The following is a 111,727-nucleotide window of genomic DNA, read 5'->3' as shown; positions in this document are numbered from 1 at the left end:
CCGTCGGGCAGCTCGGCGAGGACGGGCTGCCCGTGGCGGCCAGCCACACCGGCACCATGCAGAACGCCGATGGCGGGGACGACCCGGCGGCGCTGGCCCAGTCGTCGATCGGGCAGCGGGACGTGCGGATGACCCCGTTGCAGGGTGCGCTGATCGCCGCCTCGGTCGCCAACGGCGGCAGCCAGATGCGGCCGTACCTGGTGCGGCAGCTGCTCGCTCCGGACCGCACGACGAGCTACTACACGGCGAAGGCGCGCGAGCTGCGCCAGCCGATCAGCGGCCAGGTCGCGAGCGACCTCCGGGACATGATGGTCAGCGTCGTGGAGAACGGCACCGGCCGGAATGCGCAGATCAACGGGTACACGGTCGGCGGCAAGACGGGCACCGCCCAGTCCGCGCCGGACCGGCCCGACCACGGCTGGTTCATCGGCTTCGCCCTCGACAAGAACGGCACGCCGATCTCCGCCGTCTGCGTCGAGCTGGAGCAGGCGGGCTCCGGGGGCAGCGCCGAGGCCGCCAAGATCGCCGGCCGCATCATGCGGGCCGTCATCGCCGACCCCGGGAGCCGCTGACATGCTCAGTCCCGGGGTCCAGCTCGGCAACCGCTACCGCCTGGACGAGCGGATCGCCAGCGGTGGGATGGGTGACGTCTGGCGCGGCACCGACCAGGTGCTCGGCCGGACGGTCGCCGTGAAGAGCCTGCTCCCCGCGCTGCTGGACGAGCCGGGCTTCGCCGAGCGGTTCCGCGGCGAGGCGCGGACGATGGCCACCATCAACCACCCCGGTGTGGTGGACGTCTACGACTTCGGCAACGACCAGCAGATCGCCTTCCTCGTCATGGAGTACGTCGAGGGCGACCCCCTCTCGGCGACGTTGAACCGGGTCGGGCGGCTCACCCCGGCCCGTACGATGGCGCTCGTCGCGCAGGCCGCCGACGCCCTGCACGCCGCGCACGAGAAGGGCATCGTGCACCGCGACGTGAAGCCGGGCAACCTGCTCGTCCGGCCGAACGGCACGCTCGTGCTGACCGACTTCGGGATCGCCCGATCCGACCTGGTGGGGCAGCTCACGGCGGCCGGCTCGGTGCTCGGCACGGCGTCGTACATCTCTCCCGAACAGGCCATGGGGCAGGTCGCGACGCCCGCGTCCGACGTCTACGCGCTCGGGGTCGTCGCGTACCAGTGCCTCGCCGGCCGCCGCCCGTTCGAGGGGGACAACCCCCTCGAAATCGCCATGAAGCACGTCCAGGAAACCCCCCGGCCGCTGCCGGCGGACATCCCGCCGCAGGTCCGGGCGGTGGTGGAGCGGGCGATGGCGAAGGATCCGGCGGCCCGCTGGCCGAGCGCCGCCGCGCTGGCCAGCGTGGCGCGCCAGCTGAAGGTGGCGCTGTCCCAGCAGGCCCGGGCCGCCGGCCAGACCCGACCGATCTCCGGCGCGCCCGCGTCACCGGCCGCCGCGCCCGGACGGGCCCAGGTGCCGGCTCCACAGCAGTCGCGCCCGGTCCCGGCACCGCAGCGACCCCCGACCGTCGCCTCGCCGGCGCGCCCGCCCGCCGCGGCGGCCCGCCCCGGCGTCGCGGCGTCCGCCCCGCCGCCGCGACCGACCGTGGTCGCCCCGGCGGCCGGGCAGCCCCGGCCACCCATGGCCGCGGCCAGCTACCCGCGTGGCGCCGCCCCGGTGCCACCGGCACCGATCCGTCAGGACCAGCCGCCGGCGTACGTGGGGCAGCCCGGCGCCGCGGTGTCGCCCGCACCGGGGCGGACCCGCCCCGGCATGGTGCTCGTGGCCGTTCTCCTTGCCGTACTGGTCCTGCTCTGCTCCGGCGTGATTTCCTACAAGCTGCGAAAGAGCGGGCAGGCCGAGTCCGCGGGGCTCGGCCCGCGGGCCGTGGTGTCCGGCGCGCTACGGTTCGACGGACGCGACGATCTGACCGGTACGTCGTACCGTCACAGTGAGGGGCTCCGGCCGGCGAGCGGCGAGACGACGACGAGCGAAGGACGACAGACGCGATGACAGCCCAGGCCCGCCTGCTCGGAGGCAGGTACCAGGTCGGCGAGCTGCTCGGCTACGGCGGTATGGCCGAGGTGCACCGCGGTCGCGACCTGCGGCTCGGTCGGGACGTCGCGATCAAGATGCTCCGCACGGACCTCGCCCGGGACGCCACCTTCCAGATGCGGTTCCGCCGGGAGGCGCAGAACGCCGCCTCGCTCAACCACCCGGCGATCGTGGCCGTGTACGACACCGGCGAGGAGACCGCGCCGACCGGCGAGACCCTGCCGTTCATCGTCATGGAGTTCGTGAACGGGCGGACCCTCAAGGAGGTGCTGGCCGCCGAGGGGCGGATCCAGCCGCGACGGGCGCTGGAGATCTGCGCCGACGTGTGCGCGGCCCTGGAGTTCAGCCACCGGCACGGCATCATCCACCGGGACATCAAGCCCGGAAACGTCATGCTCACCCAGACCGGCCAGGTCAAGGTGATGGACTTCGGCATCGCGCGGGCCCTGGCCAGCGGCGCCACCACCATGACGCAGACCAGCGCCGTGATCGGCACGGCACAGTACCTGTCGCCCGAGCAAGCCCGGGGCGAGGCGGTGGACGCCCGTTCCGACGTCTACGCGGCCGGCTGCGTGCTCTTCGAACTGCTCTGCGGCCACCCGCCGTTCGTCGGGGACAGCCCGGTGAGCGTCGCCTACCAGCACGTACGGGAGGCGCCGCCCACGCCGAGCGACATCAACCCGGACGTGAACCCGGCGGTCGACGCGATCGTCCTGAAGGCGCTGTCGAAGAACCCGCTCAACCGCTACCAGAGCGCCGCCGAGATGCGTGCCGACCTGCTGCGGGCCGCCGCCGGCCGGCCCGTGCTGGCGACCCCGGTGATGCGCGAGCAGGAGACCATGCCGATGGCTCCGGCGGCGGCCGCTCCCGGCTACCGGGCGGGCGGCGCGGCCGCCCCGCCGACCGGGCAGATCCCGGCCCGGGTCGGTGACCCGCGCCGCCGTCGCGCCTCGTCCTGGCTGATCGCCACGTTCGCCGCCGTCGGTGTGCTCGCGGTGATCGCCCTGGTCGCCGCGCTGCTCTGGAAAGAGCAGGACAAGCCCCAGCGGGTCGCCGTGCCCACCGTCACCGGTCTGACCCAGCAGGAGGCGTTCACGAAGATCCAGCAGGCGGGTCTGGCACCCCAGTCGGGTGATCCGGTCCTCAGTTCCGACTGCACGCCGAACACGGTGGCCAGCCAGGACCCGACGGCCGGCACCCAGTTGGAGCGGGAGCGCACCGTAATCGTCCGCGTCTGCGGCGGCAAGCCGGAGGTCGCCATCCCGACCGGGCTCGAGGGCAGCAAGGTCGACAGCGCGACCGCACGGCTCCGCGAGGCGAACCTCACCGTCGACGTCAAGGAGGTCGACAGCGAGGAGCGCGAGGGCATCGTCGTCAAGGTGTCACCGGCCGAGGGCCAGAAGGTGCCCGAAGGGACGAAGGTGACCCTCGAGGTGTCGCGCGGCAACATCCGCGAGGTCCCCAACGTGGAGGGCCTCGGCCGGGAGGAAGCCGTCAGGACGCTGGAGAACGCGGGCTTCCGGGTCGACGTCGACCTCGGCGACGAGGTGCCGGCCGAGGAGGCCGGCAAGGTCCTCAAGCAGAGCCCGAAGGGCAAGCAGCCTCGCGGAACCAAAATCACGATCGTCGTGTCCGTGCCCGAACCGGAGACGCCGCCGACGAGCAGCTCTCCCACGCCGACGCCGACGGAGACGCCGACCGGACCCCCCACGGGTGGTGGCGGTGGCCTCCCGGTGATCCCTCCACCGGCGGACCTCTCCGGCAGGGACTGAGCATCGCCGGCACCGGTACGCAGAGAAGCGACGCGGTCCGGGGAAGCGTGCGGTGCGAGCGCTGACGGGCCTGTGCGGCGGACCGGACCGCCGGCGACGGCGTCTGCTCCGCACGGCCGCCCTGCTGCTGGTCGCGCTGCTTCTCGTCAGCGTTCCGTGGCTGTGGACGACGATCAGCGCGCGCGGGCACGCGTACGACGTGGACGGGGCCCCGGTCGCCGATGTCGTGATGGTCCTCGGCACGGCGGTGGACGGGCAGCAGCCGGGAGAGCGACTGGCCGGGCGCCTGGAGACGGCCGCCGAGCTGTGGCACCGCGGGCGGGCCCGGGTGGTGCTGGTCTCCGGGGACGGGCGTGGCGCGTCCGGCGACGAGCCGGCGGTGATGACGTCGTACCTCACCGAGCAGTTGGGCGTCGACCCGCTCCGGGTCGTGGCCGACCCCTACGGTCTCGACACCTACGACAGCTGCATCCGCGCGCGGGAGGTGTACGGAGTCGAGCGTGCGCTCGTCGTCACACAGTCGTACCACCTGTCCCGGGCGGTGACGTTGTGCCGGCATCTGGGCCTCGACGCCGACGGGGTGGACGCCCGCTGCTCCGGCTGCGGTGCGACCCTGCTGGCCCGCAAGGCGGTACGGGACTACTTCGCCAGCGGCAAGGCGGCCTGGGACGCCGTCCGGCGCAGGCCGCCCGCGGTCAGCTCACCCCCCAGCCGCGAGGTGGACGACGCGTTGACGAGGTGACGTCGGGGTGCCGACGTTCCCGGAGCCGTGCCCCGCCGGCCCTGCCGATCCTCCGGGCGCGGCGTCAGGCGGCCGCGAAGGCGGCGCGGCGGCGGGCATCGACCTCGGCGGCCAGCGCCGGGGCACGCTCCAGCGCCTCGGGGTGACCGCAGCCGGCCAGCCAGTTGGCGAGCATGAGGTGCCCGCCCTCGGTGAGCACCGACTCCGGGTGGAACTGCACGCCCTCGATCGGCAGGGTGCGGTGGCGCATCGCCATGACCACCCCGGACCCGGTCCAGCCGGTGACCTCCAGCTCGTCGGGCAGCGTCTCGGGCAGCACGGCGAGGGAGTGGTAGCGGGTCGCGGTGAACGGGTCCGGCAGGCCCGCCAGGACCCCGACCGAGTGGTGCCGCACCTCGGACGTCTTGCCGTGCAGCAGCTCGGGCGCGCGGGCCACGGTCGCGCCGAAGGCCTCGCCGATCGCCTGGTGGCCGAGGCAGACGCCGAAGATCGGCACCTCGCCGGCGTAGCGGCGGACGACGTCCAGGCAGATGCCGGCCCGGTCGGGGCTGCCCGGCCCGGGCGACAGCAGGATGCCGGCCGCGCGGACGCGTCCGACCTCGGCGACGTCGATCTCGTCGTTGCGTCGTACCTCGCACCCCACACCGAGCTGGCCCAGGTACTGCACGAGGTTGAACACGAACGAGTCGTAGTTGTCGATCACGAGTACACGCATGAGGTCACCGGTTCGGGGAGGCGGGCGGGGTGTTGTTCCGCTCGGTGTCGTACGGCAGGTCGTGCTCGTCACCCGGCGGCGCGTCGCCCGGGATGACGTTGCCCGCCGGGCCGCCGGGCTCGCCGGAGTCCTGGGTGACCTGCACGTCGTCGAAGGGCAGCAGGGGCTCCGCCCACGGGAAGACCACGTACCAGAGCAGCGCCACCGTGGCGGCGACGAGCAGCACCGAGCCGGTCAGCTTGCCGGCCAGGCCGAACGGCAGCTTGCGCCAGATCCACGCGTACATGACGGCTCAGCCTCCGAGCTCCGCCGGGCGGCCCGCCGACTTCGGCTGGGTCCGTTCCAGCTCGGCATGGATGATCAACCGCTGGTAGTTGTCGAACTTCGGGTTGCAGGTGGTGAGCGTGAGCATCGCCTTGGTGGGCTTCTCGTCGGGCTTCCCGGGGACCGGCGCCACCACCTCGACCTGGGTGGGCTTGACGATCCGGGACTGCGAGACCTTGTAGACGTACCAGTCGGTCTTGCTCTCGACCACGATCGCGTCACCCTTGTCGAGCTCGTCGAGCCGCCAGAACGTGGCCCGGTTCCGGTGCCCGGCGACGGCGAAGTTGCCGACCTCGCCGGGCATGGCGCTGTCCGGGTAGTGGCCCGGCGCGTACCGGATGTCCGCCTGGGTCACGCCCTCGACGACGACCCAGTTCTTGTCGAGCTTCGGGATGTAGAGCCCCGCGAGGGGCTTGCCGTGCGCCGGCGGCTTCTGCTTGACCGACGGCGTCGGCGAGGCGGCGACGGTCGGGTCGCCCGTCGGCCCCCACGCCTGCGCGAGCTGCTGGCTGAGGTCGTTCTGGTGTGCGTCCACGATCGCGGACTTCCCCCAGACCTCGTAGCCGGCGAAGAGCAGCACCACCAGGCCGAAGGTCATCAACAGCTCGCCGGTGACCCGCAGGCCCGTACGCAGCCGGGACCCGAACGACGGTCGGGTCAGCTCCGAGTAGACGCTCTTGTAGCCCTCACCGGTCTGCTCCGGGCGCAGGCGGACCACCCGCTCGCCGCGGCGGGGGCGCGGTGGTTCGGCGGGGGCGGTGTCGACCGGGTCGTCGGTCTCCGGCGGCTTGGGCACCGCGCCCATGAGCGCCGTGGAGTCCAGCGTCGGGTGGCGGGCCGGGGTCGTGACGGCCGGGATGAGCGCGGTGGCCGCCGGATCGGCGGCCGGCGACACCGGCGCGTTCGGCCCACCGGACGGCGGGACGGGTCCGCTCGACCCGCGGCGGGAGGCGACCGGCGGAAGGAACGCCGTCGGGCCGTCCGGGCCGGCGGCCGGCGGGCCACCGCGGCCGGGTGCCGACGGACCGGGCGTCGGCGCGCCGGGCGCGGCGGCGTACGGGGCGCGGTCGTCGGCGCCCCGGGCGGACGTGGCCGGGTGGGACGGGCGGCCCTCGGGCGTGGTCGGGTGGGAGGGGCGACCCTCGGGCGTGGCCGGCCGGACCGGCGACGCCGGCCGGTACGACCCGTCGGCGGTGCCGTCGCCCCAGCCCGGAGCCCCGGCCGGGAAGGAGTGCCCAGGATCGCCGGGAGCATGGGTCGATGCGGCGCCGGGCCAGGGCGGCGGGGGCGAGGCGGGGCCGGCCGGCGGTCGGAGCGGTTGGGTGAAGCGCCCGCCGTTCCCGGGTCGGGGCGCGAACGCCGAGGCGTCGTCGGCCACTGCGCCGTCCCCGGGCACTCCACCCGCTGCCGACGGGGCGGCGTGCGACCGGCGCGGCAGGGGGTCGGACGCGGTGGAGGGCGGTGGGGTGGTGGGCGACCGGCGGGGCAGCGGGTCGGAGGCGGACGGCTGCGGGGCGGGATGCCGTGGAGGCTGCGGGGTGGCCGGCGCGCGGGGCGGTAGCACCGGGTCGGGCCAGGCGCTCCGCGGGCGGCCGTCCGACGGCTCGTCCCGGTCGACCGCCGGGTCGACCGCCGGCAGGAAGGCGGTCGCGTCGTCGCGGACGTCCCGGTGTCGCCCGTCGGGCCGGTCGCCGGTGCTCACCCGAGCACCTTGGCCGAGCGCAGCGCGGTCGAGTCCTCGAAGGCCGGCACGGTCACCGTGGAGACGGACTCCCGGTAACCGAGCTGGTAGTCGTCGACCGCGGCCTTGAACCACCGGACTCCCTCGGACTCGGCGAGAGCCCGTTGCATGGCGGCCGGATCGCCGATTGCTACGATCTTGAACGGTGGGGAGTACACCCGGCCGTGCAGCAGCAGGGTGTTACCGACGCAGCGTACGGCGCTGGTGGCCAGTACGCGGACATCCATGATCGACATGGCCTCGGCGCCGCCGGCCCAGAGCGCGTTCACGACCGCCTGCACGTCGCCCTGGTGGACCACCAGGTCGTCGTTGGTGACCCCCTCCGGCAGGCGCTCGTCCTTGCGCGGGGGCGCGTCGTTGAGTTCGACGGTGATCCCCGGCCCGGTGAGCGCGGTGAACCCGGCCGCCTCCCGGCTGGCGACGGCCCGCTCCTGCTGTGCCTTGATCGGGCCGTCCTGCTCGGCGAGCGCGGCGGTGTGCTCCTCGACGTCCTGGCGCAGCTCCGCGGCGCGCTGCTCGCTGGCGGTCACCTGCTGGCGGCGCTCCTCGATCAACTGCGTGAGCTGGGGGCGCCGGTCCTCTCGCAGGGCGGTGCCGCCCGCCGTGGTGGCGGTGGTCGTGAAAAGGAGTCCGGCCGCGGCGGCGATCACGGGCACCCCGATAGACCAGCCCGGCCGTCGTTGCCGCCGTCGCCGTGGCAGCAGCCCGGCGACGGCGCGCCGGAGCACCTTCTGCCAGGAGGCCGCGCCGGATGTGTACTCCACCGAGCGTTCCTTCCCGTCGTACCCCGCCGGCTTCCCGGCCGGAGGTGGACCCGTGACAACCCACCTATTCTGGTCACTCCGCGCATCCGCCTGACCCCATTCGTGGCCTGGGCGCGTCTTCCGGACTACGCTAGCTGTCGAACATTATTGGCCATGGACCGTCGCCCCCGCGCCCGGTTGACAGGCCGGACGAGGTCGTAATATCCCCCTCTGGAGAGCGTCGTGCCCAAGTCTCAGGTCCGCAAGAAGAAGGTGTACACCCCGCCGACGGACGTGCGCCCGACGGCGACGGCGGCGACGCGTAAGCCTAGCCCGGTCTGGCTGCCCATCACGGCGGTCGCGCTCATCGTCGCCGGCATCGGCTGGTTGGTGGTCTACTACCTCTCCGAGCAGGCGTACCCGGTCATGTCGTGGGGTTACTGGAACCTCGCGGTGGGCTTCGGCGCGATGGTCGCCTCCCTGATCCTGCTCTCCCGCTGGCGCTGACCCCGCGGCGTCCCCGTCGCACCGGGGGCGGACCCGGCCCGGGACGCCCCGCGGAGCGGATCCACCTCACTCGACGTCGCCCCCGTCCGGCGAATCCGGGCGGGGGCCCCTATGGTGTGCGCAGGGCGGCGCGGCCCGGGTGCGAGAAGACTCACGTTACTGCTGGGTAACCTTGCGCGTAGGCTGCACTGCATGACCGAGCGGAGCGCGGTCATCGACCGGTCGGGTCGAGGGTGTGGCAGCGGCGGCTCGCCGATCGCGTCCCGTCCCGGGCACCGGTCGCCGCGCCGCTCGACAGGCAGCAGACCGGGAGGCCAACTCGATGGGCAGCGTCCAGATCGTCACCACGATCCTCGCGGCCGCCATCACCGCCGTGGCGGTGGGGCTTGCGGTACGCGCGGTCCTGAAGATGGTGGCAGTCATCCGGCTCGGTCAACCCGCTCCTGAGCGGTTCACCGACAAGGCCACCCGCACCCGGACCATGCTGGTGGAGACCGCCGGCCACACCCGCATGCTCAAGTGGAGCGTGGTGGGCGCCGCGCACTGGTTCGTGATGGTCGCGTTCATCGTGCTGTCGCTGCTGGTGCTGGAGGCGTACTTCGAGGTGGTCGCCGTCGACGGCGAACTGCCGATCATCGGGCACTGGACGATCTTCGGCCTGGCCACCGAGATCATCGGCGTGCTGGGCCTTGCCGGGATCCTCGTCCTGATGGCGATCCGGCTGCGTAACCGGCCCAACCGGCCGGGCGGCCGCTCCCGGTTCACCGGCTCGACGATGTGGCAGGGCTACTTCGTCGAGTGGGTCGTGCTGCTCGTGCTGATCTTCGGCTTCCTGATCCGCGGGTTCAAGGTCGCCACGGACCACTTCGCGTACCCCGTGTGGGCCACCCCGGTCAGCCACGCGATCGGCAACGCCCTCCCGGCCTGGGAGGCCGGCGTCAACGTCTCCGCCCTCGTCAAGATCGTGATCTCGATGACCTGGCTCATCGTGATCTCGCTGAACGTCACGATGGGCGTGGCCTGGCACCGTTTCCTCGCGTTCCCCAACATCTTCTTCAAGCGCGAGCCGGCCAAGGCCGCCGGCTCCGGCCTCGGCGCCCTGCGCCCGATGACGAGCAACGGCAAGCCGCTCGACTTCGAGGAGGCCGACCCCGAGAAGGACCAGTTCGGGGTGGCCCAGGTGGAGCAGTTCACCTGGAAGGGCCTGCTCGACTTCAGCACCTGCACGGAGTGCGGCCGCTGCCAGTCGCAGTGCCCGGCCTGGAACACCGGCAAGCCGCTGTCCCCGAAGCTGCTCGTGCTGAGCCTGCGCGACCACGCGTACGCCAAGGCGCCCTACCTGCTGGCCGGCGGCGGCAAGGACCTCACCGGCGAGGAGAAGGCCACCGAGGCGCAGCTCGCCCACGTCGACGTGCTGGCCCTCGCCGAGGGCGACCGTCCGCTGGTCGGCACCGCCGAGGAGGGCGGGGTCATCGACCCCGACGTGCTCTGGTCCTGCACCACCTGCGGCGCCTGCGTCGAGCAGTGCCCGGTCGACATCGAGCACGTCGACCACATCGTCGACATGCGCCGGTACCAGGTGCTCATCGAGTCGAGCTTCCCGTCCGAGGCCGGCGTCATGCTGCGCAACCTGGAGAACAAGGGCAACCCGTGGGGCGCACCGCAGAACACCCGCGAGGACTGGACCAAGGGCCTGGACTTCGAGGTGCCGCGGGTCGGCGAGGTGGACGACTTCGAGTACCTCTTCTGGGTCGGTTGCGCCGGCGCGTTCGAGGACCGGGCGAAGAAGACCACCCGCGCCGTCGCCACGCTGCTGCACGAGGCCGGCGTGAAGTTCGCCATCCTGGGCGAGGGCGAGACCTGCTCGGGCGACCCGGCCCGCCGGATCGGCAACGAGTTCGTCTTCCAGATGCTCGCCCAGCAGAACGTGGAGACTCTGAACGAGGCGTTCGAGGGGCGGGAGAAGAGCAAGCGCAAGATCGTCGCCACCTGCCCGCACTGCTTCAACACCCTCGGCAACGAGTACGGCCAGCTCGGCGGCGAGTTCGAGGTCGTACACCACACCCAGCTGCTCGCCCACCTCGTGGCCACCGGCAAGCTCACCCCCGTGCAGCCCGTCGACGGCGGCGTCACCTACCACGACCCCTGCTACCTGGGCCGGCACAACCGGGTCTTCGCCCCTCCGCGTGAGGTGCTGGGCACCGCCATCGAGGGCGAACTCACGGAGATGCCGCGCAACAGCGAGCGCTCCTTCTGCTGCGGCGCCGGCGGTGCCCGCATGTGGATGGAGGAGAAGATCGGCAAGCGCATCAACGTCGAGCGCGTCGAGGAGGCCATGGCCACCGGCGCGAAGACGGTGGCGGTCGGCTGCCCGTTCTGCTCGACGATGCTCAACGACGGCGTCAACGGCAAGGGCGCCGGCGAGCAGGTCGAGGTGGTCGACGTGGCGAGCGTCCTGCTGCGGTCGGTGAAGCCCGAGCAGGCGCAGGGCGACAAGGAGGCCGAGCCGGTCGCCGGCTGACCGCGTACGCCCGCGGGAGCGCGCGGCGCGGCGGCGGTGGCACGGCCCACCGCCGTCGCGCGTCGTGCGCTCAGGAGGTCGTGGTGGTCATGATGGCCGCCGTGCTGGCGGCCGTCGTGGCCGCGATCACCGCGGCCTGCGTGTCCGCGATCGCCCGCTTCGTGGCCTCGGACGCCCAACTCCCCTCGGAGATCTCCGCGAGCCGCCGCTTGACCTGCGACCGCGGCAGGTCGCGGAAGAGCTTGCGGTCCAGATCCACGGCCCGGGTGAGGCTGACCAACGCGGCGGTACGGGGCTCCACCGGCCCGTCCGAAGACACGGCGGCGAGCATCCGCTGCCGGGCCTGGGTCTCCACGACCGGCTCCGCGCCCGTCGGCGAGGGATAGCGGGTACGCGGGAAGACCCACAGCACGCGGTCGGACTCGCGGCGCAGCACGCCCGCCTCGACCAGCCCGTCCAGCACCCGGTCCGGCAGATCCTTGGCGAGCAGCCGGACCCAGTCCCGGGGCCGGCGACGCTTGGGGTCGGCGGCGATCCGGGCGAGCGCGTCGTCCAGCAGCGGCGTGCCGAGCGGGTCCGTGCCGGTCACCACGAGCCGGCCGTCGGCGACGGTGACCCGTCCGGCGAGCGCGAGTTCGAGGAGCAGGGCACCGGCGAGACCGAAGCCGAGATGGGGGGCGCCGAGCCGGTTGACGCCGGCGTCGTCGTAGCCGAGGAGAGCGAGTTCGTGCGCGAGCGTGAGATCCGCCATGAGCCGACGGTAGCGGCACGCGGCCATCGGACACCGTTCGTAGGCGTGCCGTCGCACGGGGGTCACGACGCGCTGGGCCGCCTTGATTCCGCTCCGGCGCTTCCCTATCGTGGGGCACCGACCGCTGAGGGTCGTCTGCCCTCGCCCCTCTTCCCCTCTGCGAGGCGCCCGGCGGTCGGTTGCAAAGGAGTCGGTGCCGGTGGCAACCATGCCCCCTCATCGTCACGCACCGGGACGTTCCGCTCGTCCGGGTGGCCTGCGCCGGGCCGCCCGTCGCCTGCTCACCCTGGCCGCCGTCGCGGCCGTCGGCGCCGGTCTGCTCGCCGCGCCGGCACACGCCGCCCCGTCGGTCGAGGAGATCGAGAAGCAGATCGACAAGCAGTGGGAGCAGCTCGAACCCACGATCGAGCAGTACAACAAGGTGCGGGCGCAACTGAAGGTCAACCAGAAGAAGTCGGACAACCTCCAGAAGAAGATCGAGCCGTTGGCTCTGCAGAGCGAGCTGGCGATGACCCGGGTGGGCGACCTCGCCTCCCGCTACTACATCACCGGCCCCTCGCAGGAGATCGGTGCGCTGCTGGTCAGCGCCAAGCCCGACACCCTCACCGAGCAGCTCACCATCCTGGACCGGCTGGCCAAGCAGGAGCGCCGGCAGGTCGAGAGCATTCTGAAGGTCCGCGCCAAGTACGACGCGGAGAAGCAGAAGCTGGACGCCCTGATCGCCACGCAGACCAAGCAGAAGAACGACCTGGCCGCGAAGAAGAAGCACATCGACGCCGAGATCAAGCGGCTCCAGGCGTCGCTGCCGAAGACCGTGGTCAAGGTGTCCGGGTGCCCGACGGTCCGGGGTGTGGTCAGCAGTGCCGCGAACATCGCCATCAAGACGGCCTGCAAGCAGGTCGGCGACCCGTACGTCTGGGGTGCCACCGGCCCGGACGCGTTCGACTGCTCCGGCCTGACCCAGTACGCGTACAAGGCCGCCGGGATCAGCCTGACCCACTTCACCGGTGCACAGTGGAACGAGGGCAGGGCCATCCCGCGCTCCGAGGCGCGCCCCGGTGACCTCGTCTTCTTCTTCAGCGACCTGCACCATGTGGGTCTATACCTCGGCAACGACCAGATGGTGCACGCGCCACGGGCCGGCAAACCGGTCCAGGTGGCGAGCATCAACAACATGCCGGTCGCCGGTTTCCGCCGACCCGGCTGACCCGCCGCCCACGACGAGGGCCCCCGGCCGACCGGCCGGGGGCCCTCGCGTTTCGCGCTACCGGGGGGCGCCCACCGGTGACGGGAGCACCAGCACGTCGTCGAGGTTGACGTACATGATGCGGTGGCCGAACTGGACCTGGACGTACCGCAGGTCACCCCGCACGACCGTCCAGTCGCCGGGGGACGAGCCGTCGAACGTGACGGCACGGTAGTACTCGCTCGGCAGGATGCCGCCGACGGCGTACCGCTGGCCGGCGGGGAACGTGTACTGCAACGGAGAGATCGTCTGGTACGGCACGCCGGACGGGTACGCGTCCTGCTCGGGGTACGCCCGGCCGTAGACGGGGATCGTCGCCTTACCCGGCTTCGGCGTCACCACGAACCCGGTGGCCCACTTCGCCGTCGGCGCCGAGGGCGGGTTGTGGAACCACGCCTTCTGCCCGAGGTACCAGATGGCCGTCCAGTCGCCGCGTACCTCGGCCACCGCGTACGTCTGCCCGGCGGAGGCGCGGGCGCCGTGGTCGGAGATGTACATCGTGTCCGGCGACCCGTCCGGGCGCTCGCCGAGGTCGTTCACCAGCGGCGCGTCGTGGCTCGGCGCGCTGTGCAGGATCACGGCGGAGGATCCGCGCAGCGGGCAGGGCTCGGCCGGCGGCGGCGGGTCCGGCACGCCCGGCGGCTGCTGGTTGCAGCCGTAGAAGGCCGGCCGGTTGGCGGCGAAGTCCGGGTCGATGGTGACGAGGCCGGTCCGCTTCGTGCCGGTGGTCCGGAACGGCGCCTTGAGCAGGTCGAAGTAGTGCGACCAGTCCCAGTACGGGCCCGGGTCCCAGTGCATGCCGGCCACCGTCGACGCCACCGTGCCGGGGACGTTGTCGTGCCCGATGATGTGCTGGCGGTCCAGCGGGATGTTGAACTTGTGCGCGAGGTACCGGACCAGCTTGGCCGAGGTGCGGTACATCGCCTCGGTGTACCAGGTGCCGTGCCCGGCGAAGCCCTCGTGCTCGATGCCGATGGACTTCGCGTTGACGTACCAGTTGCCGGCCTGCCAGCCGACGTCCTTGGCCTTGATGTGCTGGGCGACGTGGCCGTCGACCGAGCGCAGCGTGTAGTGCCAGCCGAGGTAGTCGGCCTGCTGCACGAGGCCGACGCTGGGGCCGTAGTAGCCCTCCGTGTCGTGGATGACGATGTACTCGATCTTCTGCTGGGCCGGCCGGTTGCCCAGGTCGTGGTTGCCGTAGTCGCCGGCGCCCGGGCCGTACTGCTCGTACGGCGCCGGGATCCACTCGCACCCGAGGCCGACCGGGCACTCCAGCCCGTCGGGCCGCTCCGCGCGGCGCAGCCCGAGCCGGTGCAGGGCGTCCTCCCGCGGGCTCACCGCCCGCGCGGCCAGGGTCACCTGGTGGCCGTCGTCGGTCCGCCGGCTCGCGCCCTCACGGATCTGCGCGTACACCTCGTCGGCGAACGCGGCCGCGGTCTCCTCCGTGTCGGCGCCCGAGTAGCGGGCCACCGCCCCGTACCAGGCGCCCGGGTCGGTCCCGGCGCCGACGGGTCCGCCCAGCTCCCTCTGGTACGCGGCGAGCAGCGCCGCCCCGCCGCGGATGTTCGTGGCCGGGTCGGAGCGCAGGGCCTCGACGTCGGCGCCGGTGAGCGTGGCGGCGGCCTGGATGGTCCGCAGTGACGCGGCGTCCGGCCCGTCGGCCGACGAGGCGACGGCGGGCGTGGTGACCGTCATCGGGCGGGACGTGTCGCCGCGCGGGTCCTCGCCCTCGTCCACGTGGTGGCTGGCGGGCAGCGCCGCGACGTGGGCGGCGTCGGTGAGGTGCAGCGGGCCGTAGCCGCCGCTGGTGCTGGGCGCGCCGGCGTGGGTGTCCCACCTGGACTCCAGGTAGGACACGCCCAGCAGGACGCTCTCGGGTACGCCGTACTCGGCCGCCGCGGCGGCGTACTGCTGCTGCCGGTCGTCGACGGGAGCGGCCCCGGCGGGTGGCGCGGCGCCGGCCGGGCCGCCGGTGAGCGGTACGGCCGCGGCGGCGGCCACCACCGCGGCGGCGAGCAGCGCCCGCCGGCTTCTCGACATGGCTGATCGGTGCATCGAACCCCCCAGTGAAGGACGGGTGCAGGTGGGCCCACCTTCACTCCGACGCCGCGTTCAGGTCAATACCTTTCCATCTATCGAGGTTTGAAGAAGAAAATCTACGGCGTCGCACCGTGGGTGCGGTCGGCCGTGTCGCGTACGGAGTGTCACGGCCTGACGGGTTGCGAATCGATAACGCGCCTCTCTAGTCTGGTCAATCGTCGGCCGGCAGCAGGTCCGTCCACCCGGGCGGTAACGGTCCGACACCGCCGAGTCGCTCTCGGGAGCGAGCCGGGGACCCAGGTTTCCGGGGTGAATCCGCAGCGATGCGGTAGGGCGCCTCCCTTCCCGCCCGAACCCGTCAGCTAACCCGGTAGGCGGTCAGGGAAGAAGGAGTACGGAGCCCGGTGGCCCACCATGCCCCGCGGCCTCCGTCGAACCGGTCGGCGCGCGCCGACCGTGCGACGGGTGTGCCGCGTCCACGCTGGTCCCGCTTCACCACCGCCCTCGCCGCCCTCGTCGGCGTCGCCGTCGTCCTGACCGGCGGCGTCACCGCGGCGCACGCCGACCCGTCGGTCGCCGAGATCGAACGCCAGATCGATGAGGACTGGAACAAGCTCGAGCCGGTCATCGAGAAGCACAACGCCACCCGCCAGGAGCTGGCCGCCAAGCGCAAGCAGGCCGACGCCCTGGCCAAGCGGATCAAGCCCCTCCAGGTCCAGGTCGACCAGGCCATGGACAAGGTCGGCGCCCTCGCGGCGCGGGCGTACAAGGGCGAGAACCTGTCCACGGTGAACGCCATGCTCGGCAGCCGGAGCCCCAGCGAACTGATGGGCCAGCTGGAGCTGCTCGACCGGTTCGCCCAGACGCAGCAGAAGGACGTCCAGCAGGTCGCGCAGCTGCGCGACGAGCTGGTCCGGCAGAAGGAGCCGCTGGACACCCTGGTGGCCCAGCTGACCCGGACCGAGGCCCAGCTCGCGGCCAAGAAGAAGCAGATCAACGCCGAGATCGACCGGCTGCAGAAGCTGCGGATCAAGGTGTACGGCAACGGCGGCGCCGGACCGCTGCGACCCGCCCCGTGCCCGGCCACCTACCCGGGTGGCGCCGCCGGCGTGGCCGTGAAGTTCGCCTGCGCCCAGATCGGCAAGCCCTACGTCTGGGGTGCCGACGGCCCCGACTCGTACGACTGCTCCGGCCTCGTGCTCGCGGCCTGGGCCAAGGCCGGGGTCTCGCTGCCCCACAACGCCGCCCAGCAGCGCCGGGTCACCAAGACCGTGAGCCGCGGCGACCTGCGCCCCGGTGACCTCGTCTTCTACTACAGCGACCTGCACCACGTCGGCATGTACGTCGGTGGCGGCTGGGTGGTGCACGCCTCCCAGGCCGGAGTGCCGGTCAAGATGAAGAAGGTCGACGACGGGCCGATCCACAGCTTCGGCCGCCCCGGCTGACGCACGAAGGAGGGGTCCCTTCCCGGCGCATGCGCCGGGAAGGGACCCCTCTCGTCAGGGGCGACCCGTGGTGCCTCGCCGCCGCCCCGGGGTCCGGCTCAGCGGGTCGGCCAGGTACGCCAGTTCTGCCAGGCGCGGCTCGGTGTGGGGCCACGCTGACCCTGGTAGCGCGAGCCGTACACGGCCGATCCGTACGGGTGCTCGGCCGGCGACGAGAGCCGGAAGATGCAGAGCTGACCGATCTTCATGCCGGGCCAGAGCGTGATCGGCAGGTTGGCCACGTTCGACAGTTCCAGCGTCACGTGGCCGGAGAAGCCGGGGTCGATGAAGCCCGCGGTGGAGTGGGTGAGCAGGCCGAGCCGGCCCAGACTCGACTTCCCCTCCAGGCGGCCGGCGAGCTGGTCACCGAGCGAGATCACCTCGAGCGTCGAGGCGAGCACGAACTCGCCCGGGTGCAGCACGAACGGCTCCCCGTCGGGGACCTCGACCACGGAGGTCAGGTCGTCCTGCTGCCGCGCCGGGTCGATGTGCGTGTAGAGGTGGTTGTTGAAGACCCGGAAGAGCCGGTCGAGGCGTACGTCGATGCTCGACGGCTGCACCAGGGTGGGCTCGAACGGCTCCAGCCCGAGCGTGCCGGCCTTGATCTCGGAGACCAGGTCGCGGTCGGAGAGCAGCATCGCACCACCATAGCGAGGCGCGCCTCGCCGGCTCGATCCCGGTGCCGGTGACCAGCGCGTCGCGGTCGCTCCTCGTACATTTGTTCGATAGAATGCCGGCATGGCTTCCTGGTCCGAATTCGCCGCTGACGAGCCCCGGCTCGCCGACGGGATCCGCATTCTCCTGCAGCAGTACGGTCCGGGCTTCGGCTATCTGGCCACGGTCCGCGCCGACGGCGGGCCCCGGGTGCACCCGGTGTCTCCGGTGATCACCGATGAAGGGCTGTTCTGCTTCATCATCGACTCGCCCAAGCGGCGCGACCTGGAGCGCGACGGGCGCTACGCCCTGCACTCCTTCCCGCCGGAGGAGAGCGACGACGAGGCCTACGTGGCCGGCCAGGCCCTGCCGGTCACCGACCAGGGCCGGGTGGCCCGGCTCGCGGCCCGCGCCGGGGCCGCTCCGCACGTCGACTGGCGGCTGTTCGAGTTCACCGTCGACGTGGCCATGCTGGCGCGGCGCGACTCGGGCACCGCTGGAGGGCCGGGCGAGGGGCACGGCCGTCCGGCCGTGCAGGTCTGGCTCGACCCGCGGGCGCCGGGCCGTCGGGCCGGGCCGACGCCGGTACGGCAGACGCGCCCCGCCCGCCGCGAACCCCACCGCTCGGCCGCCTGACACGTCCTGGGGAGAGAAAGAAGCCGGTGCCGGCCCCCTCGCCATGGGGCCGGCACCGGCGGTACGCGGAAGGTCAGGCCGCGCGGTAGGCGTTCCACGCGGTCAGCATGCGGCTCGCCTGCCCAGGGGTGAACTGGTACATGCACGAGTCGTACGTGTAGTCCATGAAGTTGGTGATCGGGTCCAGGCCGGGCGCGCTGCACGTGTCCCGGCCGGTCGGGCACTGGTACGCCGGCGACGCCTCGGCCGGGGTGTCGCTGACGCTGTCACCGGAGCCGGAGCAGCCGCCCTGGAAGGTGTGGTAGAGGTTCAGCCAGTGGCCGACCTCGTGCGTGGCGGTGTCGCCCTGGTTGTAGTTCGTGGCGGTGCCGCCGGGCAGCGACTCGTTGAGCACGACCACGCCGTCCATGCTGTTCAGCCGCCGCTGCGGGAAGGTCGCCCAGCCGAGCAGGTCGTCGCTCAGCTCGCCGAGGTACATGTTGAGGACGTTCTTGCCGCCCTCACGCAGCGACGACTTCATCGACCGCTCCGCGGACGAGCCCTGCACGATCGGGTACCACGCGGGGTTGGTGACCCGGTTGATCTTCTGGAGCTGGAAGGCGAAGGCGGTCGGTGCGCCGCCGGTCGCGCCGCTGTATGCCTGGTTCAGCACGCTGATCTGGTTGCTGATCATCGAGTCGGGGATGTTGCCGCCGGCCCGGGTGCTGTCCTCCTGGATCACGTGCACGACCACGGGGATGGTGACCGTGGCGAGCGGTGCCACCGTGGCGCTCTGCCGGCTCGCACGCTCCCGCAGCGCGGCCGCCAGGTCCGCCTCCCGCTCCTTGACCTGCTGCGCCGTCAGCTCGTTGGGTTCGTGGCGGGCGATGCCGCCCGCCTTGATCCGAGCGTCGGCGTGGACGTCGGCCGGCTCGACGCAGGTGCCCGCCGGGGCGGCGGAGAAGGCCGACGCGGCCGGAACGACACCCACCGCGGCGGTGCTGAGCAGCAGCGCGAGGGTCGTCGACGCGACACCGGCGGTACGCCGGGTCAGCAGGTGGGGACGAAGTCCCATGGGCCCACCTCTTTCTGGCGGCGCGACCGGGGGATGTGTCGCGCCGTGGCTGAGAACGTGTGGCAGACGTTACAACCGATCGACAGATTTGAGAACGCCCATAGGTTGTCGTGGTGGAAGTTTCCTGGGCGGGGTGGCGGCGGCCGGCGGGCCGGCACGCGGCCACAGCCAAGGGGGTACCTGGGTGCACGTGGCTGGTGACTCAGGTACAGTGGTCCCGCCTGCGGGTGTAGTTCAATGGCAGAACATCAGCTTCCCAAGCTGACAGTGCGGGTTCGATTCCCGTCACCCGCTCCAACGTGAGGCCCCAGCTCAGGACAGGCTTCCTGGCTGGGGCCTTGATCGTTGCTACCGCCTCTTGCGCTGGCCGCGCCCGATCCCGACCCTTCTTGATCCGCCGCCGGCCGTGTTGCGTGGGTCGGACAGGGTGACGCCGGTGCGGCTGGCCCTGGACCCGGTACATTGCGGCGTCGGCCAGGGCGGCGGGCCGGTCGCGGCCGGTGGCGGGTGCGAGGCCAACGCCTGGGCAGCCGCTCCCACTCGACCATTCCCCGCTCAGTGGCGGGGGCCCAGCTCAAGACCGACGATCGATCATTCTTTCACCAGAAGAGGTCACTCGACGAAGGTGCCATTTGGCTCCATGATTTCGTCGCGCACCAGCGGCACGAACGCCGACCAGTCCCCGTCGTCCACGGCCACCGACATGCGGACGCGCCCTTCGCCATCGTCAAGGGCGTAGCTGACCACGCTGTACCGCTTGCCATCCTCGCCGACGACCTCGCGTACGTCCTTGTCGTCGAGCATCGCGCACCACTCGCCATAGCCGACGCGTCGCCATTCAGCGAGACGTGCGTCGGCAAGCCGCGCGGCCGTCTCCTTGTCCAGTCCCACGCGTTCAGCCTCTCACCCGGGACGGCAGCCGCCCTCAATCGCGTGCCCGATCCGTGCCCGACGCAGAGGCCAACACGAGCCAACGCCGCCCATCTCGCCACGCCGTCGGGGTAGCCGCTGGAATTCAGGCGTGTAAAGATCACGCCGTGCTCACCCCGTCAGCATCTCCCCCTGTCGCCGTGCTGCTGATCTTTGAGGTTTTCGGCATCGTCGCCATAGCTCTCGGCATCGGAATAATCGTCACGGGGCGTGTACCGCGGCCACGTTCCAGTTTCGCACCGCTGCCGTTGCGCAAAGGCAGTTCGCTCGCACTGGTAGGTGTCACTATCGTCCTGGGAGCGTCAGCGCAGTTTCCGTCGATTCCGCATCCGATCGTGGTAACGCTGAACGCAGCGGGTTTTGTCACCATCGCGGCCGCTATGGCCTGCCTCATCTTCGTGCGGCGCTAGCAGCCGATTCGGCCAGATCGGCAACTTCCAGCCGACAGTGCGGGTTCGATTCCCGGCACCCGCTCCACGATCGCGCCGCGGGGCACCTCGGAGCGAGCGAACCTGCCAGGATCGGCCGCATGTCTCCTGACCTTGACCACTCCTCCCGGCCCGCCGGCCAGACTCTGGCCAACGACTACGACAGCTTCGCCGAGGCGTACGCGGCCGAGACCGAGTCCAACCTCATCAACGGCTACTACACCCGGCCGGCGATGCTGGACCTGGCGGGAGACGTGGCCGGGCGGCGGATCCTCGACGTCGGCTGCGGAGCCGGCCCCCTGCTCGCGGCACTGCGCGATCGTGGCGCCATCGTGACCGGCATCGACCCGAGCGCCAAGATGCTGGACCTGGCCCGGCAGCGGCTCGGCGATGGCGCGGCCCTGCATCAGGGCGGTCTGGGTGACGAGCCTCTGCCGTTCCCCGACGCCGCGTTCGACGATGTCGTCGTGTGCCTGGTCCTTCACTACCTCGAGGACTGGACGGCGCCGCTCGCCGAGCTGCGGCGCGTGCTCGTACCCGGCGGCCGGCTCATCGTGGCCGTCAACCACCCCTTCGTCTACCACCTGATCAGGCCCGAAGCCGACTACTTCGCCACCGAACAGTGGTCCGAGGAGTACACGTTCGACGGCCAGCCCGCCGTGCTGACGTACTGGCACCGACCACTGCACGCGATCACCAACGAGTTCGTCGCGGCCGGCTTCCGGATCGCCGTCATGAGCGAACCACCTCCCGCACCCGGTGCCCGTGAGGCGTTCCCCGACCTCGTGACCTCCCCCTCGGGGTACATCCTGTGCTACCTGTTCCTGGTCCTCGAAGCTGTCTAGCGCACCGTTCGACGTCGGGAGCAGAAACGCCCGGGGGTTACCTGCGGGGTCGGCTCGTGATGCCGTCCAGGATGGTGGTCAGGTTGTGGTGGAAGGTCTCCTCGGCGTCGAGGTGGGCGCCGTCGATGACGAGTCGGGCGACGGTGGGGTAGCGGCCGGTTTCGAGCATGCGGGTCAGGTAGGGCCCGTGGGTGGCCTGCCAGGCGGCCAGGTCGGTGCCGGTCGAACGGGCGGTGCGGCGCTCGGTGACCTCCCTGCGGAGGGCTCCGACGATGAACGCGTTGAGGGCGCCCAGGGCCCGCTGGAGGTCGTCGACACCGCGTACGCCGGGGGCCTGGCTGAGCGCCGCCGCGGTCGCCTCGCCCACGGCGAGCGCGTGAGGTCCGAGGTGCGGCCGGGCGCCGAGCAGGTCGGCGAACCACTCGTGGGCAAGAGCGGCCTCGCGGGTCCGGTGGACGATGGCCAGTACCGTGGCGCGCCACTCGGGGTGCTGGCCGGCGGCCTCGGCGATCTGGGCGTACACGGCGTCGACCATCAGGTCGAGCAGTTCTGACCTGTTGGTCACGTAGTCGTAGAGCCGCATCGGACCGACACCGAGTTCTTTGGCGATCTTGCGTACCGACAGCCCTTCGAGGCCGTGGGCGTCGGCGATCCGGATCGCCGTGGCGGCGATCTTCGTGCGGCTCAGCGGCACCGGCGCCGCCCGCGGCTGCGGCTCGGGCCGTTCCCAGACGGGCAGCGGTGCGCTACCGTACGGCGTATCCATGGAATACAGCGTACGGTAACGGGGGATGTTGATGCGAATCGCGATCGCCGGCGGCGGCGTCGGTGGGCTGACGCTGGCCCGGATCCTGCACCGGCACGGCATCGACGCGGTGGTGTACGAGCGGGAGGCGAGCCGAACCGCGCGATCGCAGGGTGGCTCGCTCGACCTGCACCCGGAGTCCGGGCAGAAGGCCCTGGCCGCGGCGGGTCTCGCCGGCCGGTTCCGGTCCGAGGCGCGGCCGGAGGGCGAGGAGCACCGCATCCTCGACCCGGCCGGACGTACCCTCGTGCACCACAGGCCCGACCCCGGCTCCTTCGCCGGACGCCCCGAGATCGACCGCGGCGCACTGCGTGATCTTCTGCTCGACTCGCTTCCCGCGGGCGCTGTCCGGTGGCGGCACCGGCTCGTGGCGGCGACGCCACGCCCCGACGGCGGCTTCGCGCTGACGTTCGACGGCGGCCGCGGCGCCGACTGTGACGTCCTCGTCGGCGCGGACGGCGCACGCTCGGTCGTCCGGTCGCTGCTGACCGACACGACGCTGTCCCCCGTGGCCACCCTGGTCGAGTTGAGCATCAGCGACGCCGACCGGCGCCACCCGGACCTCGCCGAGCTGGTCGGCCCGGGGAACCTCTGGTGCATCGGTGTGCGCCGCATCCTGGCGGCGCAACGCCTCGGCGACGGCAGCATCCGGGTCGGGATCTCCCTACCCCCGGACGGTTGCCCCCTGGACACCTACCGCAGCACACGGGCGCTGCTGGACGTGTTCGACGGCTGGGATCCCCGCCTCACCGCGCTCATCGAAGCCGGCGACGGCCCGCCGACCCCGCGCAGGATCGAGGCGATGCCCACCGGCACCCGCTGGGCCCACCAGCCGAGCATCACCCTCATCGGTGACGCCGCGCACCTCATGCCGCCGGTCGGCGAGGGCGCGAACCAGGCCATGCTCGACGCCGCCGAACTCGCGGCCGAACTCGCCGCCCACCCGGCCGACCCCGACACGGCGATCCGGACGTACGAGGAGGCGATGTTCACGAGGATCCACCCGATCGCCGAGATGTCCGCCCGAGTCCAGGCCATGATGCTGTCCGCCACGGCGGCCGACGACATCGTCCGCTTCTTCTCAGGGCGGCCCGCCGAGCCGGTGCCGGCAGACTGACGACGCCGGCCTCGCGCGGGCACCCCGCTCCCGCGACCTCGACGGGGATCAGTGCCCGCCCTCGCGGAACCGGAACACCCGGTCGGACCAGCCCGTGTCCGGTATCCCAGCGTCCAGCGCCTCGCTGATCGCGCGTTCCTCGTAGTTGAAGTGCGACTCCATGATCGCCGCCAGTCCGTCGAGTTCACGGCCGATCGCCTCCAGCGCCGGGCCGTGGGAGCCCGTGGCGCGGTCGACGAGTTCGACCACCCGCGCCAGGATCGACGCGATCATCTCGTGGTCCTCGACGAGGTTGGCGACGGTCTTCGCGAGGTCGGGGCGTTCCCGCAACAGCTCGGCGAACATGCCCGTGTCCTCGCCCCGGTGATGCGACGCCAACGCGGCGCAGAACGCCAGGCAATGGGTCACCAGTACGCCGTCGTCCGGTCGGTGCTGGCCCAGACCGGTCCTGAGTTCGCCGATCTGGCGACGCAGTTCCTGATGTGCCTGCGCGAGCTGCAGGCTGAGCGCGACTGCACGGTCGCGGTCGTGGGAAGCCACTGATGGCGGCCCTTCGGTTCCGCACCTCCATGCCTGACGCAGCCCGCCACCGGCACGCGATGCTGCCACCATCCGATCACGGGGCAGGGCGGACGTGCAAACCCGTCCCGGAACGATCAAGGCTGGTACTGCCGCCGTCTGCCGTCCGCCACGTACTCGTCGAAGATCACACCGAGGACGCGCAGTGCGACTGCGGCCGGTTCGTCGGACTGGCCCACGGTCCGGGCGCAGGCGGCGAGCGTCTTCCAGAGTGCCCAGCCGCGCCCACGCGCCCACGTTCCCTCGTCGACGGCCAGTCGCTCCCGGAACGCCTGCCGGCCCTCGGTGGTCAACAACGTCCAGGCGATGGCCATGTCGCACGCCGGATCGCCGACACCGCATGTCCCGAAGTCGATGACGGCGGCCAGTTTCCCGTCGTCGAGCAGGAGATTTCCCTGGGCCACGTCACCGTGGAACCAGGTCTGCGTGCCGTCCCAGGACGCGTCCAGCGCGTCCGTCCAGATCTCCCGGGCCAGGCCGACGTCGACGTGGCCGTCCAGCGCCGCGAGGGCGCGCTGGACGTCCCGGTGGTAGGTGCGCAGCGTGCCGCCCCGGTACCAGTTGTGCTGCCCGGGAAGGGGACCCCCGGTGGGATCGATGCGCTGTAGGGCCGACAGGAACTCGGCCAGGTCGATGGCGAACCGGACGGGGTCGGCGATGCGGTCCGCGCTCGCGGGTTCGCCGCCGAGCCACGAGTAGACGGACCACGGGTACGGGTAGCCCTCACCGGGCTCCCCTTTCGCGAGCGGCACGGGGATGGGCAGCGGAAGCCGGGGGGCGAGTTCCGGCAGCCACCGGTGCTCCTTGTCGACGGCCAGGGCGTACTCGGCCGCGCTGGGCAGACGCACCGACATCCCGGGGCCGAGGTGGAAGGTCCAGTTGTCCCAGCCGCCGTCGGCCACCGGCGCGACCGGGAGGTGGGCCCACCGGGGGAACTGGTGGGCGACGAGTCGACGCACCAGCTCGGCGTCGACGGTGATGCGTTGGGGCACCGGACCGAGATGGGGCGTGTTGCTCACCGAGACGTCCTTGTCTGATGCGGCCGACACGTGACCGGGCTGGCAGTTGGCGTAATGATCGGCTCATCCCTGCCGTCCGGTCGAGCGATTTCGATGGCGGGGGTGATCGCGGGGAACGGCGCAGGTCGGCGCGCGGGGCGCCGGATCAGCCCTGGTCCGCGGTCAGCGGGCCATCGCGGCGGCGTGCCGGCGGGCGAGCTCGTACAGGCGCTTGGGGTCGCCGAGCGGGGCGATCCCCCCGGGGCCCACGGAGACGTCTCGCGGGTCCAGCGTGGCGGTGGCCTGGAGCGAGGGCACGGTGCGGCCGGCCCGGTCCACCATCACGAGTGCGGTGGCGACGAAGCCTTCCAGCAGGGACCTGAGGATCGCGTGGCTCGACGACAGGTACTGCGCGACCAGCGCGTCCACGAAGGCGACGAACACGTCGAGGTCGATCTCGTAGTCGTCGGCGCGCATGGGGCCGATGCCGGTCGGCACGTCGACCAGTGGGGCGACGGCCTCGCTGGTACGGACGAACAACTCGGCCACCCGGTTGGAGGGGTTCCACAGGACGAGGTCATTGACCTGGAAGTACTGGCTCATGCCTCCATGATCATGGATCGGTTGTTCGCCGACCCGCCCCGGGCCCGTCGACGTCGCCGGCCGCGAGCCACCCGCATCCCGGTGAAACAGGCGAATCGGCGGCGGGAGGGAGGGGCCCCGGCGACCATGGGCGGGTGGGGCGACCATCGGAGGCGGCACAGGCGGGCGGCATCCTGCGCGGTAACGAGGACACCCGGCAGGCCAACTTCCTGGAGCTGTTCTTCGACCTGGCGCTGGTCTTCGCCCTGATCGGGGTCGTCAGCCGGGTGGTGCCGGACCTCCTCTCCGAGAACGTGCGTCTGCGCTGGCTGTCGCTGCTGTACACGGTCGTCCTGGCCCTGCCGCTGCTCTGGCTGTGGACGACCACCGCACACATCACGAGCCGGTTCGACTTCCGCAACCGCTGGATCCAACTGCTGGTCCTGGCGAGCGCGTTCGGCCTGCTGATCATGACGACGTCGCTGCCGTACGCGTTCGTCGCGCGCGGCGGCGCCTTCGCCGTTCCGTACGTGCTGCTGCACATCGGGCGCCCGCTGCTGCTCCGGACGATGCTGCGGGAGCACGGGGCGATCCGGGCGCTCTACACCCGCCGGGCGATCTGGTCCACCGCCTCGGCGGTCTTCTGGCTCTGGGGCGCGGCGGAGCGGGACGCGTACCGGGTGGCACTGTGGTCGGTCGCCATCACCGTCGACCTGGTCGTCGCGCGGTTCAGCTGGCCGGTACCCGGCATGCGCCGGGTGCCCACCAGCGCGTGGGCGATGGCCGACACGGCACATCTGCCCGGGCGGTACCAGCAGCTGTTGCTGATCGCGCTCGGCGAGACGGTGCTGTCGATCGGCCTCACCTACACCGCCCACCCCGCCACGATCGCCGCCACGACCGCCCTGGTGATCACGTTCCTGTCGTCCGTGCTGCTGTGGCGGATCTACTTCTACCGCGCCGGTCAGGTGCTGGCCCAGGCCGTCGGGATGTCGTCGAACCGGGCGACGCTCGGCCGGAACATCGGCTCCGCCCACGTACTCATGGTGCTCGGCATCGTCGCCATCGCGGCGGGGGCGGAGATCGTGCTGGCCCATCCGGGCGGGCGCACCCAGCCGGCCTGGCTCCTCGCGATCCTCGGCGGTCCGGCGATCTTCATGCTCGGCCGCATCCGGCTCGAACGGGCCGTCTTCAACCGGCTCGCGGTACGCCGGTTCGTGGCCATCGGCGCGCTGGTCCTGCTGGCGCCGCCGCTGGCCTTCGGGCCGCCGCTGCTCGCGGCCATCGTCGCCGCCGTCGTGCTGCTCGGCGTCGCCGTCGCGGACGCGCGACACGCCGCCGGCCGCCCACTGGAGGTCCCGTCCCCCTCCGCCTAGGCGGGTAGACACGGTGGGTGGTCCTCGCCGATCCCGACGGCAACGAGTTCTGCGTCCGCCCCCGCGTCAGCGCGATCCGAAAGTCGTCGTCGGCCAGGCCTGACGACCCGGCGTGGGCGCGCGGGCTGCGACGGCGTACCGCCGTTGTCTAGGGTGGCTGCGCGCGGATTATCCGCCGCTGTCCCACCGATCCCCGAGGACGCGAGAGGCTGAGACATGACCGAGACCGTCGTTTCCCGGGACGGCACCGCCCTCGCCGTCGACACGAGCGGCCAGGGCGCGCCGGTCATCCTCGTGGGCGGCGCCTTCAACGACCGCTCGACCGTGGCGGCGCTCGGCGCCGAACTCGCGTCCGGGTTCACCGTGGTCACCTACGACCGGCGCCGGCGGGGAGCCAGCGACGACAGGGCCGACGACTATCTGGTCGCCAACGAGGTCGACGACCTGGCCGCGGTCATCCGGCACGTCGGCGGGCGGGCGTCGGTCTTCGGCCACTCGTCCGGTGCCGTGCTGGTGCTGGAGGGGGCCATGCGGGGCCTCCCGATCGACCGGGTAGCGGTCTACGAGCCGTCGTACTGCGCCGACGAGAGCCTGCCGAGGCCACCGGCCGACGTCTACGACCGGCTCCGGGCGCTCGTCGCGGCCGGTGACGACGACGGTGCGGTGGAGTTGTTCCTCGGCGAGGTGGTCGGTGTCCCGACCGAGGCGATCGCCGGGATGAGGGCCGGCGAGGGATGGTCGTTCCTGGTCGACAAGGCGCCGAGCCTGCCGTACGACGTGCTGGTCAGCACGCCCTGGCAGCTGCTGCCGCGCGACCGGATCGCCGGCGTCGCCGTTCCGGTGCTGGCCGTCTACGGCGACCGGACCGCGCCGGGCCTGGCGGCGGCGACGAGGGCGGTGGCCGAGACGGCGCCGGACGCCGAACTGGTGGTGATGGCCGGCGAGGACCACGCGGTGCTGCAACGGCCGGCGGCGTTGGCGGGCATCCTGGCGAAGTTCCTCGGGTGAGCGCGGGAGCGACCCGGACCGCGCCCGAGCGACGGAGCGGCAGGTCGCCGGTCACCGGGCCGGCGTCCGGCGGGTCCGCGTAGCGGCGGCCGGGGTGGCGGCGGGTCGGCACGATGACCGGATGCGCTCCGCACTCACCAGGCTGCTCGACACCCCCGTCCGGCAGGCCGTCGGCGGTCTGCTGCTGGCGGGCGTCGGCGGGCTGCTGCTCTGGCTGCCCATCCACACGCAGATCGCGCTCGACGACTGGACCGCCGAGCTGCGGGCCGGCGGCGAGCCGACGCGAGCGATCATCTACGACCGGGTGACGAAGCGGCACAACACCACGATGTACTTCCGGTACGAGATCGGCGGCCGGACGTACGAGCAGGAGGTCCCGTGCGTCGAGGTGTGCCGGTCGTACGGCGACGAGGTGCCGATCTGGGTGAACCCCGCCGACCCGCGCGACTTCGTGACGGATTTCGGGCAGCTTTCCGGCCATCGGGGTCGTGTGCAGGGCGTGCTGGGTGCGGCCGGGTTCGCGATGCTTTTGCTGGGGCTGCTCGTGACGCTGTCCCGCATCCCGTTCCGCCGCTGGCTTCCCCGACGCGCTCCGCGCCGTCGGACCGCCGTCCGGGCCCCGGGCGGTCCCCGCTTCACCGCCCGCTCGAAGCACAAGCAACGCGCGCGGCGGTGAACGCGTCGTCAGACCGACGGCTTCGGGGCGGTCAGGTCGAGGACGTGTCTGATCCCGGGACGGTGGAGCATGACCTCGCCGACCGGGACGAATCCGGTACGCCGGAGCACGGCGAGCGAGGCGGCGTTGTCCCGCGTGGCCGACGCGTACAGCCGGCGCAGCCCGTACGTGTCGAGGGCCAGCGCGCAGACGCGGCGGACCCCGTCGGTGGCCACACCGCGCCCGGTCGCCCGCTCGGCCACCCGGTAGCCCAGCTCGGCGCCGCCGTCCTGGACGTCCACGAGGTTGAACCGTCCCAGCACGGTCCCGTCGTCGTCCACGAGGACGTGGAAGTGGAGCAGGCCGGCGGCCTGGTCGGCGAGCAGTTCGGCGAGGCGGTCGGCGAACCCGGTGAAGTAGTCGTCACCCCGGTCGGGCACGAACCGGGCGAAGTAGGCCCGGTTCTCCCGCTCGAAGTCGAGCAGGGCGGCGGCGTGGCGGGCGTCGAGCCGCTGGAGATCGGGCATCGCGCCACCGTAGCGGGGGTGCGTGCCCTGCTCACCCCAATAATTCGTGCTGGTCGGCGGCGTACGGGAGGGGGCCACGGCGGGGCAGGGCGGCGAGCGCCAGCCCGCAGAGGGCGCAGCCGGCGCCGACGACGAAGAAGAGCGAGAGGGCCGGCTGCCCGAGCCATTCCCAGAGCGGGTGCCACACCGGGTGCGGCTCCCCGAGGTGGTGCCGGAACAGCGACGGGGCGGCCAGCAGCACCGGCGCCCACCAGAGCAGCATGGTGGCCGCGTACAGCACGGTGACGGTGCCCGCGGCAGGGTGCGGTCGCTCGGTGCGGCGGCTCACCCAACCGAAGAGCAGCCAGCCGGCGGCGGCACCGAGCAGCCCACCGGCCACCGCCGCGACCGGCACGGCCGTCGGGGTCGCGCGGGACAGCCCCACGGTGACGTACGTGTCGTCGATCGACGGCCGGGGCGCCACGGTCAGCGTCAGCGCGGTGTCACCGCGGCGGGCCGTGACGATCTCCGTCACCGCGCCGGTCGGCGTGCAGCCGTCGACACGGCAGGTCACGTCGGGGCGTACGTGCGTCGGGTAGGTCCGCCAACCCGTCTCGTCGAGCCGGCGTCGGGCGAGCGCCAGCACCTCCTGCCGCTGGGTCGGCGCGCTCGTCACCGCGACCGTGACCGACGCCTGCTGGTACTCACCGCCGTCGCCGAGCAGCAGGGAATCGAGGTTCCGGGCCCGCAATGGCTGGCTGTAGAAGGTGAACAGCGCGGCGGCGGGATCGATGCCGCCGACCTCGTGTCCCGGTAGGACCTCGGCGACGACCGCCCTGGCGGCCGCCCGGTCGGGCAGGGGCCGCGCGGTGTGCCAGGCGGCCCAGGTGGCGAGCGCCGCGGTGAAGAGACCGCAGATCACGGCCGCGAGGGTCGCCCAGGCCACGACGGTACGGCTGGCGGGGCGGCCCAGCCGGGCGCGGAGGCCGTGCCGGAGCAGGTTGACCGCCTCGCGGGTCGTCGGCCGGGTCCGGCCGGGCGTGGCCGTGTCGAGGAGCACCGCCACCACCTCGTCGGCGCGGGCCCGACGCCAGTCGCGGGGATAGCCGATCAGCAGCCGCCGGTAGCGGCGGGCGAGGGGGTCGCCGGTCGGCGGCATGGCCGTCCCTTCGGGTCAGGCGGTACGCGGGCGGAGGGCACGCAGCCGCGTCTCGGCGGCGGTGGCGAGCTGGCGCAGCCGGGCGGTCTCCGTCTCGAGCGCCTGCTGACCGCGCGGGGTGAGCCGGTAGTAGCGGCGGAGCCGCCCGTCGACGTGCTCGTCCCGGTCGTGGGCGACGTGGCCCTGTGCGACCAGGCGGTCCAGCGCGGTGTAGAGGGTGCCGGGCAGCAGGGTGACGCGGCCCGCGGAGAGCGCGTTGACCTCTCCGATGATGCCGTAGCCGTGCCGCGGCCCACCGGCGAGCGCGGTGAGGATGAGGAACGTCGGCTCGCGCATCGATGCCACGGCCGGACCATATATTGATGATCGATATATGGCAAGGCGTGTCGGACCGCGCGGCTAGGCTGCGATCATGCGTATCGGCATCGTGATCCTCCCCGACCAGCGCTGGGCGCAGTCGCAGCGACGGTGGCGGCAGGCGGAGGAGTGGGGCTTCGACCACGCGTGGACGTACGACCACCTGGGCTGGCGTGACCTGGTCGACGGTCCCTGGTTCGACTCGATGACCACGCTCACCGCCGCCGCGACGGTGACCTCGCGGATCCGGCTCGGCACGCTCGTCGCCTCACCCAACTTCCGGCACCCGGCCGCCTTCGCGCGGCAGATCACCGCGCTCGACGACGTCTCCGGCGGCCGTACGCTGCTCGGGGTCGGTGCCGGCGGGATCGGCTTCGACGCCGCGGTGCTCGGCGGGGAGACGCTGCCCCCGCGGCAGCGGGTGGACCGGTTCGCGGAGTTCGTCGAGCTGCTCGACCTGGTGCTGCGGGAGGACGGCACGACCTGGCGCGGCGAGTGGTTCAGCGCCGTCGACGCCCGCAACAACCCGGGTTGCGTCCAGACGCCCCGCGTGCCGTTCGTGGTGGCCGCGAACGGGCCCCGCTCGTTGCGGCTCGTGGCCCGGTTCGGGCAGGGCTGGGTCACCACCGGCACCGGCGGCGACGACCTGGAGAGCTGGTGGTCCGGGGTCGCCGAGGTCGCGGCCCGGCTAGACCGGACGCTCGCCGAGGCCGGCCGGGATCCGGCCACCCTGGACCGCTACCTCTCGCTGGACGCGGCTCCGGTCTTCTCGCTGACCAGCGCCCAGTTCTTCGCCGACCAGGTGGGGCGCGCGGCCGACCTCGGGTTCACCGACGTGGTCACGCACTGGCCGCGGGCCAGCAGTTGGTACGCCGGTGACGAGGAGGTCCTGGCGGACGTGGCCACCCGGCTCCTGCCCGAGCTGCGCGGCTGAGCCGCCGCTCAGGGCTGGGCCGCCGGTCAAGGCTGGGCCGCCGGTCACGGCTAGGCCGCCGGTCACGGCTGGGCCGCCGGTCACGGCGCGACCCTGCTCACGGCCCGGTCGTGCTCACGTGCCGATGATGCCGTCGTCGGTGGCGACGAGCCGGAAGCGCAGGCAGACCACGTCGGTGTCGTCGGTGACGGTGGTGCCCAGCCGCGCCCAGTAGGCCGCGTGGCCGGAGCGCCAGTCCTCGATCGACCGGTCCCCCTCCCCCTCGGAGCGGGCGAAGTCCCAGCTCACCTCGGCGAACCGGACCACCTCCACGCCGGTGACCTCGACGAGGCCGATCAGGTGGTCGTCGTCGTCCACGAGGACCAGCCGCTCGCCGACCCGCTCCAGATCCTCGCCCTCCTCGGCGTACTCGCTGAGCAGGCCGGCGGTCGCCGTCTTCGCCCCGGCGAGCACCAGGCCGTTGAGGGTGCGCCGCAGCTCACCGGGGGTGCCGAGGGCGAGGGTGCGCAGTCCGCCGATCCGTGGCCACATCCTGCCGAGGCTAGGCGAGAGCCCGGAACCCCGCCGCCGCTTTTCGTCCGCCCCCACGGTTGCGCCCGCCGGCGTTACGGTGGCCGCAGCGGTAGTCGGACGGGACCTCGGGAGGCGACCATGGCGGACCGGCGTGCGGTGCTCATTCCTGGTCGGGGGTACGACACCCGGGCGCCGCTCTTCGCGTACGCCGGCGAGTCGCTGACCCGGGCGGGTTTCGAGCTGCACGAGATCGTCTGGCAGGTGCCGGCCGGGCTCGGCCACGACCGGAGCGGCGCGTGGGTGGTCGAGCAGGTGCTCCCCGCCCTGGCCGCGCCGACCGACCTGCTGGTCGGCAAGTCGCTGGGCAGCTTCGCGGCACCGCTCGCCGCCGACCGGCGGCTGCCGGCGATCTGGCTCACGCCGTTGCTGCACCTGCCCGAGGTGGTGACCGCGCTGGAACGGGCCACCGCGCCGTGCCTGCTGGTGGGCGGCACCGCCGACCCCTCCTGGGACAGCGGGGTGGCCCGCCGGCTCACCCCGCACGTCGTGGAGATCCCGGAGGCCGACCACTCCCTCATGCTGCCGGGGCCGCTGGTCCGCTCGGCCGAGGCCCTGGGCCGCGTCTCCACCGCCGTCGAGGAGTTCGTTCAGATCATCTGAGCGGCGTAGCCGGCGGCGTCGAGCACCCTCCGGTCACCGGTGGCGTCGTGGGCGTCCAGGACGGCGTCGGCCAGCTTCACCACGTGCGCGTCGCCGTGCCGCGCCGCCCGGGCGAAGACCTCCGCCGGAGTCATGGCCGCGACGGCCGGCGCGGCGGCGGGCCTCGGCGGGGCGTACACCGAGGTCACGGCGGCCGTCGCGGACCAGGCCGCCGCGAGGCTCGGCGCCCACAGCGCCGGGTCGAGCACCGGGAGCGTACGCAGGACCGCGGTCGGGGCGGTGACGGCGTGCACCAGCATGACCGGCTCGGCGTGCCCGAACCGCAGGTAGCCCAGCGCTGCCTGGTGCGCGAGCGCGGTGAGTCCCGCCTCCGCCTGGGCGGGCGTACGTGCCGGGCGCAGCGCCGCGAGCGCCTCCGGCCACCCGTCGAGGGCGGGCAGGCGGCCCAGCCGTTCCCGGATGCCGCCCTCGCGGTCCGGGATCCGGGGCAGCCCGGCCAGCGCTGCCTCGACGTCGGGTCCATCGTCCGCCTCGGGGTCGGTCGGGTTCCCGGCGACGGTCACCGCACCGCCGGTGGGGAGGACTCGGTCGGCGCCCGGCACCGGCTGCCAGCGGGCCGCCCAGTAGCCGAGGGCCTGGCCGAGTTCGACGCGCCGGGGGACGCTCCGGTCGTTCTCCAGCAGCGCCCGGACGGCGTGGCCGACGCGGATGACGCCGTGGGTGGCCCCGGCGGCGATGCCCGGCAGCAGCCGCGGCCACCAGGTGCCGAGCACCTCCCGCCAGGGCCGCTCGCGCAGTTCCCGGTCGAAGTACGCGAGCCAGTCACCGGCCCGCTTCGGGTCGCCGAGCGCGCCGCGCCAGTCGTCGATCGGGCGCAGGCCGCGCGGCAGCTCGTCGAGCCGGGTGACGTACGCGTCCAGCCACCGGTGGAGCCCCTGGTCGTGGCCGCGCCGGGCGAGCGCCTCCGCCGCCATCGGGCCGTGGTTGGACAGCCAGCCCCGGTACTCCGGGCCGGTGCGGTGCAGTCGCTCGTACGCCTCGTCGAGGATCCCGTCACTCATGCGTCGATCCTCGAATCTGAAGCATGGTTGAAGTCAACCGTGCAGGTCGGTTCCCGACACGAGCCCGCGGATCCGCAGTTCGGCGGCGGTCTCGGGCGAGCAGTCCACGGCGACGGCAGCGGTGCCGACCGGTTCGGCGCCGCGGGCGGCGCAGATGTCGTAGAGCGCGCGGACCTGGGCGCCGGTCGCCACCCAGTCGTCTACCACGAGCACCCGGTCGCCGGGGCCGAGGTGCCGTTCCCGCACGGCCAGGTCGACCCGGCGACCGCGGAAGTCCGGCGGGCTCTGCGCCCAGGTCAGCGGGCCCGCCGGCAGCCGCCCGTCGCCCGGCTTGTGCGCCGGTACGAAGCCGACCCCGAGCGCGGTCGCGGCGAGCGGGCCGACCAGCAGACCGGTGACCGCGGGGGCGAGCACCACGGTGGGCCGGGCGGCGCGGTACGGGCCCACGAGGGCCGGACCGAGGGCCGCCAGCACGCCCGGGTCCCGCCACCAGCCGGACACGTCGCTCACGAGGTGGGTGGAACCGGGGCCGGGATCGATCCACCGGAACAGCGCGACGAGACGGTCCCTCAGCTCAGCGGGCATCCACCCATCCTGCGGCAGGCGCGCCGGTGAGCGGCGGGCAGGCCGGCGGCCGGCGGGCGGCGGGCGTACGCGGCGGGCGGCGAGCCTGCCCGGCGGGTGGCGCGGTACGCCGCGGGCCGGGCCGCCCGGCCGATCATGGGTCGGATGATCGGCTACACGTATCACTGCAAATGCGGGCATACCACCGTGATCACGTTGACTTCGGAAGTACCTCTCTCGTTACGGTCCGACCCGGCTTGATTCGGCACAGGAAAGGACCGGGCTGGTGGTTGGTAGGCACTCCCGTACCCGCAGGATCTCCTCGCCGGCCGCCATCGCGGCCACCGCGGCGGTCGGCGTGGCCGTCGCCGTCGGTGGCACCGTCGGCGCCGTGCGCCTGACCTCGGGCACGGACGACTCCCGGCCCGTCGCCATCGAGATCTCGCCGACGACGGTGGCCAGCAGCACCCCGCCCGCGTCGCCCACCCTGTCCCCGAGCGCCAGCGCCAGCCCCACGCCGAGCGCGACCGCCAGCCCCACGCCCAGCCGCTCCCCGCAGGCGGCCTCGCGGGCGAAGGCGCGTACGGCCAGCCCGAAGCCGTCGCCGAAGAAGACCACGAAGGCCCCCAGCGTCGTGGACAGCGGTTCGTGCGGTGCCTCCTTCTACTCCGAGGGGCAGATGACCGCCAACGGGGAGAACTTCAACCCCGACGCGCTGACCGCGGCGCACAAGACCCTGCCGTTCGACACGAAGGTCCGGGTCACCAACCCCGCGAACGGCAAGTCGGTCACCGTACGGATCAACGACCGCGGCCCGTTCATCGACGGGCGCTGCCTCGACCTGTCCCGGGCCGCCTTCGCGAGCATCGCGTCCCTCGACGTGGGCGCCATGACCGTGCGCTACGAGGTGCTCGGCTGAGCGGATGCTCCACGGCGATACGGCCGACAGCGCGACCCAGCCGGACAGAACCTCCTCGGACGACGGGCCAGGTTCATTCACCCGTTCACGTCCATCAGGCATGCTGTCCTTCGTACGCACGCATCCCTTCCAGTCGGGCCGAAGCCCGCTGAGCCCCGGATCCCGCGCCGGCCTCGGCGCGGCCGTCGTCCTGCTCGCGATCGTCTCGGCGGTCGAGCTGGCGGACGGCCGCGGCGCGCACTACATCGCGTTGATGGTGGCCGCGCCGTTCCTGGCCGCCGCGCTGGCGTCCTGGCGGATGGTGCTCGGCGTGGGCGTCGCGGCCACCGCCATCGGTGCCACCTTCGCCATCTGCGACTGGTCGATCTCGCTGGTCAACGGTGTGAACGTGGCCGGGATCGCGCTGGCGACCGGCATCGCGGCCGTCGTGGCCTCGGTACGGCAGCGCCAGGCCGAGGAGATCGCCGAGCTGTCCAAGCTGGCAGCCGTGGCCCAGCAGGCGGTGCTGCGGCAACTCGGCCCGCAGGTGGGCAGCCTGTCGGTCGCCGGCCGCTACATCTCCTCCACGGCGACCGCGGAGATCGGCGGCGACCTGTACGAGGCGATCGACACCCCGTACGGCGTCCGCATGATCATCGGCGACGTGCGGGGGAAGGGCCTGGAGGCGGTCCGCCTGGCGAGCATCGTGCTGGGGTCGTACCGGCACGTGGCGTACGAGCGGGCCGACCTGCGCGCCATCGTGACCGACCTGGACCGGGCCGTGGCCCGCAGCGTCGGTGACGAGGACTTCGTGACCGCCGCACTGGTCGAGGAGCGGGGCGGGACGCTCACCATCGTCAACTGTGGACACCCGCCGCCCCTGCTGCTGCGGCGGGGCGCGGTGATCCCGTTGGAGCCGCCCGCGCCCGCGCCCCCGCTCGGGTTCATGCCGGTCGTACGGCCGCGGGTCGAGCGGCTGGAGCCCGGCGACCGGCTGCTGCTGTTCACCGACGGGCTCGGCGAGGCGCGGCGCGACGGGGAGTTCTTCCCGACCGCCGACCGGGCGTGGCGGCTGCTCGGCCACGGCACCGTCGCCGACGGGCTGGCCTCGCTGGAGACCGCGCTGGTCGAGTGGGTGCACGGCCGGCTCGACGACGACATCGCCCTGGTGCTGATGGAGTACCCCGGTCCGCGTACCGCGGACACCGCGGCCGTCCCGAGCTGGGAGGTCGGTGCCGCCGAGAGCTGATGGAAGGCGCCGTCTCGGCAGGTGAACCGCAGGTGTGTAATCGCCGTCACTTCGGTGATCGGCTTGTCGCTGGCTACCCGTCGGTAATAGAGTCTGGAGTTACTGATCGGTAACACCTGTCCGGAAGCGGGGCCAGTGAGCATGACCCACTACAAGAGCAACCTGCGGGACCTCGAGTTCAACCTCTTCGAGGTCTTCGGGGCGGACCGGGCGTTCGGCCAGGAGCCGTACTCCGACCTCGACGTCGACACCGCGCGCAGCATCCTCGCCGAGGTCGACCGTCTCGCCCGCGAGGATCTGGCCGCCAGCTACACGGACAGCGACCGCAACCCGCCGGTCTTCGACCCGGCCACCCACACCGCTCCGCTTCCGGAGTCGTTCAAGAAGTCGTACCGGGCCTTCATGGAGTCGGAGTTCTGGCGGCTGGACCTCCCGTCGGAGCTGGACGGCACCAACGCGCCCCGGGCTCTCTGGTGGGCCCTCGCCGAGCTGGTGCTCGGCGCGAACGCCCCGGTCTGGATGTACGCCTCCGGCCCGTCCTTCGCCCACGTCCTGCACGTCGAGGGCACCGAGCGGCAGAAGAAGTGGGCCAAGCTCTTCATCGAGAAGCAGTGGGGCTCCACGATGGTCCTCACCGAGCCGGACGCCGGCTCGGACGTCGGCGCCGGCCGCACCCGGGCCATCCCGCAGCCCGACGGGTCCTGGCACATCGAGGGCGTGAAGCGCTTCATCACGTCCGGTGAGCACGACCTGACCGACAACATCGTCCACTACGTGCTGGCTCGTCCGGTCGGCGTCGAGGGCGTGGGCGGCCCGGGCACCAAGGGCCTCTCCCTCTTCATCGTGCCGAAGTACCACTTCGACGAGGAGACCGGCGAGCTGGGCGAGCGCAACGGCGTCTTCGCCACGAACGTCGAGCACAAGATGGGCCTCAAGGTCTCCAACACCTGCGAGATGACCTTCGGCGAGCACGGCGTGCCGGCCAAGGGTTGGCTGCTGGGCGACAAGCACGACGGCATCCGGCAGATGTTCATGATCATCGAGTACGCCCGGATGATGGTCGGCACGAAGGCCATCGCCACCCTCTCCAGCGGCTACCTGAACGCGCTCGAGTACGCCAAGAACCGGGTCCAGGGCGCCGACCTCGTCCAGCAGGCCGACAAGACCGCGCCGCGGGTGACCATCACCCACCACCCGGACGTGCGCCGTTCGCTGCTGCTCCAGAAGTCGTACGCCGAGGGCCTGCGCGCGCTCGTCTGCTACACCGCGTCCTGGCAGGACAAGGTCGCCATGGCCGAGGCGGCCGGCGACGAGAAGGCCACCAAGCTCGCGAAGCGGGTCAACGACCTGCTCCTGCCGCTGGTGAAGGGTGTCGGCTCGGAGCGGGCGTACGAGCTGCTCGGCCACGAGTCGCTGCAGACGTTCGGCGGCTCCGGCTTCCTCCAGGACTACCCGCTCGAGCAGTACGTGCGGGACGCGAAGATCGACACCCTGTACGAGGGCACCACCGCCATCCAGAGCCTCGACCTGATCTTCCGGAAGATCGTCCGGGACAACGGCAAGGCGCTCATGGCGGTCGCCGGCGAGATCCAGGAGTTCATCACCTCCGAGGCCGGCAACGGCCAGCTCAAGGAGGAGCGGCAGGCGCTCGGCAAGGCGCTCGCCGAGATCCAGACGATCGTCGGCGTGATGACCGGCTGGCTGGGTGCGGCGCAGGGCGGTGACACCCGGGCCCTCTACAAGGTCGGGCTGAGCAGCCGGCGGTTCCTGCTGGCGGTCGGCGACCTGGTGGTGGGCTGGCTGCTCCAGAAGCAGGCCGACGTGGCGCTGCGGGCGCTGGGCGGCGAGGTCTCGGCGGCCGACAAGGCGTTCTACACCGGCAAGGTGGCCGCCGCTCGCTTCTTCGCCCGCGAGGTGCTGCCCCGCATCGGCGCCGACCGGCGGATCATCGAGGGCACCGACCTGGACGTCATGGACCTCCCGGAAGAGGCCTTCTGATTTCCACCGTTCCCTCGCGGACGGGACGACCGGAGCTTCTCCGGCGATGACCGGCACGACGGCCGGCGGGCGACGACCCCGCCGGCCGTCCCCTTTCCCCCGATCCCGGTCGCTCGGGAGGCACGCCGCGAAGGCGGGGCCGACCGGCGCGGGATCGCCGCCCGGCGGGACCGCATTCGATGCGGGGCGTCGGGTAGGCCGCCGTCGGGGCGGGTAACCCCCGCGGGACCACGTCGGAACACGCCCGGACCCATCGCACGGGGGAGTGCAGCGGACATGGGCATTGGTAGTGGAATCTTCCTGATCGCGGTCGGCGCGATCCTCACCTTCGCCATCAGGGCCAACGTCTGGTGGGTCGACCTGCGCGCGGTCGGCTGGGTGTTCATCCTGGCCGGGCTCGCCGTCCTGCTCACCACGCTCTGGTACTGGCAGGACCGGCGCAAGCGGGCGCGGACCCTCATCGTGGAGGAGAACCGGCTGTCCCATCCCACCGCGATGATGCCGCCGCCACCCGACCCGCCGCCGCCGACGGCACCACCCTCCTGAGACGCGTACGCCGAGCCACCCGCCCGAGACCGGGCGGGTGGCTCAGCTACGTGCGGTGTACGCCGCGCTGAGCGGTGCGCCGCCCCGGTCCAGCTCCGCCCACGGACGGGGGCTCCGGTGCACCGCGATGCCGGTCGTCCGCAGCCCCTCGGGATTCGCCCGGCCCGGGTCCAGCACCGCCGACAACAGCGAGATCGCCGGATTGTGCGCGATCAGCAACACCCTGCGGGCGGCCGGATCCACCCGCCGGACGAGCGTCAGCAGGTCCTCCGGATGCGCCTCGTACGCGTCGGGCTCGTACCGGACGTCCGGGCCCGGACCGGCGGGGCCGCCCTCCGGCGGTGAACCCGTCATGCCCATCGCCACCCCGTGCCAGGTCTCCCGGGTCCGCCGGGCGGTCGAGCAGAGCACCACGTCCGGCAGCAGGCCGTGCTTGGCGAGCCACGCGCCGGCGCTCTCCGCGTCCGCCCGCCCGCGGTCGGTCAACGGCCGGTCCGCGTCCGGCCCCTGCTCGGACTGCTCGGCCTTCGAGTGGCGCAGCAGCACCAGTGTCCGTCCGTCGGCGTACGCGTCCGTCATGCCCCCAGCTTGCCCGATTGGCGATCACCGTGCCGGGGTAAGTCGATGGATGCCGCAACCTCACCGATGGCCGCGGCGGGACGTAACGCCAGCTGAGAGCCGAGGAGGCGACCATGGGCATTGGTGGCAGCATCTTCCTGATCGCACTGGGCGCGATCTTCGCGTTCGCCGTGGAGGCCGACCTGGGCTGGCTCGACCTCTCCGTCGTCGGCTGGGTGCTGATGCTCGCCGGCGTCGCGGCGCTGCTCGTCACCCTCTACTTCTGGAACAGCCGCCGGCGCACGGTGGTGACCACGGCCCCGGCCCGGACCGACCGCGTGGTGACCGACCGGGTGGTGCCGGTGCAGGACGACCGGGTGGTGGAGGAGTACCGCGAGGTGCGCCGGCCGGGCCGCACCGTCTGACCCCCACCCCGGCGGGGGCCCGTCCCATCGTGCGCGTGGGGACGGGCCCTCGTCGTGGTCAGGCGAAGAGCGCGAAGTAGATGGCGATGTGGTGGCAGATGGCGGCCACCAGGGTGCAGGCGTGGAAGAACTCGTGGTGGCCGAAGACCGTGGGCCACGGGTTCGGCCGGCGGAGCGCGTAGAAGACGGCGCCCACGCTGTAGACGGCGCCGCCGGCGAGCAGCAGGACCAGGGCGGTCACGCCGCCGCCGTCGAGGATCTGCGGCAGCATCGCCACCGCGACCCACCCGAGCGCCAGGTAGAGCGGGGCGGACACCCAGCGTGGGGCGTGCGGCCAGACCACCTTCAGCGCCACGCCCGCGAGCGCCCCGCCCCACACCACCGAGAGCATCACGGTGGCCGGGCGCTGCTCCAACAGTAGGGCGCTGAACGGCGTGTACGTGCCCGCGATGAACACGAAGATCATCGAGTGGTCCATGCGGCGCATGATCTGGTAGCCGCGCTCCGACCACACGCGACGGTGGTAGAGCGCGCTGGTGCCGAAGAGGCCGCAGACGGTCAGGCTGTAGATGACGCAGCTGACGAGCGGCGCCCAGCCCGGTCTGGTGGCGGCGACCGCGCAGAGCACGATCCCGCACACCACGGCCACGAAGAAGGCGTACGTGTGCAGCCAGCCGCGCATCCGGGGCTTGCCAATGTCGGCCGGCTTGAGCCGGAACGGTGCGGAGGTCGTCACGTCCATAGGTTACGGCACCGTAGGTTACCTGTAGGTAGTGCGACTCGTCACGCCCGTCCACCCGCGACGGTACGGCGGCGCCCGGCGCCGGTCCGCCAAGATGGCGGCATGCGGATCCGACCCGTCGGGATGCACGCCCTGCTGCTCGACTGCGCCGACCCGGGCGACCCGTCCGCCGACGTGGCCGGCCGCGTCGAGGCGTGGCGGGCCGAGCTCACCGCCCGCCGCGAGCGGGGTGAGCTGACCGCCACGGAGATCGTCCCGGCGGCCGCCACCGTCCTGCTCGACGGCGTACCCGATCCCGCGGCGGCCGCCCGGCTCATCGCCACCTGGACACCGCGGGCGGCCAGCGCCGGCGGTGCGGCGGGGCTCGTCGAGGTCCCCGTGACGTACGACGGAGCGGACCTGCCGGTCGTCGCGCAGCGCTGGGGCACCACCGTGCCGGCGGTGGTCGACCGGCTGGCCCGCACCGAGTTCCGGGTGGCCTTCTGCGGTTTCGCCCCCGGCTTCCCGTACCTCACCGGGCTCCCGGCAGACCTCGCGCTGCCCCGGCTGCCGACACCCCGGCCCCGCGTCCCGGCCGGCTCGGTCGCGCTGGCCGGCCCGTACGCCGGTATCTACCCGAGCGCGTCCCCGGGCGGCTGGCTGCTGGTCGGCCGGACCGGGATCGTGCTCTTCGACGTGGCCGGCGATCCACCGGCCCGGCTCACCCCCGGCACCCGCGTCCGCCTGGTGGCGACGTGACCGCCGGACACCAGCCGGCGGGCGAGGTCGAGGTGCTCCGGGCCGGGGCGCTCACCACCGTGCAGGACCTCGGCCGTCCCGGCTACGCGCACCTCGGCGTGCCCCGCTCCGGTGCCCTCGACCCGGCCGCGCTGCGGCTGGCCAACCGCCTCGTCGGCAACCCGGAGGCCGCCGCCGGGCTGGAGATCACCGCGACCGGCTGCACGCTGCGCCTCACCCGGGCGGCCACCGTGGCCGTCACCGGCGCCGACGCGGAGATCCGGGTCGGCCCGCGTCCGGGCGACGTGGGCCGGCCGCTCTCCGTACCGGCCGGGGCGGTGCTGCGGATCGGCCCGGCCAGCCGAGGGGTCCGCAACTGGCTGGCCGTCGACGGCGGTGTCGACGTACCGCCCGTGCTCGGCAGCCGGGCCACCGACACCCTCTCGGGGCTCGGCCCGCCCCCGCTGCGCGACGGCGACCGGCTGCCCCTGGGCACGCCGGCCGAACCGCCCCCGCCGGTCGACCTGACCGTCGGCCCGCCACCCCGGGACGAACTGCGGCTCACCCTCCGGCTCGGCCCGCGCGACGACTGGTTCACCCCGGCCGCACTCGACCGGCTGTTCGACACGGCGTACACCGTGAGCCCGCTCAGCAACCGGATCGGCGCGCGACTCGCCGGCGCGCCGCTGCCCCGCGCGGTCACCGGCGAACTGCCCAGCGAGGGCGTCGTGCTCGGTGCGGTGCAGGTGCCCGCCGACGGCCAACCGCTGATCTTCCTGGCCGACCACCCGACGACCGGCGGGTACCCGGTCGTCGGGGTGGTGGCCGACGTGACCCCCCTCGCGCAGGCCCGCCCAGGCACTACCGTCAGGTTCCATGGACCTCAACGCTGACCTCGGCGAGGGCTTCGGCATCTGGCGGCTCGGCGACGACGAGGCTCTGCTCGGCCTCATCACCTCCGCGAACGTCGCCTGCGGGTTCCACGGCGGCGACCCGTCGACCATGCGGCGGGTCTGCGCCGAGGCGGCGCGGCGGGGGGTCGCCGTGGGCGCCCAGGTCGGCTACCGCGACCTGGCGGGGTTCGGCCGGCGGCACATCGCGTACGACTTCGCGGAGCTGCGCGACGAGGTCATCTACCAGCTCGGCGCCCTGGACGCGTTCTGCCGGGCGTTCCGCACCCGCGTGCGCTACCTGAAACCGCACGGCGCGCTCTACCACGCCGCCTCCCGTGACGAGTCACAGGCGGCCGCGCTGGTGGCAGCCGTCAACGAGTACGACGACCAGCTCCCGCTGCTCTGCGCGCCCGGCTCGGTGCTCGCCCAACTGGCCGTCGGCGCCGGGCTGCGCGTGGTCGCCGAGGGCTTCGCCGACCGGGGCTACCTGCCCAACGGGACACTCGTGCCCCGCAACGCGCCCGGCGCGCTCGTCACCGACCCGGAGCAGGTCGCCGAGCGGGCCGTGCGCATGGCCACCGAGCGGACCGTGGTGGCGGTGGACGGCAGCGTGGTGCCCTGCCAGGTGGAGTCGATCTGCCTGCACGGGGACAGCCCCGGCGCCGTCGCCTCGGCGGAGATGGTCCGCGCCGCGCTCATCGACGCCGGGGTCGCGCTCAGCCCGTTCGCGTGACGCGAGGGGCCCTTCCCGGCTCACCGCGTCGAGAAGGGCCCTCCGCCACGGAGCCTCAGGCGTCCAGACCGCGCAGCACCAGGGGCAGGCGTGCCGCGCCGTCGTCGACCACGCGCACCGGCACCCCCCAGTCCTGCCGCGTCAGGTGGCAGGCCGCGTGCTCGACGTCCGCGTCGCACGTCGCCGCCTGGGCGGTCACCTGGAGCACACCGCCGTCCACCGCACTGTTGATCACCAGGCGCCGGGACAGCTCGGTGGTCGTCCCCGTCCCTTCCAGCAGCAGCTCCGGCGGGGAGGCGGACACGACGAGCCGGGTGGAGGGCCCGTACGTCTCGTCCAGCTTCTGCCCCGGCGCCGGGGTGAAGATCACGTCCAGCGTCAGCTCGCCCGGCGCCACGTCCGTCGGCTTCCGCTCGGTGCGGTGCCGGGGCCCGTCCACCGTGTTCGCGCCCGCGGCGGCCAGCGCGCCGGGCGCCAGCCGGGTGAGCCGGTGCGCGGCGGACTCCACGACCAGCACCTCCCCGGCCGGGGTGAGCACCACGTCGCTCGGCTCCGCGAGGCCGTCGGCGACGGTCGACACCTGGTCCGTCGCCGGGTCGAAGCGGCGGACCGCGCCGTTGTACGTGTCGGCGATCAGCACCGACCCGTCCGGCAGCGCGCACACGCCGAGCGGGTGCTGGAGCAGCGCCGAGGACGCCGGCCCGTCGACGTGGCCGAAGTCGAAGAGACCCTGCCCGACCGCCGTGCCCATCACGCCGTTCTCGACGTACCGGATCGCGCTGGTCTCGCTGTCGGCCACCCAGAGCCGGGCACCGTCGGCGGAGACGGAGAGACCGGACGGCTGGGCCATCCACGCCTCGGCCAGCGGGCCGTCCCGCAGCGCCTCCACGGTGGTGCCCGCGTACATGCCGGCGGTCCGCTTCACCGGATCGAACCACCAGAGCTGGTGGATGCCCGCCATCGCGATGACGACCTTGTCGTCGTACCAGGCCAGGTCCCAGGGGGACGACAGGTCCACGGCGAGGGCGTCGTGGGCGTGGTCGTCGACCGTCGAACGCCACGGCCGCCCGCTGCCGGCCACCGTCACCACCTCGCCGGTCGCCAGCCGTACGCCCCGCAGCAGGTGGTTGACCGTGTCCGCGACGACCAGGTCGTACCCGGCCACCTCGGCCACCTGCGGCGGCAGCAGGCAGAGCCCCTGCGGCTCGGAGAACGTGGCCGCGGCGGCCGGCCCGTCGGCGCGGCCCCGCTCACCCGACCCGATTCGGCGGACCAGGGTCTCCGCGTCCGGCGCCAGCTCGACCAGCGAATGCCGGGCCGAGTCGGAGACCAGCAGGTTGCCGTTCTCCAGCAACACCGCCTTGCCCGGGAAGCGCAGGACGGTCTCCGGTTCGGCGGGCGGCACGTACGGGCCGTCGCCCCGGTGCAGGGTGCCCTTCGCCTCGTGGGTGGCGATCAGCTCGTCGATCAGCCGGGCCAGCCCCTCGGCGTGCCCCTCGCCGGCCATCGTGGCCACCACGTACCCCTCGGGGTCGATCACCGCCAGGGTCGGCCAGGCGCGGGCGGCGTACTGCTGCCACATGTTCAGCTCAGGGTCGTCGAGCACCGGGTGGTGGACGCCGTACCGCTCGACGGCCGCCGCGAGCGCGTCCGCGTCCTTCTCGTGCTCGAACTTCGGGGAGTGGACGCCGATCACCACGAGGACGTCGCCGTACTTCTCCTCCAGCGGCCGCAGCTCGTCCAGCACGTGGAGGCAGTTGATGCAGCAGAAGGTCCAGAAGTCCGCGATGACGATCTTGCCGCGGAGGTCGGCGAGGGTGAGATCGCGGCCGCCGGTGTTCAACCAGCCCCGGCCGCGCAGCTCGGGAGCCCGTACTCGTGCGCTCATGGGCCCCAGTCTGCCGGACCCGGAGGGCGGCGACCGGCGCTACCCCGCGCGGGCTCGATCACACCTGGCCGTCCACACGACGGCGGGGCCACGGTCGCCCGTGGCCCCGCCGGTGTCGCGTCTACTGGCTGGTCGCCGGCTTCAGGCACAGCACCCGGTTGGGGCCGTCGCCCTGCAGGACGACGTGCGGCAGGCTCGGGTCGCCGCACTTGTCCTTGTTGTCGACCTTCGAGACGACCGTGAACGCGCCCGCCTCACCGCAGTCCGCCGGTGCGGCGCTCTGGCCGGACTGCTTCACGCACGAGCCCACCGCCGGGTCGAACGCCGCCGGCGCCTGGTCCCCGCCGATCTTGCCGAGCAGGAACAGCAGCCCGAGCGGCACGGCGAGGATGAGCACCGCCGCGGTGAGCACGGCGGCCAGCACCCGTCCGTTGCGGACCTTCGGCGTGGGCGCCTCGGTCTTCGGCTCCTCGTCCGGCTTGAACGCGTCGAACCGGCTCTGGTCGGTGTCCGGCGCGCCCTGCGCCCACGACGGGGTGGACTGCTGCTGCTGAGGCGGCGGCGGGAAGGCCGGCGGGAAGGCGGTCGTGTGCGCCGGCTGCTGCTCGGGCATCGGGGGCGGCCCGTAGCCCGCGACGCCCGGCATCCCGTGATCGGGGGACGCGGGCGCCGGCGGCCCGAACGGGTCGGCCGGACGCTCGCCGCCGGGGTGCGGGCGCACCCCGTTGACCGGACGGTTGCTGCTGGGCGCGTCGGTGAAGGTCGGCATGCCCGGCGGGAACGGTGGCGGGGCCGGCGGACCCGAACTCGGCGGGGCCTCCAGGTAGCCGTTCGACGCCGGTGCGATCCGGTCGCGGTCGTCGAAGGAGTCCGGGCCGGTCTCGGGCCGCGCGTCGGCACCGTACGCCTGCTGCTCGGCCCCGTACGCCTGCGGCTCCGCGCCGTACGCCTGCGGCTCCGCGCCGTAGGCCGGCTGCTCCGCGCCGTACGCCTGCCCGGCGGCCTGCTCCGGCTCGTCCGCCGCCTCCGGGCGGGTCGGCCGGCCGTACACCCGGGGCTGCGGAGCGGGCGCACCCGTCGGCAGCACGGGCTGGTCCGGCGGCGGCATCACCCGGCTGGCCAGCGGCACGGCGGCGCTCGCCGTGGCGCGGGCCGCTCCCGCCTCGGGCGACGTACGCGGCGCGGGCACCACGGGCGCGGAGGGTGCGTCGTTGCGGGCGTCGGCCTGCCCCCAACCGGCCTGCTCCGGCTCGTGCGAGTGCCCGGCCGGGCCGGCGGGCGGCCAGTCGTTCCGCTCACCGGGCTGCCCGTCGGCCGCACCGTACGGGGCGGGCGGCGCGAAGTCGGCGGGGGGCGCGTAGTCGGCGGGCGGTTCGGCGGCGAGGCTCGCACCGGGCACCCGCTGCTCCTGCGGCGGGAGCGGCACCACGTTCGCCGGCGAGATGCCCGGCGCGGGGGCGGGCTGGTAGATCGGGCCGTCCTCGGCACGCTCGGCGGGTCGGTTCGCGGAGTCGGCGTCGGTGCGGCCCCACGCCTCGCCGGGCGCCCACGGCTCCACGTCGGGCACGGCCGGGCGCTCACTCGGCGTCCACTGCGGAGGGTTGCCCGTGCCGGGCACGGAGGCGCTGGCACGCGCCGGCGCCCCGGCGTTGGGCTCGGCGGCCCAGCCGCCGGAGCGGGCCGGGTCGGACTGGGCCGGACCGGGGTCGTCCTGCGGCCGGTCCTGGTCCTGCGCGAGCACCCAGTCCGGCTGCCGTGGCCGGTCCTCCGGAGCGGCGCCCCAGGGCTGCCCGGGGTCCTGCGGGGTCGCGGTGCCCGCGCCCCAGCCGCCGGAGGTCTCCGACTGCTGGTCCCGCTGGGCGTCCTCCGCCCAACCACCGTTGGAGCCCGGGTCCTGCTGTGGCGCCCATCCCTCGGCGCCGGCGTCCGCCGTGGGCACCTGCGCGGCACCGCGCGCAGCGGGCGCGCCCGCCCACGCCGGGGAGCCCTGCTCCGCCTGCGCCCAGGCCGGAGTCGCCTGGGCGGCGCCGTTCCAGCCGCCGGAGGTGGCGGGGTCGTCCTGTGTGGTGCCGTCGGCCCACCCGCCGTTCGCGGGCCCCGGCTGCTGGCCACCCCAGCCAGCGCCGGGCTGGCCGTTCTGCGGCGACGGCCCGCCGGCCTGCTGCGGGGTCCACCCGCCCGAACGGGCCGGGTCCTCCTGCGGCCAGGTCTGCGGCGGCGTGGCGGGCGGCGGCACCTGGGCCGCGCCGCGGGCGGAGGGCTGGGTGTTCGTCCAGCCGGGCTGCTCACCCGCCCAGCCCTGCCCGGACTGCTCGGGCTGTCCGCCCCAACCGGGCTGGGGTGCGCCGGTGGCGGCCCACGGCGCGGGCTGCCCCGGCTGGGCCGCGGGCGACGTCGGTGCGGCGCCCCACGCGGCGGGAGGCTGGTCCTGCTGTGCCGCCCAGGCGGGGGCGGGCGAATTGGGTGCTGCCGGGGGCGGGGGCGCCCAGCCCAGGTCCGGCCCGGCGGCGCCGTAGCCGTTTCCCGGTTGCGCCGGGCGGTCGCCGTACGGCGCCGGTCCGCCGGCGCCCGGCGACACCTCGTCCGGCTCCTGGCCGGGGTGGTGCGGGCCCTCGGACGTCATCGGTGCGCCTCCTCCATCACATGTCGGCCGCCGTGCCGGTCGGTCTTCTCGGCGTGGCTGCCGGCGTCGCCGGCGTACCGGCCGTGCTGCGCTCCCCGCACCGTATCCGGTGGCCGTTCACGGCGCCCGGGGAGCACCGGTCGTCACTTCCTGTCACCGGACGGTGGCGAACTGCTCGTACCAGTTCGGCCCGTCCCGCGTCGGCGGGCGACGACCGAAGCCCACCGTACCGGGCGCTGCCCCCAGGTGGAATCCCGGTGCCAATGGGTGTGAAACGCCGATGACCCGCCCGGTGGTACCGGGCGGGTCATCGATCTGGAGGAGGTGAGGAAAGTCGTCGCGCGTCAGCTCATGTGACGCTGGGCGATGGCGAGGATCTCCTCGCGGACCGCCGGCGAGTTGGCGGAGCGCAGCGCGTGCTCGATGGCACGGGCGCGGCGGTTGGCGTCGCGGCGGGTCCTGATTCGCTCGATCATGCTCATGGTTGGTCTCTCCTCCGGCTATTCGGTTGTCGGCCCCTTGATGTCTCCATTGAACCCCAACGCGACGGCAACGTCCATCGATTATTAGGTGAGCTGCGACACGAGCCGAATAATCAAAGGTTCTGGCGGGGCTCTGCCGACGTTTCTGTCGCCCAACGGACACGGCCGGTGTGCCGGGAGTTCATCCCTGGCACACCGGCCGTGGCTGGTGCGACGGACCGGTCAGGTCCAGGCGAGCAACGCCGCCTCGGGGTCGGCGAGGAAGTCCCCCACGTCCCGGAGGAACTTCGACCCGAGCTCACCGTCGATGATCCGGTGATCGAAGGAGAGGCCCAGCGTGGTGACCTGGCGCGGGCGGACCTTGCCCTTGTGCACCCACGGCATCTCGCGGATCGCGCCGAAGGCCAGGATCGCCGACTCGCCCGGCGGCAGGATCGGCGTGCCGGTGTCCACACCGAACACCCCCACGTTGGTGATGGTGAGGGTGCCGCCGGACATGTCCGCCGGCGAGGTGCGGCCGGCCTTGGCCGTCTGCACCAGGTCGGTCAGCGCGTCGGCCAGCTCGCGGAGCGAGAGCCGGCCGGCGTCCTTGATGTTCGGCACGATGAGCCCGCGCTCGGTCGCCGCCGCGATGCCCAGGTTGACGTACTCCTTCACGACGATCTCGTCGCCTGCCCAGGTCGAGTTGATCATCGGGTGCCGCTTGACGGCGAGCAGCACGGCCTTGGCGACCAGCAGCAGCGGCGAGATGCGGACGTCGCGCCACTCCCGGCGCTTGCGCAGCCGGTCCAGCGCCTTCATGGCGCGGGTCACGTCGACCGTCAGGAACTCGGTGACGTGCGGTGCCGTGAACGCCGAGCGGGACATGTTCTCGGCGGTGAGCTTGCGTACCCCCTTGACCGGGACGCGCTGCTCGCGGTCCGCGCCGAAGCTCGCCGCCGCGGTGACGGTGGCGGTGGCCGGTGCCGGCTCGGTCGCCGCCGTGGCGGCCCGCTGGACGTCCTCACGGGTGATCGAGCCCAGCGGCCCGGACCCGGTGAGCGTGCGGAGGTCGACGCCCAGGTCCTTGGCGAGCTTGCGCACCGGCGGCTTCGCCAGCACCATGCCCGCCGTAGCGGTGTGCCCGTTGCTCCCGGCCGGCGCGGCCGGTGCCGGGACGACCGGCGTGGCCGGAGCCGCCGTCGCGGCGGGCTGCGTCGGGGCGGGCTGCGCCGGAGCCGCCGCCGCGGCCGTGGCGGTCTGTGCCGGGACGACGCCCTTGCGCGGGCGACGCTTGGCCGCCGTCGTCCGCGGGCCGTAACCGACCAGCACCGCGGTACGTCCGCCCGGCGCGGGGCCACCGATCAGGCCCGGCTCGACCATGCCCTCGGCGGGCGCCACCTCCACCGCGGCCAGCGAGGCGGCCGACGGCGTGGGCAGGTCGCCCGCGGCGCCCGACGGCGCCTCGGGAGTCTCGATCGGGCCGGCGTCGGGGTCGGTGTCGATCGCGATGATCGGGGTGCCGACCTCGACCGTGGTGCCCTCCGGGTGGAAGATCGCCTGCACCCGACCGGCCCACTTCGCCGGGATCTCCACGGCCGCCTTGGCCGTCTCCACCTCGACGATCGGCTGGTTCAGCTCGACGACGTCGCCGACCTTCACGAGCCAGCTGAGGATCTCGCCCTCGGTCAGGCCCTCACCCAGGTCGGGAAGGTTGAACTCCTTGATCCGTGACATGCCGCTCACCAGCCGAAGGTGCGGTCGACGGCGTCGAGCACCCGGTCGAGGTCGGGCAGGTACTCCTCCTCCACCCGGGCCGCCGGGTAGGGGGTGTCGAAGCCGGTCACGCGCAGCACCGGCGCCTCCAGCGAGTAGAAGCACTCCTCGGTGATCCGCGCCGCGATCTCGGCGCCGAGACCCACGTTGGACGGCGCCTCGTGCACCACCACGGCCCGGCCGGTGCGCCGCACCGACTCGTACACCACGCCGAGGTCGAGCGGCGACAGCGTACGCAGGTCGATGACCTCCAGCTCGCGGCCGTCCTCGGCGGCGGCGGTCGCCGCGTCCAGGCAGGTGCGCACCATCGGCCCGTACGCCAGCAGGGTGGCGTCGGTGCCGGGGCGGGCGACCCGCGCGGCGTGCAGGGGGTACGCGTCGGCCAGCGGCGCGTCCACGTCGACCGGGCCCTTCTCCCAGTAGCGCCGCTTCGGCTCCAGGAAGACGACCGGGTCGTCCGACGCGATGGCCTGCTGGATCATCACGTACGCGTCCTGGGGGTTCGCGCAGGAGACCACCTTGAGACCGGCGGTGTGCGAGAAGTACGCCTCGGGCGACTCGGAGTGGTGCTCGACCGCGCCGATGCCGCCGCCGAACGGGATCCGGATCACCATGGGGATCCGCAGCTTCCCGCGGGAGCGGTAGTGCATCTTCGCCACCTGCGACACGATCTGGTCGTACGCGGGGTAGACGAAGCCGTCGAACTGGATCTCGCAGACCGGCCGGTAGCCGCGGATGGCCAGGCCGACCGCGGTGCCGATGATGCCGGACTCGGCGAGCGGGGTGTCGATCACCCGCTGGTCGCCGAAGTCCTTCTGGAGCCCGTCGGTGATCCGGAAGACACCGCCGAGCTTGCCGACGTCCTCGCCCATGATGACGACCTTCGGGTCGTTCTCGAGGGCGCGACGCAGGCCCACGTTGAGGGCCTTGCCAATGGTGAGCGTCTCCGTGGCCATCAGTGCGCGCTCCCCTCGAACGACTCCAGGTACCGGCTGAACTGCTCGCGCTGCTGGTCGAGCAGGGGCGAGCCGTGGGGATAGACGTGGTCGAAGAGGCTGGTCGGCTCCGGGTCGGGCATCGCGAGCACGCGCTCGCGCAGGTGCACCGACTCCCGCTTGGCCTGCTCGTCGACCTCGGCGAAGAAGTCGGCGTCGGCGATCTTCTGCTTCTCGAGGAACGCCTTCATCCGGGCGATCGGGTCCTTGGCCTGCCACGCCTCGACCTCGCTCGCGATCCGGTAGCGGGTCGGGTCGTCGGAGGTGGTGTGCGCGCCCATCCGGTAGGTGTACGCCTCGATGAGGCTCGGGCCCTGCCCGTGCCGGGCGTTGTCCAGCGCGTGCCGGGTCACCGCGTACGAGGCGAGCACGTCGTTGCCGTCCACGCGTACGCCCGGGAAGCCGAAGCCCGCGGCCCGCTGGTAGAGCGGGATCCGGGTCTGCCGCTCCAGCGGCTCGGAGATCGCGTACTGGTTGTTCTGGCAGAAGAAGACGAGCGGCGCGTTGAAGACGCCGGCCCAGACGAAGGCCTCGTTGACGTCGCCCTGGCTGCTGGCGCCGTCACCGAAGTACGCGATGACCGCCTCGCCGTCGTCGGTGCCGGTCCGGCCGTCCATGGCGACGCCCATGGCGTACCCGGTCGCGTGCAGGGTCTGCGCCCCGATCACGATCGTGTACATGTTGAACTTGAACTCGTTCGGGTCCCAGCCGCCCTGGTCGACGCCCCGGAACAGGCCGAGCGGCATGATCGGGTCGATGCCCCGGCAGTAGAGGACGCCGTGCTCCCGGTAGGTCGGGAAGGCCATGTCCTGCGGGCGCAATGCCCGCCCGGAGCCGACCTGCGCCGCCTCCTGGCCGAGCAGGCTCGCCCAGATGCCCAGCTCACCCTGCCGCTGGAGAGCGGTGGCCTCGGCGTCCAGCTTCCGTACGAGCACCAGGTCGCGGTAGAGGCCGCGGTACTCCTCGTCGGTGAAGTCGACGCGGTACACGGTGCCGTCCGGCCCGGTGACGCTGTCGACGCGCTCGCCGTCGGGGGTGAGCAGTTGTACAAGTTCGGGGTCGCCGACCGCGCCCTTCCTGGACCGGGGTGCGGCCCGCCTGCTGCGGGTGGTGGACCCGGGGTCGCCCTTTGCCATCCGTCTCTCCCTGTCGTGTCTGCGTCGGCACCGGGGGGTCACCCGGCCGCGCAAATCCTGCGCCTGCCCGGCTGATGCCGGACCGGTTCCTGGCGGCCGCGCCTAGCCCCGGTGGGGGTTGCCGCGCGGCGTGAGCCGGATTCAGTTGGCCGAACCCGGTTCGGGAGCGCCGGCGTCCCGCCGCGCCTGCCGCGAGGGTGCGCGGAGGCCGCGGCTGCGTTGCCGTCGTGCTCCATATTCGCAGAGGAGGTGAGGGGGCCCACAGTACGCCCGGCCTGCTCGTTCGGGCACCGATCGCTTCGCGGCCTTTGTCAACAACGGCGCGCGGCGCGCCCGACGACGATCCGGTCATGGTTCGTCACCGTTCGGGCAGTTGGGCATGTCGACACGCTGTAGAGGGCTGGTCAACCCAGCGTCACTCCGCCACCCTGATTCCCGGCGGGTTCGCCGCGATCGGGTGTTTTGCCGCACCCCTGCGTGCCCGGCTCCCCGACCCGACTGTCCACGATCGACCAGAGGGAGGCGCTGGTGTCCGAGCCGGCCGACGGTCCCCCCACGCCGCTGCTCGGCCGGCACCGGGCGGCGGGTGGCTACCGACGGGTGGTGGGGGCGCACCGGGCCCCCGGCTCCGCCGGTCCGCCGCGGGGTTATCTCTTCACTGTCGCGCTGCTGGCCGGCACCGCGTCGATGCCGATCCTCGCGGCGATCAGCGCGGGTTCCGCCACCGTGGGCAGCACGGCGCTGCCCGACCACGGCACCCCGTTCATCCCGACACCCAGCGTGGGGCCGGTGGTCGTCCCGCTGCCGACGAGCAGCCAGGCGGCCGTGCCGCCGCGCGCCACGGGCAGTCCGACGGCGGTGAGCGGCTGGTCGGCCGACTTCCCGGCCCGGGAGCCGGACCGGTCGGGCGCCCGCGAGGTGGACCCGACCCGCGGGGCGGTCGAGCCACCCCGGCGGCCCGTACGCCCGGCGCCACGCCCCACGCGGACCGCGCCGCCGCCGTCCCGGCCGCCCGTCACGCCGAGCCCGTCGCCCAGCGTCTCGCCGACCGACGAGCCCACCGTCAGTCCGTCCCCGTCCGACACGGTCACGCCGTCACCGCCCCGGCCCGTCACGCCGACCCCCACGGCCGACCCCACCGATCCGGTGCCGCCCGAGGATCCACCGGAGCCCACCGACCCGTCCCCGAGCACGACGGACGTCCCCCGGCCGACCGCCAGCGTCCGTCCGACCGTCGGACCCCGCCCCACGCCGGAGCGGAGCGCGAGCGGCGCTCCCTCGCCGACGGGCGGTGTCGCCCCGTCCGTGGCGGAACCCGTTGGCGGGCCCTCGGTCGAGCCGCGGCCGGTACGGTGACGATCAGGAGCGGCTGAGCCGTCCGGCCGGTCCGGGCCGGCGGGTGCACGTGGAGGAGACGGCGTGGGCGGCGGTGCGGAATCCCGTCGGTCGGCCGCGCCCCGACCCGGCCCGACGCTGCGGTTCGCCCGGCTCGTCACCGAGCTGTCGGCGCCGGCGGTGCTGGTCTCGCTGCTGACGCTCGCCGTCGGCTGGCACAGCACGGCGGGCGGGCTGGGCGGGCTCGGGTGGGGACTGCTCGCCGTCCTCTTCGTCAGCGGCATCCCGTTCGCGTACATCGTCGGCGGGGTGCGTCGGGGACGCCTCACCGACCATCACGTCGGGCTGCGCGAGCAGCGTCGCGTACCGCTGCTCGTGGGCCTCTGCTCGGTCGTCGCGGGCCTCGCCCTGCTGGCGGCGCTCGGCGCGCCCAGGCCGGTGCTGGCGCTCGTCGTGGCGGGGGCCATCGGCCTCGTGGTGGCGGTGGCCGTGAGCCACTGGTGGAAGATGTCGATCCACTCGGCGGTGGCCGCCGGCACGGTGGTGATCCTGATCCTCACGTTCGGGGCCCCGCTCCTGGCCGCCGTGCCGCTGCTCGTCCTCGTGGGCTGGTCCCGGGTCCGGCTGCGGGACCACACCGTGCCGCAGGTGCTCGTCGGTGGCCTGGTGGGCGGGCTGGTGGCCGGCGCGGTCTTCGCGGCGCTCAACTGAGCCGCACCCGCCGCGTGAGCGGCGTCGTCGGAGATCGAGATGCCCGCCAACCTCATGGCCGATCGGCGGTGGGGCGGAGCATCGGCGGGTGCAGCAGCTCGGCGGGGCCGCGGCGGAACAGTTGCGCGGGCCGCCCCCGTTCGCCCTCGGTGGACCGCCCCACCGGCTCCACGAACCCCGGTGTGCCGGTCACCTTCCGGTGGAAGTTGCGCGGGTCGAGGCGGGTGCCCCAGACGGTCTCGTAGACGGTGCGCAGCTGCGCGACGGTGAACTCCGGCGGGCAGAACGCGGCGGCCAGCGAGGTGTACTCGAGCTTCGCGCGGGCCCGTTCCACGCCGTCGGCCAGGATCCGGTCGTGGTCGAAGGCGAGCTGGCCGGGCCGGAGCGCCGCGACCGGCAGCCACTCCGCCGAGGCGGCGTCGGTGCCCGCGACCGGGCGGTCGAGGTCGGGCAGGAGGGCCAGCCAGGCCACCGTGACCACCCGCCCGCGCGGGTCGCGGTCCGGCCGGCCGTACGTGCCGAGCTGTTCCAGGTGACCGGCCGGCTCGGCGAGGCCGGTCTCCTCGGTCAACTCGCGGACGGCCGCGGCGGGCAGGTCCTCGTCGACGTGGACGAAGCCGCCCGGCAGCGCCCACCGCCCCCGGTACGGCTCGACGCCGCGCCGGACCAGCAGCACGTTCAGCTCGTCGGACCGGACGGTCAGCACCACGAGGTCGACGGTCACCGCGAAGGGCGGGTACTCGGCCATCTGTTTATCACCACCTTGACGATAATCTAGCAGAGCGGTTATCGTCGGAGTGACGAGAAATGGAGGTGCGGCCATGGCCGACGTGACGAGAAGGGCCTTCCTGCGCCACCTGCGCGGGACGCCGACGAGCTGGGTCCGGTTGCAGGTGGGCGACCGGGTCCGCCGGGAGGGGACCGGCCTGTCGTTCTGGTACCGGCCCCTGCGGGCGGTGCTCAGCGAGGTGCCGGTCGACGACCGGGAGCTGCCGCTGCTCTTCCACGCCCGCACGAAGGACTTCGCCGACATCACCGTCCAGGCGACGGTGACCTACCGGGTGGCCGACCCCGCGCTGGCCGCCCGCCGACTCGACTTCTCCATCGACCCGCGGACCGGCCGGGCCCGTTCCCGCCCGCTCGACCAGGTCGCCACCCTCCTCGCCGAGCTGGCCCAGCAGCCCGCCCTCGACCTGCTCGCCCGGATGCCGCTGGCCGAGGCGCTCGCCGCCATCGCGCCGGTGCGGGAGGCGGTCGCGGCGACCCTGGCAGCCGAGCCGAGGCTCGCCGACGTCGGCGTCGCGGTGGTCAGCGCCCGGGTGGTCGCCATCCGGCCCGAACCCGAACTCGAACGCGCCCTGCAGACCCCGACGCGGGAGGCGGTGCAGGTCGAGGCCGACCGGGCCACGTACGCCCGCCGGGCGCAGGCCGTCGAGCAGGAACGGTCGATCGCCGAGAACGAGCTGCAGAACAAGATCGAGCTGGCCCGGCGCGAGCAGCAGCTCGTCGAACAGCACGGCGCGAACTCGCGGCGCAAGGTCGAACTGGACGCCGCCGCCGAGCTGGCCGCCGCCCAGGGCAAGGCGGAGCGGGAGAAGGTCGCCACCGCCGCGGCCGCCGACCGGGCCCGGGTGCTGGCGGGCGTCGAGGCGGACAAGGAACGGACGCTCGCCGCCGCCCGGGCCGAGGGCGTACGGGCGGTCGGGCACGCCGAGGCCGAGGCGGAGGCGGCCAAGCTCGCCGCGTACGCCGAGCTGCCGCCGGCGGTCCTCCAGACCCTCGCCGTCCGCGAGCTGGCCGGGCAGTTGCCGCAGATCGGGCAGCTCACCGTCACGCCCGACCTGCTCACCGACCTGCTGGCCCGACTGACTCCGGCGCGATGAGGGATGCGCGTGGCGATCGGGCCGGGTCCGGGGTTCCGGCGCTCACCGGCGGGAGGGGGCCGGTGAGCGCCGGGCCGGGGCCGGCGAGCGGCGCCGGGTCGGTGAACGGTGCCGGGTCGGCGAGTAGCGCGGTTGTGGGCCGTGCGGGGCCGGTGGGTGCTGGCGGCGGCACCCTCGCCCCACGGGTGGTCGTGGTGAGCCGGCGCAGCGAACTCGACGAACTGGTGGCCCGGCACGGCACCCGGGCGGCGGCCGACTGGTACCTGCGGGAACGGGGCCGCACGCTGGCCGAGGTGGTCGAGCGGCACGACGCGCTCCAGGCGGCGCTCACGGCGGTCGGCGCGGCCGTACCCGCCGACTGGCGGCGCGGGGCGGTCGACCGGTCGGACCTGCCGCGGTTCCTCTTCGGCCCCGAGGACGTGGTGGTCGCCGTCGGCCAGGACGGGCTGGTGGCCAACGTCGCCAAGTACCTCGCGGGGCAGCCGGTGATCGGCGTGGACCCGGAGCCCGGGCGCAACGCCGGCGTCCTGGTGCGGCACCGGGCCGCCGCGCTGGCCGCCCTGCTGCCGGCGGTCGCGGCCGGTGCGGCGCCGACGCGGGCCCGGACGATGGTCCGGGCCGCGCTCGACGACGGCCAGGAGCTGGTCGGCCTCAACGAGGTGTACGTGGGGCACGCCTCCCACCAGTCCGCGCGCTACCTCCTGTCGGTCGGGGAGCCCGGGCGGATCCGGCGGGAGCGGCACTCCTCCTCCGGGGTGGTGGTCGGCAGCGGTACGGGGGCGACCGGCTGGTGTGCGTCCATCGCGCGGGACCGTCCGGGTGCGCCGCGTCCGCCCGCCCCGGAGGAGGCCGCGCTCTGCTGGTTCGTACGGGAGGCGTGGCCGTCCCCGGTCACCGGGGTGGCGCTCACGACCGGCCGCCTCGACGGCGACGAGCGCCTGGAGCTGGTGGCCGAGTCCGACGGTCTGGTGGTCTTCGCCGACGGCCTCGAAGCCGACCGGCTGACCCTGGACTGGGGACAGCGGCTCACCGTCTCGGTGGCCTCCCGCCGCCTGAACCTCGTCGAGCCCTGACGGCCCGCCACCCTCCCCGGCCGCCTCCCGCCACCCTCCCCGTTGATCATGAGGTTGGCGGGGGAATCAGAGATCGAACTCCCCGCCAACCTCATGATCGTCGGACGGAGGAGGGGGCGCGCGGGGGCGGGCCCGGCGGGTGGGGGCTCAGTCGGGGCGGGTGGGGCTCAGTCGGGGTCGGTCAGGCGGTGGCGGTTGGCCTCGATCCAGGCGTGCAGGGCGGCCGGGTCGTCCGGGTCCACCCCGTCGGCGATCAGCTCGGCCACCGCCGCGGTGGCCGGGCTGCGCCGCTCCCCGGTGCTGTACAGGCGGGCGAACTCCGGCACCATCTCCTCGATCGCCGCGTCGGTCTGCGCCACGGCGATCGCCGGGAGCCCCCGCTGCCGGGCGGCGTACCGGGCCCAGGCCCGCAGCACCCGCGGCAGCATGGCGGCGTCGTCCATGTCCAGCACGGCCCGCCGGTGCACCCAGTCCAGCAGGAACAGGCCGGCGACGGCCGGGCTCCACCGCAGCGGGTCGGCGTCCGGGAAGCTCGCCGCGTGGTCCAGCAGCAGGCCGAGGCAGAAGTGCAGCGAGGCCAGCTCCGCGTCGTCGACGGTGTCCAGCCCGGCCCGGGCGGCCTCGGGCGAGGCGAGGAAACGCCGGACCAGCCGGGTCCGCTCGTCCGCCGAGAGCGGCTCGGCGACCGGCGGTGCGGTGGCCGGCGCGGCGGGCAGCACGGCGAGCCGCGCGCCGGCGAGCGCCCGGTCCGTGGCGAGCGCGCCCTCGCCGGGCAGCTCGCCGAGGTCGTCGGTGACCGCGAGGTGGCGGGCCACCTCACCGCGGATCCGCGCCGGGTCCTCCTCCCGGAACCAGGTCAGCTCGTCGGCCGCGCACATCTGCCGCACCTGGTCGAGGATCCGTTCGGCCGGCCCGCCGACGAAGATGTCCTTCGTGATGCCGATGTTGTGGTCGATCAGCGCCACCATCGCGTGCTCCGGGCCGCCCGCGTCGTCGTCGTAGGCGAACGTGGCCACGTAGGAGGTCTGGTCGCCGTACACGTCGCCGTACGCCCAACTGCCGGTCAGGTGCACCCGCCCGAGCTGGCCGGACCAGGCCGGCGCCTGGCTGCCCGGCCGGACCCGCGCGGCGCCTTCGGCGTCCGGCACAAGGGTGGCGAACACGGAGCGGATGGTGGTCGCGGCGGCGGTGCGCCGGCGGGACGTGGCCGCGAGGAAACCGCCGACGAACTCGCGGACGGCGGCGCTGCGATCGGTCTCCGCGATCGCGTACACGCTGCCGAGCAGCGCGGCCCCGAGCATCTCGGCGTCCAGGGCGCAGTCCAGCCGCGTCACGTCGCGGGCGGCGTGCAGCACCGCGTCGTACGGGGTCCGGGGAGGAGCCATGTGCCGACCCTACGCCGGACGCGGCGTACCGGCAGCCGTAGCGACCCCGCGGGGTCAGCGGCGGGACGCGTCGCGCAGGGCGTCCCGCGCCTCGGCGTACCGGGCGAGGACGCCCCGCACCGGGGCGAGCACGTACTCGTCGCCCACCGCCGCCACGGCCGTGACGAGCCGCTGCTCGGCCCGGCGGCGGGCCCGTACGGCCGCCCAGCGGACAAGGGGCCGGGTCAGCGCCGCGAGCAGCAGGCCGGCGAGCAGTCCACCGAGCAGCAGCACGGTGGGCAGCGGCACCACGCCCACGGTCGGGTTCTCCAGCGCGGGCAGGCCGAGCGCCCGGACCACGTAGCCGAGCACCAGCCAGCCGAGCCCGACCACCGCGGCGAGGGTCACCAGCCACTGCCCGGCGCCGACGAACCGCCACCAGAGCGGCCGGCGGTCCAGGCCGAGATCCGTGCCGGCCACCGCCCGGTCGAGCGCGTCGGGCAGGTCGCCGAGGCGGGACCGCGCCGCGTCGGTGACCGCCGTGGGCCAGGCCCCCGGCAGGTCCGCGGCGGCGTGCTCGGCCACCGACCGGATGGCCAGCCCGAGTGCGGAACGCTGGGCGGCCGTCGGGTCGGGCACCGAGGTCGCGGCCACGAGGCTCTCCGCCGGGTCGGTGCCCCCGCCGGCCGTGCCGGGTAGGTGGAGCCGGCGCAGCGGGTCGGGGCGCAGCCGCCGCCAGCCGCGCACCAGGGGCCAGCCCGTGCTCGCCGCGGCCCGGTGGCGGTACGCCTGCCGCACCGCCTCCGTGACGGCCGGCACACCGGCCGCTCCCGCGAGGGCGCGGGTCAACGTATCGGTCGTCGCGGCGTCCGGGCCGGCGGCCGGGCGGTCGGTGCCGACCAGTTCGCCCAGGTCCGCCACCACGGTGTCCACGTCGCCGGCGAGCCGGCGCAGCGCCGCCTGGCGCTCGGCGACGGTCCGTTCGAGCGTCGCGCGCAGGTCGGAGATGCCGGCCGGTTCCGTGGCGGTCGTCGCGATCAGGGGTACGCCGTCCAGCCCGTCCGCGTCGAGCAGCCGCCGCAGGTCGGCCAGCACCTTGGGCAGCTCGGCCGGGGGGAGCCGGTCGGCCTGGTTGAGCACGACCAGCGTGACGTCGCGGTGGCGGTGGAACTCGCGCAGGTAGCTGTCGTGGATCACCCGGTCCGCGTACTTCTGCGGGTCGACCACCCAGACCACCAGGTCGACCAGCCCGAGCAGGCGGTCCACCTCCAGCCGGTGGGACCACTGCACCGAGTCGAAGTCGGGCAGGTCCAGCAGGACCAGGCCGCGCAGCGCGGCCTCGTCGTCGCCGTCGAGCGCGCTCTCCCGCACGAACCGGTGCCGCGGCAGGACGCCGACCCAGTCGAGCAGCCCGGCCGCGCCCTCCGGCGGGCCCCAGACGCACGCGTGGGCGACGCCCGTGGTGGGCCGGCGCACCCCGACCGGGGACAGCTCCAGCCGGGCCAGCGCGTTGAACAGGCTCGACTTGCCGCTGCCGGTGGCGCCGGCGAGCGCCACCACGGTGTGGTCGCGGGAGAGGGCCAGCCGGGCGCCGGCCCGCTCGACCACGGTGTGCGCGGGGACCAGCCGGGCGTCCGGCAGGTGCCCGTCCGCGGCCGCGAGGAAGCGGCGTACGGCGTCCAGGCGGGCGAGCAGGACGTCCGGGTCGACGCGCTGGTCGCCGCGGAACGCCTCGCGCATCCGGCCGACCACGTTGCTCACGCCGGCACCCCGTTCCACTCGGCGCCACCACGAGGCGGCATGGCGCCGTGCCCCACGATCCGCGCGCTGCGCTCGCTCATGTGGCCGATCCTCCGCCGGTCAGGCCGGACCGCCGCCGGGCGGTCTCCACGCGGCCGGCGGCCGTGCGCAGGGCCTCCGCGGTCTCCGGCCCGGGCCGGGCCGCCGCGCTGAGGGCCAGGTAGCGGCCGGCCTCGTCGTCCAGCAGGGCCCGCACCCGCTCCAGCAGGTCCGCACGGGCCCGGGTGGCGAGCGTACGCACGGCCTGGTCACCGAAGATCGCCTGGAGCACGGCCTGCGCGGCCACGGTGGTGCCCGCCCCGGTGGCCACCTCGAGCCCGGTCGGGATGAACGCCGTCGACGCGAAGACGGCGATCATAACGGCGAGGCCGGTGGCGTTCACCGCGTACGCCGCGGTGCGGGCCACGAAGCGCTTGTCGCCGCCCTCCTTCCGGACCAGGTCGAGCACCCCGCGCTGCCAGTCGCGGACCAGCCGTTCGGCCCGTGCGGGCAGGTCGGCGCCCGGGTGGGCGAGGTCCGGTTCGAGCAGCGCGGCGCCGGCCGGATGGGCCTTCCACCCGGTGTACGCCTGCTCGGCCGCCTCCGCGGCCACCCCGCGCAGCAGCGTCACGAGCTGGGACTCGATGGCGGTGCGCAGTTCGGCGGCGGGCGCCGGACGGCCGGTGAACGCGGCCACCACCCGGTCGCGGAGCCGGCCGATGCGGGCCTCCAGGGTGCGGAAGAACTCGCCGGTGCCGACGAACTCCTGCCAGCGGGCGAGCACCTCGCCGCGGAGCAGGCGGCCGTCGCTCAGCCCCTGCTCGACCGTGCGGTGCGCCGACCGGTACGCGGCCCGCACCCGCTCGTCGAGCGCGTCGGCCGCGGTGAGCTGCTCCTCGGCCGCGTCGGCGAGGCCCTCGACGGCGGGGTGCAGGGCCGCGAGCGCACCGTCCAGCGTCTGCCGGACCACGGCGGCCCGGGCGCCGGCGTCGGCGGCGAGCCGGGCGAACCAGTCGGCCATGGGTGCGGTGACCCGTTCGGGCAGCAGGCCCTGCCCGTCGACCCACGTCTCCGGCAGCACGAAGAGCGGTGCCTGGCCGAGCCCCTGCTCGGCGAGCATCTCGGACAGGTGAGCGGTGATCTCGTCGGTCGCCTCGGGCGGCACCCGGTCGAGGACCATGGCGATCACCGTGCCGCGGGCCCGGGCGCTGCGCAGCAGCTCCCAGGGGACGGCGTCGGCGTAGCGGGCGGCGGTGGTCACGAAGAGCCAGAGGTCGGCGGCGGCGAGCAGTTGGCCGGCGAGCGCCCGGTTGGCGTCGACCACCGAGTCGATGTCGGGCGCGTCGAGGAACGCGAGCCCGGGCGGGAGCGCCGGGGCGGCGACGAGCTGGAGGGTGCGCGGGTCCTCGCTCGGCTCGTTGGTGCGGGTGAGGCCGGGCAGCAGCTCGCCCTGGCGGAACCAGGACGAGTCGGCCGGGCTGCAGACCAGCACCGGCGAGCGGGTCGTGGGGCGGAGCACCCCGGCGGCGCTCACCCGGGCCTTGACCAGGCTGTTGACGAGGGTCGACTTGCCGGCCCCCGTGGAGCCGCCGACCACGACCAGCAGGGGCGCGTCGAGCCGGGCGAGCCGGGGCAGCAGGTAGTCGTCGAGCTGGGCGGTCAGGCCGTCGGCGGCGCGGCGGGCCGCCGCGGCCGACGGCAGGGCCAGCGGAAACCGGGCCGCCCCGATCGCGGCCCGCAGGGCGGTCAGGGCGCCGGGGAGGCTCTCGTCCCCGGCGGTGGCGGGCGGGTCCTCCGCGTCCGGCGGGCCGGTGCGGGCGGCGACGTCGGGCGCGCCGGGCTGGGTGGCGGGGTCCCCGTGCGTCGTCACCGCTAAAGCGTGCCCGACCGGCGCAAGGGAATACAACCGATCGGTAGCATCGGGAGTTGCGTCGAGTCGGCTCAACCTCGACTTGACGATCTACCGGGGCGTGGCACTATTGAGTCAAGTCCACTCAACTTGTGGTGGGTGCGCTGCGGGCGGTGCCCGTCACCTGCTCAAACCCAACGAAGCGAGGAAGCGAAGATGGCACGTGCGGTCGGTATCGACCTCGGCACGACGAACTCCTGCGTCAGCGTTCTCGAGGGCGGTGAGCCCACCGTCATCGCCAACGCCGAAGGCTCGCGGACGACGCCGTCGATCGTCGCGTTCGCCCGCAACGGCGAGGTGCTCGTCGGCGAGGTCGCCAAGCGGCAGGCGGTGACGAACCCGGACCGGACGATCCGGTCGGTCAAGCGGGAGATCGGCACCAACTGGACCGTGGACATCGACGGCAAGAAGTACACGCCGCAGGAGATCTCGGCCCGTACGCTCATGAAGCTCAAGCGGGACGCCGAGGCGTACCTGGGCGAGCAGATCACCGACGCGGTGATCACCGTTCCGGCCTACTTCAACGACGGCCAGCGGCAGGCCACCAAGGAGGCCGGTGAGATCGCCGGCTTCAACGTGCTGCGGATCGTCAACGAGCCGACCGCGGCCGCCCTGGCGTACGGGCTGGACAAGGGCTCCAAGGAGCAGACCGTCCTGGTCTTCGACCTCGGTGGTGGCACCTTCGACGTCTCCCTGCTCGAGCTGGCCGAGGGCGTCATCGAGGTCAAGTCGACCAGCGGTGACAACAACCTCGGTGGTGACGACTGGGACCAGCGCATCATCGACCACCTGGTGAAGACCTTCCGCGGCGAGCACGGCATCGACCTCTCGCAGGACAAGATGGCCATGCAGCGGCTCAAGGAGGCCGCCGAGAAGGCCAAGATCGAGCTGTCGGCCGCCACCACCACCAACATCAACCTGCCGTACATCACGGCGGGGTCCGCGGGCCCGCTGCACCTGGACGTCACGCTGAGCCGTGCCGAGTTCCAGCGGATGACCCAGGACCTGCTGGACCGCTGCAAGGGCCCGTTCGAGCAGGCCGTGAAGGACGCCGGGATCAAGATCTCGGACATCGACCACGTGATCCTCGTCGGTGGCTCGACCCGTATGCCGGCCGTCACCGACCTGGTGAAGCAGCTGACCGGCAAGGAGCCCAACAAGGGCGTGAACCCGGACGAGGTCGTGGCCGTCGGCGCCGCCCTCCAGGCCGGCGTCCTCAAGGGCGAGGTCAAGGACGTCCTGCTGCTCGACGTGACCCCGCTGAGCCTGGGCATCGAGACCAAGGGCGGCATCTTCACCAAGCTGATCGAGCGCAACACCACCATCCCGACCAAGCGCTCCGAGGTCTTCACCACGGCGGACGACAACCAGCCGTCGGTGCTGATCCAGGTCTTCCAGGGTGAGCGCGAGATCGCGGCCTACAACAAGAAGCTCGGCACCTTCGAGCTGACCGGCCTGCCGCCGGCGCCCCGCGGCGTGCCGCAGATCGAGGTCACCTTCGACATCGACGCGAACGGCATCGTGAACGTCCACGCGAAGGACCTCGGCACCGGCAAGGAGCAGAAGATGACCATCACCGGCGGCTCCTCGCTGCCGAAGGACGACATCGAGCGGATGCGCCGCGACGCCGAGGAGCACGCGGAGGAGGACAAGCGCCGCCGCGAGGAGGCCGAGACCCGCAACCTGGCCGAGGCGCTCCAGTGGCAGACGGAGAAGTTCCTCGCCGAGAGCGGCGACAAGCTGCCCGCGGAGAACCGCGACCAGCTCAACGAGGCGCTCGGCGAGTTGCGCAGCGCGCTCGGCGGCCAGGACATCGAGAAGATCAAGTCCGCGCACGAGCGGCTGGCGCAGGTCTCCCAGCAGGCCGGTTCGCTGCTGTACTCGCAGCAGCAGGCCGAGCAGGGCCAGCAGGCGGGCGGCCAGGCCGGCCCGGGCGCCGGGGCGACCGGCGGGCAGACCGGTGGCGGCGACGACGTCGTCGACGCGGAGATCGTGGACGAGGACAAGAAGTGACCTTCCGCCCCGACACGCGCACGGCGAAGGGATGAGGTAGCCGCATGACGGAGAAGGAGAAGCCACGAGCTGCCGGCCCGGAGGACACCGGGTCGACGCCGGGTGGCTCCGCGCCCGCCGAGCCGGCCACCGGTGACGCGCCGCGGGTGGTCATCCGCAACAACCGCAAGATCAGCCAGCCGGCCGAGCCGGAGGGCACGGCCGCCGACGCCGGGACGGACGCCCCAGCCGAGGGGCTGGTCGAGGACGCCGAGGTCGTGGTCGACGAGATCGAGGTGGAGGCCGGCACGGTCGACGGGGCGACGCCCGCCGGCCCGCCGGTGGTCGACGCGCCCGCCGAGCCGGTGGACGCGGCGACCAGCTCCACACTCGGCGCCGAGTTGGAGGCGCTCCGGGCCGACCTCGACGAGCGCACCCGCGACCTGCAACGGGTGACGGCCGAGTACGCCAACTACCGCAAGCGGGTGGAGCGTGACCGCGCCGCGGTGGCCGAGCAGGCGACCGGCACGGTGCTGGCCGCACTGCTGCCGATCCTCGACGACCTGGACCGGGCCCGGGAACACGGCGACCTGGTCGGGCCGTTCGGATCGGTGGCGGAGCAGCTCATCGCGGCGCTCGGGAAGTTCGGGCTGACGCCGTTCGGCGAGCAGGGCGACCCGTTCGACCCGACCCGGCACGAGGCGGTGGCCCACCAGACCTCGGCCGACGTGACCGAGCCGACCTGCGTGCAGATCATGCGCCGGGGCTACCAGCTCGGTGAGCGGCTCCTGCGACCGGCGCTGGTCGCGGTAGCGGACCCGGAGTAGTGCCGGGACGACGTGACCGGATCGCCCCGCCCGCCGGACGGTGGGCGGGGCGACCCGGGCAGGACGGTCGGAAGGGGGTGGACCGGTGAGTTCGAAGGACTGGATCGAGAAGGACTTCTACGCCGTGCTCGGCGTGGACAAGGCCGCCTCCGCGGACGAGATCAAGAAGGCGTACCGCAAGCTGGCCCGGGAGTCCCACCCGGACCACAACCCGGGTGACCCGAAGGCCGAGGAGCGGTTCAAGGCCGTCTCCGAGGCGTACAACGTGCTGTCGGACCCCGGCCGCCGCCGGGAGTACGACGAGATGCGCTCCCTGTTCGGGTCGGGAGCGTTCCGACGCAACGCCCGGGGCGGGGGCCAGCCGGGTGGGATGCCGTTCGACGTGTCGGACCTGTTCGGAGGCGCGACGGCCGCGGGAGAGCGACGCTTCGGCGGCGGCGGCGGCTTCTCGGACCTGTTCAGCTCGATCTTCTCCGGCGGGCCCGCCGGCCCGGCCACTCCGCGTGGTCCGGCGCGGGGCCGCGACATCGAGACCGAGGTGGCGCTCGACTTCGGGGACGCGGTCCGGGGCGTGACCCTGCCGCTGACCCTGCGCGCGCCGGGTGTCTGCGACACCTGCCACGGCAGCGGGGCGAAGCCGGGCACCCAGCCGCGCGCCTGCCCGGTCTGCCACGGCGCCGGGGTGACGACCCGCAACCAGGGCTCGTTCAGCTTCTCCGAGCCGTGCCGCAACTGCCAGGGCGTCGGCACGGTGGTCGAGGAGAAGTGCCCGGAGTGCCAGGGCACCGGCGGTGTGACCAAGACCCGTACGCTCAACGTCCGCTTCCCCGCCGGCGTGGCCGACGGCCAGCGGATCCGGTTGGCGGGGCGGGGTGAGCCGGGCGAGCGGGGCGGTCCGGCGGGCGACCTCTACGTGCACGTGAAGGTCCGGCCCGACGAGATCTTCGGGCGCAGCGGCGACGACCTGACGCTCACCGTGCCGGTCACCTTCGCGGAGGCCGTGCTCGGCACGGATCTGCGGGTGCCCACGCTCGACGGCGCCGTGACGCTGCGGGTGCCCCCGGGCACGCCGAGCGGACGGGTGCTGCGCGCCCGGGGCAAGGGCGTGGTCCGCCGGGACGGGCGGGCGGGCGACCTGCTGGTCACACTGGACGTGGTGGTACCCGCGCGGCTGTCGGACGAGGCACGGGCGGCGCTCGAGGCGTTCGCCGAGCACACGCCGCCGGCGGCCCGGGAACATCTCGACGCGCGGGTGCGTCGAGCCAGTTGAGGCTGTGGATGGACGCGGAGGTGAGCGGGATGTCGGACGGGTTCGCCGCTTCGCCGGATGACCCTGCCTACGAGGCGAAGGTCCTGATGATCTCGGTGGCGGCGCGGATGGCGGGCATGCACCCGCAGACCCTGCGCCAGTACGACCGGCTCGGCCTGGTGCAGGCCGGGCGGGCGGCCGGCGGCGGCCGCCGGTACAGCGTCCGGGACGTGGTGCTGCTGCGTGAGGTGCAGCGACTCAGCCAGGACGACGGCATCAACCTCGCCGGCGTGAAGCGGATCATCGGCCTGGAGCGCCTGCTCGAGGAGGCACAGCAGCGGGTGGCCCGGCTGGAGGCGGAGCTGGACGCCGCGTACCGCCGGATCGCCGAGCTGGAGGCGCTGGCCCGCTTCTCCGGTCGCGACCTGGTTCCCACCAACCGCACCTCGACGGCCCTCGTGGTCTGGCGCCCGCGTCGCGGGCCCGACCGCTGACCACACTTCTCCGGCCCCTCGACGGCCCGGCCCGCTCACCGGTTCACCGGCGCGGGCCGGGCCGTTCTGGTTAGCCTGCAGGTGGGTCCTTTCCGCACAATCCGGACCTACCGGCATGGCAGGGGGAGCGATGACGGAGGCGGCGAAGCAGGTGGCCCAGCACGCGGAGGACCGACTGGACAAGGTCACCGAGATGGTGCGGAAGCGGTTCGGGGACATCACGAGGGCGCACTTCGCCGACGTGGTGAAGTCGGGACGCTTCGCGGACGAGGGGGCCGCCGGCAACGGCGAGGACGGGGCCGGCAGGAACGACGGGCCGGGTAGGAACGACGGGGCCGGCAGGAACAGGGTGGAGATCCGACCGGGGAGGCAGGGCGGCCCGACCTGAGGTCGGGCGCGACGGACGGCCCGGGAGCCACGGGGGGTCCCGGCCCGTTCGTCGTTCCCGGGAACGCCACGACCGGGCCCGCGCCCGCGTGGCCTCAGCCGAGCCGGCGGTTCTCCCGGACCAGGCCGCCCTCGCACCAGTCCCGGTAGACGAAGAGTTCGGGCCGGGCCAGCAGCACCCGGCTGTTGTGCGCCCAGGTGCGCATCAACTCGTCGCCGTTCTTCTCGGCCTGCTCCACGAGCTTGCGGAAGCGGCGCTTGGGGTGTGCGCGGAAGTTCGTCCGGATCCCGTCGGCCGCGTAGATGTAGAGACAGTGCAGCGCGAACCGGCGGGCCGGGCACGACTGGTCCATGGCCAGGTCGAAGAGGGTGCTCACCAGCCGGTCACCGGCGACGAGCAGGTCCCAGTCCGGCGGCATGGAGGTCAGCGGCACCGAGTCGGGGCGGTAGGCCCACGCGCGCAACTCCGCCGGAGACGGGTCGACGGGATTGGCGAAGCCGTGGAACGTCGACTCCTGCACGCTCACCGGCCAACCTTCCGATCGCGCCCGCAGTTGACACGGCCACCTGCGGACCTGGCTGCTGGGGCGACACGGTAACGCGGTACCGGTAAGTAGCGGTAGACCCTCCAGGGAGCAATTCGCCGACCGTTGGCCGAGCCGGGCCGACCGTACGGCCGACCCGGCTGGCTCGGGGCGAGCGGCGTCAGTCGGGGACGGGGACCGGCTCCCGCCGCTGGACGTTCGCGCGGCGGCGCAGCCACCGCTTGAACCACGGGAAGTCGGGCAGCCGGGCCAACAGCGGCCCCGTCACGACGGTGATGAGGACGTACGCCGTGGCGAGCGCGGCCAGTCGCGGCTCGACGCTGCCGGCCGCCACCGCGAGCCCGGCGATGACGATCGAGAACTCACCGCGGGGGACCAGCGCGAGGCCGGCGCGCCAGCGACCGGGCTCCGCGATGCCGACCCGCCGGGCGGCCAGGTACCCGGTGAGCGTCTTGGTCGCCATGGTGACGATTGCCAGCCCGAGCGCGGGCAGCAGCACCGGCGGGATCTCCCGCGGATCCGTCGTCAGCCCGAAGAAGACGAAGAAGACCGCGGCGAAGAGGTCCCGCAGGGGCGTGAGCAGCTCCGTCGCGTGGTGGGCCACCGGTCCGGAGAGCGCGATGCCGACGAGGAACGCGCCGACGGCCGCCGAGACCTGGAGTTCGGCCGCGACGCCGGCCACCAGCAGCGTCATGCCGAGCACCCCGAGCAGCAGCGCCTCGGGGTCCTTCGCGGACATGAACGTCGAGATGGCGCTGCTGAAGCGGACGGCGACGAAGAGCACCAGCAGCACGGTGCCGACCGCGATGGCGAGCGTCAGGCCGCCGCCCAGCAGGCCGGTGCCGGCGAGCACGGCGGTGACGAGCGGCAGGTAGAGCGCCATGGCCAGGTCCTCGATCACCAGGACCGAGAGGATGACCGGTGTCTCGCGGTTACCGAGCCGGCCCAGGTCGCCGAGGACCTTGGCGATCACACCGGAGGAGGAGACCCAGGTGATGCCGGCGAGCACCAGCGCGGCCACCCAGTCCCAACCGAGCAGCAGCGCGAACGCGGCCCCCGGCAGCGCGTTGAGCAGGCCGTCGATCAGCCCGGCCGGCGCCGCGGAACGGAGGTTGCCGACCAGCTCGCTGGCCGAGTACTCCAGGCCGAGCATCACGAGCAGCAGGATCACGCCGATCTCGGCGCCGACGGCGAAGAACTCCTCGCTGGCGCTGAGCGGGAGCAGGCCGCCGTGCCCGAACGCCAGGCCGGCGAGCAGGTAGAGGGGGATCGGCGAGAGGCCGATACGGCGGCTCAACCGGCCGAGCAGGCCCAGCAGGAAGAGCAGCGCGCCAACTTCTATGAGCAGTGTTGTGGTCTCGTGCATACGCGCCTCAGCCGTCCGGGTCACTGTCGGCGAGGATGGCGGTCACTCCGTCGAGACCCTGGCGGGTCCCGACGACGACCACCACGTCACCGGCGGCGAAGCGGAAGGCCGGGTCCGGCGAGACGATCACCTCGCCCTGGCGGAGCACCGCCACGATCGAGGCGCCGGTCCGCGTACGGGCCTTGGTGTCGCCGAGCTTCCGATTGACGTACGGGGAACCGGCCGGGATGGCGATCTGCTCGGTGAGCAGCCCGGCGGCCTGTTCGCGCAGCCCGGAGAGTTGACCGAGCATCAGTGACGCGCCGAGGATGTCGGCGAGGGCCTCCGCCTCGTCGTCGGTCAGCGGAACGTCAGCCTGGCACGAATCAGGATCGTCTGGGTCATAGAGGACAAGGTCACGACGACCGTTGCGGTGGGTGACCACGCCCAGCCGGCGTCCCGACTCCGTCACGAGGTCGTGACGGACGCCGATCCCCGGCAGCGCGGTCTGTTCGACACGTACTCGCACCCGACAAGGCTACCGCTCAGCGATTTCCGCAGATCCTAGTGGCGGAACGCCCCTCCGGAGGGCGCATCCCGCACATTCCATCTCCTGCTAGTGACCGGAGTCACATCGCCAGGGTTGAGCGGAATAGGCTCAACTCTGGTTGTGTCCTTCCTAGTGGACACGCCGATCCGGGGGAGCCATGAACACGGAACGTCTCACCACGAAGAGCCGCGAAACCATCACCGGTGCCGTCGCGCTGGCGAACCAGCGCGGCCACGCGACCGTGGAACCCTGGCACCTGCTGCTCGCACTGCTGGACACCGAGGGCTCGACCGCCGCGGGCCTGCTGCGCGCCGTCGGGGCCGACGCCGCCGAGCTGCGCCGCGTCGCCCAGCGCTCCATCGACGCCCTGCCCGCCGCGCGCGGCTCCAGCATCGCCGAGCCGACCCTCGCCCGCGAGTTCGTCAACGCCATCGGCGCCGCGGAGCAGATCGCCCGGCCGCTCGGCGACGAGTACACGTCCACCGAGCACCTGCTGGCCGGCCTGGCGCGGGTGGGTGGCGCGGTCTCCGTCGCCCTGAGGAACGCCGGCGCCACCGAGGAGAACCTGGTCGCCGCGTTCCCGACCGTACGCGGCGGCGACCGGCGGGTCACCACCGCCGATCCGGAGCAGACCTACCAGGCCCTCGCCAAGTACGGCGTCGACCTCACGGCGAGCGCCCGTGAGGGCAGGATCGACCCGGTGATCGGCCGGGACTCGGAGATCCGCCGGGTCATCCAGGTGCTGTCGCGGCGTACGAAGAACAACCCGGTCCTCATCGGCGAGCCGGGCGTGGGCAAGACCGCGATCGTCGAGGGTCTCGCCCAGCGGATCGTCGCCGGTGACGTGCCGGAGTCGCTGCGGGACAAGAAGCTCGTCTCGCTCGACCTGGGCGCGATGGTCGCCGGCGCGTCGTACCGCGGCCAGTTCGAGGAGCGCCTCAAGTCCGTGCTCGAGGAGATCAAGAACTCCGACGGGCAGGTCATCACGTTCCTCGACGAGCTGCACACCGTGGTCGGCGCGGGCAAGGGCGAGGGCTCGATGGACGCCGGCAACATGCTCAAGCCGATGCTGGCCCGCGGTGAGCTGCGCATGGTCGGTGCGACCACGCTCGACGAGTACCGCGAGCACATCGAGAAGGACCCGGCCCTGGAGCGGCGCTTCCAGCCGGTGCTGGTCGGCGAGCCGACCATCGAGGACACCATCGGCATCCTGCGCGGGCTCAAGGAGCGCTACGAGGTGCACCACGGCGTACGCATCACGGACGCCGCCCTGGTAGCCGCCGCCACCCTCTCCGACCGCTACATCACCGACCGGTTCCTGCCCGACAAGGCGATCGACCTCGTCGACGAGTCCGCGTCCCGTCTCCGGATGGAGATCGACTCCCGCCCCGTGGAGGTGGACGAGATCGAGCGGGCGGTGCGCCGGCTGGAGATCGAGGAGATGGCGCTGGCCAAGGAGCCGGACGACGCCTCCGCCGAGCGGCTGGAACGGCTGCGCCGGGAGCTGGCCGACAAGCGCGAGCAGCTCACCGCGCTCTCCGACCGCTGGAAGCTGGAGAAGGACCACATCACCAAGCTGTCCACCGCCAAGGAGGAGCTGGAGCGGCTCAGCGGTGAGGCCGAGCGGGCCGAGCGTGACGGCGAGCTGGAACGCGCCGCCGAGCTGCGGTACGGGCGGATCCCCGCCCTCAAGGCCGAGCTGAAGCGCGCCGAGGAGGAGCTGGCGCGGCTGCAGGCCGACGGCGCGATGCTCAAGGAGGAGGTCGGCGCCGACGACATCGCCGCGGTGGTCGCCTCCTGGACGGGCATCCCGGCCGGGCGGCTCCTGGAGGGTGAGACGGCGAAGCTGCTGCGGATGGAGGAGTCGCTCGCCGCGCGGGTGGTCGGTCAGGCCGAGGCCGTGGCGGCGGTCTCCGACGCCGTACGCCGTGCGCGCGCCGGCGTCGCCGACCCGGACCGGCCCACCGGCAGCTTCCTGTTCCTCGGCCCGACGGGTGTCGGCAAGACGGAGCTGGCCAAGGCGCTCGCCGAGTTCCTCTTCGACGACGAGCGCGCCATGGTCCGCATCGACATGAGCGAGTACGGCGAGAAGCACTCCGTGGCCCGGCTGGTCGGTGCCCCGCCCGGCTACGTCGGCTACGAGGAGGGCGGTCAGCTCACCGAAGCGGTGCGTCGCCGGCCGTACTCGGTGATCCTGCTGGACGAGGTGGAGAAGGCCCACCCCGACGTCTTCGACATCCTGCTCCAGGTGCTCGACGACGGCCGGCTCACCGACGGCCAGGGCCGCACGGTGGACTTCCGCAACACGATCCTGATCCTCACCTCGAACCTCGGGTCGTCGGTGATCAGCGACCTGACGCTCGCCGAGGAGCAGCGCCGCGAGGGCGTTCTCGCCGTGGTCCGATCGCACTTCAAGCCGGAGTTCCTCAACCGGCTCGACGACGTGGTGGTCTTCGCGGCGCTCCGCGGCGACGACCTGCGGGCCATCGTGGACATCCAGCTCAACCGGATGCGGCGCCGGCTCGCCGACCGGCGGCTCGACCTGGAGATCACCGACGCGGCCCGGAGCTGGCTGGCCGAGCACGGGTACGACCCGATCTACGGGGCCCGCCCGCTGCGGCGGCTCGTGCAGTCGGCCATCGGCGACCAGCTCGCCAGGGCCCTGCTGGCCGGACAGGTCCGCGACGGCCAGACGGTCAAGGTCGACCTGGCGCCGAGCCGGGACACCCTGTCGGTGACCCCGGCCTGACCCGCCCGTCCTGGGGGTCGGCGGCGTGTGCCGCCGACCCCCGTCACGTCCGGGAAGGGATGGGACGGGGCGGCGCGGGGAATGATGAGGACATGGTCGGCAGCGGAGCGCGTGACCGGGAGTTGACGGACGCCGTCGAGGAACTGGCGCGGGCGGACACGCTCGCCTTCGGCGGGGTGGGGTTCGCCGGCACGGTGCTGCCGGTGACCGAGGCGTACCGGCGGGTCGAGGCCGCGCTGGCCGCGCACCCCGACGAGGTACGCGGCCACGTCGACCGGCTGCTCGACCGCGGGTCGCCCGCGGGGCGGGCGTACGCGGCGACGCTCCTGGAACAGGTCGACCCGGGCGCCGCCCGGGCGGCCTGGACGGCGCTGCGCGACGACCCGGCCGAGTTCACGACGTTCACCGGCTGCGTGATGGGCCGCTCCTCACTCCGCGAGTACGCGGCGGACCGCCTCGCCGCGGCGTGATCCGGCAGCCCGGTGCGTCCGACGGTGGGCACGCGTGCCCACCGGTCCGTGACCGGGCGCTCACTTCGACCATCGGCCCGTACGCCCGGGTGCGCGGGGTTGTTAGCGTTCGCGCCGACGTGCCGGGGGAGGGTGGTCGGTGAACGGATGGGTCGCGTACCTGGTGGTGGGCTGCCTGGTCGTGGTTGCGGCGGTGGCCCTCGCCGTGGCGGCCGCGCACCGGTCCCGGGCCCGGGGGCGAGCGGCCGCCAGGGACGTCCCGCGCGCTGACCCGCGCCGGATCCGTCCCGGCGACGTCGTGGAGATCCGCCAGGTGTCCTATTCGGTCCGCGGCACGATCCGCCTCGTCGAGGTGGGGTGGAGCTGGATCGAGCACCTGATCGAGGACGCGGACGGCGTCCGGCGCCGGCTCTCGATCGAGGAGGACCGGAAGCTGGAGCTCGTGCTCTGGGACGCGGAGCCCGCGGCGGCGCTCACCCCGGGCGCCCCCACCATCGAGTTCGCCGGCCGGCGGTACGACTGGATGGAGTCCGGGCAGGCCCGGTACACGACCAGCGGCAGCACCGGTCTCGACCCGAGCGGCACCATGCGCTACCACGACTACCAGGCGCCGGGTGGCGCCCGGCTCACCTTCGAGGCGTACGGGGAGGCGGGCTGGGAGGTGGCCCGGGGCGAACTGCTGCACCTCGGCGAGATCCTGGTCCATCCGTCGACGGCCCGGGGTTAGCGGGCCGCCTTCCGCGTCCGGCCGCCCGGCCCGCGGCGTCGCGGCGTGCCCGGCTGGTCGTATGCCGATACGGTGTGGGCGCGATCTAGGGAAGGAGCATCGTGGTCGATCCACCCAGCACCCCGGCCCGGTCCCGGCCGGGTGTGGTGACGATTTCCAGCTACCTGCTGATACTCTTCGCCGTCCTCCAGGTGATCGGGCTGATCATCACGCTGGCGACGATCGGCAAGATCCGCGACGCGCTGCAGGACGCGTACGCCGACACCTCGGGGGAGACCGCCGACGCGATCGGCACCGTCACCTACGCCATCGGCATCGGTGCGGCCGTCTTCTCGCTGCTCCTCGCGGCGGCGCTGGTCGTGCTCGCGCTGCTCAACAACCGCGGCAAGAGCGGTTCCCGGATCACGACCTGGGTCCTCGGCGGCATCATGATCTGCTGCTCGGGCGGCAACCTGGTCAGCGGCGCCGCGGGCGGCTTCACCGGCGGCGCCGGTGGCACGAGTGGTGACGCGCCGAGCCCGGACGAGATCCAGCGCCGGCTCGACGCGGCGCTGCCCGGCTGGTTCACCCCGGTCAACACGCTGCTCGGGGTGATCGGCGTGCTCGCGCTGCTCGCCGCGCTGATCCTGCTCGCGCTGCCGAAGGCGAACGAGTTCTTCCGGAAGCCGCAGCCGGTCTGGGAGCCGCCGGTCCCCGGTGGCGCCTACCCGGGCCAGCCGTCGACGCCCGGCTACCCGCAGACGTCCGGCGAGCCCGCCTACCCGCCGACCCCCGGCTACCCGCCGACCCCCGGCTACCCGCCGGCCCCGGGCTACCCGACGCCTGGTCAGCCCGGTCAGCCGGGTCAGCCGCCGGCACCCGGCCAGCCCGGTGACCAGCCACCGCCGTCGGACCGGCCCGGCCCGACGCCGCCGCCCATGAGCTGAGCCGCGGAGAGCCACATCGACGGGTCCCTCCGATAGGTTGCAGTCGACGCCTATCGGAGGGACCCGTCGTGTCGTACCCGCAGCCGGTGCCGGCCCGCCGCCCCGCCACGGTCACGCTGGCGACGACGGTGCTGCTGCTGATGGCGGTCCTCGCGCTCGCGTACGTCGTGGTGGGCCTGCTGGTCGTCGGCGGGACCGTCGACCGCTTCCGGTCGGCGGCGAGCGGGTCCTCGGCGACCACCGACGACATCGACGGTGTGGTGGCGTTGCTGCGCACCTCCGCCGTGCTGGCAGCGGTGATCAACGTGTTGGCCGCCGTCCTCCTCGCCGTCCTCGCCCTCGGCGTGGCCGGCGGTCGCCCCGGTGCGCGCGTGGCCACCTGGGTCGTCTGCGGCCTCGGCCTGCTCTGCGGCTGCTGCGGCCTGACGGTGCTGGTCGTCCAGCGGTCCACCCCGCTGCGGCTGGGCGCCGACGACCAGGCCACGGCCGAGCTGCTCAACCTGGTCGGCGACGCCTACCCGCCGTGGTGGATCCCGTTGAGCGCGGGGCTTTCCGTCGGCCAGGCACTCGGTTACCTTGTGGTAGCCGTGCTGCTGGCGCTGCCGGCGGCGAACGTGTGGTTCCGCCGGCGCCCGCCCGCGCCGTCCGTGCCGCCCGGCTTCCCGCCGTCCGTGCCGCCCGGTTTCCCGCCGGCACCGCCCGGGTTCCCACCCGCCCCGCACCAGCCCCCGCCCCCGTACCCGCCCCGGTGAGGATCGTCCCGTGACCCCCGATTCCACGCCCCACGAGCAGCGGGCCCTGGTGACCGGCGCGACCGCCGGCATCGGTGCGGCGTTCGCGCGCCGGCTCGCCGCCGACGGTTGGCACCTGGTGCTCGTCGCCCGGAACGCCGCCCGCCTCGCCGAGACGGCCGGCGAGCTGGCGGAGCGGCACGGCCACGAGGTCGAGACCATCTCGGCCGACCTGTCCACCGACGACGGTTGCGCGCTCGTGGAGGAGCGGCTGTCCTCCGGCAGCCCGGTCGACCTGCTGGTCAACAACGCCGGGATCAGCCTCAACAAGCCCTTCCTGCGCTCCTCCGCCGGGGACGAGACCCGGCTGCTCCGGCTCAACGTGCACGCGGTGATGCGCCTGACCCTCGCGGCGCTGCGACCCATGACCGAGCGGCGGCGCGGCGCAGTGATAAATGTCTCTTCGGTCGCCGGTTTCGGCGCGGTGATGCCCGGATCGACGTACTCGGCCAGCAAGGCGTGGGTCACGAACTTCAGCGAGTCGGTGGGCCAGTCCGCGCGGCCGTTCGGCGTACGGGTGATGGCCCTCTGCCCCGGCTACACGCGTACGGAGTTCCACGACCGGGCCGGCATCAACATGTCCAAGACGCCCGGCTGGATGTGGCTACGAGCCGACGACGTGGTCGACGACGCCCTGCGTGACCTGCGGAAAGGCAAGCTCGTCAGCGTTCCCGCGTGGCGGTACAAGTTGGCCGTGGCCGGTCTGCGCCACGCGCCGCGGCGACTCCTGCACGCGGTCGCCCGGGACACCCGCGGTCGCATCGGCCGCGACGAGGCCTGACCCTGGCGGGCTCCGTCGGCGCGCCCGCCGGCGGCCCGGCCGTGGCGATCGGGTCGGGATTGATCGCGCAGAGTAGTTGAACATCGCCATCCATCGGTCGCTCGCGCGGTGGATCCCGATGGACCCGGCACGCGGCTCCCAGACTCGCGCAGTACCCTCTATCGCCATGGGGGACCACGACGACCTGCGTAAATTCATCACCGATCTGGCCGTGGTCCATGGCCGGGTGGTGCTCTCCTCCGGCATCGAGGCGGACTGGTACGTCGATCTGCGTCGCGTCACGCTCCATCACCAGGCTGCGCCGTTGGTCGGTCGGGTGATGCTCGACCTCACGGCCGACTGGGAGTACGACGCGGTCGGCGGCCTGACCCTCGGTGCCGACCCGATCGCGTTCTCGATGCTGCACGCCGCCGCCCCGACCGACCGGCCCCGGGACGCCTTCGTGGTGCGCAAGGCCGGGAAGGCGCACGGGATGCAGCGACGGATCGAGGGGCCGGACGTGGCCGGCCGGAGGGTGCTGGCGGTGGAGGACACGTCGACGACGGGGTCGAGCGTGTTGACCGCGGTGGAGGCGTTGCGCGAGGCCGGGGCCGAGGTCATCGGCGTTGCGGTTATTGTTGATCGAGGAGCCGGCGACGCGGTGCGAGCCGCCGGATTGCCGTATCGGGCGGCCTATACGTTGGCTGACCTCGGCCTTGTGGCGTAAAAGTCTGCCGATTCGGATCTGCTGATATGCAGGCGGATCGATGCTGCTGGTGGAAGGATGGAAAACGTGGGAACTGCGTTGGCTGAAATGACTATGCCTCAGATCTCGCCGCTCGCCGGCGAGCCAATCGAACGTGCCGATGCCGAGCGTCTCGCCGGGGTCCTCAAGGCCCTCGCCGACCCCGCCCGGCTGCGGCTGCTGAGCCTGATCCAGTCGGCCCCCGAGGGCGAGGCGTGCGTCTGCGACCTGACCGCGCCGCTCGGCCTCTCCCAGCCGACGGTCAGCCACCACCTGCGCATCCTCACCGAGGCCGGCTTGCTGGAGCGGGAGAAGCGCGGTGTGTGGGCCTACTACCGGCTGGTCCCGAGCGCGATCGCCACGATCGCCGATCTGCTGACCCCGCCGCGCAAGCGGGCCACCAAGAAGGCCCGCTGACCCGTACCCGATCGTCCGGTGCCCTCCCCGACCAGGGACGGCGCCGGACGGCCGGCCGGTCAGTGCTTGCCGTAGTGCTGCCGGGTCTCCCGGATCGCCTGCTCGGCGGCAGCCCGCTCCTCGGCGGTGGTGCCGCGCCTCGCCGCCATCCGCGCCCGAAGCAGTTCGATGGCGATCGGGATCACCGAGACCGCGACGATCGCGATGAGGATGAACTCGATGTTCTCCTTCACGAACGAGATCTGGCCGAGGAAGTAGCCGAGCACCGTCACGCCGGTGCCCCAGAGCACCCCGCCGATCACGTTGTAGGTCACGAACGTCCGGTAGTTCATGCGGCTGACGCCGGCCACGATCGGCGTGAACGTCCGCACGATCGGCACGAAGCGGGCCAGCACGATGGAACGCGCCCCGTACTTCTCGAAGAACTCGTGCGCCTTGAGCACGTTCTCCTGCTTGAACAGCCGTGAGTTGGGGCGGCGGAACAGCGCCGGCCCGACCTTGCGGCCGAACGCGTAACCCACCTGGTCGCCGGCGATGGCCGCGATCGTGATGAGCAGGCAGACCACCCACAGGGGCCAGGTGATGTACTGCCCGTCGGCGGTCAGCAGGCCCGCGGTGAACAGCAGCGAGTCGCCCGGCAGGAAGAAGCCGATCAGCAGGCCGGACTCCGCGAACACGATGGCGAGGATGCCGAGCAGCCCGAACGTCGAGATCAACCACTCCGGGTCGAGCCAGTCCGGCCCGAGGGCCAGCGTGGTGGTGGGCGTCGGCACGAGTGACCTCCGGGTGTCGGCAGGCGGGACTGGCGGGCACGTCGCGAGCGGCGACGGACGTCCGTAGTCTAGGGGGCCGTCCGAGATGCCCCGTGCTCGACGTCACAGAAGCGGTGCGCCACCCGGGGTCCGGAACACCCGGGCGCCGACGGGTGCGGGCGGCCCTTGCGACGGAACCAGACGACGGTGCCCCGCCGACCGGGTGGTCGGCGGGGCACCGGCTGGTGGTGGTACGGATCAGGCCACGAAGCGGGTCTTGCGGCGGCGCGCCAGGACGTAGCCGCCGACGCCGGCCACGAGCAGCAGGGCGCCGACGCCGGCGATCAGGCCGGTGGAGGAACCGGTGATCGGCAGGGTCGGGCCGTCACCGTCGTCACCGCCACCCTGACCGCCGTCGCCGCCCTGGTCGCCGTCGCCGGGCGTTCCTGGGGTGCCGCCACCGACCGGGTTGATCACGATCGCCGCGGTGTCGTTGTCCGCCTTCGGGTCACCCGGCAGCTTCGTGGTGACGCTGCCCTTGGCGTTCGGGACGACCTCGTCGATCCGGAGCCCGAAGTAGTACACGGACTCCGTGTCCTTCGGCGTCTCGGTGACCTGGCAGGCGTACTCCTTGGCGCCCGGCTCACCCCAGTTGGCGTTCCACGGGTCCCACTCCTCGCCCGGAACGTACGGCACGCAGTCCCAGGGCGCTTCGACGGCGGTGGTGCCCTCGGGGATGGAGATCCGGACGGGCAGGTCGTCGATGCTGATGTCCTGCGACGCCTGGCCCTGGTACTCGAGAATCGCCGGCCCGAGGTTGGTGAAGCCCGGCTGAACGTCGACGACGTCGCCCTTCTTGCCGCTGGCGGTGGCGCCCACGGCCTTGAGGTCCGCCGGGTTGTCGCCGGTCACCCCGATCATCGCGAAAGTCATGTTGTTCAGCTTGTCGAGGTCGGTCTGCGGGCTCCGCGCCACCGAGCTCCGCTCCTTCGCGACCAGGCGGAGTTCGCCGCCGCGGCCGGGCTTGAGGTCGCCTACGAGCCAGTCCTCGAACGCCTGGTTCCAGTCGTCCCTGGTCCACCAGTCCAGGAACACCGGGAGCGTGGCGCCCGTACGCGCGTCCGGGCTCAGCTTGATCGGGAGGTCCTCGGAGAGCTCGTACGTCCTGCCCCGTTCGAGTTTCGTGTCGAAGGTGCAGAAGGCGTACACGCCGAACTCCTCGGACAGGCAGTTGGAGAAGTCACCGGCGTAGGCGGCGAGCCAGTCGGCCTGGACGACGAGGACCGTTCCGTCGACGAGGGTCTCACCCGCGTTTCGCACGACGCCGGGTACGCCCACGCGGGCGCCCGGCTCCCCGCTGGCCTCGACGGTCGGGTCGCTCACCAGGTCGACGCCCTCGGCGATGGTGACGCCCGCCTTCCCGGTGGCCGTCTTACCACCGGAGGCGACGCTGATCGACAGCGCGCCCTGCTGCCCCGGCTTGGCGCCATCCCTGCCGGTGACCATGTAGTCGAACCCGGGCGTGTCGCCATCCTGGAGGTCGGCCTCGCAGTGCAGCTTGGTCGGCGACACGTCACAGGCCCAGCCCCATGCCGGCTCGACGACGGCGAAGTCGGCGACGCCGGACAGGTCGATGTCGATGGTGGTGCGCCCGAACGTGGGCTCGGACTCGGTGTTCTTCCAATGGGCGTAGAAGGAGCCGTAGGTCATGTGGCCGGGCGCGACGAGCAGGTCGTGCGTGACGACCTCGAACGGCACCTCGGCGGCGACGGCGGGGGTGGCGGAGGCGGCGACGAACGCGCCTGCGACGCCCAGCCCGGCGAGCCAGCGCCGGGCGGAATTCTTGATCATGGGGTTCCCTCGTGTCGGGGGATGATCGGGTGGGCCAGCGGATCTTAAGGAACCATTAAGGTTCCTCGCTGTCCCGACCCCACGATCGGCGTCGCACAGTGACCGAACGGTTGACCGGGCCGCGGCCGGGTGAGCGGCCAGCCGGATCTCCGACGGGCCCCGCCCTCCCGGCCGCCGCCGCTCTCCGCTACGGACGCGTCAGCGGTAGTCGTCCTCGTCGCCGACGACCACCCGCGCCTGCTCCATCGCGTCCCAGTCGTCGACCTCCAGACCGCGGTGCGGCTCGGGCTCGGCGTCGCCCGGGTCGACGGCGACGGCCTGCTCGAACGCGTCGGCCGGCTCCGCTTCCAGGTCGCGCTCCTCGGGGCTGAGGTGGTCGCTGGGCGCGAAGTCCTCGTCGGGCTGACCCATCGTCCCTCCCTGGATCTCGGCGGACGGTCACCACACACCACCGTACGGGCTGCACCCGTTCCCCGCTCGCCCGGGCGGCGAAGCCGAGTCGACGGAATCGGCCCACCGCCGGATCACACCGATGCCAGGATGGAGCGGTGGGCTTCCTGATCCGACTGGCGATCACCGCGGTGGCGCTGTGGATCACCACGCTGATCGTGCCCGGGGTCGACGTCGGCGGGCGGTCCGGGGCCAACACCGTGCTGACGCTGATCGTCGTGGCGCTGATCTTCGGCATCGTGAACGCGGTCCTCAAGCCGGTGATCAGGGTGATCGGCTGCGTCTTCTACCTGCTGACCCTTGGCCTGTTCGCCCTGGTCGTCAACGCGCTGCTGTTCCTGCTGACCGACCGGATCGCCCGCGCGCTCGACCTGCCGTTCTCCATCGACGGTTTCTGGGCCGCGTTCTGGGGCGCCATCGTGATGGCCGTGGTGACCTGGCTGATCAGCATCGCGGTCCCGGACCGCCTGGAGGGGCGGTGACCGGCGGCTTCCCCGGGTCACCGGCGGTGGACGTGCACCGGGTCGGTTGCGTCCGGTCAGTCGTACTGCGGGATACTTCCGGCGGAGGACAGCGCGGTCCGGCGCACCCATGGACAACAGCGGCCACCCGGCCGAGAGCGGTTAGTTAGGAGCGTTCGACATGCCCATCGCTTCCCCCGAGGCCTACGCGGAGATGCTGGACCGCGCCAAGGCGGGCCGGTTCGCGTACCCCGCGATCAACGTGACCTCCTCCCAGACGCTGAACGCGGCGCTGAAGGGGTTCGCCGACGCGGAGAGCGACGGCATCATCCAGGTCTCGACCGGTGGCGCCGAGTACCTCTCCGGTCCCTCGGTGAAGGACATGGTGACCGGCGCGGTGGCGTTCGCCCACTACGCCCGCGAGGTCGCGAAGAACTACCCGGTCAACATCGCCCTGCACACGGACCACTGCCCGAAGGAGAAGCTGGACAAGTTCGTCCGGCCGCTCATGGGCATCTCGCAGGAGCGCGTCAAGCGTGGCGAGGAGCCGCTGTTCCAGTCGCACATGTGGGACGGCTCGGCGGTCCCGGTGGCGGAGAACCTGGAGATCGCCGAGCAGCTCCTCACCGAGGCCGCCAAGGGCAAGATCGTCCTTGAGATCGAGGTCGGCGTGGTCGGCGGCGAGGAGGACGGCGTCGAGAACGCGATCAACGAGAAGCTCTACACCACCGTCGAGGACGGCCTCGCCATGGTCGACGCGCTCGGCCTGGGCGAGAAGGGCCGCTACATGGCGGCGCTGACGTTCGGCAACGTGCACGGCGTCTACAAGCCGGGCAACGTGAAGCTGCGCCCGCAGGTGCTGCACGACATCCAGGTGGCGGTCGGCGCCAAGTACGGCAAGGAGAAGCCGCTCAGCCTGGTCTTCCACGGCGGCTCCGGCTCGCTGCTCTCCGAGATCCGCGAGGCGCTCGACTACGGCGTCGTGAAGATGAACATCGACACCGACACCCAGTACTGCTTCACCCGCCCGGTCGCGGACCACATGTTCCGCAACTACGACGGTGTGCTGAAGGTGGACGGCGAGGTCGGCAACAAGAAGATGTACGACCCGCGGGTCTGGGGCAAGGCCGCCGAGGCCGGCATGGCCGCCCGGGTCGTCGAGGCCTGCGAGGCCCTGCGCTCGACCGGCACCACCATGAACAAGTAGGACGCGTACCACGACGGCCGGCTCCCGCGCGGGAGCCGGCCGTCGGCGTTCCCGGGCTCTCTACCGGGCCTGGCCGGCGGTGATCCGGCTGCGACCCGGGCCTACGCCCCGGTCAGCAGGCGGACGGCCTCGCGGACGTCGTCGGTGAGATGGATCGTCGACGACAGGTCCCCGAACGGGGAGGCCGCCAGCAGCGGCCGCAGCAGCGACTCCACCGGCAGCTCGGTGGTCCAGTAGGTGCGGTCCAGGAAGACGTACGCGCCGCTGGCCCCGTCGGTGCCGTAGAAGGTCTTGGTGGCCGCCTGGAACACCTCCTGCACCGTGCCGGCCCGTCCCGGGGCGAACACGATCCCGCCCCGCGCGAGCCGGAGGATGGTGTCCTCCCGGATCGCGTTGGAGAAGTACTTGGCGATCCGGCCGGCGAAGAGGTTCGCCGGCTCGTGCCCGTAGAGCCAGGTGGGGATGGCGAGCCCACCGGCCCGCGCCCAGGCCACGTCCGCGCCGCGCTGCCGGGGCACGGGAGGCGGCGCGTAGCGCTCGCGCACCCGCAGGGCGGCGGCCGTGTACCGGTCGTGGTCGGTGAAGTCGGGCGCCGTCGCGAGCAGGTCGATCGCCTCGGTCAGTTCCTCCGCCGGGCGGTCCGCGAGGTACGCGCCGAGGTTGGCGGCCTCCATCACCCCCGGCCCGCCGCCGGTGACCACCAGCCGGTCGGCGCGGGCCAGCTCCCAGCCGAGCACGGCGGCCATGCGGTACGCCACGCTCCCGCGCGGCACCGCGTGCCCGCCCATGACGCCGACGACCGACTGCGGCCCGTACGCGGCCAGCCAGGCGCGGGTCGCGTCGGCGAGCGCGTTGTCCACGCCGTGGTCGTGCAGCCGCTGCCCGAGCGCCTCCCGGACGTCCGGCAGCGCGCCGCCGTGCGCCCGGAAGTGCGCGTACACGCGGGTGTCGTACATCCCCTCGAAACCGGCCTCGGCGAAGCCGGCGGCCAGGTCCTCCGGTGTGTACAGGTGGCTCGGCTGGGTCGGGTACGGCAGCCCGGAGAACGGCGGCACCACGTTCGCGCCGCGCCGGACCAGGTCGGCACCGACCTCCCGGGACGCGAACCGGCAGCCGACGAAGAGCGTTCCGGCCACCGTGACGTCGCCGAGGTCCGGCACCGGGTGCAGGTCGAGGCGGAGCCCCTGCACGGTCAGGCCGGTGAGGTCACCGGTGGCCAGCCGCCGGTCGAACTCGTCGCGGGTCTCGATCTCGTCGGTGTGGCGGGGGGCGATGACGTCCGCGGGTGGTGGAGTGGGCACCCGGCCATCCTGCCTCCGCCGCGCCACCGGCTGCCGCGGGGGCGGCCTGTGGCGAACGAGACAGGAGCCCGGCGGCTGCGCCACCGGGCTCCTGCGTAACCGGGTCCTGGGGAGGCTCCGGACCATTAGTTGTAATGGAAAACATCTCACGTGTGCATAGGCCGCAGGCGTGACCAACTCCTCAGCCGTTCAGTCAGCGAGCTCGGCCGACCCTCTCGCGCGTGGGCCGGGAAAGCGGGTTGAATGGGGCGATGCAGAACCTCCTGCCGGAGCCACCGGCCACCCTTCTCCCCGCACACGACGAGGCACACGGCGCCCTGGCCGCCGCCGAGGAACAGGGCGGCGACGAGGCGTACGCCGAGGTGGCGGCGCGGTATCCGACGTACAGCGCGGCGTGGGCGGCGTTGGCGGCCCGGGCGCTGGCGGCGGGTCAGGCCGTCCCGGCGTACGCGTACGCCCGCACCGGCTACCACCGCGGGCTGGACCAGCTGCGCCGCAGCGGCTGGAAGGGCCACGGGCCGGTGCCCTGGTCGCACAAGCCGAACCGGGGCTTCCTCCGCTGCCTCTACCTGCTGTCCCGCGCCGCCGACGAGATCGGCGAGGCGGACGAGGCGGCGCGCTGCGCCCAGTTCCTCCGCGACTGCGACCCCGCCGCCGCCGACGCCCTGGCGAGCAACTAACCCCCGCTCTTTTCCCCGCGATCTTGCAGTTTCGGCCCCTGATTCGGGGCTTTTGCCCGTAATGCTGGGGCGAGAACTGCAAGATCGCGGGGCGGGGTGTGGCGCGCTACAGGCCCTCGGCCACGGCGGCGGCGATCTTCAGCCAGGCGTCGCGGGTGGCGGTGGAGAGCGCCCCGTACCGGATGGGCTCGCCGCTGTCGATGAGCCGCTCGTACGGCGCCAGCAGCACCGCCCGCGTACGGGCCGCGAAGTGCCGCTGGATCGCCGGCAGGTTGATGTCCTTCCGGGACGGTGGCATCGAGACCACGGTGACCGCCTGCCGCACCAACCGCTGCCGGCCGCTCTGTTCGAGGTGGTCGAGCATCCGGGCGGCCGTCTCCGCCGAGTCGTTGCGCGCCGACATGGTGACCACGAGCTGGTCGGTGGCGTCCATCGCGGCCTGCCAGTTCTGCGCCCGGACGTTGTTCCCGGTGTCCACGAAGATCAGCTTGTAGAAGCGGCTGACCACCTCGCGGAGTTCGGCGAAGGCGGCCGCGGTGAGCATCTCGCCGCCGGTCGCCGACTCGTCCGAGGCGAGCACGTCGAACATCCCCTCACCCTGCGACCGGACGTACTGCGACAGGTCACCGACCCGCCCGTGCGCGCCCTGGAACTGGCCGAGGTCGCGCAGCAGGTCCCGCACCGTACGGGAGTGGAAGTCCTGCTGCGCCCGCATGCCGAGGGTGCCCTGGGTCTCGTTGTTGTCCCAGGCGAGCACGTAACCGCCGCGCTTCTGCCCGAAGGTCATGGCGAGCAGCAGGATGGCCACCGTCTTGCCGGCGCCGCCCTTCGGGTTGACCACGGTCACCTGCCGTAGCCCGCCGAAGTTGCGGCGGACCATCTCGATGTCGCGCCGCAGTTCCTGCTCGTGCCGTCCGGGCGGCAACCGGAGCCCGAGCTTGTTGGCCACGGCCCGTACGCCCATCGTGGCCACCGGCTCGGCCGGGCGCGCCTGCCGGCGCCGGGCGAAGTCCTCGGCCGTCGGCGATTCCCCGGGCTCCGGCACGCCTGCGGCGGGCGGGTAGCCGGTCGGGGGCGGGTAGCCGGAGGCCGTGGGGTAGCCGGGGCCTGCGGTGGGGGCCGTCTGCGGCTGGTACGGCTGTCCCGCTCCCGCGGCGGCGGCCCGCTGCCAGGCCGGCGGTGTCCAGCCGGGCGGGAAGGGGCCCGGCGGCGGAAGCGCCGGAACGTCGGCGGGCGGCACCGGCCCGGCCAGCTGTGGTGCCGGGTGTCCGGGCTGAGTCGTGGGCGCCGTTGCTGCCTGCGAAGGGGGTGGAACCAGATGCGGCGGCGGCACGTCCGGCGGAACGTGCGCGGCTGGCTGGGCTTGCGAGATCAGCTGGGCCTGCGTGGCCGGTTGGAGGTGTGCGGTCGGGAGCGGCGGTGTGGCCTCGGCGTGCGCGGCCAGCGGTACCTGGGTGCTCGGGTGGGCTTGCGCGAGCGGGTGCGGCGGTCCGGGGTGGCCCTGTTCGACGAGGTGCGGTTGCGCTCCCGGAGGGGTGGCCGGCACTGCGGGCGCCCCGGGGAGATGCGGCCAGGGCGGGCCGTCGGCGGTTCCGGGTGCTCCGGGCGGGGTGGGAACGCCGGGCGACAGGGGCGGTCCCGTGAGGCCGGACGAAACGCCGGGCCCTGTGAGGGGCGGCGACACGGCGGGACCGCCCGACGCCTCGTGACCGGTCGTGCCGGGTGCGCCCGTCGTACCGGTCATGTCGGTCGTCCCGGTCGCGTCGGCGTGCGGGGCGTCAGTCGCGTCCGCGCTGCCGGTCGGCGTCGCGGCGGTCGTACCGGAATCGGCGCTGGTCCGCTGCGGCGGGTACGCCCACGGGGACTCGCCCGCCCGCACCGCTGTGGCGGACGCGGCAGGTGTGGAGGTCACCCCGTTCGCACCAGCGGCGGATGTCGCCGGTGACGCGGTGGCATCCGCCCCGACCTCGGCGGACGCGGTCGCTGACGGGGCCGCGGACTCGGCCGACGGTGGCCCGGCGGGTCGAGGTGCGGTCTCGCTCCTGGTCGCGTCGGTGACCCTCACCTCCTGATCCACACCGACCGGTCCGCCCGGTGACTGGTCCGGACCCGATCCGGTTGCGGCCTGGCCCGGCGTCGCGGCCACCTGAGGCGGCGCGGCGGGCATCTGAGCTGACGTCGCGGGCGTCTGAGGTGGCGTGGCGGGCTCGGGGCTGGTTGGCGCGGGGGTGGTTGGGTTCATCGCGGCCGGGTCGGTGGACGTCGGTGCCGTCCCATCAGGGATGGCCGGTGAGGTCGGCTCGTCGGAGGCGGCGGGTGTAGTCGGCCCGTCGGGGGTGGCCGGTGAGGTCGGCCCGTCGGGGGTGGCCGGTGAGGTCGGCCCGTCGGGGGTGGCCGGTGAGGTCGGCCCGTCGGGGGTGGCCGGTGTGGTCGGCCCAGTCGAGGTCGCGGATGCGGCCGGTCCTTCGGGGCTGGCCGGCGCGGTGTTCGCCCCGGCCGGCTCCGCCGTGCTGTCCGGGGCGGTCGGCGTGGAGGCCACTGCCGTCCCGGCTGGTTGGCTGGGCATCGGCGTAGCCGGTGCCGGCGTTGGCGGCGGCGTCGGTGTCGGTGTCGGTGTCGGCTGGACGGTGGGCGGCGCGGGCGGCTGGTCCAGCATGAACGGCAGGTCGAGGTCGACCCGGGCCGAGGCCGGAGGGCCGGCGTCGACGCCCGGGCCGGTCGGCGCGGTGCCCTCCCCGGGCACCGGCGCGGGCTCGCCGGTCGCCGCGATGTTCTCCCCGGGCGCGCCGGTCGCCGCGACCTGTGGGTGGGTCGCGGGCGGCTGCCACCCGGATTGGGAGGGGGGTGCCCAGGCGGCGGCAGCCGGTGACGGTGCCCAGCCGTTCGGCGGCGGCAGCTCACCCGTCAACGAGGGGTAGTCGGCCGTACTCGCCGGCCGCGCGGACGGGGCGGTCGCGGTGGCCCAGGGCGGGGCCGTCCCGGCGTCGTCCGGATCGGAGGGCCAGAGTGGTTCGATGTCCCGCTCCGGCACCGACTGCTGCCCGGGTACGCGGACCCGGTCGGCGTTCTCGTCCACCACGGTTCCTCCCCATTCCTCCTGCCGAGGATAGGCCCACCGGGCGGTGGTGGCCGGGCGACGAACCGGACGGGAGGTGTCAGACGGCCCAGACCGCCCAGGCACCCGGCTCGGTCCACCAGGACCGCTTCCGGCTCAGCTCGCCCTCGACGCCGTCGTCGAGGAACGGCACCTTCTCGTCCCGGGGCAGGACGGACACGGCCCGGCCGCGGGCCCGGCGGACCTCGAGGCGTACCCGTTTGCGGCCGAAGGTGGACCGGGCCACCACCGGGACGGCCACCGCGACCTCGACCACGCCGTCGGTCGGGTCCGGCCGCCCCAGCAGGGCCACGTCGTCGAGCGTGGCGTACCCGCCGGCGTTGCCGACCGCGCAGGCCAGCAGGGGTTCGTCGCCGTGGGAGAGGACCGTGTCGTCCACCTCGACGCGGCCGCGCCAGTGCAGCGGCCGGCCGGCGTCGTCGGCGGCGCCGAGCAGTGCGCCGTCCAGCGTCACCGAGCCGCCGTCGTTGCGGAGCAGGTCGAGCCGGCGGGGCGTGCCGTCGAGCACGGCGTCGGCCACCGCCGCCGGATCGCGGGGCAACCCGAGCTGCGCGGCCAGGTCGCGGTGCCCGGTGCTCCGGGCGGGGTCGAGCGGCAGTACGGCAACCGGGGGCAGGTCGGGCACGGTGCGGTTGGCTGCGAGGTCGTCCGGGCGGCGGCTGGGCGGTGGCGCGTACCGCCGGACCAGCCGGCGCAGCACGGCGCGCAACTGTGCGTCGCTGGCCGTGGCCACCACGAGCCGGGTCTTGGAGTCCGGGTCCGGCCAGGTGAGGCCGTCCGGGCGGGGCGGGCCGTCGAGCCGGGCCAGGACCTCGTCGATCTCCGCGTCGGAGCGGGCGGTGACGGTCTCCACCCGGGCGCCCCGGGCGGTCAGCGCGTCCGCGCAGGCCAGCACCGGCACGCGGGGGGTCTCACAGCGCTCCGGCCGCGCGTCGGCCGCCGCGCTCTGACCCGCGGCCGTGCCATCGTCGGTCGCGCCCTGACCCGCGGCCGTGCCATCGTCGGTCGCGCCCTGGCCCGCGGTCGCGCCGTCACCGGTCGCGCCGCCACAGCAGGCCCCACCGCTGCCGCAGCCGCCCGGAGCGTCCCGCTCCGAGCCGAGGGCGAGCAGCACCACGTCGTACACGGGAAGGAGCCTCCTGCCTCTCGACGCGACCCCTGCCGGTCGCGTCGTCACCTCTTGTTAGCCTGACACCCCGGGCTCGCCAACCGGTCGCCACCTGGCACCCGAGCCTTCTGGAGGCGGAGAAGATGCCAGCGATCGTGCTCATCGGCGCTCAGTGGGGCGACGAGGGCAAGGGCAAGGTTACCGACCTGCTCGGTGAGCGGGTCGACTACGTGGTGCGCTACTCCGGCGGCAACAACGCCGGCCACACGGTGATCACGCCGGACGGCCAGAAGTACGCGCTGCACCTCATGCCGTCGGGCGCACTCTCCCCGAACGCGAAGATCGTCATCGGCAACGGCGTGGTGGTCGATCCGAAGGTGCTGCTCACCGAGATCGACGGCCTCGCGGAGCGAGGCGTGGACGTCTCGCGGCTGCGGATCTCCGGCGACGCGCATCTGATCATGCCGCACCACCGGGCGCTGGACCGGGTGGTCGAGCGGTACCTGGGCTCGTCGCGGATCGGCACGACCGGCCGGGGCATCGGCCCGGCGTACGGCGACAAGGTCGCCCGGATGGGCATCCGCCTCCAGGACCTGCTGGACCCGGGCATCCTGCACAAGAAGCTCGAACTCGCGCTGCGCGAGAAGAACCAGATCCTGTTCAAGGTCTACAACCGCAAGGCGATCGACGTCGAGTCGACCGTCGAGGAGTACCTGGGGTACGCCGAGCGGCTCAAGCCGTACATCACGGAGACCCGCGGCCTGCTGTGGGACGCGCTGGACCGCGGCGACACGGTCCTGCTGGAGGGCGCGCAGGCCACCATGCTCGACATGGACCACGGCACCTACCCCTTCGTGACCTCGTCGAACCCGACGGCCGGCGGGGCGTGCGTGGGCGCCGGCATCCCGCCCACCGCCATCACGAAGGTGATCGCGGTGAGCAAGGCGTACACGACGCGGGTCGGGTCCGGGCCGTTCCCCACCGAGCTCTTCGACGACAACGGCGCGCACCTGCGCAAGATCGGCCACGAGTACGGCACGACGACCGGCCGGGAGCGCCGCTGCGGCTGGTTCGACGCGGTCGTGGCCCGCTACGCCTGCCGCCTCAACGGGGTCACCGACCTGGTGGTCACCAAGCTGGACGTGCTCACCGGCCTGCCGAAGGTGCCGATCTGCGTGGGGTACGAGATCAATGGCGAGCGGGTCGAGGACATGCCGATGACCCAGACCGACTTCCACCACGCCACTCCCGTCTACGAGGAGCTGGACGGCTGGTGGGAGGACATCACGAAGGCGCGGAGCGTCGAGGAGCTGCCCGAGAACGCGCGCCGCTACATCGCCCGGATCGAGGAGCTCTGCCGTACGCGGGTGAGCGTGATCGGCGTAGGCCCCGGCCGCGACGAAAACGTGGTGCAGCACCCCCTCCTCCCCTAACCCCGCACCCACCGGTGGCCCCCGAGCGGGGTTCGGGGGTTCGCTCCGGTGATCATGAAGTTATTGCCCTCCGCGACGGCGTGTCGTGGCAATAACTTCATGGTCAACACCAGCGGCGGCGGGAGCGTTATCCACAGGGTCGCCTCGGGTTATCCACAGGGGGTGTAGGAGGGCTGTGCCGGCCGGGAGAGTGGGTCGGCATGGACAGTTTCACCCTCGTACGACGGATCGCCGCCGCGCGGGACGGGATCGTGACGCTCGCCCAGGCACGTGCGGCCGGTCTCACGGTGCATGAGGTGCAGAGGTTGTGCCGCTCCGGCCGCTGGCGTTCGCTTGCCCGCGGCAGCTACCTGGTCGACGCCGACCTTCGCGAGGACGTGTCGAGGCGTGCGCGGATCAGGGCGGCGGTCGCGTCGTTCGGGCCCGCCGCGGTCGCCGTTCTCCAGACCTCAGCCGAACTGCATGGGATCGCCGGGCTTCCCGCAAGCGGGCAGATCCACGTCTCGGTGCCCGGCCCGCTCGCGAGACCGGCCCGGGCCGCCCATCCTGACGTGGTCGTCCATCAGTTGACCATCCCACCGGAGCAGATCGTCGTCGTGCACGGCATCGCCACCGCCGGCCCGCTGCGGACGGTCGCCGATCTCGTCCTACGGGAGGAGCGGTACCCGGCGGTCTGTGTGCTCGACTCGACGCTGAACCGCGGGCTCATCCGCCAAGAGGAGCTACTCGCGGTGCCGCGCCTGATCAGGGGACGGCGGGGAGCGGTGGCCGCCCGCGGCTACCTCACGGAGGCGGACGGCCGGGCGCAGTCGCCGTTGGAGACGCGTACCCGATTGCGGTGCGTCGACGGCAAGGTGCCGCCCGACACGCTCCAGCTGGAGGTACGTGACCACGACGGTTACCTGCTCGGCATCGGTGACCTTGGCTGGCGCGGACCGAAGGTCATCGCCGAGGCCGACGGGCGGGAGGCGCACGACACTCCGTCCGCGGCCTTCGCCGACCGCCGTCGGCAGAACCGCCTGGTCAACGCCGGCTGGACCGTCCTCCGGTTCACCTGGGCCGACACCCTGCGGCCCGACTACATCCCCTGGACCGTGCGCCAGGCCATCGCCGCGAGCCGGTCCATCCGTCGATCATGAAGTTATTGCCCTCCGCGTCGGCGTGTCGCGGCAATAACTTCATGATCACCGGGGAGGGCCGGGGAGAGCCCGGAGGGGCGCGGGGGCCGGGCGGGGCCGGGCGCGGGCGGGGCCGGGCGCCGGGTCGGTGGGTGCGTAGGATCCTGGTCGTGCGCGTTCTTTTGGTGGGTGGTGGCGGGCGGGAGCACGCGCTCGCGTTGGGGCTCGCGGCTGATCCGGCCGTCACGCAGGTGATCGCGGCGCCGGGCAATCCGGGCATCGCGGCGGTCGCCGACCTGCGCGCCGTGGACGCCAACGACCCGGCCGCGGTGGCCGCGCTCGCGGTGGAGACCGGCGTCGACCTCGTGGTGATCGGCCCGGAGGCGCCCCTGGTCGCCGGGGTCGCCGACGCCGTACGCGCGAAGGGCATCGCCGTGTTCGGCCCGTCGGCCGCGGCGGCCCGGCTGGAGGGCTCCAAGGCGTTCGCCAAGGACGTGATGACGGCCGCCGGGGTGCCGACCGCCCGCGCGTTCACCTGCGCCGACCCGGAGAGCGTCGGCCGGGCGCTGGACGAGTTCGGCCCGCCGTACGTGGTCAAGAACGACGGGCTCGCCGCCGGCAAGGGTGTCGTGGTGACCGATGACCGGGCCCGCGCCGAGGAGCACGCGCGCGAGTGCGGCCGGGTGGTGGTCGAGGAGTACCTGGACGGCCCCGAGGTGTCGCTCTTCGTGGTCACCGACGGCGAGGCCGCCGTGCCGCTGCTGCCGGCGCAGGACTTCAAGCGGATCGGCGACGGCGACACCGGCCCGAACACCGGCGGCATGGGGGCGTACGCCCCGCTGCCGTGGGCCCCGCCCGGCCTGGTCGACGAGGTCATGCGGGAGGTGGTCCACCCGACCCTCGCCGAGCTGCGTCGCCGGGGCGCGCCGTTCGCCGGCCTGCTCTACGTGGGGCTCGCGATCACGGCGAGCGGTCCCCGCGTGATCGAGTTCAACGCCCGCTTCGGTGACCCGGAGACGCAGGTCGTCCTGGCGCTGCTGGAGACGCCGCTCGGCGGCCTGCTGCACGCGGCGGCGACGGGCACGCTGGCCGGGCACCCGCCGCTGCGGTGGCGCGACGGCGCCGCGGTGACCGTCGTGGTCGCGTCCGAGGGCTACCCGGGCACGCCCCGCACCGGCGACGTGATCACCGGGGCGGACCGACCCGGCATCATCCACGCCGGCACCGCCCGGCGGGCCGACGACGGCGCGTTGCTCTCCGCGGGAGGCCGGGTCCTCTGCGGTACGGCCACCGGCCCCGACCTGGCCGCGGCCCGGGACGCCGCGTACGAGCTGGTCCGGGGCATCGGACTGCCCGGTTCCCAGCACCGCACCGACATCGCCGCGGCCGCTGTCGAGGGGCGGATCCGGATTCCCGGCTGAGCCCGGGCAACCCCCGCACCGCCGGCCTCCACTTGAGCCGGGCCGATCCCCGGGCGTACCACGCGGCGACGCGTCAGGCGTAGTAGCGGCGCAGTTCCCGGGTCAGCACCTTGCCGGTGGCGTTGCGCGGCAGGTACTTCACGAACACCACGTCGCGGGGTACGGAGAAGCGGGCGAGGTAGTGCCGGACGTACTCGCGGACGGCGTCGGGGTCGAGCGTCTCGCCGGGGTGCAGGGCGAGGAAGGCGGCGAGTCGTTGGCCGTACTCCTCGTCCGGCACCCCGATGACCGCGACCTCGCGTACCTGCGGCAGTTGGGCGAGCAGGTTCTCCACCTCGGACGGGAAGACGTTCTCGCCGCCGGAGACGATCATGTCGTCCGCCCGGCCGTCGACGAAGAGCAGGCCGTCGGCGGTGAGCCGGCCGAGGTCGCCGGTGTCGAGGAGCCCGTCGCGGCTCTCCCGGGCGCCGCCGGAGGTGTAGCCCTCGAAGAGCATCTCGTTGCCCACGAAGATGCGGCCGACCTGGCCGTCCGGCACGGGCTGGCCGGTGGCGTCGAGGATCCGTACCCGGGTGCCGTGCGGTGGACGGCCGGCGGTGGTCGGCGCCGCGCGCAGCTCGGCCGGGCCGGCGATGGAGGCCCACGAGACCTCTGTCGATCCGTACAGGTTGTAGAGGACGTCGCCGTAGACGTCCATGAAGCGGGTGGCCAGCCCGCCGGGCAGCGCCGATCCGCTGACCGCCACGACCTTGAGCGCGGGCCGCGGGTCCGGCGGCGGCACCTCCATGAGCCGCTGCACCATCACCGGTACGGCGAAGAGCGCGTCGCACCGGTGGGTCACGAGCGCGGCCAGCGTGGCGGCCGGGTCGAAGCGGCGGTGCAGCACGATGGTGGCCCGCAGCGCGAAGCAGACCTGCAGGGCGGCGAATCCCCAGGTGTGGAAGATCGGCGCGGCGATCATCACGCGGTCCCGGGTGTGCAGCGGGATCCGGTCGATGATGGACACCAGTGGCCCGAAACCGTTCGGCGTGGGACGGCGGGCGCCCTTCGGCGCGCCGGTGGTGCCCGAGGTCAGCACGATGATGCGTCCGTCGCGCTCGGGCGGGTGCAGGTCGCCCGGCAGCGCTCCGGCCACCAGTTCCTCCCGGGCGCGCTCGTCGACCCGGGGCAGTTCGGCCGGCAGGGCGACGACGCGTTCGGCGAACTCGTCGTCGTGGACCAGCACCCGCAGCCGCTGCTCCTCGGTGACGGTGGCGAGCTGCGCGGCGGACAGCCCGGTGTTGACCAGCACCGCGTCGACGCCCAGCACGGTCGCCGCGACGATCGTCTCGATGAGGCCGTGGTGGTTGCGGCAGAGGACGCCGATCCGGTCGCCGGTCTGCACGCCGAACCCGGCCCGCAGCGACCGGGCCATCCGCTCGGCGCGGTCCAGCAGTTCCCGGTAGGTCAGTTCGGTGCCGTGCTCGTCGACGACGGCGGTGCGGTCGGGGTCGCGGGCGGCCGCCTGGCGCAGCTCGCCGGCGAGGCTCCAGCCCCAGCGGCGCAGGGCGTTGAGCTGCGACGCGACCCGGATGGGTCGGCCCGGGGTGAGCAGACCGCGCCGGGTCAGCGTGGTGACGACGAAGGGCAGGTCCATGCCGCAGACCTCCTGGGGTGGTTGCCGGACGGGCGGGTGAGGGCCGCTCGTCCGTTGTCTTCCCTGATCATGCCCTGGATGCCACGTCCGCCCCGTTCGGCGGCGCTGCGACGTGACGAGGACGGCACGGTGGGAGACCGGCGGGGCGACGTCGGCCCGGAGAGTCGCGCCGGGTCGACGTCGCCGGCTCTGCCGTCCGTCAGCGGATCTGCATCCCGGAGATCGCGCGCGAGATGACCAGGCGCTGGATCTCGGACGTGCCCTCGAAGATGGTGTAGATCTTCGCGTCGCGGTACCAGCGCTCGACCGGGTGGTCGCGCAGGAACCCGGCACCGCCGAGCAGCTGCACGGCCTTCTCGGTGACCGAGACGGCCACCTCGCCGGCCTTCAGCTTGGACATCGAGCCCTCGCCGGCCGCGAACGGCCGGTTGTTGCGGCCCATCCAGGAGGCGCGCCACACGAGCAGCCGGGCCGCGTCGATCTCCATCTTCATGTCGGCCAGCGCGAACGCGACGGCCTGGTTCTCGATGATGGGGCGTCCGAACTGGACCCGCTCCTTCGCGTAGTCCAGCGCGTACTCGTAGGCGGCGCGCGCCACGCCGAGCGCCTGCGCCCCGACGGTCGGCCGGGACAGTTCGAAGGTGCGCATGGCCGCCTGCCCGGAGGCGCGCTGCCCGGAGCGGGCGCGGGCCAGCCGCTCGTCGAGGGCCTCCTTGCCCCCGAGGAGGCACCGCCCCGGCACCCGTACGTCGTCGAGGAAGACGTCGGCGGTGTGCGAGGCGCGCAGGCCCAGCTTGCGCAGCTTGCGGGTCGCGGTGAGCCCCGGTGTCCCGGGCGGTACGACGAACGCGGCCTGCCCGCGCGAGCCCAGCTCCGGGTCGACCGAGGCGGTGACCACGTGCACGGCGGCGATCCCGCCGTTGGTGGCGTACGCCTTCTGGCCGTTGAGCACCCACTCGTCGGTGGCCTCGTCGTAGACGGCCCGGGTGCGCATGGCGCCGACGTCGGAGCCGGCCTCCGGTTCGGTGGTGCAGAACGCGGCCACGGCCGGCTCGTCGATCGAACCGAAGCACTGGGGCACCCACTCGACGAGCTGGTCGGGCTCACCGGCGCCGTAGATGGCGGCCACCGCGAGCGAGGTGCCGAAGATGCTGAGGCCGATGCCCGCGTCGCCCCAGAAGAGCTCCTCGTTGGCGATCGGCAGCGAGAGTCCGGTGGGGTCGGCCCAGCAGGTGGCGAGGAACTCGAAGCCGTAGAGGCCGACCTTCGCCGCCTCCTGGATGAGCGGCCAGGGAGTCTCCTCCCGGGCGTCCCACTCGGCCGCGGCCGGGCGCACGACGTCGGCGGCGAAGCCGTGCACCCAGTCGCGGAGATCCCGCTGTTCCTCGGACAGGTCGAGCGAGAACTCGGGCATGTCAGGCCTTGGGGATGTCGAACAGGTTGGCGATGTTGGCGGCGAGGCCCAGGTCGCCCTTGGCCTTCAGCTTGCCGGTCATGAACATCATGACGGGGTTCGCCCCACCGGACACGATCTTGAGGAACTCGACCGGGCCCATGGTGAGGGTCAGCTTCGGGTCGCGCTGCGGCGTCTCCGAGACGGTGCAGGTGCCGTTCTCGACGACCACCTCGTAGGTGTCGCTGCCGCCGTCGGGCCGGCCCGTGATCGTCCAGTGGATGACGGCGTTGGTGGAGCCGGCGCGGTCGGCCCGGAACAGCGACGGCATCCGGCCGAAGACCTCGCTGAGGACCTTGCCGCGGAGGTCGCCGGACATCACCTCGGCGATCTTGTCGTCCGGGGTGGACTTGACCAGCTGAGCGAACTCCTTGGGGCTCACGTTGGCGAAGTTGGCCGGGTCGAAGTCAGTCATCAGGGGAACACCTTCCGGGCGCGCCAATTTGGTTACTCTGGCGTAACCTTACGCACGAGTAGGTATGCTCGCAAGGTGTCCAGCGGATCCACCTTCAAGCGCCTGCCCCGGGCAGTACGCGAACAGCAGATGCTCGACGCGGCCGTGCGGGTCTTCTCCCGGCGGGGCTACCACGCGGCCAGCATGGACGAGATCGCCGAGGACGCGGGCATCTCCAAGCCGATGGTCTACGCGTACCTGGGCACCAAGGAGGAACTCTTCGTCGCCTGCCTGCACCGGGAGGGCACCCGGATGATGCAGGCCATCGCGGCCGCCGCGGCCCCCGAGCTGCCGGCCGACGAGCGGCTCTGGCGGGGGCTGCGCGCGTTCTTCGGGTTCGTGGGGGCGCACCGCGACGGCTGGGCGGTGCTCTACCGGCAGGCCCGGGGCGAGCAGCCGTTCGCCGGTGAGCTCGCCACCATGCGGGCCCGGCTCGTCGAGGTGGTCGCCGGCATGCTCGACCACGCGTTGCGCGCCGAGGGGCGCGAGGTCGCCGGCACCGAGCTGGAGGTGGTGGCGTACGCCCTGGTCGGCGCCAGCGAGTCGCTGGCCGACTGGCTCGCCGACCACCCGGAGGCGGACCCGGAGCGGACCGCCACCCGGATGATGAACGTCGCGTGGCTCGGCGCCGGCCAACTGCTGCGCGGCGTGACCTGGCAACCGCCGCAGCGGTGAGCAGGGGCACCGTCAACGCCCGCCGGCGCTGTCGGCCGTGACCGGCGCGGGCGGGCGTCGCCGCGCGCGGGCGTGCCGGAGCGCGCGTACCCCCTCGACCACGACGGTCACCGTCAGCGCGAGGCCCAGCCCGAGCAGCAGGCCCCGCAGCGGGTCCTGTTCGAAGGCGAGCCCGCCCAGGTAGCCGACGAGCGCGGAGTAGAGCCCCCACGAGGCGGCCGCGAGCGCGTCGAAGGCCAGGAAGCGGCGGCGCGGGTAGGCGACGGCACCCATGGTGAGGGTGACGGCCGTCCGGCCGCCGGGGATGTAGCGGGCGACGGTGAGGATCAGGCCGCCCCGGACCGCGATGCCGCGCCGGGCCCACTCGACCCCGGCGCGCCGCCGTCCGCCGGCCGGGAGCCGGTCGAGCAGCCGCGCGCCACCGCCGCGTCCCAGGGCGTACGACACGTGGTCGCCGATCAGCGCACCCGCCGCGGCGACCACGATCACGGCCGGCAGGTACGGCGCGCCCGAGGCGGCGAACACGCCGGCGGTGATGACGGCGGTCTCGCTGGGCACCACCGGAAAGAACCCGTCGACCACCGCGATCGCGAAGATCGCCAGGTAGACCCAGGGTGAGGACATGGTCTGGTGCAGCAGGTCGAGCAGATCCATGATCCCGATGCTTCCGGCGGCGACCGCCGTCGCCATCGGCCGTCGGTCAGCCCGGGGGCACCACTTAAGTAGATCCTGCCCCGGAGCGGGGGTCGGGGACGTCCCCCACGTGACCCGGGTCCGCGGGCTCGACCCTGTGCGTGCCGCCGGGCAGATCCTAGGCTCGACCCGTGGCCTCCAGCGCCGTCGTGCTCCGGCGGGTCGTCGACCGGTACGCGCCACCCGTGCTCGCCGTGGTCGTGGCCCTCGCCGTCCAGGCGTCCGGCACGGGCGCGATCGGGGTCCGTACGCCGCTGCCCGTCGGCCTGGTGCTCGTCCTCGCCCTGGCGTCGGGCGGGGCGGCCTGGGTGGTCCGGTCCCGCCGGTGGCCGTTGTTCGTCGCCGCGGCCGTCGGGTGGCTGCTGCTGGCCGCGTGGCCGGCCGGCGTGGTCGCCTCGTACCAGGCCGGCCTGCGGCTGCGGGACCGGCGCCGGCTGGCCGCGTACCTCGCCGGCGCGGCGCTCGTCATGGCGGCCGGGGTGCTGGTCGGGCTGGCCGCCGGAGGCCCACGGCGGATCACCACCGCCACGCCGGCGAACGCGGCGGCCATGGCCGCGTGGCTGGTGCTCTTCCCGCTGCTCGCCGGGCTCCTGGTCCGGTCCCGCCGGGACGTGCTGGCGGCCCTGCGGGACCGGGCCGAACGGCTGGAGCGGGAGCAGGAGGAGCGGGCGGAGCGGGTGCGCGCCGAGGAGCGGGCGCGGATCGCCCGGGAGATGCACGACGTGGTCGCGCACCGGGTGTCGCTCATGGTGGTGCAGGCCGGCGCGCTGGAGGTCACCGCCACCGACCCGGCCGCCGTCGAGACGGCCGCCCTCATCCGGTCCACCGGCCGGCAGGCCCTCACCGACCTGCGGGAGGTGCTGGGAGTGCTGCGGCAGAGGACGCCGGTCGCCGTCCGGGAATCCGAGGGCGACCCGCTCGCCGAGGTGAACGAGCTGGTGGGCGAGTCGCGGGCGGCCGGGCTTCCGGTGACGTGGTGGACCGAGGGCGCACCGCGTCCGCTGCCGGCGACCGTCGCGCGTACCGTCCCGCGTGTGGTGCGGGAGGCGTTGACCAACGTACGCAAGCACGCGCCGCGGGCCGAGACCACCGTCCGCCTGCGGTACGTGCCGGACGGCGTGGAGGTGGCGGTGCGGAACGGGCCCCCGGCGGCCGGTGCGGACCTGCCGGGAGCGGGGGCGGACCCGAGCGGGACCGGGCCGGACCTGGCCGCGGCGGGACCGGGACTGCCCGGCGCCGGGCTGGGCCTGCTCGGCCTGCGTGAGCGGGTCGAGCTGCTCGGCGGCCGGTTGGAGGCGGGGCCGGTGGACGGCGGCTTCGAGGTCCGGGCGTTGATCCCCGTGGCGGACCCGGCATGATCCGCGTCCTGGTCGTCGACGACGAGCAGCTGGTGCGCTCCGGCCTGCGGATGATCCTGGAGGCGGCGCCGGACATCACGGTGGTCGGCGAGGCGGCCGACGGCGCGGAGGCGCTGGCCGAGGCGGAGCGGCTCCGACCCGACGTGGTGCTGCTCGACGTGCGGATGCCGGGGACCGACGGGTTGACGGCCGCGCCGAGGGTGGTGGCCGCCGGGCCGAAGGTCGTCATGCTGACCACGTTCGACCTCGACGAGTACGTGCACCATGCGCTGCGCGCCGGTGCCGTGGGCTTCCTGCTCAAGGACACCCCGCCCCGGGACCTGGCCGCCGCGGTGCGCACCGTGGCGGCCGGCAACGCGATGCTCGCTCCCACGGTGACCCGACGCCTCATCGACTCCTTCGCCGAGCGGGGGCCGGCCCGCCGCGAGGCGGCCCGCCGGCGGCTCGACCCGCTCACCGAGCGGGAACTGGCGATCGTGCGGGAGGTGGCGCGCGGGCACGCGAACGCGGAGATCGCCCGGCGGCTGACGATGAGCGAGGCCACCGTGAAGGCGCACGTGAGCCGGGCGCTGGCCAAGCTCGGGCTCACCAACCGCGTACAGGTGGCGATCCTCGTGCACGACGCCGACCTGCCGTGAGCGCCGCACCCGGCCGCCGTCCCGCCCGTCGGGTCACCGGCGGGCGGCGGCCCGGCGGTGGGCGCGGCGGCGCAGCGCGCGGAACCCCTCCAGGGCGAGCGTGACCCCGATCGACAGGCCCAGGCCCGCCACCACCCCCTTGATCGGGTCGCGCTCGAACGCCAGGCCGCCGAAGTAGCCGAGCAGCGCGCAGTAGAGCCCCCAGGTGACCGCCGCGACCGCGTCGAAGAGCAGGAACGAGCGGCGCGGGTACCGCACCGCTCCCATGGTGAGGGTGACCGCCGTGCGCCCGCCGGGGATGTACCGGGAGATGGTGAGGATGACCCCGCCCCGGCGGTCGATCGCCCGGCGCGCCCACTCCGACCCCGCCCGCCGGCGGCTCCGCTCCGGTAGCCGGGTCAGGCGCCGCGATCCGCCGCCACGCCCGATGGCGTACGAGATGTGGTCGCCGATCAACGCGCCGGCCGCCGCGGACGCGATCACGCCGACGATGTGGGGATGCCCGGCGGAGGCCGACAGCACGGCCGCCGTGATCACGGCCGCCTCGCTCGGCACGGCCGGGAAGAACGCGTCGACCGCGGTGACGGCCACGAGGATCAGGTACACCCACGGCGAGGTGACCGTCTCCCGTAGCAGGTCGAGCACGGCGTCCATGCCCTCATGCTCGGGGGCGAGTCGACCGTGGGGGCCGCTTCGGGGAAAGTCCGCTCAGCCCACCGAGCCGGTGAGGTGGGGGCGTCCGGAGCGGGCGCCGTGCAGCGTGAAGTCCCATCCCTCCTCGGTCGGGGTGGCGCCGAAGGCCACCGTCGTGGGCAGGGGCACCGGCAGCTTGAACGCCACCGACACGGTGAACGCGTCCGGCAGCCGGTTCTCCAGCGCGGCGAGGCAGCGTGCCTTGCTCCACATGCCGTGCGCGATCGGGCGCGGGAAGCCGAACAGCCGCGCCCCGAGGCGGGACGTGTGGATGGGATTGTGGTCGCCGGAGACCCGGGCGTACTCGGTGCCGATCCTCGGGGTCAGCCGCCAGGTGGCCGAGGCGGCCGTGGGCGGGGTCGCGGCCCGGTCGCGCCGCTCACCGCCGCCGCCGCGTCGCTCCCGGCTGAGGTACGTGGAGACGCCCCGCCAGACCTCCTCCCCGGCGACCGACCCGACGAGTACGACGTCGAGCTGCCGGCCGCGGTCGTGCGGCCGCAGGTTCTCGGCGTACGCCGCGAAGTCCAGCCGTTCGCCGGTGTGGACCGGCCGGCGCACGGTGATCCGGTTCGCGACGTGCACCACGCCGGTGACCGGCACCGGGAACTCCGGGGCGGTCATCAGCCGCAGCGCCAGCGGGAAGCCCATCACGTGCGGGTACGTGGCCGGCAGCCGGTCGGCGAGGCGGAACCCGCAGACCCGGTCGTAGTCGGCGAGGTGGTCGAGGTCGACCGGCACCCCGGTGACGACCAGCCGGACCGGGGGCGGTTCGGGCGCCCGACGCGCACCGGCGCCGGGGAGCGTGCCGAGCACCGCACGCCGGTAGAGCGCCCCGGCCGCCGGCATCCGGGGCAGTTCGACGGTGGTCCGGCCGTCGGCGGTGGCGTCCCCGCTCATCACGCCCCCAGCAGGCTCTGGCCGCAGACCCGGACCACGTTGCCGGTGAGTGCCGCGCTGGCCGGCCAGGCCAGCCAGCCGATCGTCTCGGCCACGTCCACCGGCAGGCCGCCCTGGGCCATGCTGTTCATCCGGCGTCCCGCCTCGCGGACCACCAGCGGGATCCGGGCGGTCAGCCGGGTCTCGATGAAGCCGGGGGCCACCGCGTTGAGGCTGATCCCGCGCTCGCGGAGCACCGGGGCGAGCGAGTCGACCAGCCCGATCACGCCCGCCTTGCTGGTGGCGTAGTTGGTCTGGCCGCGGTTGCCGGCGATCCCGGCGATCGAGGAGACCGAGACGAGCCGTCCGCCGGCCGGGATCAGCTCCCGCTCCAGCAGCACGTCGTTGATGCGCTCCTGGCTGGAGAGGTTGACGTCGATCACCTGGTCCCAGCGGTCGGCGTCCATCCGGCCGAGCGTCTTGTCCCGGGTGATGCCGGCGTTGTGCACCACCACGTCGACCCGGCCGTGCCGGCCGGCGAGGTGGTCGGCGAGCCGGGTCGGGGCGTCCGGCGCGGTCAGGTCGAGCTGGACGGCGGTGCCGCCGATCTCGTTCGCCACGGCGGCGAGCGCGTCACCGGCGGCCGGCACGTCCAGCGCGACCACCTGCGCGCCGTCGCGGGCGAGCACCCGGGCCAGCGCCGCGCCGATGCCCCGCGCCGCCCCGGTGACCAGCACGACCTGCCCGTCCAGCGGGCGGTCCCAGTCGGCCGGCGCGGTGGCCGGGCCCGTCCCGACCCGGATCACCTGACCGGAGACGTACGCCGAGCGCCCGGAGAGGAGGAACCGGAGGGTGGCGTCGAGGCTGGTGAGGGTGCCGGCGTCGCCGTCGCGCGTGACGTACACGAGTTGGGCGGTGACGCCCCGGCCGAACTCCTTGCCGATGCTGCGGGTCAGCCCCTCCAGGGCCCGCTGGGCGGTGGCCTCCCGGGGCGAGTCGCACTCGGCGGGCGGGGTGCCGAGCACGACGACCCGTCCGCTGGGCACCAGCGAGCGGGCGTGCGGGTGGAAGAAGTCGTAGAGCTGGCGCAGGCCGGTGGAGTCGGTGATGCCCGTCGCGTCGTACACCAGGGCGCCGAAACGCGCGGCTGCGGTGGTGGTGGCGGCCGGGTCGGCCAGCTCGACCCCCGCGGCGGTGAGGATCTTGCCGACCGGCTCGGCGAGCCGGCCGCCGGTGGCCGCGCCGACCAGGGCGGGGGCGGGGAGGAGCGGGTCGCCGGGCTGGTGGCGGCGCAGCCGTGGTGGGTCGGGAAGCCCGAGGCGCTTGACCAGCGCGCGGCCGGCCGCCGATTGGACGAAGCTCGCGTACCTGTCGGTCATAGGCGTAGCCTACTGGCGAGTAGGGTACGGGCAACACTCTCGAGGAGGCGGATCGTGCAGAGCATCCGGCGGGTGGCGGTCATCGGCGGCAACCGCATCCCCTTCGCCCGCTCCAACTCGCGCTACGCGAGCGCGTCGAACGCCGACATGCTCGGCGCGGCCCTCGACGGGCTCGTGGCGCGGTACGGGCTGGCCGGCCAGCGGCTCGGCGAGGTCGTCGCCGGGGCGGTGCTCAAGCACTCCCGCGACTTCAACCTCACCCGCGAGGTGGTGCTCGGCTCCCGGCTCGACCCGCGCACCCCCGCGTACGACGTGCAGCAGGCCTGCGGCACCGGCCTGGAGGCGGCGATCCTCGTCGCCAACAAGATCGCGCTCGGGCAGATCGACGTCGGCGTGGCCGGCGGGGTCGACACCACCTCCGACGCCCCGCTCGCCCTCAACGAGGACCTGCGCCGGACGCTGCTCAAGCTCAACAGCGCCCGGACCCTCGGCGAGCGGCTCAAGGTCGCGGCGAAGCTGCGCCCGCTCCAGCCGTTCAAGCCGGAGATCCCACGCAACGCGGAGCCGCGTACCGGCCTGTCCATGGGTGAGCACGCGGCCCGCACCGCCCTGCGCTGGAACATCGACCGGCGCTCCCAGGACGAGCTGGCGCTCCGCTCGCACCAGCGGCTGGCCGCCGCGTACGACCGGGGCTTCTTCGACGACCTCATGACGCCCTACCTCGGGCTGACCCGCGACCAGAACCTGCGCCCCGACACGAGCCTGGAGAAGCTGGGCGCGCTGAAGCCCGTCTTCGGCGCCACGGGCCCGGACGCCGGGCACGCGACGATGACGGCGGGCAACTCGTCGCCGCTCACCGACGGCGCGTCGACCGTCCTGCTCGCGTCGGAGGAGTGGGCCCGCGAGCACAGCCTGCCGGTGCTCGCGTGGTTCACCTGGTCGGAGACGGCCGCCGTGGACTTCGTGCACGGCGACGAGGGGCTGCTCATGGCCCCCGCGTACGCGGTGCCCCGGATGCTGGCCCGGGCCGGGCTGACGCTCCAGGACTTCGACTTCTACGAGATCCACGAGGCGTTCGCCTCGCAGGTGCTGGCGACCCTCGCCGCGTGGGAGTCGCCGGAGTTCTGCAAGGACCGCCTCGGCTTGGACGGCCCGCTCGGCGCGATCGACCGGGACAAGCTCAACGTCAACGGGTCCTCGCTGGCGGCCGGGCACCCGTTCGCGGCGACCGGCGGCCGGATCGTGGCGACCCTGGCCAAGCTGCTCGCGGAGAAGGGCGGCGGGCGTGGCCTGATCTCGATCTGCGCCGCCGGCGGCCAGGGCGTCACGGCCATCCTGGAGCGCTGAGCCGACCGCGCGCCGCGCTCGTCCCGGAGCGCGGCGCGCCCGGTGGGCCCCCGCTCGACGAACGGTCCGGCGCTGGGCCGGGCCGAGGCCGGTCCGGGGGCCGGGCCGGACGGTCCGGCGCCCGTCAGACCGTGCTGCCCCCGTCGATGGCGATCGACGCGCCGGTGATGTGCCGGCCGCCCTCGCCCACCAGGTGGCTGACCGTCGCCGCCACGTCCTCCGGCGTCCCGTACCGGCCGAGCGCGATGTGCGCCCGCTGCGCGTCGGCGTCGGCGCTGTCCGCCCGGTTCATGTCGGTGTCGGTGGAACCGGGGAGGATCACGTTGACGGTGATCCCGCGGGGGCCGAGCTCGCGGGCGAGGGCCCGGGTCAGGCCGTTGACGGCGCTCTTCGTCATGGCGTAGGCGCTCACCCCGGGTGCCGGGACGCGGCTGGCGAAGCTGCTGCCGACGTTCACGATCCGCCCGCCGCCCCGCATGTGCCGCACCGCCGCCTGGGTGGCCAGGAACACCCCCCGGACGTGCACGGCGATGGCCCGGTCCAGGTAGTCCAGGCCGATCTTCTCGATCGGCGCGGAGGCGAACACCCCGGCGTTGTTGACGAGGATGTCCAGCCGGCCCAGCTCGTCGGCGGCCCGGTCGACCGCGCCCACCAGTTCCGCCGCGTCGGCGCTGTCGGCCCGGATCGCGAGACCGCGGCGGCCGTACGACTCGACGTCGGCGACGACGGCCTTGGCGCTGTCCTCCGCCGCCCGATAGGTGAACGCGACGTGCGCGCCGTCCGCGGCCAGCCGTCGCACGATCGCGGCGCCGATGCCGCGGCTACCGCCGGTGACCAGGGCAACCTTGCCAGTGAGTCCGGACACTGTCTCCCATTTCCGTCAGTCGTCCCAACAGGACGATCACCATACCGAGCCGGTGGCCCGCCCGGAGGGGCCCGGACCGGTACGGGAGAATGAGGGCCGTGACGACGATCCCGAACGTGCTCGCTCACCGCTACGCCTCGCCCGAGCTGGTCGCCCTCTGGTCCCCGGAGGAGAAGATCCGCCTCGAGCGGCGGCTCTGGATCGCCGTGCTGCGGGCGCAGCGCGACCTCGGGGTGCCGGTCCCGGACGGGGTCGTCGAGGCGTACGAGCGGGTGGTGGACCAGGTCGACCTGGCCTCGATCGCGGCGCGGGAGCGGGTCACCCGGCACGACGTGAAGGCCCGGATCGAGGAGTTCAGCGCGCTCGCCGGGCACGAGCACGTGCACAAGGGGATGACCTCGCGGGACCTCACGGAGAACGTCGAGCAGCTCCAGGTGCGCCGTTCGCTGGAGCTGATCCGGGACCGGGTGGTGGCCACGCTGGTCCGGCTCGCGTGGCACGCCAACGAGTACTCCGGCGTGGTGATGGCCGGCCGGTCGCACAACGTGGCGGCGCAGGCCACCACGCTCGGCAAGCGCTTCGCGTCGGCGGCCGAGGAGCTGCTCATCGCGTACGAGCGGCTGGAGGACCTGATCGCCCGCTACCCGCTGCGCGGGATCAAGGGGCCGGTGGGCACCGCGGCGGACCAGCTCGACCTGTTCGACGGCGACGCGGAGAAGGTGGCCGAGCTGGAGCGGCGGGTGGCCGAGCACCTCGGCTTCGCACGGGTGCTGGACAGCGTCGGTCAGGTCTACCCGCGCTCGCTCGACTTCGACGTGATCTCCGCGCTGGCCCAGGTCGCGGCCGGGCCCTCCTCGCTGGCCACGACGATCCGGCTGATGGTGGGCCAGGAGCTGGTCACCGAGGGCTTCAAGCCCGGTCAGGTGGGCTCCAGCGCGATGCCCCACAAGATGAACACCCGTTCCAGCGAGCGGGTGAACGGCTTCGCCGTGATCATCCGTGGCTACCTGTCGATGGTCGGCGAGCTGGCCGGTGACCAGTGGAACGAGGGTGACGTCTCCTGCTCGGTGGTCCGCCGGGTGGCTCTGCCGGACGCGTTCTTCGCCGCCGACGGGCTGTTCCAGACGTTCCTCACCGTGCTCGACGAGTTCGGCGCGTACCCCGCGGTGATCAACCGGGAGCTGGAGCGCTTCCTGCCGTTCCTGGCCACCACGAAGATCCTGGTGGCCGCCGTGCGCCGGGGCGTCGGCCGGGAGGTCGCGCACGAGGTGATCAAGGAGCACGCGGTGGCCGTCGCGTTGGGGATGCGCGAGAAGGGCACGCCGGAGAACGACCTGTTCGACCGGTTGGCGGCCGACGGTCGGCTCGGCCTCACCCGGGCCGAGATCGACGAGCTGGTGGCCGACCGGGCGGCCTTCGTGGGTGCCGCCCCCGCCCAGGTGCAGGCGGTGACCCGCCGCATCACCAGGATCGTCGAGGCGCACCCCGAAGCCGCCGCCTACAGCCCACCCCCGATCCTGTAACCCCCGGCCCCGGGGGCGCTCCAGAGCGTCGATCATGAGGTTGTTGCCGCGACACGCCGGCGCGGTGGGCGACAACTTCGTGATCGACGGCCGGGCCCGGCCGGCCCAGCCCGGCCGACCGGGCGGCCCGTGGGGCGGGCGGTTAGGAGTCGCGGGTGGGGGTTTCGGCCGCGGTGCGGAGGTTGGGTCCGCTGGGCGGCTCGGCGATGCCGCTCGGTGCGCTGGCGATCTCCGGCTCGTGCGCGGTCTCCGCGGCGACCAGCGGCTGGTCGGGCGGCATGACGTCGGGCACCTTGGGTACGACGATCACCGCCGTGCCGTACGCGCAGATCTCCATCCACATCTCGCCGCAGTCCCGGCTGTCGAACCGCATGCCGATCACGGCGTTCGCGCCGAGCCGGCGGGCCTCCTCGCCGAGGCGGGCCACCGAGTCGGTGCGCCACCGGGTGAGGTTGTCCGGGGCCATGGGGTCGTACGCCCCACCGCGCAGGTTCTTGACGCCCTCGCGGTAGGGGTTCCGCGTCCTGGCCATCGATGAGACCACCTCGCCGAGGATCTGGCGGATCTCGTAGCCGGGCAGTTCGTCCGTCGTCACGACCAGCACGGTTCCGATGCTGTCAGGGTGGCCGGCATCCTGATCGTGAGCATTGTTCACCTGGTCGGATGCTGAAAAACGGCGCGGCGCGGACGGCCGGCGCTCCGCCGGTCATCCGCGCCGCTCGGGGACCAACCGTCAGACACCGGCCACGGAGGTGATCCAGGCCCGGTTGTACGCGACACTGCCGTAGTTCTGGATGCTGTAGCCGTCCGCCGTCGAGGCGACGCCCACCTGCTGGCCGTTGTAGAACTGCGGGCCGCCGGAGTCGCCCCGCCAGGCGTTGCCGCTGATCCGGGTGCTGCGGATCGCCTGGCCGCCGTACGCGTCGGTGGCGCTGTTGCTGGTCACCTGGACGGTCGCGGTCTTGAGCTGGGTGGACGCGGAGCAGCCGCTGTAGCAGGTCATGCCCCACCCGTAGATCGAGTTGGTCGAGCCGATCGGCGGGTTGCTGCTGGCCAGCGTGACGGTGGAGGTGCTCACGGGGCTGGAGAGGCGCATGAGGGCCAGGTCGTAGCGGGTGTAGGTGGCGCTCACGGTGCGGGTGACCCCGCCCGAGGAGCGGTAGACGCTGCCGACCCGGACCGACATCGAGCCGCTGATGCAGTGCCGCGCGGTGAGCACCCACTGGGAGGCGATCACGCTGCCGGAGCAGGTGAACGAGCCGTTGCTGAAGACCGCGGCGGCCCACGGGGCGGACGAGACGGTGCCGCCGCCGATGATGGGCTGCGGGCCCTCGGGGGCGGCGGTGGCGCCCGAGGCGGCGCCGACGACGCCGATCATCGCGGTGCTGATCGCGACGAGCAGGGAACGGATGCGCATGCAGGGCTCCTTGTGGAGGTGGCCCGGGTTCGCCGGGCACGGCCTACCGGTCGGCGGGCGGGGTGGCCCGCCGGCCGGGGACATACATCGATGTCCGACGATGTACGGTAGGGCCCTGAGATGTGGTTCACAAGTGTTTCATCGAACAACACGAACCTTTTCCGGCGGGCGGCCGGGGCGGCGTGGATCCTCCGCCGGTCAGGGGGAGCAACCGGACGAATCGCCACGCGCGGCAACGAACCCGCATCGGGAACGCAACGACTCCGTATCGGTGGCCCGGGCCCCCGCGCCGTCCATGTCGATCACTGTCTGGACGCGTCCGGCCGGTGCGGGCGTAGCCACATCTGCCAGGTAGGCTGGCTGCGCTCGCCCCTTGTGGGTCGGCACCCAACTGCGTACACAGTCAGGAGTGCCCAGTGCCTCGCGTCGTCGTCGACGTCATGCTCAAGCCCGAGATCCTCGATCCGCAGGGCCAGGCCGTCGCAAACGCGCTGCCGCGGCTCGGCGTCAGTGACGTCGCCTCGGTCCGGATCGGCAGGCGGATCGAGATCGAGTTCACCGGCGAACCGGACCTGGACCGGGCCCGGGAGATCGCCGACAAGCTGCTCGCCAACCCGGTGATCGAGGACTTCACCGTTCGCCTCGTGGAGGCCGACGAGATCGCGGGTGCCTCGTCGTGACCGCGCGCGTCGGAGTGGTGACGTTCCCCGGCTCGCTCGACGACGGGGACGCGGCCCGTGCCGTACGCATCGCCGGCGCCGAGCCGGTCCGTCTCTGGCACGCCGACCCGGCGCTGCACGGGGTGGACGCCGTCGTCCTCCCTGGCGGCTTCTCCTACGGCGACTACCTGCGCTGCGGCGCCATCGCCCGGTTCGCCCCCGTCATGGAGACCATCGTCGACGCGGCCCGGGGCGGCCTGCCGGTGCTCGGCATCTGCAACGGCTTCCAGATCCTCTGCGAGGCGCACCTCCTGCCCGGTGCGCTGACCCGCAACCAGCACCTGCACTTCCGCAACCGGGACCAGTTCCTGCGCATCGAGACCGCCGCGACCGCCTGGACGAACGGGTTCCAGCCGGGCCAGGAGGTGCTCATCCCGGTCAAGAACGGCGAGGGCTGCTACGTCGCCGACCCCGCGACGCTGGACCGGCTCGAGGCCGAGGGCCGGGTCGTCGCCCGCTACATCGGCGGCAACCCGAACGGGTCGCAGCGCGACATCGCCGCCGTGACCAACGAGGCCGGCAACGTGGTCGGCATCATGCCGCACCCCGAGCACGCGGTCGAGGAGCTGACCGGCCCCTCACTGGACGGCCTCGGCTTCTTCACGTCGGTCCTCAAGCACCTGGTCGGGGCGCCGGCGTGACCGGCGGCGGCAGGATCATCGGTCAGCTCAACCGCCCCGCGGGCGGCCACGAGCGCAGCGAGGAGAGGTCATGACCACCCATCCGGACCCGGTACGGGAGACACCGGAGGCGTACCCGGCGACGCCGGGCCCGGCCGCCGTCGTGCCGCCGGCCGCTCCGGCCCAGCCCGTGGCGCCGGCAACCGACGAGTGGGCCCACGGCGTGGACACCGTGCCGCGCGCCGCCGGCACGCCCGGTGAACTCCAGCCGTACGCCGAACTCGGCCTCCGCGACGACGAGTACGACCGCATCCGGCAGATCCTCGGCCGGCGGCCCACGCAGGCCGAGCTGGCCATGTACTCGATCATGTGGAGCGAGCACTGCTCCTACAAGTCCAGCAAGGTCCACCTGCGCCAGTTCGGGGAGAAGGCCCCGCCGAGCGACCGCCTGCTCGCCGGGATCGGTGAGAACGCGGGCGTGGTGCGGGTCTCCGACCGGCTGGCGGTGACCTTCAAGGTCGAGTCGCACAACCACCCGAGCTTCGTGGAGCCCTACCAGGGCGCGGCGACCGGCGTCGGTGGCATCGTCCGGGACATCCTCGCCATGGGCGCGCGCCCCGTCGCCGTCATGGACCCGCTGCGCTTCGGCGCCGCCGACCACCCGGACACCGCCCGGGTGCTCCCCGGCGTGGTCGCCGGCATCGGCGGCTACGGCAACTGCCTCGGCCTGCCCAACATCGGCGGCGAGGTGGTCTTCGACCCCTGCTACCAGGGCAACCCCCTGGTCAACGCGCTCTGCCTCGGGGTGCTGCCCGTCGACCGCCTCCAGAAGAAGGAGGCCGCCGGCCCCGGCAACGTCGTGGTGCTCATGGGCGCGAAGACCGGCCGGGACGGCATCGGCGGCGTGTCGGTGCTGGCGAGCGCCACGTTCGACGAGGGCAGCGAGCAGCGCCGCCCGTCGGTGCAGGTGGGCGACCCGTTCACCGAGAAGCTGCTCATCGAGGCGTGCCTGGAGCTGTACGACGCCGAACTGGTCGTCGGCATCCAGGACCTCGGCGGCGCCGGGCTGACCTGCGCGCTCACCGAGACCGCCGCGGCGGCCGGCACCGGCATGCGGGTCTGGCTGGAGCGGGTGCCGCTGCGCGAGCCCTCGATGGAGCCGCACGAGATCCTCGCCAGCGAGTCCCAGGAGCGGATGCTGCTGGTCGTCGCCCCGGACAAGCTCGACGCGGTGCTCAAGACCGCAGAGAAGTGGGGCGTCCTCGCCACCGCGATCGGTGAGGTCACCGCGCCGTCGCCGGACGGCCAGCCCGGCCGCCTGGTCGTCACCTGGCGGGACCACCTGGTGGTCGACGTGCCGCCGGGCTCGCTGGTCGACGACGGTCCGGTGTACGCGCGGCCCATGCGCGAGCCGGCCGACCTGATCCTGCTCCAGGCCGACCGGGCCGAGACGCTGCCGCGTCCGGCCGACCCGGAGGCGCTGCGGGAGACGGTGCTGCGGATGATCGCGTCGCCGAACCTCGCCGACAAGACCTGGGTCACCGAGCAGTACGACCGCTACGTGCTGGGCAACACCGTGCTCGCCCAGCCGGAGGACTCGGGCGTGATCCGGATCGACGAGCGGACCGGGCTCGGGGTGGCGCTCTCGGTGGACGGCAACGGCCGCTACGCGCGCCTCGACCCGTACCACGGCACGAAGCTCGCCCTGGCCGAGGCGTACCGGAACGTGGCCGTCACCGGCGCGACGCCGATCGCCGTCACCAACTGCCTGAACTTCGGCTCGCCGGAGGACCCGGCGGTGATGTGGCAGTTCGCCGAGGCCGTGCGCGGCCTGGCCGACGGCTGCGCCGAGCTGGGCATCCCGGTGACCGGCGGCAACGTGAGCTTCTACAACCAGACCGGTGCGGCGGCCATCCACCCGACCCCGGTGGTCGGTGTGCTCGGCGTGCTGGAGAACGTGGCCGACCGGGTGCCGATGGGCTTCGTGCCGCGCGCCAACGGCGACCACGACCAGATCTACCTGCTCGGCGAGACGCACGTGGAGCTCTCCGGCTCGGAGTGGGCCTGGGTGACCCACGAGCACCTCGGCGGCATCCCGCCGCAGGTCGACCTCGCTCGGGAGAAGGCGCTGGCCGACCTGCTGGCGGCGGCGGCCCGGGTGGGCCACCTCAGCTCGGCCCACGACCTCTCCGACGGTGGGCTGGCGCAGAGCCTCGTCGAGTCCTGCCTGCGGCGTGGGGTCGGGGCCCGCATCGCGGTGCCGGAGCGGTTCGCGGGCGGCTCGATGCCGTTCGTCTACCTGTTCAGCGAGTCCGCCGGGCGGGTGCTCGTGTCGGTGCCGCGCGGGCACGAGAAGGCGTTCGCCGCGCTCTGCGCCGAGCACGGCGTGCCGCACGAGCTGATCGGTGTCACCGACACGGCCGGCGGTGCGCTGGAGGTGCACGGCCAGTTCCGGATCGGCCTGGACGAGCTGCGCGCCGCGCACACCGCCACCCTGCCCCGCCTCTTCGGCGGCGCCGAGCTGGTCGAGGTGCCCGCGCCGGCGTCCGGCGTGGCGGGGGCCGTCGAGGCGGTCCCGCTGCCCACCGACGGCGACCCGCGGCCGGTGGACCCGGCCGAGGTCGTGAGCGAGCCCATCGCCTCGTCGGGGCCGACCCCGGTGACCGGTGCGGCCGAGCCGGTCGACACCCCGGCGGAGCAGCCGACCGACGTGCCGGCGGAGTCGGGTGAGGCCGCCTCGCCGGGCGGTGTGATCGCCACCCCGCCGGTCGAGACGGCCGAGGAGCAGGCCAGCGGGCCCGACACGGCGCCCGACGGCACGACCGGGTCCGGTGACTCCGGGCAGCCGTCGGCGCCCGACGAGCGCTGAGGCGTTGAGGGCGGCCGTCTTCGCCCAACCCGGTTCCGGCGCCCGGTTCGACTGGGGCCTGACCGGTGCGGCGGAGCTCGGCCGCGTCTGCGCCGCCCTGGTGGTGGTGGACGTCCTCTCGTTCACCACCGCCGTCGAGGTGGCGGTCTCCCGGGGTATGCGGGTGCACCCGTTCCCGTGGGGCGAGCAGGCGGCCGAGTACGCCCGCCGCGTCGGCGCGACCGTCGCGGTGGGCCGCCGGAGGACCAGCCCGGAGCAGCCGTGGTCGCTCTCGCCGGCGGCGCTCAGCGCCGCCCCGGTCGTCGCCGACCTGGTGCTGCCCTCGCCGAACGGTTCCGCGATCAGCGCCGCGGCCAGCGCCACCGGCCTGCCGGTGGTGGCCGCGTGCCTGCGTAACGCCCGCGCCGTCGGGCGGTGGCTGCTCGACCAGGGGTACGGCACGACGGACGCCCCGGTCGGCGTGGTGGCCGCCGGGGAGCGCTGGCCGGACGGTTCGCTACGCCCCAGCGTCGAGGATCAGCTCGGCGCGGCGAGTGTGCTGGACGCCCTCTCCGGCGCGCCGGGCGGGCTCTCCGTCGAGGCGGCCATGGCGCTCGCGGCGCTGGCCAGCACGCCGGACGTGCCCGCCGCGGTCCGCGGCTGCGTGTCCGGCCGGGAACTCGCCGAGGGCGGCTTCGCCGAGGACGTGGAGATCGCCGTACGGCTGGACGTGTCGGACGTGGTGCCGCTGCTGCGCCACGGCGTGTTCTCCGCCGCCTGAAGCCGCCCCGTTCCCACTGGGCCCAGCCACGTACGCGGAAGGGGCCGCCCGGATCTCTCCGGGCGGCCCCTTCCGCTACGTCGGATCAGTCGTCCAGCCAGTCCAGCCGGCGGCCACCCCGGTCCTG

General features: G+C 73.4%; 108 protein-coding genes, 1 tRNA gene, 2 pseudogenes and 1 riboswitch (2 of these 112 cut by a window edge). Of the genes and pseudogenes, 59 read left to right on the top strand and 52 right to left on the bottom strand.

From position 1 onward, the window contains the following. The 4 genes in view from OG994_RS24365 to OG994_RS24350 are tightly spaced (at most 52 nt apart) and all read left to right on the top strand, a layout consistent with a single transcriptional unit that may run on beyond the window. Positions 1–572, top strand: the 3' end of a protein-coding gene (locus OG994_RS24365) for a peptidoglycan D,D-transpeptidase FtsI family protein (RefSeq protein WP_328851090.1). 934 nt of this gene lie to the left of the window's left edge; the window shows 572 of its 1,506 coding nt (coding positions 935–1,506); the start codon falls outside the window, past its left edge; the stop codon is at positions 570–572. A gap of 1 nt (position 573) precedes the next feature. Next, positions 574–2,013 carry a protein kinase domain-containing protein gene (locus OG994_RS24360; RefSeq protein WP_328851089.1) on the top strand — a complete coding sequence of 480 codons (1,440 nt, stop codon included), beginning with the start codon at positions 574–576 and terminating at the stop codon, positions 2,011–2,013. Continuing rightward, positions 2,010–3,827 carry a Stk1 family PASTA domain-containing Ser/Thr kinase gene (pknB, locus tag OG994_RS24355; RefSeq protein WP_328851088.1) on the top strand — a complete coding sequence of 606 codons (1,818 nt, stop codon included), beginning with the start codon at positions 2,010–2,012 and terminating at the stop codon, positions 3,825–3,827. Before OG994_RS24360 ends, pknB begins: the two co-directional genes overlap by 4 nt. A gap of 52 nt (positions 3,828–3,879) precedes the next feature. Beyond that, positions 3,880–4,569: a SanA/YdcF family protein gene (locus tag OG994_RS24350; RefSeq protein ID WP_328851087.1), complete on the top strand. Its 690-nt coding sequence runs from the start codon at positions 3,880–3,882 to the stop codon at positions 4,567–4,569. Positions 4,570–4,633: 64 nt separating this feature from the next. Here the strand turns inward: OG994_RS24350 and OG994_RS24345 are convergent, their stop codons facing one another. The 4 genes from OG994_RS24345 to OG994_RS24330 are packed head-to-tail and all read right to left on the bottom strand — an operon-like array spanning position 4,634 to position 8,113. Then, the gene (locus OG994_RS24345) at positions 4,634–5,284 is read right to left on the bottom strand and encodes an aminodeoxychorismate/anthranilate synthase component II (RefSeq protein WP_328851086.1); all 651 of its coding nucleotides are present in this window, start codon (positions 5,282–5,284) and stop codon (positions 4,634–4,636) included. Positions 5,285–5,288: 4 nt separating this feature from the next. Next, entirely contained in the window at positions 5,289–5,570 is a 282-nt protein-coding gene (locus OG994_RS24340) for a hypothetical protein (protein ID WP_120328244.1), read from the bottom strand. 6 nt (positions 5,571–5,576) lie between these two features. Continuing rightward, complete coding sequence (locus tag OG994_RS24335) at positions 5,577–7,310, bottom strand: class E sortase (protein ID WP_328851085.1); 1,734 nt, start codon at positions 7,308–7,310, stop codon at positions 5,577–5,579. Further along, positions 7,307–8,113 (bottom strand): DUF881 domain-containing protein, encoded by an 807-nt coding sequence (locus OG994_RS24330; RefSeq protein WP_120328243.1) that lies wholly within the window; start codon positions 8,111–8,113, stop codon positions 7,307–7,309. The genes OG994_RS24335 and OG994_RS24330 overlap by 4 nt, the downstream gene beginning before the upstream one ends. Positions 8,114–8,335: 222 nt before the next feature. Here OG994_RS24330 and OG994_RS24325 point away from each other — a divergent pair, with 222 nt between their 5' ends. Beyond that, positions 8,336–8,599 carry a cell division protein CrgA gene (locus OG994_RS24325; RefSeq protein WP_091126805.1) on the top strand — a complete coding sequence of 88 codons (264 nt, stop codon included), beginning with the start codon at positions 8,336–8,338 and terminating at the stop codon, positions 8,597–8,599. 322 nt (positions 8,600–8,921) lie between these two features. After that, positions 8,922–11,120 carry a (Fe-S)-binding protein gene (locus tag OG994_RS24320; RefSeq protein WP_120328242.1) on the top strand — a complete coding sequence of 733 codons (2,199 nt, stop codon included), beginning with the start codon at positions 8,922–8,924 and terminating at the stop codon, positions 11,118–11,120. Between the two features lie 70 nt (positions 11,121–11,190). On the opposite strand, the gene OG994_RS24315 is transcribed toward OG994_RS24320, so the two are convergent. Further along, positions 11,191–11,871 (bottom strand): GOLPH3/VPS74 family protein, encoded by a 681-nt coding sequence (locus OG994_RS24315; protein ID WP_328851084.1) that lies wholly within the window; start codon positions 11,869–11,871, stop codon positions 11,191–11,193. 193 nt (positions 11,872–12,064) lie between these two features. Here OG994_RS24315 and OG994_RS24310 point away from each other — a divergent pair, with 193 nt between their 5' ends. After that, complete coding sequence (locus OG994_RS24310) at positions 12,065–13,078, top strand: C40 family peptidase (protein WP_240032894.1); 1,014 nt, start codon at positions 12,065–12,067, stop codon at positions 13,076–13,078. 57 nt (positions 13,079–13,135) lie between these two features. Here OG994_RS24310 and OG994_RS24305 read toward each other — a convergent pair whose 3' ends face one another. Continuing rightward, positions 13,136–15,157 carry an N-acetylmuramoyl-L-alanine amidase gene (locus OG994_RS24305; protein WP_328851083.1) on the bottom strand — a complete coding sequence of 674 codons (2,022 nt, stop codon included), beginning with the start codon at positions 15,155–15,157 and terminating at the stop codon, positions 13,136–13,138. 254 nt (positions 15,158–15,411) lie between these two features. Then, positions 15,412–15,549, top strand: a riboswitch (cyclic di-AMP (ydaO/yuaA leader). Between the two features lie 75 nt (positions 15,550–15,624). Between OG994_RS24305 and OG994_RS24300 the strand changes: the two genes are divergently transcribed. Continuing rightward, positions 15,625–16,602, top strand: coding sequence for a C40 family peptidase (locus OG994_RS24300; RefSeq protein ID WP_328851082.1), 978 nt, complete (start codon positions 15,625–15,627; stop codon positions 16,600–16,602). Between the two features lie 98 nt (positions 16,603–16,700). Here the strand turns inward: OG994_RS24300 and dcd are convergent, their stop codons facing one another. Further along, complete coding sequence (gene dcd / locus OG994_RS24295) at positions 16,701–17,279, bottom strand: dCTP deaminase (protein WP_120328238.1); 579 nt, start codon at positions 17,277–17,279, stop codon at positions 16,701–16,703. A gap of 100 nt (positions 17,280–17,379) precedes the next feature. On the opposite strand from dcd, the gene OG994_RS24290 reads away from it, so the two are divergent. After that, entirely contained in the window at positions 17,380–17,931 is a 552-nt protein-coding gene (locus tag OG994_RS24290) for a pyridoxamine 5'-phosphate oxidase family protein (RefSeq protein ID WP_120328237.1), read from the top strand. 73 nt (positions 17,932–18,004) lie between these two features. Here the strand turns inward: OG994_RS24290 and OG994_RS24285 are convergent, their stop codons facing one another. Continuing rightward, the gene (locus tag OG994_RS24285) at positions 18,005–18,985 is read right to left on the bottom strand and encodes a zinc metalloprotease (RefSeq protein ID WP_328851081.1); all 981 of its coding nucleotides are present in this window, start codon (positions 18,983–18,985) and stop codon (positions 18,005–18,007) included. Between the two features lie 223 nt (positions 18,986–19,208). On the opposite strand from OG994_RS24285, the gene OG994_RS24280 reads away from it, so the two are divergent. Continuing rightward, positions 19,209–19,282: transfer RNA gene (locus tag OG994_RS24280), tRNA-Gly, on the top strand. A 315-nt stretch (positions 19,283–19,597) separates the two neighbouring features. On the opposite strand, the gene OG994_RS24275 is transcribed toward OG994_RS24280, so the two are convergent. Next, entirely contained in the window at positions 19,598–19,876 is a 279-nt protein-coding gene (locus OG994_RS24275) for a hypothetical protein (protein WP_328851080.1), read from the bottom strand. A gap of 179 nt (positions 19,877–20,055) precedes the next feature. On the opposite strand from OG994_RS24275, the gene OG994_RS24270 reads away from it, so the two are divergent. Both OG994_RS24270 and OG994_RS24265 read left to right on the top strand, forming a co-directional pair. Then, on the top strand, positions 20,056–20,325 hold the full coding sequence (locus tag OG994_RS24270; RefSeq protein WP_147427241.1) for a hypothetical protein: 270 nt from the start codon (positions 20,056–20,058) through the stop codon (positions 20,323–20,325). A 119-nt stretch (positions 20,326–20,444) separates the two neighbouring features. After that, the gene (locus OG994_RS24265; protein WP_328851079.1) at positions 20,445–21,188 is read left to right on the top strand and encodes a class I SAM-dependent methyltransferase; all 744 of its coding nucleotides are present in this window, start codon (positions 20,445–20,447) and stop codon (positions 21,186–21,188) included. A 37-nt stretch (positions 21,189–21,225) separates the two neighbouring features. Here the strand turns inward: OG994_RS24265 and OG994_RS24260 are convergent, their stop codons facing one another. Then, positions 21,226–21,954 (bottom strand): TetR/AcrR family transcriptional regulator, encoded by a 729-nt coding sequence (locus tag OG994_RS24260; RefSeq protein ID WP_328851078.1) that lies wholly within the window; start codon positions 21,952–21,954, stop codon positions 21,226–21,228. Positions 21,955–21,979: 25 nt separating this feature from the next. On the opposite strand from OG994_RS24260, the gene OG994_RS24255 reads away from it, so the two are divergent. Further along, positions 21,980–23,110 (top strand): FAD-dependent oxidoreductase, encoded by a 1,131-nt coding sequence (locus tag OG994_RS24255; protein WP_328851077.1) that lies wholly within the window; start codon positions 21,980–21,982, stop codon positions 23,108–23,110. A gap of 48 nt (positions 23,111–23,158) precedes the next feature. Here the strand turns inward: OG994_RS24255 and OG994_RS24250 are convergent, their stop codons facing one another. Further along, on the bottom strand, positions 23,159–23,551 hold the full coding sequence (locus tag OG994_RS24250) for a hemerythrin domain-containing protein (protein WP_328853784.1): 393 nt from the start codon (positions 23,549–23,551) through the stop codon (positions 23,159–23,161). Between OG994_RS24250 and OG994_RS24245 the strand changes: the two genes are divergently transcribed. Continuing rightward, the gene (locus OG994_RS24245) at positions 23,510–23,653 is read left to right on the top strand and encodes a hypothetical protein (protein WP_328853847.1); all 144 of its coding nucleotides are present in this window, start codon (positions 23,510–23,512) and stop codon (positions 23,651–23,653) included. The genes OG994_RS24250 and OG994_RS24245 overlap by 42 nt on opposite strands. 113 nt (positions 23,654–23,766) lie before the next feature. On the opposite strand, the gene OG994_RS24240 is transcribed toward OG994_RS24245, so the two are convergent. Both OG994_RS24240 and OG994_RS24235 read right to left on the bottom strand, forming a co-directional pair. Beyond that, positions 23,767–24,708 (bottom strand): aminoglycoside phosphotransferase family protein, encoded by a 942-nt coding sequence (locus OG994_RS24240; protein ID WP_328851076.1) that lies wholly within the window; start codon positions 24,706–24,708, stop codon positions 23,767–23,769. A 162-nt stretch (positions 24,709–24,870) separates the two neighbouring features. Next, positions 24,871–25,290: a DUF6086 family protein gene (locus tag OG994_RS24235; protein ID WP_328851075.1), complete on the bottom strand. Its 420-nt coding sequence runs from the start codon at positions 25,288–25,290 to the stop codon at positions 24,871–24,873. A 134-nt stretch (positions 25,291–25,424) separates the two neighbouring features. Between OG994_RS24235 and OG994_RS24230 the strand changes: the two genes are divergently transcribed. The 3 genes from OG994_RS24230 (at position 25,425) to OG994_RS24220 (ending at position 28,329) form a co-directional block, all read left to right on the top strand. Beyond that, the gene (locus tag OG994_RS24230; protein WP_158610092.1) at positions 25,425–26,645 is read left to right on the top strand and encodes a low temperature requirement protein A; all 1,221 of its coding nucleotides are present in this window, start codon (positions 25,425–25,427) and stop codon (positions 26,643–26,645) included. Between the two features lie 216 nt (positions 26,646–26,861). Next, positions 26,862–27,653: an alpha/beta fold hydrolase gene (locus OG994_RS24225; RefSeq protein ID WP_120328228.1), complete on the top strand. Its 792-nt coding sequence runs from the start codon at positions 26,862–26,864 to the stop codon at positions 27,651–27,653. A gap of 121 nt (positions 27,654–27,774) precedes the next feature. Continuing rightward, a complete protein-coding gene (locus tag OG994_RS24220; protein ID WP_328851074.1) occupies positions 27,775–28,329 on the top strand; it encodes a DUF3592 domain-containing protein in 555 nt (184 codons plus the stop codon). An 8-nt stretch (positions 28,330–28,337) separates the two neighbouring features. On the opposite strand, the gene OG994_RS24215 is transcribed toward OG994_RS24220, so the two are convergent. From OG994_RS24215 to OG994_RS24205, 3 genes are read right to left on the bottom strand one after another with little or no spacing between them, the layout of a single operon-like run. After that, positions 28,338–28,835, bottom strand: a complete 498-nt coding sequence (locus tag OG994_RS24215) for a GNAT family N-acetyltransferase (RefSeq protein ID WP_120328226.1) — start codon at positions 28,833–28,835, stop codon at positions 28,338–28,340. A 31-nt stretch (positions 28,836–28,866) separates the two neighbouring features. Further along, positions 28,867–29,973: a hypothetical protein gene (locus OG994_RS24210; RefSeq protein ID WP_328851073.1), complete on the bottom strand. Its 1,107-nt coding sequence runs from the start codon at positions 29,971–29,973 to the stop codon at positions 28,867–28,869. A 15-nt stretch (positions 29,974–29,988) separates the two neighbouring features. Next, positions 29,989–30,318, bottom strand: coding sequence for a PadR family transcriptional regulator (locus OG994_RS24205; RefSeq protein WP_396843729.1), 330 nt, complete (start codon positions 30,316–30,318; stop codon positions 29,989–29,991). Between the two features lie 67 nt (positions 30,319–30,385). Here OG994_RS24205 and OG994_RS24200 point away from each other — a divergent pair, with 67 nt between their 5' ends. Further along, positions 30,386–31,264, top strand: coding sequence for an LLM class flavin-dependent oxidoreductase (locus tag OG994_RS24200; RefSeq protein WP_328851072.1), 879 nt, complete (start codon positions 30,386–30,388; stop codon positions 31,262–31,264). 114 nt (positions 31,265–31,378) lie between these two features. Here the strand turns inward: OG994_RS24200 and OG994_RS24195 are convergent, their stop codons facing one another. Then, on the bottom strand, positions 31,379–31,795 hold the full coding sequence (locus OG994_RS24195; protein ID WP_328851071.1) for an ASCH domain-containing protein: 417 nt from the start codon (positions 31,793–31,795) through the stop codon (positions 31,379–31,381). A 120-nt stretch (positions 31,796–31,915) separates the two neighbouring features. Between OG994_RS24195 and OG994_RS24190 the strand changes: the two genes are divergently transcribed. Next, complete coding sequence (locus tag OG994_RS24190; protein WP_328851070.1) at positions 31,916–32,437, top strand: alpha/beta fold hydrolase; 522 nt, start codon at positions 31,916–31,918, stop codon at positions 32,435–32,437. Here the strand turns inward: OG994_RS24190 and OG994_RS24185 are convergent. Next, on the bottom strand, positions 32,425–33,498 hold the full coding sequence (locus OG994_RS24185; RefSeq protein ID WP_120328220.1) for a questin oxidase family protein: 1,074 nt from the start codon (positions 33,496–33,498) through the stop codon (positions 32,425–32,427). The genes OG994_RS24190 and OG994_RS24185 overlap by 13 nt on opposite strands. A gap of 33 nt (positions 33,499–33,531) precedes the next feature. Further along, positions 33,532–34,083 (bottom strand): phosphoribosyltransferase family protein, encoded by a 552-nt coding sequence (locus tag OG994_RS24180; RefSeq protein ID WP_120328219.1) that lies wholly within the window; start codon positions 34,081–34,083, stop codon positions 33,532–33,534. 265 nt (positions 34,084–34,348) lie between these two features. Between OG994_RS24180 and OG994_RS24175 the strand changes: the two genes are divergently transcribed. From OG994_RS24175 to OG994_RS24160, 4 genes are all read left to right on the top strand, one after another. Beyond that, a complete protein-coding gene (locus OG994_RS24175; RefSeq protein ID WP_120328218.1) occupies positions 34,349–34,981 on the top strand; it encodes a septal ring lytic transglycosylase RlpA family protein in 633 nt (210 codons plus the stop codon). 100 nt (positions 34,982–35,081) lie between these two features. Continuing rightward, the gene (locus OG994_RS24170; protein WP_120328217.1) at positions 35,082–36,209 is read left to right on the top strand and encodes a PP2C family protein-serine/threonine phosphatase; all 1,128 of its coding nucleotides are present in this window, start codon (positions 35,082–35,084) and stop codon (positions 36,207–36,209) included. A 141-nt stretch (positions 36,210–36,350) separates the two neighbouring features. Further along, entirely contained in the window at positions 36,351–38,207 is a 1,857-nt protein-coding gene (locus tag OG994_RS24165; RefSeq protein WP_120328216.1) for an acyl-CoA dehydrogenase, read from the top strand. 276 nt (positions 38,208–38,483) lie between these two features. Further along, a complete protein-coding gene (locus OG994_RS24160) occupies positions 38,484–38,753 on the top strand; it encodes a DUF6458 family protein (RefSeq protein WP_076468661.1) in 270 nt (89 codons plus the stop codon). 42 nt (positions 38,754–38,795) lie between these two features. Here OG994_RS24160 and OG994_RS24155 read toward each other — a convergent pair whose 3' ends face one another. Further along, complete coding sequence (locus OG994_RS24155; RefSeq protein WP_328851069.1) at positions 38,796–39,332, bottom strand: SixA phosphatase family protein; 537 nt, start codon at positions 39,330–39,332, stop codon at positions 38,796–38,798. A gap of 113 nt (positions 39,333–39,445) precedes the next feature. Here OG994_RS24155 and OG994_RS24150 point away from each other — a divergent pair, with 113 nt between their 5' ends. Next, positions 39,446–39,736 (top strand): DUF6458 family protein, encoded by a 291-nt coding sequence (locus tag OG994_RS24150; protein ID WP_120328214.1) that lies wholly within the window; start codon positions 39,446–39,448, stop codon positions 39,734–39,736. 58 nt (positions 39,737–39,794) lie between these two features. Here the strand turns inward: OG994_RS24150 and trhA are convergent, their stop codons facing one another. Further along, positions 39,795–40,472 (bottom strand): PAQR family membrane homeostasis protein TrhA, encoded by a 678-nt coding sequence (gene trhA / locus OG994_RS24145; protein ID WP_120328378.1) that lies wholly within the window; start codon positions 40,470–40,472, stop codon positions 39,795–39,797. Between the two features lie 108 nt (positions 40,473–40,580). Here trhA and OG994_RS24140 point away from each other — a divergent pair, with 108 nt between their 5' ends. From OG994_RS24140 to OG994_RS24130, 3 genes are read left to right on the top strand one after another with little or no spacing between them, the layout of a single operon-like run. Beyond that, on the top strand, positions 40,581–41,216 hold the full coding sequence (locus OG994_RS24140) for a 5-oxoprolinase subunit B family protein (protein ID WP_328851068.1): 636 nt from the start codon (positions 40,581–40,583) through the stop codon (positions 41,214–41,216). Beyond that, on the top strand, positions 41,213–42,088 hold the full coding sequence (locus OG994_RS24135; RefSeq protein ID WP_328851067.1) for a 5-oxoprolinase subunit C family protein: 876 nt from the start codon (positions 41,213–41,215) through the stop codon (positions 42,086–42,088). Before OG994_RS24140 ends, OG994_RS24135 begins: the two co-directional genes overlap by 4 nt. After that, on the top strand, positions 42,072–42,821 hold the full coding sequence (locus OG994_RS24130; protein WP_120328211.1) for a LamB/YcsF family protein: 750 nt from the start codon (positions 42,072–42,074) through the stop codon (positions 42,819–42,821). The genes OG994_RS24135 and OG994_RS24130 overlap by 17 nt, the downstream gene beginning before the upstream one ends. A 55-nt stretch (positions 42,822–42,876) precedes the next feature. Here the strand turns inward: OG994_RS24130 and OG994_RS24125 are convergent, their stop codons facing one another. From OG994_RS24125 to OG994_RS24095, 7 genes are all read right to left on the bottom strand, one after another. Beyond that, entirely contained in the window at positions 42,877–44,709 is a 1,833-nt protein-coding gene (locus OG994_RS24125) for an NHL domain-containing thioredoxin family protein (protein WP_328851066.1), read from the bottom strand. A gap of 121 nt (positions 44,710–44,830) precedes the next feature. After that, positions 44,831–47,332, bottom strand: a complete 2,502-nt coding sequence (locus OG994_RS24120) for an LppU/SCO3897 family protein (RefSeq protein ID WP_328851065.1) — start codon at positions 47,330–47,332, stop codon at positions 44,831–44,833. Positions 47,333–47,676: 344 nt separating this feature from the next. Further along, positions 47,677–47,814, bottom strand: coding sequence for a hypothetical protein (locus tag OG994_RS24115; RefSeq protein WP_168222356.1), 138 nt, complete (start codon positions 47,812–47,814; stop codon positions 47,677–47,679). A 222-nt stretch (positions 47,815–48,036) separates the two neighbouring features. Next, the gene (locus OG994_RS24110) at positions 48,037–49,530 is read right to left on the bottom strand and encodes a dihydrolipoamide acetyltransferase family protein (protein ID WP_328853782.1); all 1,494 of its coding nucleotides are present in this window, start codon (positions 49,528–49,530) and stop codon (positions 48,037–48,039) included. Positions 49,531–49,535: 5 nt separating this feature from the next. Then, positions 49,536–50,525 (bottom strand): alpha-ketoacid dehydrogenase subunit beta, encoded by a 990-nt coding sequence (locus OG994_RS24105; protein WP_120328207.1) that lies wholly within the window; start codon positions 50,523–50,525, stop codon positions 49,536–49,538. Beyond that, positions 50,525–51,700, bottom strand: coding sequence for a pyruvate dehydrogenase (acetyl-transferring) E1 component subunit alpha (gene pdhA, locus OG994_RS24100; protein ID WP_120328206.1), 1,176 nt, complete (start codon positions 51,698–51,700; stop codon positions 50,525–50,527). Before pdhA ends, OG994_RS24105 begins: the two co-directional genes overlap by 1 nt. Before the next feature lie 647 nt (positions 51,701–52,347). Then, entirely contained in the window at positions 52,348–52,791 is a 444-nt protein-coding gene (locus tag OG994_RS24095) for a hypothetical protein (protein WP_328851064.1), read from the bottom strand. Between the two features lie 328 nt (positions 52,792–53,119). On the opposite strand from OG994_RS24095, the gene OG994_RS24090 reads away from it, so the two are divergent. After that, a complete protein-coding gene (locus OG994_RS24090) occupies positions 53,120–53,746 on the top strand; it encodes a phosphoesterase PA-phosphatase (RefSeq protein WP_328851063.1) in 627 nt (208 codons plus the stop codon). Between the two features lie 52 nt (positions 53,747–53,798). Here the strand turns inward: OG994_RS24090 and OG994_RS24085 are convergent, their stop codons facing one another. After that, entirely contained in the window at positions 53,799–54,494 is a 696-nt protein-coding gene (locus OG994_RS24085; protein WP_120328204.1) for an NUDIX hydrolase, read from the bottom strand. A 73-nt stretch (positions 54,495–54,567) separates the two neighbouring features. On the opposite strand from OG994_RS24085, the gene OG994_RS24080 reads away from it, so the two are divergent. Together OG994_RS24080 and OG994_RS24075 are read left to right on the top strand one after the other, a co-directional pair. Next, a complete protein-coding gene (locus tag OG994_RS24080; protein WP_328851062.1) occupies positions 54,568–55,629 on the top strand; it encodes an SPFH domain-containing protein in 1,062 nt (353 codons plus the stop codon). A 194-nt stretch (positions 55,630–55,823) separates the two neighbouring features. Then, positions 55,824–56,702: a hypothetical protein gene (locus OG994_RS24075; RefSeq protein ID WP_328851061.1), complete on the top strand. Its 879-nt coding sequence runs from the start codon at positions 55,824–55,826 to the stop codon at positions 56,700–56,702. Between the two features lie 167 nt (positions 56,703–56,869). On the opposite strand, the gene OG994_RS24070 is transcribed toward OG994_RS24075, so the two are convergent. From OG994_RS24070 to OG994_RS24060, 3 genes are all read right to left on the bottom strand, one after another. Beyond that, positions 56,870–58,087, bottom strand: coding sequence for a hypothetical protein (locus tag OG994_RS24070; protein WP_328851060.1), 1,218 nt, complete (start codon positions 58,085–58,087; stop codon positions 56,870–56,872). Positions 58,088–58,141: 54 nt separating this feature from the next. Further along, complete coding sequence (locus OG994_RS24065) at positions 58,142–59,806, bottom strand: GTPase (protein WP_328853781.1); 1,665 nt, start codon at positions 59,804–59,806, stop codon at positions 58,142–58,144. A gap of 97 nt (positions 59,807–59,903) precedes the next feature. Further along, positions 59,904–61,715, bottom strand: coding sequence for a GTPase domain-containing protein (locus tag OG994_RS24060; protein ID WP_328851059.1), 1,812 nt, complete (start codon positions 61,713–61,715; stop codon positions 59,904–59,906). A 195-nt stretch (positions 61,716–61,910) separates the two neighbouring features. Here OG994_RS24060 and dnaK point away from each other — a divergent pair, with 195 nt between their 5' ends. From dnaK to OG994_RS24035, 5 genes are all read left to right on the top strand, one after another. Next, the gene (gene dnaK / locus OG994_RS24055; protein ID WP_328851058.1) at positions 61,911–63,767 is read left to right on the top strand and encodes a molecular chaperone DnaK; all 1,857 of its coding nucleotides are present in this window, start codon (positions 61,911–61,913) and stop codon (positions 63,765–63,767) included. Between the two features lie 44 nt (positions 63,768–63,811). Beyond that, positions 63,812–64,573, top strand: coding sequence for a nucleotide exchange factor GrpE (grpE, locus tag OG994_RS24050; protein WP_120328198.1), 762 nt, complete (start codon positions 63,812–63,814; stop codon positions 64,571–64,573). An 85-nt stretch (positions 64,574–64,658) separates the two neighbouring features. Then, the gene (gene dnaJ, locus OG994_RS24045; RefSeq protein ID WP_328851057.1) at positions 64,659–65,843 is read left to right on the top strand and encodes a molecular chaperone DnaJ; all 1,185 of its coding nucleotides are present in this window, start codon (positions 64,659–64,661) and stop codon (positions 65,841–65,843) included. Between the two features lie 29 nt (positions 65,844–65,872). Continuing rightward, on the top strand, positions 65,873–66,316 hold the full coding sequence (locus OG994_RS24040; protein ID WP_120328375.1) for a heat shock protein transcriptional repressor HspR: 444 nt from the start codon (positions 65,873–65,875) through the stop codon (positions 66,314–66,316). Between the two features lie 130 nt (positions 66,317–66,446). Continuing rightward, positions 66,447–66,704, top strand: a complete 258-nt coding sequence (locus OG994_RS24035) for a hypothetical protein (protein WP_328851056.1) — start codon at positions 66,447–66,449, stop codon at positions 66,702–66,704. A gap of 94 nt (positions 66,705–66,798) precedes the next feature. Here OG994_RS24035 and OG994_RS24030 read toward each other — a convergent pair whose 3' ends face one another. The 3 genes from OG994_RS24030 to OG994_RS24020 all read right to left on the bottom strand — a co-directional run bounded on the left by OG994_RS24030 (position 66,799) and on the right by OG994_RS24020 (position 69,122). Next, positions 66,799–67,230, bottom strand: a complete 432-nt coding sequence (locus OG994_RS24030; protein WP_328851055.1) for a hypothetical protein — start codon at positions 67,228–67,230, stop codon at positions 66,799–66,801. A gap of 178 nt (positions 67,231–67,408) precedes the next feature. After that, positions 67,409–68,614 (bottom strand): cation:proton antiporter, encoded by a 1,206-nt coding sequence (locus tag OG994_RS24025; RefSeq protein ID WP_328853780.1) that lies wholly within the window; start codon positions 68,612–68,614, stop codon positions 67,409–67,411. Between the two features lie 7 nt (positions 68,615–68,621). Continuing rightward, on the bottom strand, positions 68,622–69,122 hold the full coding sequence (locus OG994_RS24020; protein WP_120328193.1) for a cation:proton antiporter regulatory subunit: 501 nt from the start codon (positions 69,120–69,122) through the stop codon (positions 68,622–68,624). Positions 69,123–69,300: 178 nt separating this feature from the next. Between OG994_RS24020 and clpB the strand changes: the two genes are divergently transcribed. From clpB to OG994_RS23980, 8 genes are all read left to right on the top strand, one after another. Further along, positions 69,301–71,892 carry an ATP-dependent chaperone ClpB gene (gene clpB, locus OG994_RS24015; RefSeq protein WP_328851054.1) on the top strand — a complete coding sequence of 864 codons (2,592 nt, stop codon included), beginning with the start codon at positions 69,301–69,303 and terminating at the stop codon, positions 71,890–71,892. Between the two features lie 92 nt (positions 71,893–71,984). Then, positions 71,985–72,362: a hypothetical protein gene (locus OG994_RS24010; RefSeq protein ID WP_120328191.1), complete on the top strand. Its 378-nt coding sequence runs from the start codon at positions 71,985–71,987 to the stop codon at positions 72,360–72,362. A gap of 139 nt (positions 72,363–72,501) precedes the next feature. Further along, a complete protein-coding gene (locus tag OG994_RS24005; RefSeq protein ID WP_328851053.1) occupies positions 72,502–73,089 on the top strand; it encodes a DUF4178 domain-containing protein in 588 nt (195 codons plus the stop codon). A 101-nt stretch (positions 73,090–73,190) separates the two neighbouring features. Then, positions 73,191–74,015, top strand: a complete 825-nt coding sequence (locus tag OG994_RS24000; RefSeq protein ID WP_328851052.1) for a hypothetical protein — start codon at positions 73,191–73,193, stop codon at positions 74,013–74,015. A gap of 68 nt (positions 74,016–74,083) precedes the next feature. Then, a complete protein-coding gene (locus OG994_RS23995) occupies positions 74,084–74,767 on the top strand; it encodes a hypothetical protein (protein ID WP_120328188.1) in 684 nt (227 codons plus the stop codon). Positions 74,768–74,777: 10 nt separating this feature from the next. Further along, on the top strand, positions 74,778–75,587 hold the full coding sequence (locus OG994_RS23990) for an SDR family NAD(P)-dependent oxidoreductase (protein WP_120328187.1): 810 nt from the start codon (positions 74,778–74,780) through the stop codon (positions 75,585–75,587). Positions 75,588–75,753: 166 nt separating this feature from the next. Then, positions 75,754–76,293 (top strand): orotate phosphoribosyltransferase, encoded by a 540-nt coding sequence (pyrE, locus tag OG994_RS23985; RefSeq protein ID WP_120328374.1) that lies wholly within the window; start codon positions 75,754–75,756, stop codon positions 76,291–76,293. A gap of 57 nt (positions 76,294–76,350) precedes the next feature. Next, on the top strand, positions 76,351–76,728 hold the full coding sequence (locus OG994_RS23980) for an ArsR/SmtB family transcription factor (protein ID WP_091081602.1): 378 nt from the start codon (positions 76,351–76,353) through the stop codon (positions 76,726–76,728). Positions 76,729–76,787: 59 nt separating this feature from the next. On the opposite strand, the gene OG994_RS23975 is transcribed toward OG994_RS23980, so the two are convergent. From OG994_RS23975 to OG994_RS23965, 3 genes are all read right to left on the bottom strand, one after another. Beyond that, positions 76,788–77,501: a DedA family protein gene (locus OG994_RS23975; RefSeq protein WP_120328186.1), complete on the bottom strand. Its 714-nt coding sequence runs from the start codon at positions 77,499–77,501 to the stop codon at positions 76,788–76,790. Positions 77,502–77,738: 237 nt separating this feature from the next. Beyond that, positions 77,739–79,331 (bottom strand): LPXTG cell wall anchor domain-containing protein, encoded by a 1,593-nt coding sequence (locus tag OG994_RS23970; RefSeq protein ID WP_328851051.1) that lies wholly within the window; start codon positions 79,329–79,331, stop codon positions 77,739–77,741. Positions 79,332–79,529: 198 nt separating this feature from the next. After that, positions 79,530–79,742, bottom strand: coding sequence for a hypothetical protein (locus tag OG994_RS23965; protein ID WP_120328184.1), 213 nt, complete (start codon positions 79,740–79,742; stop codon positions 79,530–79,532). Positions 79,743–79,879: 137 nt separating this feature from the next. On the opposite strand from OG994_RS23965, the gene OG994_RS23960 reads away from it, so the two are divergent. After that, positions 79,880–80,263 carry a phage holin family protein gene (locus tag OG994_RS23960; protein WP_120328183.1) on the top strand — a complete coding sequence of 128 codons (384 nt, stop codon included), beginning with the start codon at positions 79,880–79,882 and terminating at the stop codon, positions 80,261–80,263. A gap of 160 nt (positions 80,264–80,423) precedes the next feature. Continuing rightward, positions 80,424–81,449 carry a class II fructose-bisphosphate aldolase gene (gene fbaA, locus OG994_RS23955; RefSeq protein WP_120328182.1) on the top strand — a complete coding sequence of 342 codons (1,026 nt, stop codon included), beginning with the start codon at positions 80,424–80,426 and terminating at the stop codon, positions 81,447–81,449. A 101-nt stretch (positions 81,450–81,550) separates the two neighbouring features. On the opposite strand, the gene OG994_RS23950 is transcribed toward fbaA, so the two are convergent. Beyond that, positions 81,551–82,750 (bottom strand): LOG family protein, encoded by a 1,200-nt coding sequence (locus OG994_RS23950; RefSeq protein ID WP_328851050.1) that lies wholly within the window; start codon positions 82,748–82,750, stop codon positions 81,551–81,553. A gap of 251 nt (positions 82,751–83,001) precedes the next feature. Between OG994_RS23950 and OG994_RS23945 the strand changes: the two genes are divergently transcribed. Then, complete coding sequence (locus OG994_RS23945) at positions 83,002–83,430, top strand: DUF3151 domain-containing protein (RefSeq protein WP_120328180.1); 429 nt, start codon at positions 83,002–83,004, stop codon at positions 83,428–83,430. Between the two features lie 106 nt (positions 83,431–83,536). Here OG994_RS23945 and OG994_RS31615 read toward each other — a convergent pair. Further along, positions 83,537–84,493, bottom strand: a pseudogene (locus tag OG994_RS31615) (MinD/ParA family ATP-binding protein); the annotation flags it as partial. Between the two features lie 1,219 nt (positions 84,494–85,712). Here OG994_RS31615 and OG994_RS23935 point away from each other — a divergent pair. Beyond that, positions 85,713–86,348, top strand: coding sequence for a hypothetical protein (locus OG994_RS23935; protein ID WP_328851047.1), 636 nt, complete (start codon positions 85,713–85,715; stop codon positions 86,346–86,348). A 237-nt stretch (positions 86,349–86,585) separates the two neighbouring features. Here OG994_RS23935 and OG994_RS23930 read toward each other — a convergent pair whose 3' ends face one another. Then, on the bottom strand, positions 86,586–87,671 hold the full coding sequence (locus OG994_RS23930; RefSeq protein WP_328851046.1) for a diacylglycerol kinase family protein: 1,086 nt from the start codon (positions 87,669–87,671) through the stop codon (positions 86,586–86,588). Positions 87,672–87,796: 125 nt separating this feature from the next. Here OG994_RS23930 and OG994_RS23925 point away from each other — a divergent pair, with 125 nt between their 5' ends. The 3 genes from OG994_RS23925 (at position 87,797) to purD (ending at position 91,625) form a co-directional block, all read left to right on the top strand. After that, the gene (locus tag OG994_RS23925) at positions 87,797–89,086 is read left to right on the top strand and encodes an adenylosuccinate synthase (protein ID WP_328851045.1); all 1,290 of its coding nucleotides are present in this window, start codon (positions 87,797–87,799) and stop codon (positions 89,084–89,086) included. Positions 89,087–89,286: 200 nt separating this feature from the next. Further along, complete coding sequence (locus OG994_RS23920; protein WP_328851044.1) at positions 89,287–90,225, top strand: type IV toxin-antitoxin system AbiEi family antitoxin domain-containing protein; 939 nt, start codon at positions 89,287–89,289, stop codon at positions 90,223–90,225. Between the two features lie 149 nt (positions 90,226–90,374). Then, positions 90,375–91,625 (top strand): phosphoribosylamine--glycine ligase, encoded by a 1,251-nt coding sequence (purD, locus tag OG994_RS23915; RefSeq protein ID WP_328851043.1) that lies wholly within the window; start codon positions 90,375–90,377, stop codon positions 91,623–91,625. A gap of 73 nt (positions 91,626–91,698) precedes the next feature. Here the strand turns inward: purD and OG994_RS23910 are convergent, their stop codons facing one another. From OG994_RS23910 to OG994_RS23900, 3 genes are all read right to left on the bottom strand, one after another. Further along, positions 91,699–93,261, bottom strand: coding sequence for an AMP-binding protein (locus tag OG994_RS23910; RefSeq protein ID WP_328851042.1), 1,563 nt, complete (start codon positions 93,259–93,261; stop codon positions 91,699–91,701). Between the two features lie 199 nt (positions 93,262–93,460). Next, entirely contained in the window at positions 93,461–94,675 is a 1,215-nt protein-coding gene (locus tag OG994_RS23905; protein WP_120328171.1) for an acyl-CoA dehydrogenase family protein, read from the bottom strand. Between the two features lies 1 nt (position 94,676). Beyond that, positions 94,677–95,129, bottom strand: coding sequence for an SCP2 sterol-binding domain-containing protein (locus OG994_RS23900; RefSeq protein ID WP_120328170.1), 453 nt, complete (start codon positions 95,127–95,129; stop codon positions 94,677–94,679). 75 nt (positions 95,130–95,204) lie between these two features. Here OG994_RS23900 and OG994_RS23895 point away from each other — a divergent pair, with 75 nt between their 5' ends. Continuing rightward, positions 95,205–95,843: a TetR/AcrR family transcriptional regulator gene (locus OG994_RS23895; protein ID WP_120328169.1), complete on the top strand. Its 639-nt coding sequence runs from the start codon at positions 95,205–95,207 to the stop codon at positions 95,841–95,843. A gap of 12 nt (positions 95,844–95,855) precedes the next feature. Here the strand turns inward: OG994_RS23895 and OG994_RS23890 are convergent, their stop codons facing one another. After that, positions 95,856–96,500: a DedA family protein gene (locus OG994_RS23890; RefSeq protein WP_328853779.1), complete on the bottom strand. Its 645-nt coding sequence runs from the start codon at positions 96,498–96,500 to the stop codon at positions 95,856–95,858. 167 nt (positions 96,501–96,667) lie between these two features. Here OG994_RS23890 and OG994_RS23885 point away from each other — a divergent pair, with 167 nt between their 5' ends. Together OG994_RS23885 and OG994_RS23880 are read left to right on the top strand one after the other, a co-directional pair. Further along, positions 96,668–97,894 (top strand): sensor histidine kinase, encoded by a 1,227-nt coding sequence (locus OG994_RS23885; protein ID WP_328851041.1) that lies wholly within the window; start codon positions 96,668–96,670, stop codon positions 97,892–97,894. After that, complete coding sequence (locus OG994_RS23880) at positions 97,891–98,532, top strand: response regulator transcription factor (RefSeq protein WP_328851040.1); 642 nt, start codon at positions 97,891–97,893, stop codon at positions 98,530–98,532. The genes OG994_RS23885 and OG994_RS23880 overlap by 4 nt, the downstream gene beginning before the upstream one ends. Before the next feature lie 33 nt (positions 98,533–98,565). On the opposite strand, the gene OG994_RS23875 is transcribed toward OG994_RS23880, so the two are convergent. From OG994_RS23875 to OG994_RS23865, 3 genes are read right to left on the bottom strand one after another with little or no spacing between them, the layout of a single operon-like run. Beyond that, entirely contained in the window at positions 98,566–99,186 is a 621-nt protein-coding gene (locus tag OG994_RS23875; RefSeq protein WP_328851039.1) for a DedA family protein, read from the bottom strand. Between the two features lie 54 nt (positions 99,187–99,240). Next, positions 99,241–100,122: a MaoC/PaaZ C-terminal domain-containing protein gene (locus OG994_RS23870; protein ID WP_328851038.1), complete on the bottom strand. Its 882-nt coding sequence runs from the start codon at positions 100,120–100,122 to the stop codon at positions 99,241–99,243. Continuing rightward, positions 100,122–101,480 (bottom strand): 3-oxoacyl-ACP reductase, encoded by a 1,359-nt coding sequence (locus OG994_RS23865; protein WP_328851037.1) that lies wholly within the window; start codon positions 101,478–101,480, stop codon positions 100,122–100,124. Before OG994_RS23865 ends, OG994_RS23870 begins: the two co-directional genes overlap by 1 nt. 54 nt (positions 101,481–101,534) lie before the next feature. Here OG994_RS23865 and OG994_RS23860 point away from each other — a divergent pair, with 54 nt between their 5' ends. Continuing rightward, positions 101,535–102,827 (top strand): acetyl-CoA C-acetyltransferase, encoded by a 1,293-nt coding sequence (locus OG994_RS23860; protein ID WP_120328164.1) that lies wholly within the window; start codon positions 101,535–101,537, stop codon positions 102,825–102,827. Between the two features lie 124 nt (positions 102,828–102,951). Here OG994_RS23860 and OG994_RS23855 read toward each other — a convergent pair whose 3' ends face one another. Continuing rightward, positions 102,952–103,692, bottom strand: coding sequence for an SDR family NAD(P)-dependent oxidoreductase (locus OG994_RS23855; protein ID WP_120328163.1), 741 nt, complete (start codon positions 103,690–103,692; stop codon positions 102,952–102,954). A 98-nt stretch (positions 103,693–103,790) separates the two neighbouring features. On the opposite strand from OG994_RS23855, the gene purB reads away from it, so the two are divergent. Then, complete coding sequence (gene purB / locus OG994_RS23850; protein ID WP_120328162.1) at positions 103,791–105,215, top strand: adenylosuccinate lyase; 1,425 nt, start codon at positions 103,791–103,793, stop codon at positions 105,213–105,215. A 142-nt stretch (positions 105,216–105,357) separates the two neighbouring features. Here purB and OG994_RS23845 read toward each other — a convergent pair. Both OG994_RS23845 and OG994_RS23840 read right to left on the bottom strand, forming a co-directional pair. Next, positions 105,358–105,925 (bottom strand): annotated as a pseudogene (locus tag OG994_RS23845) (YbjQ family protein). A 23-nt stretch (positions 105,926–105,948) separates the two neighbouring features. Continuing rightward, complete coding sequence (locus OG994_RS23840; RefSeq protein ID WP_328851036.1) at positions 105,949–106,632, bottom strand: S1 family peptidase; 684 nt, start codon at positions 106,630–106,632, stop codon at positions 105,949–105,951. Positions 106,633–107,048: 416 nt separating this feature from the next. Here OG994_RS23840 and purS point away from each other — a divergent pair, with 416 nt between their 5' ends. The 4 genes from purS (at position 107,049) to OG994_RS23820 (ending at position 111,600) form a co-directional block, all read left to right on the top strand. Then, positions 107,049–107,312, top strand: coding sequence for a phosphoribosylformylglycinamidine synthase subunit PurS (gene purS / locus OG994_RS23835; protein ID WP_120328160.1), 264 nt, complete (start codon positions 107,049–107,051; stop codon positions 107,310–107,312). Next, the gene (purQ, locus tag OG994_RS23830; RefSeq protein ID WP_328851035.1) at positions 107,309–107,992 is read left to right on the top strand and encodes a phosphoribosylformylglycinamidine synthase subunit PurQ; all 684 of its coding nucleotides are present in this window, start codon (positions 107,309–107,311) and stop codon (positions 107,990–107,992) included. The genes purS and purQ overlap by 4 nt, the downstream gene beginning before the upstream one ends. A gap of 70 nt (positions 107,993–108,062) precedes the next feature. Beyond that, on the top strand, positions 108,063–110,840 hold the full coding sequence (gene purL, locus OG994_RS23825) for a phosphoribosylformylglycinamidine synthase subunit PurL (protein ID WP_240032886.1): 2,778 nt from the start codon (positions 108,063–108,065) through the stop codon (positions 110,838–110,840). 4 nt (positions 110,841–110,844) lie between these two features. Further along, a complete protein-coding gene (locus OG994_RS23820; RefSeq protein WP_120328158.1) occupies positions 110,845–111,600 on the top strand; it encodes a 2-phosphosulfolactate phosphatase in 756 nt (251 codons plus the stop codon). Between the two features lie 85 nt (positions 111,601–111,685). On the opposite strand, the gene OG994_RS23815 is transcribed toward OG994_RS23820, so the two are convergent. Continuing rightward, positions 111,686–111,727 carry the 3' end of a carboxypeptidase-like regulatory domain-containing protein gene (locus tag OG994_RS23815; protein WP_328851034.1) on the bottom strand. 2,013 nt of this gene lie beyond the right edge of the window, so the window shows 42 of its 2,055 coding nt (coding positions 2,014–2,055); the start codon falls outside the window, past its right edge; the stop codon is at positions 111,686–111,688.

The organism is Micromonospora globbae (assembly GCF_036184225.1).
GTDB lineage: Bacteria > Actinomycetota > Actinomycetes > Mycobacteriales > Micromonosporaceae > Micromonospora > Micromonospora globbae.
This window is presented reverse-complemented; position numbering and strand designations above follow the sequence as displayed.

Excerpts from the sequence above, each read along its gene's own strand:
- OG994_RS24340 (WP_120328244.1), bottom strand. The coding sequence starts at position 5,570 with ATGTACGCGTGGATCTGGCGCAAGCTGCCGTTCGGCCTGGCCGGCAAG.
- OG994_RS23900 (WP_120328170.1), bottom strand. The coding sequence starts at position 95,129 with ATGACTGACTTCGACCCGGCCAACTTCGCCAACGTGAGCCCCAAGGAG.
- OG994_RS24260 (WP_328851078.1), bottom strand. The coding sequence starts at position 21,954 with ATGGATACGCCGTACGGTAGCGCACCGCTGCCCGTCTGGGAACGGCCC.
- OG994_RS24180 (WP_120328219.1), bottom strand. The coding sequence starts at position 34,083 with ATGCCCGCTGAGCTGAGGGACCGTCTCGTCGCGCTGTTCCGGTGGATC.
- OG994_RS24220 (WP_328851074.1), top strand. The coding sequence starts at position 27,775 with ATGCGCTCCGCACTCACCAGGCTGCTCGACACCCCCGTCCGGCAGGCC.
- dnaK (WP_328851058.1), top strand. The coding sequence starts at position 61,911 with ATGGCACGTGCGGTCGGTATCGACCTCGGCACGACGAACTCCTGCGTC.
- OG994_RS24130 (WP_120328211.1), top strand. The coding sequence starts at position 42,072 with ATGGACCTCAACGCTGACCTCGGCGAGGGCTTCGGCATCTGGCGGCTC.
- OG994_RS24125 (WP_328851066.1), bottom strand. The coding sequence starts at position 44,709 with ATGAGCGCACGAGTACGGGCTCCCGAGCTGCGCGGCCGGGGCTGGTTG.
- OG994_RS24265 (WP_328851079.1), top strand. The coding sequence starts at position 20,445 with ATGTCTCCTGACCTTGACCACTCCTCCCGGCCCGCCGGCCAGACTCTG.
- OG994_RS24085 (WP_120328204.1), bottom strand. The coding sequence starts at position 54,494 with ATGGCCGAGTACCCGCCCTTCGCGGTGACCGTCGACCTCGTGGTGCTG.
- OG994_RS24165 (WP_120328216.1), top strand. The coding sequence starts at position 36,351 with ATGACCCACTACAAGAGCAACCTGCGGGACCTCGAGTTCAACCTCTTC.
- dcd (WP_120328238.1), bottom strand. The coding sequence starts at position 17,279 with ATGCTGCTCTCCGACCGCGACCTGGTCTCCGAGATCAAGGCCGGCACG.
- OG994_RS24035 (WP_328851056.1), top strand. The coding sequence starts at position 66,447 with ATGACGGAGGCGGCGAAGCAGGTGGCCCAGCACGCGGAGGACCGACTG.
- OG994_RS24305 (WP_328851083.1), bottom strand. The coding sequence starts at position 15,157 with ATGTCGAGAAGCCGGCGGGCGCTGCTCGCCGCCGCGGTGGTGGCCGCC.
- OG994_RS23935 (WP_328851047.1), top strand. The coding sequence starts at position 85,713 with ATGGCCGGTGAGGTCGGCTCGTCGGAGGCGGCGGGTGTAGTCGGCCCG.
- OG994_RS24200 (WP_328851072.1), top strand. The coding sequence starts at position 30,386 with ATGCGTATCGGCATCGTGATCCTCCCCGACCAGCGCTGGGCGCAGTCG.
- OG994_RS24215 (WP_120328226.1), bottom strand. The coding sequence starts at position 28,835 with ATGCCCGATCTCCAGCGGCTCGACGCCCGCCACGCCGCCGCCCTGCTC.
- OG994_RS24070 (WP_328851060.1), bottom strand. The coding sequence starts at position 58,087 with ATGGCTCCTCCCCGGACCCCGTACGACGCGGTGCTGCACGCCGCCCGC.
- OG994_RS24315 (WP_328851084.1), bottom strand. The coding sequence starts at position 11,871 with ATGGCGGATCTCACGCTCGCGCACGAACTCGCTCTCCTCGGCTACGAC.
- OG994_RS23980 (WP_091081602.1), top strand. The coding sequence starts at position 76,351 with ATGGAAAACGTGGGAACTGCGTTGGCTGAAATGACTATGCCTCAGATC.
- OG994_RS24120 (WP_328851065.1), bottom strand. The coding sequence starts at position 47,332 with ATGACGTCCGAGGGCCCGCACCACCCCGGCCAGGAGCCGGACGAGGTG.
- pyrE (WP_120328374.1), top strand. The coding sequence starts at position 75,754 with ATGGGGGACCACGACGACCTGCGTAAATTCATCACCGATCTGGCCGTG.
- OG994_RS24320 (WP_120328242.1), top strand. The coding sequence starts at position 8,922 with ATGGGCAGCGTCCAGATCGTCACCACGATCCTCGCGGCCGCCATCACC.
- OG994_RS24190 (WP_328851070.1), top strand. The coding sequence starts at position 31,916 with ATGGCGGACCGGCGTGCGGTGCTCATTCCTGGTCGGGGGTACGACACC.
- OG994_RS23880 (WP_328851040.1), top strand. The coding sequence starts at position 97,891 with ATGATCCGCGTCCTGGTCGTCGACGACGAGCAGCTGGTGCGCTCCGGC.
- OG994_RS24110 (WP_328853782.1), bottom strand. The coding sequence starts at position 49,530 with ATGTCACGGATCAAGGAGTTCAACCTTCCCGACCTGGGTGAGGGCCTG.
- OG994_RS24010 (WP_120328191.1), top strand. The coding sequence starts at position 71,985 with ATGGTCGGCAGCGGAGCGCGTGACCGGGAGTTGACGGACGCCGTCGAG.
- OG994_RS24360 (WP_328851089.1), top strand. The coding sequence starts at position 574 with ATGCTCAGTCCCGGGGTCCAGCTCGGCAACCGCTACCGCCTGGACGAG.
- OG994_RS24290 (WP_120328237.1), top strand. The coding sequence starts at position 17,380 with ATGGCTTCCTGGTCCGAATTCGCCGCTGACGAGCCCCGGCTCGCCGAC.
- pdhA (WP_120328206.1), bottom strand. The coding sequence starts at position 51,700 with ATGGCAAAGGGCGACCCCGGGTCCACCACCCGCAGCAGGCGGGCCGCA.
- OG994_RS24225 (WP_120328228.1), top strand. The coding sequence starts at position 26,862 with ATGACCGAGACCGTCGTTTCCCGGGACGGCACCGCCCTCGCCGTCGAC.
- OG994_RS24065 (WP_328853781.1), bottom strand. The coding sequence starts at position 59,806 with ATGCGCGAGGCGTTCCGCGGCGACCAGCGCGTCGACCCGGACGTCCTG.
- OG994_RS24235 (WP_328851075.1), bottom strand. The coding sequence starts at position 25,290 with ATGAGCCAGTACTTCCAGGTCAATGACCTCGTCCTGTGGAACCCCTCC.
- OG994_RS23905 (WP_120328171.1), bottom strand. The coding sequence starts at position 94,675 with ATGCCCGAGTTCTCGCTCGACCTGTCCGAGGAACAGCGGGATCTCCGC.
- OG994_RS24025 (WP_328853780.1), bottom strand. The coding sequence starts at position 68,614 with ATGCACGAGACCACAACACTGCTCATAGAAGTTGGCGCGCTGCTCTTC.
- OG994_RS23875 (WP_328851039.1), bottom strand. The coding sequence starts at position 99,186 with ATGGACGCCGTGCTCGACCTGCTACGGGAGACGGTCACCTCGCCGTGG.
- OG994_RS24195 (WP_328851071.1), bottom strand. The coding sequence starts at position 31,795 with ATGTGGCCACGGATCGGCGGACTGCGCACCCTCGCCCTCGGCACCCCC.
- OG994_RS24160 (WP_076468661.1), top strand. The coding sequence starts at position 38,484 with ATGGGCATTGGTAGTGGAATCTTCCTGATCGCGGTCGGCGCGATCCTC.
- fbaA (WP_120328182.1), top strand. The coding sequence starts at position 80,424 with ATGCCCATCGCTTCCCCCGAGGCCTACGCGGAGATGCTGGACCGCGCC.
- OG994_RS24345 (WP_328851086.1), bottom strand. The coding sequence starts at position 5,284 with ATGCGTGTACTCGTGATCGACAACTACGACTCGTTCGTGTTCAACCTC.
- purL (WP_240032886.1), top strand. The coding sequence starts at position 108,063 with ATGACCACCCATCCGGACCCGGTACGGGAGACACCGGAGGCGTACCCG.
- OG994_RS23925 (WP_328851045.1), top strand. The coding sequence starts at position 87,797 with ATGCCAGCGATCGTGCTCATCGGCGCTCAGTGGGGCGACGAGGGCAAG.
- OG994_RS24255 (WP_328851077.1), top strand. The coding sequence starts at position 21,980 with ATGTTGATGCGAATCGCGATCGCCGGCGGCGGCGTCGGTGGGCTGACG.
- OG994_RS24080 (WP_328851062.1), top strand. The coding sequence starts at position 54,568 with ATGGCCGACGTGACGAGAAGGGCCTTCCTGCGCCACCTGCGCGGGACG.
- OG994_RS23965 (WP_120328184.1), bottom strand. The coding sequence starts at position 79,742 with ATGGGTCAGCCCGACGAGGACTTCGCGCCCAGCGACCACCTCAGCCCC.
- OG994_RS24170 (WP_120328217.1), top strand. The coding sequence starts at position 35,082 with ATGCTGTCCTTCGTACGCACGCATCCCTTCCAGTCGGGCCGAAGCCCG.
- grpE (WP_120328198.1), top strand. The coding sequence starts at position 63,812 with ATGACGGAGAAGGAGAAGCCACGAGCTGCCGGCCCGGAGGACACCGGG.
- OG994_RS24185 (WP_120328220.1), bottom strand. The coding sequence starts at position 33,498 with ATGAGTGACGGGATCCTCGACGAGGCGTACGAGCGACTGCACCGCACC.
- OG994_RS23870 (WP_328851038.1), bottom strand. The coding sequence starts at position 100,122 with ATGAGCGGGGACGCCACCGCCGACGGCCGGACCACCGTCGAACTGCCC.
- OG994_RS23970 (WP_328851051.1), bottom strand. The coding sequence starts at position 79,331 with ATGATCAAGAATTCCGCCCGGCGCTGGCTCGCCGGGCTGGGCGTCGCA.
- OG994_RS24210 (WP_328851073.1), bottom strand. The coding sequence starts at position 29,973 with ATGCCGCCGACCGGCGACCCCCTCGCCCGCCGCTACCGGCGGCTGCTG.
- OG994_RS24150 (WP_120328214.1), top strand. The coding sequence starts at position 39,446 with ATGGGCATTGGTGGCAGCATCTTCCTGATCGCACTGGGCGCGATCTTC.
- OG994_RS24115 (WP_168222356.1), bottom strand. The coding sequence starts at position 47,814 with ATGAGCATGATCGAGCGAATCAGGACCCGCCGCGACGCCAACCGCCGC.
- pknB (WP_328851088.1), top strand. The coding sequence starts at position 2,010 with ATGACAGCCCAGGCCCGCCTGCTCGGAGGCAGGTACCAGGTCGGCGAG.
- OG994_RS24105 (WP_120328207.1), bottom strand. The coding sequence starts at position 50,525 with ATGGCCACGGAGACGCTCACCATTGGCAAGGCCCTCAACGTGGGCCTG.
- OG994_RS24245 (WP_328853847.1), top strand. The coding sequence starts at position 23,510 with ATGGGTCACCAGTACGCCGTCGTCCGGTCGGTGCTGGCCCAGACCGGT.
- OG994_RS23865 (WP_328851037.1), bottom strand. The coding sequence starts at position 101,480 with ATGACCGACAGGTACGCGAGCTTCGTCCAATCGGCGGCCGGCCGCGCG.
- OG994_RS23840 (WP_328851036.1), bottom strand. The coding sequence starts at position 106,632 with ATGCGCATCCGTTCCCTGCTCGTCGCGATCAGCACCGCGATGATCGGC.
- OG994_RS24140 (WP_328851068.1), top strand. The coding sequence starts at position 40,581 with ATGCGGATCCGACCCGTCGGGATGCACGCCCTGCTGCTCGACTGCGCC.
- OG994_RS24040 (WP_120328375.1), top strand. The coding sequence starts at position 65,873 with ATGTCGGACGGGTTCGCCGCTTCGCCGGATGACCCTGCCTACGAGGCG.
- OG994_RS24155 (WP_328851069.1), bottom strand. The coding sequence starts at position 39,332 with ATGACGGACGCGTACGCCGACGGACGGACACTGGTGCTGCTGCGCCAC.
- OG994_RS24285 (WP_328851081.1), bottom strand. The coding sequence starts at position 18,985 with ATGGGACTTCGTCCCCACCTGCTGACCCGGCGTACCGCCGGTGTCGCG.
- clpB (WP_328851054.1), top strand. The coding sequence starts at position 69,301 with ATGAACACGGAACGTCTCACCACGAAGAGCCGCGAAACCATCACCGGT.
- OG994_RS23945 (WP_120328180.1), top strand. The coding sequence starts at position 83,002 with ATGCAGAACCTCCTGCCGGAGCCACCGGCCACCCTTCTCCCCGCACAC.
- OG994_RS23920 (WP_328851044.1), top strand. The coding sequence starts at position 89,287 with ATGGACAGTTTCACCCTCGTACGACGGATCGCCGCCGCGCGGGACGGG.
- OG994_RS23910 (WP_328851042.1), bottom strand. The coding sequence starts at position 93,261 with ATGGACCTGCCCTTCGTCGTCACCACGCTGACCCGGCGCGGTCTGCTC.